The organism is Candidatus Berkelbacteria bacterium, from assembly GCA_016187225.1.
Lineage (GTDB): Bacteria > Patescibacteriota > UBA1384 > JACPKC01 > JACPKC01 > JACPKC01.
This window is the reverse complement of sequence record JACPKC010000006.1, coordinates 1-113,074: the sequence shown is the minus strand read 5'-3', so window position 1 is coordinate 113,074 and position 113,074 is coordinate 1. Positions and strand designations below refer to the sequence as shown.

The 113,074-nt window shown below is 49.4% G+C and carries 117 protein-coding genes, 19 tRNA genes, 2 pseudogenes and 1 riboswitch (1 of these 139 cut by a window edge); of the genes and pseudogenes, 102 read left to right on the top strand and 36 right to left on the bottom strand.

Annotated features, from left to right (window positions below; all coding sequences use genetic code 11):
* The 10 genes from HYW32_01880 to HYW32_01835 all read left to right on the top strand — a co-directional run.
* Positions 1–653: the 3' portion of a TdeIII family type II restriction endonuclease gene (locus HYW32_01880; GenBank protein MBI2589751.1), read on the top strand. 163 nt of this gene lie to the left of the window's left edge; the window shows 653 of its 816 coding nt (coding positions 164–816); its start codon lies beyond the left edge, outside the window; its stop codon occupies positions 651–653.
* A 65-nt stretch (positions 654–718) separates the two neighbouring features.
* A complete protein-coding gene (locus HYW32_01875) occupies positions 719–1,384 on the top strand; it encodes a hypothetical protein (GenBank protein MBI2589750.1) in 666 nt (221 codons plus the stop codon).
* Positions 1,385–1,390: 6 nt separating this feature from the next.
* Positions 1,391–2,344: a hypothetical protein gene (locus HYW32_01870; protein ID MBI2589749.1), complete on the top strand. Its 954-nt coding sequence runs from the start codon at positions 1,391–1,393 to the stop codon at positions 2,342–2,344.
* Between the two features lie 74 nt (positions 2,345–2,418).
* Positions 2,419–2,715, top strand: a complete 297-nt coding sequence (locus HYW32_01865) for a hypothetical protein (protein MBI2589748.1) — start codon at positions 2,419–2,421, stop codon at positions 2,713–2,715.
* A 79-nt stretch (positions 2,716–2,794) separates the two neighbouring features.
* On the top strand, positions 2,795–4,009 hold the full coding sequence (locus HYW32_01860; GenBank protein ID MBI2589747.1) for a hypothetical protein: 1,215 nt from the start codon (positions 2,795–2,797) through the stop codon (positions 4,007–4,009).
* A 13-nt stretch (positions 4,010–4,022) separates the two neighbouring features.
* The gene (locus HYW32_01855) at positions 4,023–5,003 is read left to right on the top strand and encodes a YvcK family protein (protein ID MBI2589746.1); all 981 of its coding nucleotides are present in this window, start codon (positions 4,023–4,025) and stop codon (positions 5,001–5,003) included.
* Complete coding sequence (gene miaA / locus HYW32_01850) at positions 5,004–5,960, top strand: tRNA (adenosine(37)-N6)-dimethylallyltransferase MiaA (protein ID MBI2589745.1); 957 nt, start codon at positions 5,004–5,006, stop codon at positions 5,958–5,960.
* Entirely contained in the window at positions 5,936–7,450 is a 1,515-nt protein-coding gene (locus tag HYW32_01845) for a YifB family Mg chelatase-like AAA ATPase (GenBank protein ID MBI2589744.1), read from the top strand. Before miaA ends, HYW32_01845 begins: the two co-directional genes overlap by 25 nt.
* An 81-nt stretch (positions 7,451–7,531) precedes the next feature.
* The gene (locus HYW32_01840) at positions 7,532–7,711 is read left to right on the top strand and encodes a hypothetical protein (protein MBI2589743.1); all 180 of its coding nucleotides are present in this window, start codon (positions 7,532–7,534) and stop codon (positions 7,709–7,711) included.
* Positions 7,698–8,375, top strand: coding sequence for an rRNA pseudouridine synthase (locus HYW32_01835; protein MBI2589742.1), 678 nt, complete (start codon positions 7,698–7,700; stop codon positions 8,373–8,375). Before HYW32_01840 ends, HYW32_01835 begins: the two co-directional genes overlap by 14 nt.
* Here the strand turns inward: HYW32_01835 and HYW32_01830 are convergent.
* Complete coding sequence (locus HYW32_01830) at positions 8,349–8,600, bottom strand: hypothetical protein (protein MBI2589741.1); 252 nt, start codon at positions 8,598–8,600, stop codon at positions 8,349–8,351. The genes HYW32_01835 and HYW32_01830 overlap by 27 nt on opposite strands.
* Positions 8,601–8,682: 82 nt before the next feature.
* Here HYW32_01830 and HYW32_01825 point away from each other — a divergent pair.
* The 10 genes from HYW32_01825 to HYW32_01780 all read left to right on the top strand — a co-directional run bounded on the left by HYW32_01825 (position 8,683) and on the right by HYW32_01780 (position 13,504).
* Positions 8,683–8,757, top strand: a tRNA-Gly gene (locus HYW32_01825).
* A 46-nt stretch (positions 8,758–8,803) separates the two neighbouring features.
* Positions 8,804–8,878 (top strand) — tRNA-Cys (locus HYW32_01820).
* A 14-nt stretch (positions 8,879–8,892) separates the two neighbouring features.
* Entirely contained in the window at positions 8,893–9,114 is a 222-nt protein-coding gene (secG, locus tag HYW32_01815) for a preprotein translocase subunit SecG (protein MBI2589740.1), read from the top strand.
* Positions 9,114–10,460, top strand: coding sequence for a hypothetical protein (locus tag HYW32_01810; GenBank protein MBI2589739.1), 1,347 nt, complete (start codon positions 9,114–9,116; stop codon positions 10,458–10,460). The genes secG and HYW32_01810 overlap by 1 nt, the downstream gene beginning before the upstream one ends.
* Before the next feature lie 65 nt (positions 10,461–10,525).
* Positions 10,526–10,612 (top strand) — tRNA-Leu (locus HYW32_01805).
* A 54-nt stretch (positions 10,613–10,666) separates the two neighbouring features.
* Positions 10,667–10,754: transfer RNA gene (locus HYW32_01800), tRNA-Leu, on the top strand.
* Positions 10,755–10,830: transfer RNA gene (locus HYW32_01795), tRNA-Val, on the top strand.
* A 7-nt stretch (positions 10,831–10,837) separates the two neighbouring features.
* Positions 10,838–10,912 (top strand) — tRNA-Phe (locus HYW32_01790).
* An 83-nt stretch (positions 10,913–10,995) separates the two neighbouring features.
* Positions 10,996–12,138, top strand: a complete 1,143-nt coding sequence (locus HYW32_01785) for a S1 RNA-binding domain-containing protein (protein MBI2589738.1) — start codon at positions 10,996–10,998, stop codon at positions 12,136–12,138.
* 79 nt (positions 12,139–12,217) lie between these two features.
* Positions 12,218–13,504, top strand: coding sequence for a hypothetical protein (locus HYW32_01780; GenBank protein ID MBI2589737.1), 1,287 nt, complete (start codon positions 12,218–12,220; stop codon positions 13,502–13,504).
* Between the two features lie 1,510 nt (positions 13,505–15,014).
* On the opposite strand, the gene HYW32_01775 is transcribed toward HYW32_01780, so the two are convergent.
* The 7 genes from HYW32_01775 to HYW32_01745 all read right to left on the bottom strand — a co-directional run bounded on the left by HYW32_01775 (position 15,015) and on the right by HYW32_01745 (position 18,060).
* Positions 15,015–15,230, bottom strand: a complete 216-nt coding sequence (locus tag HYW32_01775) for a type II toxin-antitoxin system HicA family toxin (protein ID MBI2589736.1) — start codon at positions 15,228–15,230, stop codon at positions 15,015–15,017.
* Between the two features lie 10 nt (positions 15,231–15,240).
* Positions 15,241–15,483 (bottom strand): type II toxin-antitoxin system HicB family antitoxin, encoded by a 243-nt coding sequence (locus HYW32_01770; protein MBI2589735.1) that lies wholly within the window; start codon positions 15,481–15,483, stop codon positions 15,241–15,243.
* A gap of 249 nt (positions 15,484–15,732) precedes the next feature.
* Positions 15,733–15,894, bottom strand: coding sequence for a hypothetical protein (locus HYW32_01765; protein MBI2589734.1), 162 nt, complete (start codon positions 15,892–15,894; stop codon positions 15,733–15,735).
* 232 nt (positions 15,895–16,126) lie between these two features.
* Positions 16,127–16,363: a type II toxin-antitoxin system HicA family toxin gene (locus HYW32_01760; GenBank protein ID MBI2589733.1), complete on the bottom strand. Its 237-nt coding sequence runs from the start codon at positions 16,361–16,363 to the stop codon at positions 16,127–16,129.
* Positions 16,360–16,587, bottom strand: a complete 228-nt coding sequence (locus HYW32_01755; GenBank protein ID MBI2589732.1) for a type II toxin-antitoxin system HicB family antitoxin — start codon at positions 16,585–16,587, stop codon at positions 16,360–16,362. Before HYW32_01755 ends, HYW32_01760 begins: the two co-directional genes overlap by 4 nt.
* A gap of 511 nt (positions 16,588–17,098) precedes the next feature.
* Positions 17,099–17,464, bottom strand: coding sequence for a hypothetical protein (locus tag HYW32_01750; protein ID MBI2589731.1), 366 nt, complete (start codon positions 17,462–17,464; stop codon positions 17,099–17,101).
* Positions 17,464–18,060: a hypothetical protein gene (locus tag HYW32_01745; protein ID MBI2589730.1), complete on the bottom strand. Its 597-nt coding sequence runs from the start codon at positions 18,058–18,060 to the stop codon at positions 17,464–17,466. The genes HYW32_01750 and HYW32_01745 overlap by 1 nt, the downstream gene beginning before the upstream one ends.
* A 257-nt stretch (positions 18,061–18,317) precedes the next feature.
* On the opposite strand from HYW32_01745, the gene HYW32_01740 reads away from it, so the two are divergent.
* The 4 genes from HYW32_01740 (at position 18,318) to HYW32_01725 (ending at position 22,703) form a co-directional block, all read left to right on the top strand.
* Entirely contained in the window at positions 18,318–19,265 is a 948-nt protein-coding gene (locus HYW32_01740) for a hypothetical protein (GenBank protein MBI2589729.1), read from the top strand.
* A gap of 1,081 nt (positions 19,266–20,346) precedes the next feature.
* Complete coding sequence (locus HYW32_01735) at positions 20,347–20,724, top strand: hypothetical protein (protein MBI2589728.1); 378 nt, start codon at positions 20,347–20,349, stop codon at positions 20,722–20,724.
* Between the two features lie 28 nt (positions 20,725–20,752).
* Positions 20,753–20,989: a hypothetical protein gene (locus tag HYW32_01730; protein MBI2589727.1), complete on the top strand. Its 237-nt coding sequence runs from the start codon at positions 20,753–20,755 to the stop codon at positions 20,987–20,989.
* A 1,273-nt stretch (positions 20,990–22,262) separates the two neighbouring features.
* On the top strand, positions 22,263–22,703 hold the full coding sequence (locus HYW32_01725; protein ID MBI2589726.1) for a GNAT family N-acetyltransferase: 441 nt from the start codon (positions 22,263–22,265) through the stop codon (positions 22,701–22,703).
* Between the two features lie 169 nt (positions 22,704–22,872).
* Here HYW32_01725 and HYW32_01720 read toward each other — a convergent pair whose 3' ends face one another.
* Positions 22,873–23,814, bottom strand: a complete 942-nt coding sequence (locus HYW32_01720) for a hypothetical protein (protein MBI2589725.1) — start codon at positions 23,812–23,814, stop codon at positions 22,873–22,875.
* A 331-nt stretch (positions 23,815–24,145) separates the two neighbouring features.
* Here HYW32_01720 and HYW32_01715 point away from each other — a divergent pair, with 331 nt between their 5' ends.
* The 3 genes from HYW32_01715 to HYW32_01705 all read left to right on the top strand — a co-directional run bounded on the left by HYW32_01715 (position 24,146) and on the right by HYW32_01705 (position 29,840).
* Positions 24,146–24,877, top strand: a complete 732-nt coding sequence (locus tag HYW32_01715; protein ID MBI2589724.1) for a hypothetical protein — start codon at positions 24,146–24,148, stop codon at positions 24,875–24,877.
* A 39-nt stretch (positions 24,878–24,916) separates the two neighbouring features.
* Positions 24,917–29,152: a hypothetical protein gene (locus tag HYW32_01710; protein ID MBI2589723.1), complete on the top strand. Its 4,236-nt coding sequence runs from the start codon at positions 24,917–24,919 to the stop codon at positions 29,150–29,152.
* A 247-nt stretch (positions 29,153–29,399) separates the two neighbouring features.
* Positions 29,400–29,840, top strand: coding sequence for a hypothetical protein (locus HYW32_01705; GenBank protein ID MBI2589722.1), 441 nt, complete (start codon positions 29,400–29,402; stop codon positions 29,838–29,840).
* Between the two features lie 92 nt (positions 29,841–29,932).
* Here the strand turns inward: HYW32_01705 and HYW32_01700 are convergent, their stop codons facing one another.
* On the bottom strand, positions 29,933–30,298 hold the full coding sequence (locus HYW32_01700; protein ID MBI2589721.1) for a PIN domain-containing protein: 366 nt from the start codon (positions 30,296–30,298) through the stop codon (positions 29,933–29,935).
* Positions 30,295–30,597, bottom strand: coding sequence for a hypothetical protein (locus HYW32_01695; GenBank protein MBI2589720.1), 303 nt, complete (start codon positions 30,595–30,597; stop codon positions 30,295–30,297). The genes HYW32_01700 and HYW32_01695 overlap by 4 nt, the downstream gene beginning before the upstream one ends.
* A gap of 201 nt (positions 30,598–30,798) precedes the next feature.
* Here HYW32_01695 and HYW32_01690 point away from each other — a divergent pair, with 201 nt between their 5' ends.
* Together HYW32_01690 and HYW32_01685 are read left to right on the top strand one after the other, a co-directional pair.
* A complete protein-coding gene (locus HYW32_01690; GenBank protein MBI2589719.1) occupies positions 30,799–31,095 on the top strand; it encodes a hypothetical protein in 297 nt (98 codons plus the stop codon).
* 327 nt (positions 31,096–31,422) lie between these two features.
* Complete coding sequence (locus tag HYW32_01685) at positions 31,423–31,830, top strand: response regulator (GenBank protein MBI2589718.1); 408 nt, start codon at positions 31,423–31,425, stop codon at positions 31,828–31,830.
* Between the two features lie 1,268 nt (positions 31,831–33,098).
* On the opposite strand, the gene HYW32_01680 is transcribed toward HYW32_01685, so the two are convergent.
* Entirely contained in the window at positions 33,099–33,359 is a 261-nt protein-coding gene (locus HYW32_01680) for a type II toxin-antitoxin system RelE/ParE family toxin (GenBank protein MBI2589717.1), read from the bottom strand.
* A 17-nt stretch (positions 33,360–33,376) separates the two neighbouring features.
* Positions 33,377–33,616, bottom strand: coding sequence for a hypothetical protein (locus HYW32_01675; GenBank protein ID MBI2589716.1), 240 nt, complete (start codon positions 33,614–33,616; stop codon positions 33,377–33,379).
* 176 nt (positions 33,617–33,792) lie between these two features.
* On the opposite strand from HYW32_01675, the gene HYW32_01670 reads away from it, so the two are divergent.
* The 30 genes from HYW32_01670 to HYW32_01525 all read left to right on the top strand — a co-directional run bounded on the left by HYW32_01670 (position 33,793) and on the right by HYW32_01525 (position 60,539).
* Positions 33,793–34,461 carry a hypothetical protein gene (locus tag HYW32_01670; GenBank protein MBI2589715.1) on the top strand — a complete coding sequence of 223 codons (669 nt, stop codon included), beginning with the start codon at positions 33,793–33,795 and terminating at the stop codon, positions 34,459–34,461.
* Positions 34,462–34,610: 149 nt separating this feature from the next.
* Positions 34,611–34,835, top strand: a complete 225-nt coding sequence (locus HYW32_01665) for a hypothetical protein (GenBank protein MBI2589714.1) — start codon at positions 34,611–34,613, stop codon at positions 34,833–34,835.
* A gap of 123 nt (positions 34,836–34,958) precedes the next feature.
* Positions 34,959–35,147 (top strand): hypothetical protein, encoded by a 189-nt coding sequence (locus HYW32_01660; protein ID MBI2589713.1) that lies wholly within the window; start codon positions 34,959–34,961, stop codon positions 35,145–35,147.
* 17 nt (positions 35,148–35,164) lie between these two features.
* Positions 35,165–35,542, top strand: a complete 378-nt coding sequence (locus HYW32_01655; GenBank protein ID MBI2589712.1) for a hypothetical protein — start codon at positions 35,165–35,167, stop codon at positions 35,540–35,542.
* Positions 35,543–36,096: 554 nt separating this feature from the next.
* Positions 36,097–36,417 carry a hypothetical protein gene (locus HYW32_01650; protein ID MBI2589711.1) on the top strand — a complete coding sequence of 107 codons (321 nt, stop codon included), beginning with the start codon at positions 36,097–36,099 and terminating at the stop codon, positions 36,415–36,417.
* A 466-nt stretch (positions 36,418–36,883) separates the two neighbouring features.
* Positions 36,884–37,048, top strand: a complete 165-nt coding sequence (locus HYW32_01645) for a hypothetical protein (GenBank protein ID MBI2589710.1) — start codon at positions 36,884–36,886, stop codon at positions 37,046–37,048.
* Positions 37,049–37,073: 25 nt separating this feature from the next.
* Positions 37,074–37,637 carry a hypothetical protein gene (locus tag HYW32_01640; GenBank protein MBI2589709.1) on the top strand — a complete coding sequence of 188 codons (564 nt, stop codon included), beginning with the start codon at positions 37,074–37,076 and terminating at the stop codon, positions 37,635–37,637.
* An 81-nt stretch (positions 37,638–37,718) separates the two neighbouring features.
* Positions 37,719–38,735 carry a bifunctional oligoribonuclease/PAP phosphatase NrnA gene (locus tag HYW32_01635; GenBank protein ID MBI2589708.1) on the top strand — a complete coding sequence of 339 codons (1,017 nt, stop codon included), beginning with the start codon at positions 37,719–37,721 and terminating at the stop codon, positions 38,733–38,735.
* A gap of 30 nt (positions 38,736–38,765) precedes the next feature.
* Positions 38,766–38,849: transfer RNA gene (locus HYW32_01630), tRNA-Leu, on the top strand.
* Positions 38,850–38,940: 91 nt separating this feature from the next.
* Positions 38,941–39,603 (top strand): HAD family hydrolase, encoded by a 663-nt coding sequence (locus HYW32_01625; GenBank protein ID MBI2589707.1) that lies wholly within the window; start codon positions 38,941–38,943, stop codon positions 39,601–39,603.
* Between the two features lie 167 nt (positions 39,604–39,770).
* On the top strand, positions 39,771–40,451 hold the full coding sequence (locus HYW32_01620) for a transglycosylase SLT domain-containing protein (protein ID MBI2589706.1): 681 nt from the start codon (positions 39,771–39,773) through the stop codon (positions 40,449–40,451).
* A 5-nt stretch (positions 40,452–40,456) separates the two neighbouring features.
* Positions 40,457–42,262: an alanine--tRNA ligase gene (locus HYW32_01615; protein ID MBI2589705.1), complete on the top strand. Its 1,806-nt coding sequence runs from the start codon at positions 40,457–40,459 to the stop codon at positions 42,260–42,262.
* Positions 42,263–42,306: 44 nt separating this feature from the next.
* Positions 42,307–43,563: a pilus assembly protein PilM gene (gene pilM, locus HYW32_01610; GenBank protein ID MBI2589704.1), complete on the top strand. Its 1,257-nt coding sequence runs from the start codon at positions 42,307–42,309 to the stop codon at positions 43,561–43,563.
* A gap of 1 nt (position 43,564) precedes the next feature.
* The gene (locus HYW32_01605) at positions 43,565–45,202 is read left to right on the top strand and encodes a hypothetical protein (GenBank protein ID MBI2589703.1); all 1,638 of its coding nucleotides are present in this window, start codon (positions 43,565–43,567) and stop codon (positions 45,200–45,202) included.
* Positions 45,202–45,561: a Holliday junction resolvase RuvX gene (gene ruvX, locus HYW32_01600; protein MBI2589702.1), complete on the top strand. Its 360-nt coding sequence runs from the start codon at positions 45,202–45,204 to the stop codon at positions 45,559–45,561. The genes HYW32_01605 and ruvX overlap by 1 nt, the downstream gene beginning before the upstream one ends.
* Positions 45,558–46,364, top strand: coding sequence for an endolytic transglycosylase MltG (gene mltG / locus HYW32_01595; protein ID MBI2589701.1), 807 nt, complete (start codon positions 45,558–45,560; stop codon positions 46,362–46,364). Before ruvX ends, mltG begins: the two co-directional genes overlap by 4 nt.
* 37 nt (positions 46,365–46,401) lie before the next feature.
* Positions 46,402–47,448, top strand: coding sequence for a rod shape-determining protein (locus HYW32_01590; GenBank protein ID MBI2589700.1), 1,047 nt, complete (start codon positions 46,402–46,404; stop codon positions 47,446–47,448).
* Between the two features lie 9 nt (positions 47,449–47,457).
* Positions 47,458–48,234, top strand: a complete 777-nt coding sequence (locus HYW32_01585) for a rod shape-determining protein MreC (protein MBI2589699.1) — start codon at positions 47,458–47,460, stop codon at positions 48,232–48,234.
* A gap of 20 nt (positions 48,235–48,254) precedes the next feature.
* Entirely contained in the window at positions 48,255–48,734 is a 480-nt protein-coding gene (locus HYW32_01580; protein ID MBI2589698.1) for a hypothetical protein, read from the top strand.
* A gap of 23 nt (positions 48,735–48,757) precedes the next feature.
* The gene (mrdA, locus tag HYW32_01575) at positions 48,758–50,650 is read left to right on the top strand and encodes a penicillin-binding protein 2 (protein MBI2589697.1); all 1,893 of its coding nucleotides are present in this window, start codon (positions 48,758–48,760) and stop codon (positions 50,648–50,650) included.
* A gap of 37 nt (positions 50,651–50,687) precedes the next feature.
* Positions 50,688–50,828: a hypothetical protein gene (locus HYW32_01570; GenBank protein ID MBI2589696.1), complete on the top strand. Its 141-nt coding sequence runs from the start codon at positions 50,688–50,690 to the stop codon at positions 50,826–50,828.
* A 272-nt stretch (positions 50,829–51,100) separates the two neighbouring features.
* Positions 51,101–51,562 carry a transcription elongation factor GreA gene (greA, locus tag HYW32_01565; GenBank protein MBI2589695.1) on the top strand — a complete coding sequence of 154 codons (462 nt, stop codon included), beginning with the start codon at positions 51,101–51,103 and terminating at the stop codon, positions 51,560–51,562.
* A 38-nt stretch (positions 51,563–51,600) separates the two neighbouring features.
* Positions 51,601–53,232, top strand: a complete 1,632-nt coding sequence (lysS, locus tag HYW32_01560; GenBank protein ID MBI2589694.1) for a lysine--tRNA ligase — start codon at positions 51,601–51,603, stop codon at positions 53,230–53,232.
* 15 nt (positions 53,233–53,247) lie between these two features.
* The gene (serS, locus tag HYW32_01555; GenBank protein MBI2589693.1) at positions 53,248–54,522 is read left to right on the top strand and encodes a serine--tRNA ligase; all 1,275 of its coding nucleotides are present in this window, start codon (positions 53,248–53,250) and stop codon (positions 54,520–54,522) included.
* An 8-nt stretch (positions 54,523–54,530) separates the two neighbouring features.
* Positions 54,531–54,944: an HPF/RaiA family ribosome-associated protein gene (locus HYW32_01550; protein ID MBI2589692.1), complete on the top strand. Its 414-nt coding sequence runs from the start codon at positions 54,531–54,533 to the stop codon at positions 54,942–54,944.
* Positions 54,941–57,583, top strand: coding sequence for a preprotein translocase subunit SecA (secA, locus tag HYW32_01545; GenBank protein MBI2589691.1), 2,643 nt, complete (start codon positions 54,941–54,943; stop codon positions 57,581–57,583). The genes HYW32_01550 and secA overlap by 4 nt, the downstream gene beginning before the upstream one ends.
* 27 nt (positions 57,584–57,610) lie before the next feature.
* A complete protein-coding gene (locus HYW32_01540) occupies positions 57,611–58,240 on the top strand; it encodes an HD domain-containing protein (protein MBI2589690.1) in 630 nt (209 codons plus the stop codon).
* A gap of 99 nt (positions 58,241–58,339) precedes the next feature.
* Positions 58,340–58,924, top strand: a complete 585-nt coding sequence (locus HYW32_01535) for an NYN domain-containing protein (GenBank protein ID MBI2589689.1) — start codon at positions 58,340–58,342, stop codon at positions 58,922–58,924.
* Between the two features lie 2 nt (positions 58,925–58,926).
* Positions 58,927–59,700 carry a hypothetical protein gene (locus tag HYW32_01530; GenBank protein ID MBI2589688.1) on the top strand — a complete coding sequence of 258 codons (774 nt, stop codon included), beginning with the start codon at positions 58,927–58,929 and terminating at the stop codon, positions 59,698–59,700.
* Entirely contained in the window at positions 59,697–60,539 is an 843-nt protein-coding gene (locus HYW32_01525) for a deoxyribonuclease IV (protein ID MBI2589687.1), read from the top strand. Before HYW32_01530 ends, HYW32_01525 begins: the two co-directional genes overlap by 4 nt.
* A 42-nt stretch (positions 60,540–60,581) precedes the next feature.
* Here HYW32_01525 and HYW32_01520 read toward each other — a convergent pair whose 3' ends face one another.
* Complete coding sequence (locus HYW32_01520) at positions 60,582–61,436, bottom strand: hypothetical protein (GenBank protein MBI2589686.1); 855 nt, start codon at positions 61,434–61,436, stop codon at positions 60,582–60,584.
* A 178-nt stretch (positions 61,437–61,614) separates the two neighbouring features.
* Between HYW32_01520 and HYW32_01515 the strand changes: the two genes are divergently transcribed.
* The 13 genes from HYW32_01515 (at position 61,615) to HYW32_01455 (ending at position 73,502) form a co-directional block, all read left to right on the top strand.
* Positions 61,615–62,517 carry a zinc ABC transporter substrate-binding protein gene (locus HYW32_01515; GenBank protein MBI2589685.1) on the top strand — a complete coding sequence of 301 codons (903 nt, stop codon included), beginning with the start codon at positions 61,615–61,617 and terminating at the stop codon, positions 62,515–62,517.
* A 103-nt stretch (positions 62,518–62,620) separates the two neighbouring features.
* A complete protein-coding gene (ftsE, locus tag HYW32_01510) occupies positions 62,621–63,349 on the top strand; it encodes a cell division ATP-binding protein FtsE (protein MBI2589684.1) in 729 nt (242 codons plus the stop codon).
* Positions 63,346–64,266 carry an ABC transporter permease gene (locus tag HYW32_01505; GenBank protein MBI2589683.1) on the top strand — a complete coding sequence of 307 codons (921 nt, stop codon included), beginning with the start codon at positions 63,346–63,348 and terminating at the stop codon, positions 64,264–64,266. Before ftsE ends, HYW32_01505 begins: the two co-directional genes overlap by 4 nt.
* Positions 64,267–64,307: 41 nt before the next feature.
* Positions 64,308–65,558 carry a peptidoglycan DD-metalloendopeptidase family protein gene (locus HYW32_01500; protein ID MBI2589682.1) on the top strand — a complete coding sequence of 417 codons (1,251 nt, stop codon included), beginning with the start codon at positions 64,308–64,310 and terminating at the stop codon, positions 65,556–65,558.
* A gap of 18 nt (positions 65,559–65,576) precedes the next feature.
* Positions 65,577–66,581, top strand: coding sequence for a Holliday junction branch migration DNA helicase RuvB (ruvB, locus tag HYW32_01495; protein ID MBI2589681.1), 1,005 nt, complete (start codon positions 65,577–65,579; stop codon positions 66,579–66,581).
* A gap of 28 nt (positions 66,582–66,609) precedes the next feature.
* Positions 66,610–66,819 (top strand): hypothetical protein, encoded by a 210-nt coding sequence (locus HYW32_01490; GenBank protein ID MBI2589680.1) that lies wholly within the window; start codon positions 66,610–66,612, stop codon positions 66,817–66,819.
* Positions 66,816–67,661 (top strand): PH domain-containing protein, encoded by an 846-nt coding sequence (locus tag HYW32_01485; GenBank protein ID MBI2589679.1) that lies wholly within the window; start codon positions 66,816–66,818, stop codon positions 67,659–67,661. Before HYW32_01490 ends, HYW32_01485 begins: the two co-directional genes overlap by 4 nt.
* Positions 67,658–69,862: a lamin tail domain-containing protein gene (locus HYW32_01480; protein ID MBI2589678.1), complete on the top strand. Its 2,205-nt coding sequence runs from the start codon at positions 67,658–67,660 to the stop codon at positions 69,860–69,862. The genes HYW32_01485 and HYW32_01480 overlap by 4 nt, the downstream gene beginning before the upstream one ends.
* Positions 69,859–70,296: a tRNA (adenosine(37)-N6)-threonylcarbamoyltransferase complex ATPase subunit type 1 TsaE gene (gene tsaE / locus HYW32_01475; protein MBI2589677.1), complete on the top strand. Its 438-nt coding sequence runs from the start codon at positions 69,859–69,861 to the stop codon at positions 70,294–70,296. Before HYW32_01480 ends, tsaE begins: the two co-directional genes overlap by 4 nt.
* Entirely contained in the window at positions 70,293–70,670 is a 378-nt protein-coding gene (locus HYW32_01470; protein MBI2589676.1) for a hypothetical protein, read from the top strand. Before tsaE ends, HYW32_01470 begins: the two co-directional genes overlap by 4 nt.
* Positions 70,671–70,696: 26 nt before the next feature.
* Positions 70,697–72,061 carry an LCP family protein gene (locus HYW32_01465; GenBank protein ID MBI2589675.1) on the top strand — a complete coding sequence of 455 codons (1,365 nt, stop codon included), beginning with the start codon at positions 70,697–70,699 and terminating at the stop codon, positions 72,059–72,061.
* Complete coding sequence (locus tag HYW32_01460) at positions 72,058–72,594, top strand: hypothetical protein (GenBank protein MBI2589674.1); 537 nt, start codon at positions 72,058–72,060, stop codon at positions 72,592–72,594. The genes HYW32_01465 and HYW32_01460 overlap by 4 nt, the downstream gene beginning before the upstream one ends.
* Positions 72,595–72,608: 14 nt before the next feature.
* Positions 72,609–73,502: a peptidylprolyl isomerase gene (locus HYW32_01455; GenBank protein ID MBI2589673.1), complete on the top strand. Its 894-nt coding sequence runs from the start codon at positions 72,609–72,611 to the stop codon at positions 73,500–73,502.
* Positions 73,503–73,551: 49 nt separating this feature from the next.
* Here the strand turns inward: HYW32_01455 and HYW32_01450 are convergent, their stop codons facing one another.
* The 3 genes from HYW32_01450 to HYW32_01440 form a co-directional block, all read right to left on the bottom strand.
* A complete protein-coding gene (locus HYW32_01450; protein ID MBI2589672.1) occupies positions 73,552–73,836 on the bottom strand; it encodes a hypothetical protein in 285 nt (94 codons plus the stop codon).
* A gap of 2 nt (positions 73,837–73,838) precedes the next feature.
* Positions 73,839–74,222, bottom strand: a complete 384-nt coding sequence (locus HYW32_01445; GenBank protein ID MBI2589671.1) for a hypothetical protein — start codon at positions 74,220–74,222, stop codon at positions 73,839–73,841.
* An 82-nt stretch (positions 74,223–74,304) separates the two neighbouring features.
* Positions 74,305–74,892 (bottom strand): hypothetical protein, encoded by a 588-nt coding sequence (locus tag HYW32_01440; GenBank protein ID MBI2589670.1) that lies wholly within the window; start codon positions 74,890–74,892, stop codon positions 74,305–74,307.
* 159 nt (positions 74,893–75,051) lie between these two features.
* Between HYW32_01440 and HYW32_01435 the strand changes: the two genes are divergently transcribed.
* Positions 75,052–75,294 (top strand): hypothetical protein, encoded by a 243-nt coding sequence (locus HYW32_01435; protein ID MBI2589669.1) that lies wholly within the window; start codon positions 75,052–75,054, stop codon positions 75,292–75,294.
* 45 nt (positions 75,295–75,339) lie between these two features.
* Here HYW32_01435 and HYW32_01430 read toward each other — a convergent pair.
* Positions 75,340–76,260: pseudogene (locus HYW32_01430) on the bottom strand (DUF475 domain-containing protein).
* An 88-nt stretch (positions 76,261–76,348) separates the two neighbouring features.
* Here HYW32_01430 and HYW32_01425 point away from each other — a divergent pair.
* Positions 76,349–76,696, top strand: a complete 348-nt coding sequence (locus HYW32_01425) for a hypothetical protein (GenBank protein ID MBI2589668.1) — start codon at positions 76,349–76,351, stop codon at positions 76,694–76,696.
* 10 nt (positions 76,697–76,706) lie between these two features.
* On the opposite strand, the gene HYW32_01420 is transcribed toward HYW32_01425, so the two are convergent.
* A tRNA-Asp gene (locus HYW32_01420) sits at positions 76,707–76,783 on the bottom strand.
* Positions 76,784–76,904: 121 nt separating this feature from the next.
* Here HYW32_01420 and HYW32_01415 point away from each other — a divergent pair.
* From HYW32_01415 to HYW32_01370, 10 genes are all read left to right on the top strand, one after another.
* The gene (locus HYW32_01415) at positions 76,905–77,114 is read left to right on the top strand and encodes an AtpZ/AtpI family protein (GenBank protein ID MBI2589667.1); all 210 of its coding nucleotides are present in this window, start codon (positions 76,905–76,907) and stop codon (positions 77,112–77,114) included.
* 18 nt (positions 77,115–77,132) lie between these two features.
* Positions 77,133–77,885, top strand: coding sequence for a F0F1 ATP synthase subunit A (locus tag HYW32_01410; protein ID MBI2589666.1), 753 nt, complete (start codon positions 77,133–77,135; stop codon positions 77,883–77,885).
* 24 nt (positions 77,886–77,909) lie between these two features.
* The gene (atpE, locus tag HYW32_01405; protein ID MBI2589665.1) at positions 77,910–78,137 is read left to right on the top strand and encodes an ATP synthase F0 subunit C; all 228 of its coding nucleotides are present in this window, start codon (positions 77,910–77,912) and stop codon (positions 78,135–78,137) included.
* Entirely contained in the window at positions 78,138–78,689 is a 552-nt protein-coding gene (gene atpF / locus HYW32_01400) for a F0F1 ATP synthase subunit B (GenBank protein ID MBI2589664.1), read from the top strand.
* Entirely contained in the window at positions 78,679–79,176 is a 498-nt protein-coding gene (locus tag HYW32_01395) for a F0F1 ATP synthase subunit delta (protein ID MBI2589663.1), read from the top strand. The genes atpF and HYW32_01395 overlap by 11 nt, the downstream gene beginning before the upstream one ends.
* A gap of 8 nt (positions 79,177–79,184) precedes the next feature.
* On the top strand, positions 79,185–80,717 hold the full coding sequence (locus HYW32_01390; protein MBI2589662.1) for a F0F1 ATP synthase subunit alpha: 1,533 nt from the start codon (positions 79,185–79,187) through the stop codon (positions 80,715–80,717).
* A complete protein-coding gene (gene atpG / locus HYW32_01385; GenBank protein ID MBI2589661.1) occupies positions 80,710–81,570 on the top strand; it encodes an ATP synthase F1 subunit gamma in 861 nt (286 codons plus the stop codon). Before HYW32_01390 ends, atpG begins: the two co-directional genes overlap by 8 nt.
* A 14-nt stretch (positions 81,571–81,584) precedes the next feature.
* On the top strand, positions 81,585–82,958 hold the full coding sequence (gene atpD, locus HYW32_01380) for a F0F1 ATP synthase subunit beta (protein MBI2589660.1): 1,374 nt from the start codon (positions 81,585–81,587) through the stop codon (positions 82,956–82,958).
* Positions 82,936–83,358, top strand: a complete 423-nt coding sequence (gene atpC, locus HYW32_01375) for an ATP synthase F1 subunit epsilon (GenBank protein ID MBI2589659.1) — start codon at positions 82,936–82,938, stop codon at positions 83,356–83,358. The genes atpD and atpC overlap by 23 nt, the downstream gene beginning before the upstream one ends.
* Positions 83,359–83,382: 24 nt before the next feature.
* Positions 83,383–83,456 (top strand) — tRNA-Gly (locus HYW32_01370).
* A gap of 748 nt (positions 83,457–84,204) precedes the next feature.
* On the opposite strand, the pseudogene HYW32_01365 reads toward HYW32_01370, so the two are convergent.
* Positions 84,205–84,834, bottom strand: a pseudogene (locus HYW32_01365) (recombinase family protein).
* Positions 84,835–84,954: 120 nt separating this feature from the next.
* On the opposite strand from HYW32_01365, the gene HYW32_01360 reads away from it, so the two are divergent.
* From HYW32_01360 to HYW32_01345, 4 genes are all read left to right on the top strand, one after another.
* A complete protein-coding gene (locus tag HYW32_01360; GenBank protein MBI2589658.1) occupies positions 84,955–85,482 on the top strand; it encodes a hypothetical protein in 528 nt (175 codons plus the stop codon).
* Positions 85,483–85,568: 86 nt separating this feature from the next.
* A complete protein-coding gene (locus tag HYW32_01355) occupies positions 85,569–85,745 on the top strand; it encodes a hypothetical protein (protein ID MBI2589657.1) in 177 nt (58 codons plus the stop codon).
* Between the two features lie 79 nt (positions 85,746–85,824).
* A riboswitch (cobalamin riboswitch) is annotated at positions 85,825–85,952 on the top strand.
* 23 nt (positions 85,953–85,975) lie between these two features.
* Positions 85,976–88,351, top strand: coding sequence for a hypothetical protein (locus tag HYW32_01350; GenBank protein ID MBI2589656.1), 2,376 nt, complete (start codon positions 85,976–85,978; stop codon positions 88,349–88,351).
* A gap of 8 nt (positions 88,352–88,359) precedes the next feature.
* Positions 88,360–90,003 carry an AAA family ATPase gene (locus HYW32_01345; protein ID MBI2589655.1) on the top strand — a complete coding sequence of 548 codons (1,644 nt, stop codon included), beginning with the start codon at positions 88,360–88,362 and terminating at the stop codon, positions 90,001–90,003.
* On the opposite strand, the gene trxB is transcribed toward HYW32_01345, so the two are convergent.
* Positions 89,989–90,942 carry a thioredoxin-disulfide reductase gene (gene trxB / locus HYW32_01340; GenBank protein ID MBI2589654.1) on the bottom strand — a complete coding sequence of 318 codons (954 nt, stop codon included), beginning with the start codon at positions 90,940–90,942 and terminating at the stop codon, positions 89,989–89,991. The genes HYW32_01345 and trxB overlap by 15 nt on opposite strands.
* Positions 90,943–90,990: 48 nt before the next feature.
* Here trxB and HYW32_01335 point away from each other — a divergent pair, with 48 nt between their 5' ends.
* From HYW32_01335 to HYW32_01325, 3 genes are read left to right on the top strand one after another with little or no spacing between them, the layout of a single operon-like run.
* Positions 90,991–93,642: an HAD-IC family P-type ATPase gene (locus HYW32_01335; GenBank protein MBI2589653.1), complete on the top strand. Its 2,652-nt coding sequence runs from the start codon at positions 90,991–90,993 to the stop codon at positions 93,640–93,642.
* On the top strand, positions 93,623–95,032 hold the full coding sequence (locus HYW32_01330; GenBank protein ID MBI2589652.1) for a hypothetical protein: 1,410 nt from the start codon (positions 93,623–93,625) through the stop codon (positions 95,030–95,032). Before HYW32_01335 ends, HYW32_01330 begins: the two co-directional genes overlap by 20 nt.
* Entirely contained in the window at positions 94,992–95,570 is a 579-nt protein-coding gene (locus HYW32_01325) for a 5-formyltetrahydrofolate cyclo-ligase (GenBank protein ID MBI2589651.1), read from the top strand. The genes HYW32_01330 and HYW32_01325 overlap by 41 nt, the downstream gene beginning before the upstream one ends.
* A 4-nt stretch (positions 95,571–95,574) precedes the next feature.
* Here the strand turns inward: HYW32_01325 and HYW32_01320 are convergent.
* From HYW32_01320 to HYW32_01310, 3 genes are all read right to left on the bottom strand, one after another.
* Positions 95,575–95,651 (bottom strand) — tRNA-Val (locus HYW32_01320).
* Positions 95,652–95,672: 21 nt separating this feature from the next.
* On the bottom strand, positions 95,673–96,677 hold the full coding sequence (locus tag HYW32_01315; protein MBI2589650.1) for an AI-2E family transporter: 1,005 nt from the start codon (positions 96,675–96,677) through the stop codon (positions 95,673–95,675).
* 21 nt (positions 96,678–96,698) lie between these two features.
* A tRNA-Pro gene (locus HYW32_01310) sits at positions 96,699–96,774 on the bottom strand.
* A 43-nt stretch (positions 96,775–96,817) separates the two neighbouring features.
* Here HYW32_01310 and HYW32_01305 point away from each other — a divergent pair.
* The 3 genes from HYW32_01305 to HYW32_01295 all read left to right on the top strand — a co-directional run bounded on the left by HYW32_01305 (position 96,818) and on the right by HYW32_01295 (position 97,849).
* Positions 96,818–96,894: transfer RNA gene (locus tag HYW32_01305), tRNA-Arg, on the top strand.
* Positions 96,895–96,925: 31 nt separating this feature from the next.
* Positions 96,926–97,492 (top strand): hypothetical protein, encoded by a 567-nt coding sequence (locus tag HYW32_01300; protein ID MBI2589649.1) that lies wholly within the window; start codon positions 96,926–96,928, stop codon positions 97,490–97,492.
* 9 nt (positions 97,493–97,501) lie between these two features.
* Positions 97,502–97,849: a hypothetical protein gene (locus HYW32_01295; protein MBI2589648.1), complete on the top strand. Its 348-nt coding sequence runs from the start codon at positions 97,502–97,504 to the stop codon at positions 97,847–97,849.
* A gap of 8 nt (positions 97,850–97,857) precedes the next feature.
* Here the strand turns inward: HYW32_01295 and HYW32_01290 are convergent, their stop codons facing one another.
* Together HYW32_01290 and rny are read right to left on the bottom strand one after the other, a co-directional pair.
* Positions 97,858–98,628, bottom strand: a complete 771-nt coding sequence (locus HYW32_01290) for a TIGR00282 family metallophosphoesterase (protein ID MBI2589647.1) — start codon at positions 98,626–98,628, stop codon at positions 97,858–97,860.
* Between the two features lie 52 nt (positions 98,629–98,680).
* Positions 98,681–100,165 carry a ribonuclease Y gene (gene rny / locus HYW32_01285; GenBank protein ID MBI2589646.1) on the bottom strand — a complete coding sequence of 495 codons (1,485 nt, stop codon included), beginning with the start codon at positions 100,163–100,165 and terminating at the stop codon, positions 98,681–98,683.
* A 200-nt stretch (positions 100,166–100,365) separates the two neighbouring features.
* Here rny and HYW32_01280 point away from each other — a divergent pair, with 200 nt between their 5' ends.
* The gene (locus HYW32_01280; GenBank protein MBI2589645.1) at positions 100,366–101,817 is read left to right on the top strand and encodes a recombinase family protein; all 1,452 of its coding nucleotides are present in this window, start codon (positions 100,366–100,368) and stop codon (positions 101,815–101,817) included.
* Positions 101,818–101,825: 8 nt separating this feature from the next.
* Here HYW32_01280 and HYW32_01275 read toward each other — a convergent pair.
* Positions 101,826–101,899 (bottom strand) — tRNA-Pro (locus HYW32_01275).
* Between the two features lie 310 nt (positions 101,900–102,209).
* Between HYW32_01275 and HYW32_01270 the strand changes: the two genes are divergently transcribed.
* Positions 102,210–103,709 carry a fibronectin type III domain-containing protein gene (locus HYW32_01270; protein ID MBI2589644.1) on the top strand — a complete coding sequence of 500 codons (1,500 nt, stop codon included), beginning with the start codon at positions 102,210–102,212 and terminating at the stop codon, positions 103,707–103,709.
* A 48-nt stretch (positions 103,710–103,757) separates the two neighbouring features.
* Here HYW32_01270 and HYW32_01265 read toward each other — a convergent pair whose 3' ends face one another.
* Positions 103,758–104,681, bottom strand: a complete 924-nt coding sequence (locus HYW32_01265; protein ID MBI2589643.1) for a hypothetical protein — start codon at positions 104,679–104,681, stop codon at positions 103,758–103,760.
* Positions 104,682–104,805: 124 nt separating this feature from the next.
* A complete protein-coding gene (locus HYW32_01260; GenBank protein MBI2589642.1) occupies positions 104,806–105,468 on the bottom strand; it encodes a histidine phosphatase family protein in 663 nt (220 codons plus the stop codon).
* A 198-nt stretch (positions 105,469–105,666) separates the two neighbouring features.
* On the opposite strand from HYW32_01260, the gene HYW32_01255 reads away from it, so the two are divergent.
* From HYW32_01255 to HYW32_01245, 3 genes are all read left to right on the top strand, one after another.
* Entirely contained in the window at positions 105,667–106,143 is a 477-nt protein-coding gene (locus tag HYW32_01255) for a hypothetical protein (GenBank protein ID MBI2589641.1), read from the top strand.
* A gap of 152 nt (positions 106,144–106,295) precedes the next feature.
* Positions 106,296–107,585 carry a serine--tRNA ligase gene (gene serS / locus HYW32_01250; GenBank protein MBI2589640.1) on the top strand — a complete coding sequence of 430 codons (1,290 nt, stop codon included), beginning with the start codon at positions 106,296–106,298 and terminating at the stop codon, positions 107,583–107,585.
* Positions 107,586–107,623: 38 nt separating this feature from the next.
* Positions 107,624–108,883, top strand: a complete 1,260-nt coding sequence (locus HYW32_01245) for a hypothetical protein (GenBank protein ID MBI2589639.1) — start codon at positions 107,624–107,626, stop codon at positions 108,881–108,883.
* 46 nt (positions 108,884–108,929) lie between these two features.
* Here HYW32_01245 and HYW32_01240 read toward each other — a convergent pair whose 3' ends face one another.
* Both HYW32_01240 and HYW32_01235 read right to left on the bottom strand, forming a co-directional pair.
* Positions 108,930–109,625: a Type 1 glutamine amidotransferase-like domain-containing protein gene (locus HYW32_01240; GenBank protein ID MBI2589638.1), complete on the bottom strand. Its 696-nt coding sequence runs from the start codon at positions 109,623–109,625 to the stop codon at positions 108,930–108,932.
* Positions 109,613–110,596, bottom strand: a complete 984-nt coding sequence (locus HYW32_01235; protein ID MBI2589637.1) for a hypothetical protein — start codon at positions 110,594–110,596, stop codon at positions 109,613–109,615. Before HYW32_01235 ends, HYW32_01240 begins: the two co-directional genes overlap by 13 nt.
* A gap of 573 nt (positions 110,597–111,169) precedes the next feature.
* On the opposite strand from HYW32_01235, the gene HYW32_01230 reads away from it, so the two are divergent.
* Together HYW32_01230 and HYW32_01225 are read left to right on the top strand one after the other, a co-directional pair.
* Positions 111,170–111,243 (top strand) — tRNA-Gly (locus HYW32_01230).
* A gap of 78 nt (positions 111,244–111,321) precedes the next feature.
* On the top strand, positions 111,322–112,407 hold the full coding sequence (locus HYW32_01225; protein MBI2589636.1) for a recombinase family protein: 1,086 nt from the start codon (positions 111,322–111,324) through the stop codon (positions 112,405–112,407).
* Positions 112,408–112,415: 8 nt separating this feature from the next.
* Here the strand turns inward: HYW32_01225 and HYW32_01220 are convergent.
* The 5 genes from HYW32_01220 to HYW32_01200 all read right to left on the bottom strand — a co-directional run bounded on the left by HYW32_01220 (position 112,416) and on the right by HYW32_01200 (position 112,814).
* A tRNA-Glu gene (locus tag HYW32_01220) sits at positions 112,416–112,490 on the bottom strand.
* Position 112,491: 1 nt separating this feature from the next.
* Positions 112,492–112,566, bottom strand: a tRNA-Lys gene (locus tag HYW32_01215).
* Between the two features lie 3 nt (positions 112,567–112,569).
* Positions 112,570–112,645 (bottom strand) — tRNA-Arg (locus HYW32_01210).
* Positions 112,646–112,654: 9 nt separating this feature from the next.
* Positions 112,655–112,729: transfer RNA gene (locus HYW32_01205), tRNA-His, on the bottom strand.
* Positions 112,730–112,738: 9 nt separating this feature from the next.
* Positions 112,739–112,814, bottom strand: a tRNA-Arg gene (locus HYW32_01200).
* Between the two features lie 95 nt (positions 112,815–112,909).
* On the opposite strand from HYW32_01200, the gene HYW32_01195 reads away from it, so the two are divergent.
* The coding region (locus HYW32_01195) for a helix-turn-helix domain-containing protein (GenBank protein ID MBI2589635.1) at positions 112,910–113,074 on the top strand (165 nt) is incomplete at its 3' end.

Sequence of the window (113,074 nt, the reverse complement as noted above, 5' to 3'; positions counted from 1 at the left end):
TGCCGGACGGAATTTTGCGAGTAAGCGAATTTGAACGCTCCTTTTCCACGAAGCTCGGAACGACCTTTGAAGAGTGTGCGCGTCTTGTAGCAAAATCTGTTCACAAAAACGCTGAACGCGGATATCGCGTTCGAGGTGTTGTTACGGCAAAAGCAATTAAGCGTATTGAAGATATAACGAACAGGATCGGAAGCGGTGGGATGAAATCGAAATATCCCGATTTAGTAAAAGAAGTTGTTGATTTAAGTAAAACTGTTGCGGGCGTTGAGCGCGTAAGCATTGCTGATTTATACATTGAGACAAAATCCGGCGAGGAGTGGTTTTTCGAAATCAAAAGTCCTAAGCCGAACAAGGGCCAATGCTTGGAAGCAACGGGACGACTTTTGCAAATTCATGCAATCACTCACGCGAAGTACGGAAAGACAAAAGCGTTTTATGCTACCGCATACAATCCCTATGGTATCGAAAAATCAACGTATCGTCATAGTTTCATTCTTAATTACATGGATTTGGAAAACGAGGTTTTGGTCGGAAAGGAATTTTGGGACATGGTTGGCGGTAAGGGTACATACGAGGAAGTTTTAAGTATTTACCAAGAAGTAGGCAAGGAAAAAGGGCCAGATATGCTCGACCAGTTAGCTCTCGGTTACTAATTATCCACAGGATAGGCCGCGAAAATCACTTGACTCCACCATTTGGTGGAGTATAATGGTTTTATATGACAGATAATCAGAAGAAATTACTCCAATACATCAGTGGCTACCGGCTCAAATACGGGAGTTCTCCAACTCTCCGCGAAATGGTGAGTGGGATTAGTGTTTCGGACAACAAATCTATCCTTGGAATCATCGCCGCACTTACAAGACACGGTTATCTGCGGAAAGGAACGCAAAAGACGCGTTCCATACTGCTCACTGACAAGGCGCTGGATTTTTTAGGAGTCTCCTTTTTCCCTATGCAGTATCGGGCCGGATCGTTACCACCACAACAGCTTAAACAGCCGACGGAACTTATGAACGGAGTAACCGTATCGTTGCCAACATCTGACAACATTGGCTACAACGGTGGTGCGCTTAAAACCGATGGCACAAATATAGAAAATGATCTGCGTACTGTTGTTGAGACAGCTGTTAATTTGGCCATCGGCAGATATTTCAATGGCACGCTGTCATCTGGTCAAACTTCAACACACGCATTAGCGAAAGGAATTGGTGCCATTGTGCATACGGTATTTCAAGACGCCGGAGTTGTTAGAAACTTTAGCTGGGCTTTATTGCTCGCAGGATTGACTTGGGTGGATGTCACAATAATCGGAAACAGCCTTACCGCACTTGTTTATTCCATTATTGCGGTACTTATTATTAACAATTTTCTTAACAAATAAAATACTATGAGTCTCGGAATCAACACAACTACACCAGAAGGAATCGTTTTAGCCGCTGATAGTCGGCAGTCCTACCGAAATCAAAAAGGTATGAGCAGAATCGGCTCCGATTCTGCGTCAAAAGTTTTCAAGATAAATGATAGGGCAGGTTTAATAGTTGCGGGGCTTGCGTTTTTGCCGGAAAATGGCGTCTTGAAAAACATAAGCAGGTTTATCGAAGAGTTTAAGAAAAGTATCGAGACCGAAAAATTAACAATGCTTGAAACCGCCCAAAAGATAAAAGAATTTTTTGAGACAAAGTATCAATACAAAGAGCAGTTAAAAATCCTTCCTAATCAAATAAAAGCTGATTTGGAGCGACAGGGCTGTCAAATTATTGAGATCAAAGAAGAAAAGGGTCATGTTAAGTTCAAATTCAAAGACCCGAAAGGAATCCAAAAAGAAGGCGTTGCTGGTGTAGAACAGTTGCAGTTTATTGTTGCTGGTTACAATCAGGATGAATCACACCAAGTTGCGATGGTTTATGTTCCCGGCGATGTTGAGCTCAAGAGAGATAGCACAAAGCGAGGGCAAGAATATGGTGCCAGTTGGATAGGTCAGATTGATGTGGTATCGAGAATCGTTCTTGGTTTTGATGGACGAATTGGCAATTTGCCGGTCATGCAAAAAATGGCTTCGGATATGGGTTCGCAAGAAGTTCAGAAACAATTGAGGAGTTTAGAATACGTCATCCAATGGGGTACCATGACTTTGCAGGACGGCATTGATTTTAGCACCTTGGCAATCGGAACAACTACGGCCATTCAAAGATTTTCTGATGGTATCGCAGGCGACCCGGGTGATATGCCCGGCGTCGGCGGTTCAATTGATGTTGCCGTGATCACACCAGAAAAAGGATTTGTGTGGATTGCGAAGAAAAATTTGAAATTCGGAGATAAAGAAGTAGATTTAGAAAAGTAGCCACCGCCAAAAATTCCGTCCGTCCCCGCAAGAACACGGCGGAAGGGGGGTGTGGGGGGAATTCCGCCGTGTTCTTGCAAAAAACAGAGGCCAAGCCCGCCGCCCTGCTCGGAGAGAGCAGAAGCCAGCAAAAAAGTTTTCTTTTCCTTTTAGAAGAAAAAATCGGGTGCGCGCGAAATCAGAAACGCAGAGAAAACTTTTTTGCTGGGCGGCGAGTGTTAGCGAGCGGCGGCGAGCTGGCTTCCTTAGTCGGTTTTCCGTTCGTAGTAGGTTCGCGCAAAGTGTATAATTACAGCGCCAAGACAAAACTTTTCACAGAGTATAATTATTTCCCATCAACTTTTCCCGAATACATTTCAAGAAGCGGTTGAATATTTAGATCGCCTGGTTCCGCATAGTCGGAGTACACGCTTTCCTGGCGCGCTTGGCCTAGAACGAACAAAAAAACTTTTGAAAGCGCTTGGCAATCCAGAACGTTCGATGCAAATAATTCATGTGGCGGGCACATCTGGCAAAGGTTCGACGGCAACGCTCATCAGCCAATTTCTTTCCGCCCATCATTTTAAGGTTGGACTTCAACTTTCGCCGCATCTCATTGATATTCGAGAACGGGTTCAAATTAATAGTCAACTAATCAGCAAAAAGCGCTTCATTCTCGCGCTCAAAAAGGTTTTAAGGACGTCGGTTCGGGCAACTTATTTCGAAATTTTAGTTGCCACTGCTCTGGTCGCTTTTAAAAACCAAGGTGTTCAATATGCAGTCGTCGAAACCGGTTTAGGAGGATTATACGATGCGACAAATGCAATGCAGGGCGACAAAATTGTTGTGATTACGCGGATCGGCCTAGACCACACCCGGATATTAGGCAAAACCCTAGTTGAAATTACTACCCAAAAGGCCGGCATTATTCAGCGCGGCAGTCGAGTTATTGTATTAGATCAAGCATCTGAAATTCTTGGGCCAATCCATGAGCGAGCAAGGCAGGTTGGGGCACTGGTGACTTCGATCGACCCGCGCAAAATTGTACCGGAATTTCATCCAACCTTAAAAGGCACTTTGCTTTCACTGCAAACACAAAACGGGATTTGGGGAAATTTGCGTTTCAATCTTTTGGGTAATCACCAGCGAGAAAATCTCGCCCTTGCCTTTTCTGCTTTGCAATTAATTTCCGAACGTTCGAAGGATAAAATACAAAAAACTCACGTTCGTAAAGTGCTTGACACGGCGACCCTGCCCGGCCGGTTTGAAATCTGGCAGAGAGATAGACGTTTTGTAATTTTAGACGGCGCGCATAATCCGCAGAAAACGGAAGCCCTGTCAGTCTCAATTCAAGGAATATTTTCTGATACGAACGTGAATTGTATAATTAATTTTTCGTGTGGCAAGGATGTTGAAGGGATGCTGAAAGCACTCCTGCCGATTACTATCAATTGGGTCGCAACAGAGTTTAAAACTGCAACACGTCGCCACTTTGCGTTAAATAAGCTCATGCAGATTTTTTCTCATTTCAGGCTTAAAGCTCTTGCCAAACCGAACCCAAGTCAAGCGCTCGAAGCCGCACTCACGCTAAATTTTTTACCCATTGTTTGCACCGGCTCACTCTATTCGATAGGTGAGTACCAGAAAAAGTTAAAAAACTTAGGCTTCACGCGAGTGAAAAACTGATAATATATTCCACATGCGGCGTTTACGTGTAGTTGCAATTGGTGGCGGCACGGGTCTTTATACTCTTCTGAAGGGTATGCGTGAGTATGATCTAGACTTAACTGCGATTGTGGCGATGACAGATGATGGTGGCAGTACGGGTGAATTGCGCGATGAATTTGGGATCCTGCCACCCGGCGATGTTCGTCGCTGTATCGTTGCGCTTTCAGAGTCGCCTGAAATGATGAAAGAACTTTTCCAATATCGTTTTATTAAAGGCGCCGTTGCGGGCCATTCATTTGGCAATCTTTTTATCACTGCTTTGCGGGAACTCACTGGTTCAGACGAACAGGCGATCAGCGAAGCCGCTCGCCTCTTGCGAGTCAAGGGGAAAGTTTACCCAGTCACGCTCGAAAATCGCCGTCTTCAAGCAGAATTAGAAAATGGAGAGATTATCATTGGCGAGACAAATATTGATATCCCTAAACACGATCCGAACCTAAAAATCAAACGTCTGTTCTTAAACTCTCCTGCCAAAATCAACCCCAAGGCACTAAAAGCAATCAATCGTGCCGATATGATTATTCTTGGCCCCGGCGATCTCTATGGGAGCGTGATCGCCAATCTTTTGGTGAGCGGGATGTCGCGGGCAATTAGGCACTCGCGCGCAACTATTGTGTACATCTGTAATTTGATGACCAAGTACGGTGAAACCAACAACTATACAGTCGAGGATTTCATGCGGTCGCTTGAAAAATATCTCGGGAAAGGTGTTCTAGACTATGTAATTGTCGGCAATCTGCGTTTAGATAAAAAAACCAAAGCGATCTATGCTCGTGAACACGCCGATCCAGTCAGATTCACGCTTGCTAATCCGAAAGAATTTTCTTGTCGTTTTGTTCAGGCGCGAATCGCCGCGAAAGGTAATCTCTTAAGACACGATTCTCAAAAATTAGCAAAAATAATTTGGTCGCTCCTGCAGATCGACAACAAACTCACGTTCGTAGAATTTTAGATGAAACCCCTTGTTCTTGCTCTTGTTGGGCCAACGGCGAGCGGAAAGTCTGATTGGGCGCTTAAGTTCGCTCAAAAGATTCCAAGCTCTGTTATCGCCGCCGATTCACGAACTGTTTATCGAGGATTGAATATCGGGACAGCAAAAATCACACAAGACCATCAGTCTTCTCAAACTAACTCACCCCACGGTCCGGTTTACAATATTCAAAATGTTCCACACTATGGCCTCGATTTAGCCGATCCCAATGAAATGTACGCCGTCGGCAAATTTCAAACGTTCGTGAATAATCTCTTGCCGACACTTTGGCGAGCTGGCCGCTTGCCAATCCTAGTCGGTGGCACAGGGCTTTATGTTGAAGCGGTTTTGGCAGGTTATCACCTGCCAGCCCAGGCTGAATTGCCGGTCGAATTTAAACATTCTACGACCGTTGAGCTTATAAAAAAACTTTCCCAAATCGACCCCGAAACAGCTTCTCATATTGATCCACGCAATCGAGTCAGAATAGAACGCGCCCTCGCCTATACTCTAGTTCAAAAGAAAAGTTTTCTTAAAAATCAAAAGAAACAGAGGCCAATATTTCAATCGCGTCTCTATGTGATTGATCGACCTCGGGCGGAACTTTATCGTCGTAACGACGCTCGGGTTGAGGCGTGGACGCGGGGTCAATTATTTAGTGAAGTGCGCAAATTTTTAGATCAGGGCGTGCCACGCGTACGAATCCAGGAATTTGGTTTAATCTATAAGCTTGCCCTTGAGCATGTCGAAGGCGTAATCGCGCTTGAGGAATTTCGCACCCAACTCCAAGGTAGATTACATGCTTATGTGCGTCGTCAACTTACTTGGTGGCGCCGCAATCCTGCCGTTCATTGGGTACGCAACTATGCTACATTTGAAGCAGACGCATACGACTGGCTAGCGAAAGAGGGAGAATGCTTGCAGTTATTACATCCTTAGCTTTAGTTGGCCTGGAAGGAGAATTGGTTCAAGTTGAAGTCGATCTTACACGGGGCTTGCCCGGCTTGACACTTGTGGGCTTACCTGACAAATCGGTTGAGGAGGCCAAAGAACGTGTTCGAAGCGCGATTATCAATAGCGGTCAAAATTTCCCGGTCAGACATATCATTATCAATCTTGCGCCAGCCAATCTTAAGAAGGTCGGTCCGGCTTATGACTTGTCGATCGCCCTCGGCATTTTGGCGGCCGATCAGCAAATTAAGCCCTTGTCCGACACGAGCGCATTTTTGGGCGAGCTCTCTCTTAATGGCGCCGTGCGGCCAATCACTGGTGTTCTGGCTTTGGCTCTTTCGGCAAAAAAACGTGGACTCGATACACTCTATGTGCCGATGGATAATTCGGCCGAGGCCGCCTCGGTAAAAGATTTAACTATTTATGCCATACGGACACTAAAAGAGTTAATTGCTCACTTGGCCTCACAAACTTTGCTGAATCCGGTTCAAGCAACAACTTTTTCTCAAGATCAACAGCAGTTCTCAACCGATTTTGGAGATATTCAAGGCCAGGAATTTGCCAAACGCGCGCTCGAAATCGCCGCGGCTGGTGGCCACAATGTTCTCATGAGCGGTCCGCCTGGCGCCGGCAAGACTCTACTCTCAAACGCCTTCCCCTCAATTTTACCCCCAATGACTGAAGAAGAAATTCTCGAAGTGACAAAGATTCACAGTATCGCTGGCGTTCTGCCATTTGGGATTGGTTTACTGACGACTCGCCCAATCCGCTCACCGCACCATACCGCAAGCGCCATTTCTCTTATCGGCGGCGGCGCATGGCCAAAACCCGGAGAGATCTCACTAGCTCATAGAGGTGTTCTTTTTATGGATGAATTGCCTGAATTCCCGCGTTCGGTTTTAGAAGTTCTCCGTCAACCCTTAGAAGATGGCATTATTACGGTTTCTCGTGCCGCTCGATCGCTTACCTTCCCCGCTAAGTTTATCCTGCTCGCCGCCCAGAACCCATGTCCGTGCGGCCGAGCTGGAACACCGGAATGCACTTGTTCGTCTCAAGAACTTCAGCGCTACCAACGTAAAATCTCCGGTCCATTTTTGGATCGAATTGATATGCAATTTCATGTTGCACCCGTTGAGCGTCAGGCTTTAATTAAGCGCAATCAAGGTGAAACGTCTCACAGAATTCGTAAACGTGTGGCCGGCGCTCGAGTTCGTCAACAGAAACGCTTAAGTGGCACGATCGCCTGCAATGCTGAAATGCCTGCTAAAATTGTTCAGGCGCTCTGCAAAATAGATAACGCCACCGAACATCTTTTAATCCAAGCGCTTGAACACTACAAGCTTTCGGCGCGTGCCTACCATCGCATTTTAAAGTTGGCCCGAACGATTGCAGATTTGGAGGCAAGTAAAGAGATTGCAGGTCAACATGTGACCGAAGCTCTACAGTATAGAGTTGGCTTCCAGGAGGAATATGTCTAGAACTTATATGCGTTCTAGCGCTCTTGTGTTTTCGATCTTCGTCTGCTATATTTTCACGTTCGCAAAATGTATAAAGGAAATATGCAGTCACTTTTTGACCGGAATGAAAATGGAATCCTTATATTACTCACGCTCGTGAGTATTTTGTTAATCATCGCGACTTACATCTATCGAAGTATAATTACAGATCAACATTATGACTCTACCTACACCACTAGCCAGCCAAAAGTTGCCGAGAAGCAAGTTAGTGAGGCTCAATAAATTTTTATCTTCGTCGGGGATTGCGGCACGGCGCAAGGCCGATGAACTTATTCAAGCTGGACGAGTAGCGGTAAATGGGAAAATTGTTACCCAGCTTGGCACTCTAATTCATGCAGAGCGTGAAATTATTGCCGTCGACGGGGAAACAGTAATGCCAGACCAGAAACGGGTAGTGTATGCGCTCTATAAACCGCGTGGCCTTATCATTACCGATGTAAACTCGCTTGTTCCAGGCGAGCCGAGAGTTTTTTCAGTCGGACGCCTCGATCAGGAGAGCGAGGGCCTTGTGCTGGTCACCAATGATGGCGAATTGGCCTTCCGACTCACTCATCCTCGCTTCGAACACAAAAAGATTTATCAAGCCTGGGTGCCAGTTCCGAATCGTTACGATCTTTCCGAATTAGAGAGCAAGCTCAAACGTCCTCATCGTCTTGCTAATCGAGCATCGCAATTTGATCGGGTAAAATATCTTGGTCGAGATGAGATAGGGTTAATCTTTGAACTTGAAGTACATGAGGGGAGAAAGCACTTGGTGCGCCGTCTACTTGATTGCGCCGGACTCGCAACTCTTCGCTTGAAGCGGATTCAGCACGGTCCAATTTCTTTAGGACAATTGAAGCCAGGAGAATTTAGAGTTTTAAAACCCGAGGAATTCGTAAAGTGATTGAGCAATTCGATCCGGCAGATTAGAAAACTGTTCAAGCGCTAAAGCGCCGCCAAGTAGGACCAGTATGATCGCCAGTGCAAAAACTACTCTTAAAACGTCTTGAGTCACAATTTTACGCAAAGAATTCGCAAGTAGGGGTCGATTTGAAGCTTGGATAGCGCGATCTGTTGGTTGAGTGTCATCGAGCTTGACGGCGGCGCGCCAGCGACGTTTACGTGGCATAAAAGCCTCCAATCCTTAAAGCATGGTTTACACGCATGTATGCCTATGTTAGCATCAACTCTGCTCTTGTAAATCCATGTTGGCGGGAGTAGTTCAGCAGTAGAATGCTACCTTGCCAAGGTAGAGGTCGCGGGTGCGAATCCCGTCTCCCGCTCCAAGCAAATTTATCTAATTTATTTATGTTCTTGGCGCGGGCAGAATGAGGCGCCGTAGCCAAGCAGTAAGGCAGAGGTCTGCAAAACCTCTACACGTGGGTGCAATTCCCGCCGGCGCCTCCATTTGGTTCTTAAATATGAATCCCCTCATTCTCAATAGCCTGCAAATTATTCTTTCTTTTCTTCTAATCGCTTCGATTTTACTTCAGCATCGAGGCACTGGTTTGGGCGGCGCCTTCGGTGGAACAAGTAATGTCTATCGAAGTAAGCGGGGAGTTGAAAAAGTGCTTTTTAACGCCAGCATTATTTTTGCGATCCTTTTTGTGACCGTCGCAATTTTGAATATCACTTTGCGCTGATGCAACCAAAGCTATACAATTCACGTTCGTTTATTTTTCGCCTTCTTACATCTCTAACGCGCGTAGAAAAAATGACGATGGCGATTCTTTTCCTAGTCGTCCTCTTGAGCACGAGCGCTCTTGGTTATCGCTACTGGATTAAAAAAACAACTCAACAGCCGGTCTCCGGTGGTACTTATACAGAAGGCATCGTTGCCTCGTCACTTGCCGACATTCAATCGACTCTCGACGTTTTAACAAACATTGGTTTTGTGCGTTACGGTCAAGAGAATCAATTTGAACCCGCGGCGGCGAAGAGTTGGGAGGTGAGCGACGACGGTAAAACTTATATCTTTCAAATGGATACAGCGATCGACAAAAGCACTACTCAAGCCGCTCTCGACCGGAATAAAGAGACTTTTAAGGACATCGATATCGAGGTGACAGACGATCAGCGGGTAATTTTTAACCTTAAACAATCCTTCACGCCCTTTTTGGCAACCACTGCCATTCCCATTTTCCCTCTCGGCCCTTATGAAATTACAGAGCAGGAGCGCGGCATTGTGCGCCTGCGCCCGCGCTCGAATGCCTTTGCTAGCACGCCCTATCTTCAAGAGTTGATTCTACGCATCTATGCCGATACTTTTAATCTCACTCGCGCGCTTTCAGTCGGTGATATTCAGGGTGTCGCGGATATCTCGATGATTGAAAACGAACATTTGTTAGAGCCGCTTAAAGTATTTCAGATCGAAGTTCCCCGCAAAATTTATCTCTTTTTTAATACCGAAAAAGACGAACTTAAAAAAGAAGCGGTGAGAAAAAATTTAAAAGATGGAACAGCTTTAGCGCAAACGCTTGAGATTAAGTTAGTTACCCTTGCAAATCCAAAAAACGAACGTATCGCTCAAGAAATCGTCGAACGCTGGCAACCTTTAGGTGTGCGAGTAATTGTAGAAACACATACTGCCACCGAGCTAGCTAAAGATGTTGTTCCAAATCGCAACTACGACGCGCTTATCTATGGGCTGGATTTTGGCGGTGACCCTGATCCTTATCCTTTTTGGCATTCATCGCAAATCAGTCCAACTGGTTTGAACCTTTCCAATTTTGCCAACATTGACGCCGATCGCATTTTGGAAAAAGCGCGCCAGACCGTCGAAGTTTCCGAGCGTGAAAAACTCTATGATCAGTTTGATGAGATTTTTGAGCGCCTCGTTCCGGCGATTGAACTCGAACAAGTGTCGGTCTCATTTGCAGTTGATAAGGGGATTCAAGGCGCTAAATCCCAGCCTGGTCTTTCAGTTGCGGATCGGTTTTCAAATATTGCCGAATGGTATCGGAAATCCCGCCGCAAACCAGTTGAATAATGAACTCATTGCAGCTACCAATATAATTATGCAATGAGTTCAATGTATAATCCCTCAGGAGGTAGGCCGCGGTGGTGAAATTGGTAGACACGCAGCGTTCAGGGCGCTGTAAGCGCAAGCTTGTGGGAGTTCAAATCTCCCCCGCGGCACCACGCGTCTTGGCACAAGCGCGCACATCTGATAAATTTTGACTGCTCTAAGAATTTGGGCAAGTGGCGGAACTGGTAGACGCGCAGGCTTGAGGGGCCTGTGGCCATTGCGGTCGTGGAGGTTCGAGTCCTCTCTTGCCCACCAGGATCCATAGCTCAGTTGGCAGAGCGTCTCGTTTACACCGAGAAGGTCCTCCGTTCGAGTCGGAGTGGATCCACCAAGCGTATGCCGGAGTAGCTCATTGGCAGAGCAGTGGCTTGAAGAGCCTCGTGTAGTCAGTTCGATTCTGACCTCCGGCACCAGACTTGCAGAATAGGATTGAATCTGATATAGTCCTCCCATTGTCGCTTCTGGTTACCAGGAGCGTAAAGGAAAATAATTCTTAATGTCTACACTTGTTCAAACCATGGATAGCTTGGCAGAGGAGTTGGGCGAAAAACTTATTTCGATCAAACAGGGCATCACAATCAAAGGTATTGTCGTTTCCGTTTCTCGCGCACGCATCATCGTTGATCTCGATGGCATGGCGTTGGGACTTATTCCGGCGCGGGAATTTTCATCACTTGTCTCGAATATTAAAATTGGCGATGAAATTTCGTCCTACGTTCTCTTGGCTGAAAACGACGACGGGTACGCCATCCTCTCTTTGCGTCGAGCCGATAAAGAGCGACATCTCGTTTCACTCCAAGAAAACTACGACGCCAAAATGCCAGTCACAATTTTAGTTAAAGACACCAATCGCGGCGGACTTGTTGTTGAATATGGCAACATAGAAGGTTTTTTGCCTGTTTCCCAGCTTGCCTCCCAGCATCAGCCGCGTGGGCGCAAAGATGATATTCGTGACGCTCTCAAAACCTTGATTGGCAAGGAGCTCTCGGCTAAAGTCATTACCCTCGATGCAAAAAATAACAAGATTGTGTTTTCTGAAAAGGCGGCCGGTGATAGTCTGGCCGAGGAGCGAGCGAGTCAGTTGAAAATAGGTGAGGAAATCGAAGGCGCTGTTACTGGCATCGTTGATTTTGGCATCTTTGTCAATATTGGCGAGCTGGAAGGGCTTGTGCATATCTCGGAAATTTCCTGGGATCGAGTCGATAATCTCGATCGTCTCTACAAGGTTGGCGATAAGGTACGAGTGCAAGTCATTAGTATTGAGGGCGGCCGAGTCTCTCTTTCAGTGAAACGCTTGGTACTTGATCCATGGCAGAGCGCGATTAAAGAATTTGTCCCGGGACAAGCTATTACCGGAACGGTCGTGAGAATTTCGCCGTTTGGCGCGTTTATTGAGATCGCCAAAGATGTAGTTGGCTTAATGCACATCTCTGAATTTGGCGTAAGTGTTGACGAGGGGCTGGCAGGCAAGGTGAAGGCCGGTGATGCTGATACTTTTCAAATTTTATCGATTGATACTAACTCACGCAAAGTGAGCTTGGCTTATCCTGAAGATCGTCGCCCGCCCGCCGCTAAAAAAGCCGCCGAGGATCGAAAACTCGAAAAAGCGGTTAAAAAGCCTGAACTCGTCGCGGCTTGAATAACTCCCCAATTTTTGCTCTACTATGAAAAGCGACCCATCAGGGTCGACTTTTCTTTTCCAAGGTGGTGCAGGTAACGTGAAGAAAATAATCGTGGTAGTTCTGGCAATTTTTTTGCTCCGCGGTTTGATTACAGCTGAACCGCTTGTTCCGGAGCCACAGGAAGAATTTCAGGATTACCGGCTCGTGTATGCGAATTTGCATACCCATACTCGGTTTTCCGATGCCAAATCGGATTTGCCTGGAGTGGTTGCGACCAAGATTGATCGAGATCTCGCCGCGCCGGATCAGGTAATTAACGCAAATTTGAAGCGTTTCGATGGAATGGCGCTCACTGATCATGCCGAGCATTTGTCGGATTGGGAATGGGCGCAACAGGCGCAGTTTACCCGAGAGTACTCAACTGATGGTAAAGTTCTCCTTCGCGGTTTTGAACTGACGGGTACACCTGAACCTGAAAACCTGCTCCAAAAATTACCCCAGTACAATCCGGGTTGGGGTCATATTCTTGTATTCGATACCGAACGGCGGGTAGCCGCGCGGCAAGAAGGAGATGGTAATTCACCCATTCTTCCAAATGAGAGTAATTTTATTTCCCCCCTCACTTGGATGGCAAATGAACCGGGCGCAGTGGGCATTTTCGCCCACCCCGAACTCTATATGACCGAGCGGGGTGGGATTGAACAGACTTTTAATGGTTTCAAGGCTTGCCCTGACGATTTGCCTGGAGCCAGGGAAAAAATGGTCGCCTGCGAGCTCTCTAGTCATGGGCCAGAATACACTGGTCTGGGTGATGGCAAAGAGCTTCGAAGTAGTAACGAAGCCTGCTATCGCGAACTCCTTCGTAACAAGTGGCGCGTGGGAGCAGTCATGTCTGGCGATGAGCACTTTCCGCCCTATGGGAATGCTGAAACAGTCGCCGGCTTGTTTGTTAAAGATCGGACGGAGTCAGGCATTCTTGAGGCGCTTCGAGCGCGGCGAGTGTTTGGCACCGAACTTCCAGGCGCCGTGATTTACCTTATAGTTTCGGCGCCAAAGCGGGGTATTACCTGGACAATGGGGCAAACAATACCGCTGACGGCTGATTTCGAGCCAGATGAATCCTTTATCGTCAACGCCGTTGCTCTTCCACCTAAGGGGAAGGTGGAAAGCATCTCAATCGTGGTGGTCGCTCCAAGGCTGGAAAGCGATCGAATCTATACCTCGCCACCGCTCAACGGCGAGGCGGACAATCTGGGTGACATCCCAACCGTGGGAGAGATTCGAACCCAAGGCGTTTGCTGTGTTTACGCCAAGGCTACATTTCGTCTTGCGCTGGGGCTTAGGAAGGATATTATTTCTTCTCCGATCTGGTTTGAATACTAGCATTTCCCCTACCCGATAGCCTGCCCTCTGTGGCAGGTTATTCTTTATACGAACGTATAATGTATACTTGACAAGTGAGTCATCGAGTGGTATAAAATACGCGTAACCTTAAGATAAATTTATACATTTCACGTTCGTATAAATTAAGCAGAAATGACTCTCCGGCGGGGTCTTGACAAAGCCAATAACCTATGCTAGAGTCTCTGCGTTAACAAAAAGACAAAAAGTGTGTGCGATTAGTGGCGTCCGGTGTTCCCCTCCTCACCGAACGCCGCTAGTCCCACCCACACGGATGGGAAGCACATCCAAACAAAACGAGAAAACCTTCGGAATAGGTGTCAGGAGCATCTACCGCTGGATACAGGTTCTGGTATTTTGCCAACCTATATTCAACGCTCCTGGAGGTTTTTTTGATGGAAAGAGATGTCGGGCGAACTTTTACAACTCAAAGTGGCTACTCTCTCTACTGCGATTGCAAGTCTGTATTTGGGGGGCATAGCGATCTCATATTAGAGAGGCGGTAAATCAAAGACGAGGGTTTACGTGTACCAGAGTGTAGCGCATGATGCAGGTTTGGCGGCTGTCCGGGGTCTCATCTCGGATGCGAAACTAGAATGCATCAAAATAGATGAGTATTTGTGATCTCTATCATTGCGCCCTGCGTATGGATGCATCGATAGTAAAAAATGATCGTCAATTTTATAACGGTCGTAAGTAATCATTCTATTTAATCCTGTTGGCAACATTAGTTGCCGGCAGGTCTGTGATGGCGGCCCCCTGCGGCCATATCGACCCCATTTGGCCCCGTTTTTTGCGGAGGCTGAATGTTAGGGGTGTGGTATTCAATCCTCACTAGTTGCGGTTGCATTTCACATCCGCCGTCACAGACCTGCCACGTTTCCCAGGTTGGATTTGTGGTTCCAGAGGGGCACAAACACAATGAGGCTCACTCTCGAGCCACAAATCTGCCTAGGAATTCGCTTGGTGCGCCCTATCACTAGAGGGTAAGGTGCACCAAAACGAAATCTTATGGTGAAGCGGCAATTTAACAGGAGTTATTGCCGATTTACCCTATCTATCTGGCCTCTTGATGATGGAAGGAGATAAGCGCCTTCCCACTCCCAAGGGCAACCGAAAAGCAGTGATGAATCGCTGTCCCAGCCGCTCCATGAACAGGAGACGGCGCTCCAGCTCGCGCTTGTTCAAGCGTTTGAGTTAGGACGGTGAATTTACCTACTTCTCGCCTACCAGATCGCCTGCTTCCTAATCTAAATAAGAGGGGACGATTAGGGACAGCGACGTGGTCTTAATATGAGGGGCAGACTTTCAAAGCCTAACTCACGAGGCCACGTCGCTGTTTTGACAGCAGATATCTTGATACACGATCGTCGGCTGATTGTCGGATCCAATCTAACGTATATTTAACTTCTTGCCAGGATTGGGGTTCGATATTCCTCATTATCAATTCCCAACCCTCGTAAGAGGGTTTCGACGGCGCGTGAATAGCATGTTAGCGAAACTCATCTCGTGGAATGCCGCTTTGTTTCAAAATGGAGTAGAGCGTGCCAATGAGCAGATTTCGATTGTGAAACGGTACCGTTACGCGACAGTGAGTTGTTGGGTGGTAGAAAATCTGATGACTGCCGGTGGAGTGATCCAAAACAAAGCCATGTTTGAGCAGTAAAGTAATGACGCGTTTCGCGGTTAAGCGCGGTAATTTTGGCATCGCTGATCCATCATTTTCGAACTCGACGATCAAGATTAAGCGAGCTAATCAGCGGTTCTTGATCGCTTGGCAATGGCTCGTGATGTTTGCGGAGACTGGCCAGATAGCCAGTAATCGCATCGGCGGCCATATCATGTGCCTCATCGACTGTTTTTCCGTAAGTTACGCAACCCGGCAGAGATGGCACTGTCACTGTGTAGCCACCCTCCGGCTCCGGCGTGAGAACAATATTAAATCGACGAGGTGAAATCATAACTAAACCTTTCAAATTCGATAATAACAGTCATTATTCTTGGATTCAACAACGATTCGATGTCCAATCGTCGGCTGATTGAAGGAAGCATTCAACTAGCACCCTGAAATAGTTCAGGATTGTGTGTTGGATTTTTCAACAAACCGACGGCGCGCGATAGCGTGGCTCTCGGCGTGTTTAGGTAGTTCGTCCAGCGACAGGATAGTCTGCACTCGGCCCGCCCTGACGTCGGCCTCGGCTCTTTTGAGACTATCGAGCGAGAAACTCCTTGGTGTACTCGCCATGCTCCTCAAGAATCTCTTCGGCTAAATCAAGCATCACGGCGCTCGCCGCGTAAAATTTCCTAACACGATCAAGCGATATTTTGACCATTTTAGGTTTGGCAAATTTTTGTGATGCCAGTTTAACCATAACATTTTTACTATATCGGAAAGGAGATTGGCGTCTAGCACGCTCGCCTCGCCATGATTGGGTGGGTTGAAAAACACCGTGTGGTAAATCACGTTAAAAACCTAAGATTCGAGCCTGGTTTTAATCAAGTTAACTTGATAAATTTTTGGCTTTGGATTCAACTAGAACGCTCAAGACTATTTGAGCGAACGGTGTTGAATCTAATCCAACATGGGGAAACACTCGCCCCAGGCTAGAGAGAGCGCTTCAGTGCACTAAGATCGACGCCCATGGCGTGGATCTGTTTGAGTAAGGCAGCCCGAATGCCCCTACCAAGCGATTTGGATTGGGGAATCGTCAGTGCGCCGGAGTGACGGGGGTGAACCAGCTTGGTGTGGCTGCCCTTTCCACCTGGCACAACCAGAAATCCGAGCTTTCGCAAGGCTCGGATGAGGTCAGTCGATGCAAATGCTGGCCAGCGTTCAGTCATGTGAGGGAGAGTTTGGCCGAGAGCGTGGGTGAAAGCTGGACAGGCGCGCGGGCTGGTAATTCAAAGTGGGTGCGAACCGCATCTTTCATGTTCAACAATGTCTCGTCGATAGTTGCACCAACTGTAAAACAGCCCACCGCATCAGGGCTATCGGCCCAGTATGTGCCGTCGGTTTCCTGGTGGAGTGTGATTCGGACGGTGGTTGGCACTGAAAACTTGCGCATAGCAGTAGTCTATCGAATGGCTGCATTGGATTCAACTAGAACGCTCAAGACTATTTGAGCAAATGGTGTTGGATCTAATAATGTTTTTTGTAAGGACAGGCGGAGCTCATCTTGAGGTCGCCCCTCCCATCCTTACGATCCAACCTCCCCACTCGCGCATATCGAGCCGTCATTTCTTCAAGGAAACCTCCAACGACCCTTCGGTTTCGTTGGTCTCCTTGGGAACATTTTGGCTCGACATGAGGGAAGGAACTATTCAACTAGCACCCTGAAATAGTTCAGGATTGTGTGTTGGATGTTTCAACACCCAATATAGGGAAACACTCGCCCCAGGCTGCCTAGCACAGCCAGTTGGTCCGAATAGGATTAAACCGACGAATCCTTTCCGTCAGTTGGCGGATCGGGATGCAAAAGGAGTGAAGGCCGAAGGCGGCCCGTGTGGTAAAACACGCTAAAAACCCACGAAAAAGCCGGAGGCAGAATACCCCCGGCCAACCACCGCTCGCTGTGTTTACCACGGCAGGCCAGGTGGCTTGTAGAGTGGCCGTGCCGTGTAGGTGAGTTTGTACTCACTACACAGATCGGCCAACAGCCGGTCGAACTGCTGGTGCGAGTGTGGCGCAAGTTGCGCATCGCCAGCACTGAGCGGTGTGTCGAACTGGTGCGCGAGCTGAGTGACCGTTTCCTGGTTTTTCGCCAGGATCTGGTAGTCGTACGACCAGCCTTCGGGCTGGGCACCGTCGTAGAGGATAATCACCTCGGCGATTGTGGCATCGGTCCTTCGGTCGCGCAGCGTGAGCTGAATCCGACCGATGCGTTCCTCAGGCACCGCCGCGGTGTAGTGGATGGATGCGTGGGTATGGCCAGGCTCGGTCATCAGCGTGTCTCACTCCCTTCCTGCAGCAGAATTGGTTCAATCCGAACTCCCAAGCGCCAGAGTCGCTCAAGTGTTGCCAGGTCTTCACCCGCCGGTTTCGTCGATTCCTCCTCAAGTTTCTTGAGGTAGGTGACGATCCCAAACACGAGTGCCGCCTGCGCCTCATTTGTCTGAATGAGGTTTGGTGTCTCGGGATGGGCCAAGACATTGCCGCTCACCGCCAGCTCCTGCAGGGTTTCGTAGACGTTCGGGATGAATCCGGTCGTCTCGAGCTCCTCAATCGCTGGGCCAGTGAGTCGCAGCAGTCCGTTGTGAAAGTGCACTTCAACCTGTTCGTGCTCCCAGATCGCCTCCCGAGCAGCTTCGGGTAAGCGGTCAGGATCGCGGACGTTGACGAGTGGTTCGTAGCGGTGCGACTCGGGATTGTACACCCGTGATGTCGCCTCGACAACCGTCCGGTCGTAGATCGGAACCTCAGCTGGCGGCTCAACGCCGAGCAATTGACTTGCCACCGCACCCAGCCGCCGACGCTCTTCCGGCGTCAGCCGTTCGGCGTACGGTTCCGCGAACATCGACGAAATTTGTTCACCCTCCATATGGAGAGAATAGCAATGTTTTCGTTGCATGTCTCTTGGTGCGCCACTCCAACGAGTGACCCACCAACAAGACATTTTGGCGACCGAGCCCGTAGCACCATAGCTACGGATTCTCGGCGGGGAGCGTGACTGCCCCGGGCGCGTAGCTGCGCCTCAATCCGTCTGTGACGGAAAGCGAGATGTCACCGGCACGTGGCCGGAAAACACTCTGGGTGACGCCAGGCAAAAAACGTCGAAACTAGAAAGGAGGCATTGCTATGAACGGCATGCCTTCCCCGCAGACGACCCAGACCTACATCTTCGCGAGCCTCGACCCGAGGCCTGAGGACAAGGTGCCGGCCGCGGCCGAGGCCAACGCGAAGGTGTTCGGCGCCGGCGCCCCGGTCTACGGGATCGAGGTGACGAGCCCGCCCCTCTCCAAGCGGTGCTCGTTCAACCTCGACCCGCAGCACGGCCCAACCGGCGACCCGAGGACGTCCGCCATCGAGGCGGCGCTGACGGTCGACCTGCCCGCGCCGGGTTCCATCTTCGCCACTGTCCGGCCCGACAAGGACAGCATCGGTGCGATGGCCGTGCTCGCCCTCCGGGCGGCCGGCAAGAGCGAGCAGATCGACAACCGCCTCGTGGCGGCCATCGGCCGCATGGACGGGCTCGGGCCGCAGGCCCGCGACCTGAAGGTCGTCCAGGAGAACCAGGAGGCCATCACCGCCAGCGACTACGTCTGCTTCGACCGCAAGCTGACCATCGACCAGAAGGTGGACTGGATGTCCAACCTCCTGATCGGTGAGGTCAGCGACGCGGTCATAGGTGGCTTCGCGTTCACGGCGCGCGAAGAGTTGGAGAAGGCGAAAGCCTCCCTCCAGGTCAGCGTGCTGCCGGGCAACCGCGTCGGGATCGTGGTGGGCAATAGCCCCCGCGGCTTCGACGTCGGGTACGCTACCGGCGTCCCTGTCGTCATCGCCTTCAGCCCGTCCTTCCTGCGTCCCGGCGCCGGCCCCGACGAGAGCCCCGTCCAGAAGTGGACGGTGGCCCGCTACTCCTCGGCCGCGCCGCTCGACATGGCGGCCCTCAAGGCGCGCCTGTCAGAGCTGGAGCAGGGCTGGGGTGGCCCCGCCGACCTCGTCGCGTCGCCCCAGGGGATGACGTCGGCGATCCCCGCCGAGAAGATCATCGCGCTCGTTCTCGAGGCGCTGATCAACTCCTAGGTTGAAAAATCTGCCCGTGGCGCATCAGCGCGGGTAGTTAATACGGACTGATGTCTCCAGCGCAGGGTGCGAACGCTGGCAGTACAAGCACTAGGCCGTCTTCCTGGCCGAACGAGCGCAAAAAACGACGCTTAATGGGAGCTACGTCCCCACTCACCCGGGTGCACCTGGATGGGCGTAGAACGACTGCGGTGCCCCCTTTGCCTTTTTGGGGCAAAGGGCCGGAATGAAAATTTCCCCGTGGGTGAGGGGGTAATCTCACCTAGGTTTGCAACCTGCGCTCCGTCGCGGCTTCGGCCATGCGGCAACCCTGTGGCCTACACGCCGCGGCGGAGCGAACAGCAAATCAATCCTCCCCCGGAAGGGGGGAAGGGAGGTGGCGCGATGCGTCACCTTAAAGTCGGCACGGGGTTTCAGACCCCGTAAGCTGACCAACCGGCGGCGGCAGGGGTGTTCCAGCCTGCCGCCGGCACGTTACTCCGACTCTCTTTAGGGTCGGAGACTGGAACCGGGCGCGTCCACGTCCGACCCCACTGCAAGTCACCATCGGGTGGCACAGGTGCAGCGGAGTTTTAAGAGTGGTCGTCGGTGCGAACCCATTCGCACCGAACAGGACTGTCGGGTTCCCCGATGGCCACTCATGGATAACTTTTTTTAAGGCAAGGCGTGTGATGCCGTTTTGCCTTAGACCAAGTCTCGTCGTCGCAATAGCGCCGGCGAGACAAGCATCACCGGCCGTCCCGGCCGTGATCGCTCCGGCGTCCCCGCAGTGGGAGCGCGCCGGAGTCAGGGACTTGGGAAACACGCTGATGACCGCCGTGTTTCCGACCCGCCTTGCCGGCTTGGCAAGGTTGCAGGTCAGCTATGAGCTCATCCGCCGGCTGGCGGATGAGCTCTCTTTTTGCCTTTCTGAATCCGTCTAACTGGCGGCTTCAGAGGCGCGAATAAGGGAAATTAGAGATCGTAAAAAAGGATTAGTGGTTCCTGTATTCCCGACACTTAGTGTCGGACTGGAAGTGTCGGCAGAGGATCGGGGTCTTCACTGATAGCAGGAGTTATTCGTGCTATCAGAAGGAGAAATATGGAAAGAGAACCATTAGGAATACCCGATGAAGAGCGTTGCGCGAGTAAAGCAAATGACATCCTCCAAAAAATCTCTGACCAACAAACGGTAGATTATTTTGGATTACACATCTGGCCTCGTTACGGTCAGGTTGGACAAGGTAAACGATTAAAGGAGTTAAAGCCATTTTGGGGGCCGAAAGAATCAATGGATTTTATTGGTCTTGAAGATGACAAAGGAGTAACCGGCGGGAACTGTTTTAGCACTGTCAGACTTGCGGAGCAATATGCTCCCAATGAACCACAAGCTATCTGGGATTGGACTGAATCGACTTGGGATGGCGAGGCGGTCGGCGGCCCCGAGCCAGCAGGTTGGTGGAAACCACGCAAGAATTAACCAGGTCCTTAAAAAGAAAGGATTTAAGATGGAACACGAGCCAACAGAAATAAGTTTGCATGAATTGGAAGCCCAAACGGCCGCCAACTCGTGTCAACCGAAAGATGAGGGAACGGACGAAGTGGTAGTAGAGGATGCCGGGCTAAATCAAGAGGGGCGGGCTCCAGCGCTAGGCCAAGCTGATTCGCCAACTCAAGGCGTTAAGTTTGTGGGTTACGACGTTCGTCAAGCTTTGCGGGGCGAATACCGCCGGTTGGAGGAGTAAGCAAACTAACGTTTGCGAAGTCAAGAGGGAGCCTGTGGGTTGGGCTCTTCTTGGGAGCGTGAACGTAAAATCAAGGAGGGCCGAAGTAATTCGGCCTTTTTTGGCGTTTAAAAATAGAACATGGCGCTTCTTAGGAGGTGAGCCTTAGTGCTGCAGGTGATCGAGCAAGTCGTCGATCAACGGCGGCAACGGCGGAAGGGCCCGGTAGATGGCATCGGCTAATTCCTCGTGGTAGCTATATTCCGATATTCCGACACTTAGTGTCGGACTGGAAGAGTCGGTTTAATAGTGGTGTATAGGAGATCGGTAGAAGTTGAGCAACTCAAGTTGTGGCGGCGAGGTTTGATGGATAATCAAGCTTCACCGCCGCATCGCGGCTGGCGAGTCTGAAAGATCGTTCGCGTGTCACTGACGTGAAATAGATCTTTCAAAACTCGCCTCGCTGGCCAAGAATGGCTTGGTTCCGCCGTTATCCATAAATACGGCCATCATTAAAGGAAGGAGGAATCATCGAATGGACGACCGTCTGGCCGACCTTTCAGAGCAGGAATTAGAAAGCCTGCTCTGGGAAGTCAAGGCGGCACTCGATGCTCGCTATAAGGCGCGGGCGGCAGAGTGGCGCCGTTGGCTGACGGCTCTCGAGTGGGGGCAGCAACCCCCCTGGGAGTTCTGGACTTTTAGTCCGGCTCCCAAGGGGATGGAGTTAGCCCCGCGGGGCCTGGACTTCTATCCTTGGTGGGATGAAGCCCAGGGCCATTTCGGCTCTTCTTACGATGGGCCCATCGTAGAAGGCCGATTCGAGGGCCGTCCCGTCTTGTCGTACCGATCCTGTACGGAAAACAGGACCGGGTACGTAAGGACGTCGAAGGTCTGGTAGTTTTTTTTGGGCGTTGTTCCTCCGACGTGACTCGGAGAAGCCCGGTCCGCTTGAAAAAGCGTGACGAAGTTCCCTGCACGGAACGAGGAGATTCTTGCAAGTTTGATGGTTTTGCAAGGATCAGATGCAGGGCGCAGGAGGGATACCGAAACGGCGGTTAACCCTCGCGAAAGGCGATACCGTCCCGCCTACGGCGGGAACCGGTTCTTCAGAACCGAACCCGAGCCGAGACCACCATCGCGGCGAGGTAAAATCTGAATATGCGGACACGTCGAGCTTGATAACTCCGTGCCCGCAAAGTTTTTACTTTCCCCTCTTGCCTTCGCCAGCCGGCGGATTATGGGCAGGAGGGGCTCTTTTTGCAGTGTCGAAACTAATTTCGATCTTGCAATTAAGATGAAAGGAGGAGGAGATTTGGAGATTCGAACGGTTTCCAAATCAACGCTGGTAGACGCGTTGCGGCCGCACTATCAGCGATTTGCGATCGCCATTCTGTTTGGCGGCGATCGTTTGAGTTGTTGCGACGAGGTTTTCGTCGCCCTTGAGGGAGAGGAATTGCTCGGCGCGGTGACGCTGGCGCCCAAGGGCGAGCAGATGTCCGGCCAGCCGACGATTGTCGCCCTCTGGGTTCATCCGGAGTGGCGCCGGCAGGGCATTGCCCGAGCGCTATTGGTGCGCGCGATCGAGCGGATGGCGGAGCGGGATTTGACCCCAGTTCGCATCGACGCGCTCTCGAGCAAGATGTCGGTTCTGGTGAACCAATTGCCAGAGCCGCTTCGGCAGCAGGTTCGGCTCATTGAAACCGACCTGCCGGTCGATTCCTTACTCGATCTTTAAGAGGGGTCTGGCGATTAATCCGCCGGGCCCCTTTTGGTGTTGGCAAAAGTATTCTCCCGAGGAACCTGTTTCGGCAGATCTAATTGGATCACTTCTGTGCCGGAGCAGGTTGCTCGGCGGAATGCAATCAACCAAAACAACGCATTAAAACTTGAATCTAGGCGCCGGATTAGTAGTGGTTTGATCCTTGCTCGTGATCAGGGAATCGCTCCATGAATTTATCATAGAATCCTTGTTTGAGAGTTTCTAAAGTCCTCCAGCCTAAAGGACGACTGTAGAATGTCTTTAATGTGCGTGGATGGTAAGGTTCGCCGTTGGCCCACCAGCCCCAAACATAATAATAGGCTTCAGGGTCGTGAAGACCAGGCGGCGTTAGGCGGTGGCCAAAACCACCGTAGGGTTTGAGTTCACTTTGGATGCGTTCAACCATTGCCTGGAATTCAGCGTTAGGCGGCTGACGAGTGTCACGCCCCATAATACGATCAATGATCTTATGGACACTCTTCATTTTCTTTAGAGATAGATTATTGGATTGTTTAGTTTGGGGTTGTATTTCGCTTTCGGAAGACATCGGATTTGGTAGATATAAGTCTGGAAAATTTTTGCGTTCTTTGCGTTCTAATCGATCGCCGCGCGATAAAGGTTTTATATTGGCTAATTCACCTTGCACTGGAAATTGAAAAACGATAATTGCCCTTGGCCAGTCGAGGTTTCTAGGAAGACGAGCATGTTGACGCAACCAAGGTTTAACCTCATCTTCAACCAAAACATCCAAACGCAATTCGTCCCAACGCTCTGCCCATGCCCGTGTCTCGCGCAAGTCGAGCGGAGGCGCCGGACCAATTATAGCCGAATCGAGATTAGTCTGTTTAGCAACTAATTGGCGAAAGTCCGTCATTGCCCTGCGCAAGCCGTCCCAGCGATGGTAGGCCTGAAGGTTGTACTCTTGTTCGCGTGCGCGTTGGTATTCTTCCCTCTGATTATAGTATTCATCTCGCTCTTCTTTGGTAGGAATTTCCCAACTCTCCCTGTATTTTTCAAGCAGGGGCCATTTTTTGGCTACCTCCGCTGACTGATCTTCCAGTGGGGATGGTTCATTTTTATCAATCATACATTTAATATCGCAGGGAATTTTTATCTTCGCAATAAGCATTGCGAAGAGCTACTCGCACCCATAACAGTATTATTCTGGGTGTGGATAGTTCTTCGTAAGAACCGTCAGGTTTTGGTTGGGTAACTGACGTTAAAGGCGGTTAAGTGGCGCAATATTCCACGACGACCCAACATTAACGGCCTGCCCTGGCCGCACCTCAAATCGTCCAGGAAAAATGTGGCGCAGAGGGAGACGTGAAAGGCGTCGCTGTTCGGGGTGGGCATTCGCCAGCCGGTGAATCCCCCGTGCGGTTGAAAAACCCGCAAAGCGGGGGAAGGAGGAAAACGAGATGCTCATTATTGGGCTGGTTCTCGTTTTCCTGGCGAGCTTCGTGCTCGCCACCGGGTTTGGCATCACCCGGGAAAATGGTGTCATGACCTGCCCGGGCCGTCGAGAGTTCGTCTCTCGCACCCGGGCGAAGAAGTTTTTTCGGTCGCGGGGCATTCGCCTCGCGGCCGGGGAGCTGGCCGCTCTGATGGGCGACCAGCTCTGGGTGCCGCAGCCACTTTGTGGCAGAAAAACTTTCCATGCCGTCCCCAGCGAGGGGCGGTCGTGGCGGACGGCGCGCCGGCGGGCCAACCGGCGGCAGGAACGGGCGAAAGCCCAACCTGTCCGCGGTCAGGTGACCCGGGCGGCGGTGCTGGCCAAGGTGGCCCGCGACCGCGCCGCCCGGGAGGCTCGCCGCGCCCGCAAGCAGGAGCGGCAGAATTGCCGCGCCCTGCCCAAAGGCGAGTGGGCGCGCCAACAAAAGGCAGAAGCGGCTCGCCGTGAGGCGTTGGCCGCTTCTGCCCCCGTGTGCCAGGGGCTCTGGCGCAAAACCGTGGTCGCCTCCCGGCGACCGGAGCTTCTGCTCCTGGTCGCCCGGGACTCGAGCGTGAGTCGGTGGCATGACGCCGCCGACTCCCTTGAGTCGGCCCTCGCCGAACGGCTGGCTGCAAGGTCGCCGTTCGAGCAGGGTCGCGCCCGAGCGCAAGTCGCTTGGGCGGCGGCCGATCTCCGAGAGGAGCTGTTGGCCGCCTAGCCGAAAGGCTAGACGGCTTTCCCGAAAGGGAAATTTACCATGACCAAGAATGGCATGGTGAATAACAGCTCCCCGACCAGCAACGGGCGTGATGCGCTCCCGATCGAGGCCTTCAAAGCCGCGATCATTGGATGCGCCGCGCCCTACATGATTGTCGAGGCCGAAACCGGCTCCGGCAAGTCGACAATGGTGCCCCAGTGGTACCATGAGCTGGGTAACAGCGTACTTGTAACCGAGCCGTTGATCGAAACGGTCATCGGCACGAGCGAGTATGTCGCCCAGCTCATGGGCGTGCCGTTTGGCACGACCGTCGGCTACCGGACCGGCAAGGGCAGGCAGGATTCGGCGGAGACGTCAATTCTGTTCTGCACCGACGGTCTCGCGCTGGTGAGGGAGTTGGCCGGTCACAACCGGTTCGACATCCTCATCATCGACGAGCTCCACGAGTGGAATACGAACCAATCCACTCTGGAGGCCTGGGCGTGGAAGCACCTCCAGGAAGGGAACTCGGTCTTTAAAAAGATCGTGGTCCTCTCGGCTACTTTGGCCTCGGACGAGCTCGCGCGCAAGCGCGGGAACGCGCCGGTGTTCAAGGTGCCGGGGAGGCAGTTCCCAATCGTCGACCGACCGGCTGGTGCCACGATCGAGGCTGACATTGCCAAGTTGGTCGCTGAGGGCTTTGACGTCCTCTGCTTCCAGCCGGGCGAGGCCGAGATCGTGGCGACTGTTGCGCGGCTCCAAAGCCTCGATGCCGAGCTGATCCCGTTTTACGGGAAGCTCAAGCGCGAGGAAAAAGACCGCGCCTACAAGCGGTACGACCGGCCCAAGGTGGTGGTTTCAACCAACGCCTTGGAAACCGGCCGTACGCTAGTGCCGAGTCCCGGGCGCCGGCTCGCCGTTGTCGACTCCGGCATGGAACGACGCGTCGAGCTGGTCAGTGGCGTAGAAGGCTTGTACCTCAAGCCGATCGCCAAAGCTCGCGGCCAACAGCGCCGAGGCCGAACCGGCCGCTTGGGCGAAGGGGTCTACATCGACCACTGCCCCAGCGCCGAGCGGCCCGGCTACCCGGTGCCCGAGATCATGCGCACCCGGCTTGACCAGACGGTGCTCCGTTTGGCCATTGCCGGGTACGACGCAGCCGAGCTGCCGTTCTTCCATCAGCTTGACCGCCAGGTCATTGCTGATGCGAAGAAGGCGCTCAAAGGTCTCGGCGCCATCGACCAGGCCGGGAAAGTGACCGAAGTCGGCTATGCGATTAATCGCTTGCCGATCGAGGTGCACTCTGCCCGGATGATCCTAGAAGCGGCGCAACGGGGAGTCGTGGATGACGTGATTGTCATCGCGGCTTGCCTTGACGCCGGCGACATCGTTGCCAGAAGTGGCGAGTGGCGATCGTTTTTCGGTGTCAAGGAAACTGAGAGCGATCTACTTGCCCAACTGGCGGTTCTGGTCGCCTTGATTGGCCAGAACACGATTGAGCACCTGCTCGGCACCGCGCCGCGGCAAGAGGTTTTTAACAAGAACCTCAAGCGCAAACAGCGCGAGAGCCGGAGAGAGCAGGTCAAACGGGCCCTGCGGGAGGCGGATCGGAGCCTCAAGCAGGTTGACTGGCGGGAAGCTGGGATTGTGGGCATGAACATCAAGCGTGCCTACGCCCAGATTCCCACGCTTGCTGACGCCGTGCGGGGGGTCGGGGATGTTGAGTTTGGGAGCTTCGGCTCTCAGCAAGACACTCTCAAGGCCTGCTCGACTGGGTTGGTTGACCATTTGTATAGGAAGAGCTCTTCCTATAGTGGTCGATACCAGAACGGCGGCAACGGCGAACGAGAGCTGGCAAAGGAGAGCTGCTTGATGAAGCGCTCGAGTTTGCCCGAGTGGCTGGTCGGCCAACCGTTCGACCTTGGCATTACAGATCGGCGAGGGCGTTCAATGACGCTCCGCCTGATCAAAAATGCCTCGGCGGTTGACCCGACTTGGCTGGCCGAGGTGGCGCCTCACCTCGCCTCCAATCTCTGCCGGAACTATCGGTGGAGTGAGGAGCGAGGCGAGGTCGTCTGTGACGAGGTGCTGGTGTTCAACGGCACCGAAGTCGCAACGACGGTGGTGGCCGCCCAGAGAAACGCCGAGGCGACCAAAGCCTTGGCCGACCAGTTTGCCCGAGTTTGGCTGGGGGAAGTTGGCCAGGCAGTCAATGCCGAGCTGACCGAACTTCAAGCCAAGTCCGGGGGCGCCGTTCGGGGGCCGCTCACTCAAAGTGAGGCGGCCAAGATCTATGCCGAGCGACTCGGCGAGATCTACCGGATGGACGATCCGGCGATCGAGGGCATCGACTTTGGCCTGGCGCGGGCGACGTTTGTTTCCGGTGAGGAAGCAACGTACATCCGCGAGCAGGCGCCCGACACCGTGCTGATCGGCGGCGAGGTCTGCAACGTCGAGTATAAGTACGACAGCGCGTCGTACTACTCGAGCGAGAAGAAGCAGACCGTCACCATCCAGGTGTCGGTGGCGACCATCCAGAACGCCGACCAGGCAGTGGTGGAGCATCTCATTCCGAGCGGCGCGAGCTACACGCTCAAGCTGCAGGACAAGGGCTACACCGCCATCTCTGGCACCGACGTCTCGACCCTGCGCGAGCAGATCGAGGCGCAACGGCTGGAGTTGGCCTGGCAGGCGTTCACGACCAACCACCCCGACACGACACTCGTGGTCAAGGGTTTGGAGCCGCTCCCCGCGGTCGCCGAACCCGAGATCTATGACGCCGTGACCGGGGCGTTCGCCTACCCGGCGTTCCGCGCCTACTACGCGAGCTGGTACCAGAAATGGTACCGCACTTGCGAGGAGGCGCAGACGAGCCAGGCCGAGGCCATCAAAGCCAAGGCCAAGCTCGATGCCGAGGAAGACGAACGCAGAAATCGCGACCGCTACGTGGCCGAAGCGCAAGCTGAAGCCGACGCGGTCGCCCAACTGCTTGCCGGGGTGAACCTCGACGAGTACCAGGCTTACGGTCTGACCTCGCGTGAAGCGGGGAAAGACAGCTGGTACGAGTCGGAGGGACTCTCGGCAAAGATCGAGCAGGCGCGCGCCTTGCTCCGGACGAGCGACGGCTATTACAGCCGCACCCCGGAGCCGAAGAAGGCGCTCGACCTGCTCGCGACTGTCCGGGCGCGGGTCGAGTTGGCGCTGGCTCACCACCAGACCAACGAGACCAAGCGCCCCGAGGCGGAGACCGCCCTCGCCCTCATTCGGGAGGAGCAGGAAACGATCGCGACCTATGAGCGCGATGGTTTGCTCTCCTATAAGGAGGAGAGGGAGGTTGAGCGCCTTGCGACTGAGGCGACCGAAGCCTTTAAGCGCCACGACTTCGTGTCGACGTGCGCGCTCTTTGAGGAGCTCTCCGTGAAAACGGCCGAGCTCCAAAAGAAGGCCGAGGACGCCAAGCGGCAGAAAGAGGAGCTGAAGCGATCGGCGAACGATCGCCTGCGCACGCTCCTTGGTACCTGCCCGGTTTGCTCCCACCCGATGGTTGAAGAGCATACCGAGTGGGGCGACCAGACGGGTCAAACCCGTTTGGTTTGCCGCCAGACCAACCTCCACCCGATCAACCGGGTGGTCTGGGCCCAGTCAAACAGTGGGCTGACCCAGTACGACGAAGCTGTCCTGGCCGAGGTGCGGCCGGAAGGGACCCATAAACGGTGGGATGCGGTGGCCACGGTGAAAATTTTCATCGATGGCACTGTTGCCGCCGAGTGGTTCCCGACGGACTGCGCCTGCCCACTCGTTCGGAATGACTTCACGGGAGTCATTCTTACGGACGAGGCGTGGGCGGCCAGGAATCGGGAGCGGTACGAGGCTGATTACCAGCGCGCTGAGGAGATGGTCTCCCAGCGTGCATGGTTCAAGCTCTCGTTCCGCCAGGGGCGACACCCCAAAACCGGAGAACTCCAGTGGGAGGCCGGATCGAAGCACGCCAAGTTCGTGCTCGACCGCCGCTCACCGGAGCCGGTTGCGGGCAAGTCGTACTACGTGAGCGAGGTAAGGGAGTTGGTCAACACTGGCTCCTTCCGTCTCACGCTAGTGCGGCTCGAGCCGCCCTTCCCGGAAGACAAACCGCAAGTCCCCGAGCCGGAGGTTCGCGCCAGCGAATCGGCTGGATCGGGGCAGAGCAAGAAACGGGCTAAGGCGCGCGAAGCCGCGCCGGCAGAACCTTCTGCCGAAGACGCGGCCACCGCCCAGGCCCAGATCGAGGCGCTCAAAGCGCGGTTCAACCGCCGCTAGCGCCTCATGACTTCAGTCCGGCCAGGTAGCTTACTTGCGCCGGACTGCTTGACCCTGACCCATTGCTGAATGCGGTCGGGGGCTCACCTCGGGCTCTCATTCTTCGACTTCGTTTAGAACGGGTCGAAACCGATGAGGAATCGAGGATGAGTGTGAACTGACTCGTTTATGTTGGGCGCTGGGCTGACTATTTATAGTCCTTCCATCGCCCCGCGCAAGCGGGAGCTCATGAGAGGAGGTGCCTGCCATGCAGAGCACCGAAAACACCATCCTGACCCCGGTAATCCTGCGGGTGATGCGTCACCCGTTGAGTGAGGACCGTCGAGCGGCCCTCGCGGTCGTCTTCGGTGACGACCTCGAGGTGGTCACCGAGGACGTGCCTTATGGCGCCGATCCGGTGGCCGCCGTCCAGGCGGTCATCGACATGATCGAGGCCACCGAGGAGAGGGAGGTGGTGGCGGTCGAGGCCGGCGGGCCCGAGCCGGTCATGATCGCCCTCGTCGAGGGGCTGGCCGAGCAGGGCATTCATGTCCTGCGCCAGGTCTTCAAGCGGGGCGAGGACGGGCGGGTGATCGTGACCGGCCAGGATGAGCGAGGGCGTGACATCCTCGCCTTCGGCGGCTACGAAGTCGTCGGGGTCGAGGTGCGCAAAGCCCTCGTCCAGCGCCCGCTCGAGGCGCCTGTCTAAACGTTGTCCCCCCGTCTCGCAAAACATTTCGAGCGGGGGGCTCTTTCTTCGCTTTTCGATTCATCGAAAGACGAAGTGAAGAGCGAGAAAGCCTATGGCACAATCAAATCGAGTTCCTTAATCTTTCGAAATACCTTGTCGCGACTGGCGAGTGGCGTGCCCATGATGATTGCAGTGGCGGCCACGGCGGCATCAGGAACATGCAGTTTAGAGTAGGCGCGCCGCAAGCTTGCGACATGATCGGCAATTTTGTCATCTAGTGGCACAGAATGGAAGGAATTCAAAAATCGTGCGATCCGAGCAAGTTGCCTAGCGGTTGACTTTGATTCTGATAAAAGTTCAGCTCGCGTGATCGAGGATATGAAAATAACCTGGTCGCGCTGCAGTTGCTGGAACCATTTCACCAAAGACGCTTCGTTTTTGAGAAGCGTGATGATGATATTGGTGTCGAGCGTCATGAGCGCTTAGCGTGCGTCGAATTTTTTGCCCGCCCGCCCAAGCGATACTGGCGTTTTTCGCGTTTATTCCACTCGTTCCGTAATTGCCGTTGATAACGGATTGGATCAAGATCGTCTCGGTCAGCCCAGATGCCTTCCACTGCTTTCCAGACAGTGGCGCGATCGGCCGGATCGGTTTTGGCAGGTCGCATCTTGTCAACCAGGCGCTGGTAATCTGTTTCCGAAATCGCCACCAAACGTTGATAACCCTGGTACGCATCAGGAACGCGGATTTTTGGTTTACTGATTACTTTGGGCATCAGTTCCTTTCGTCAATTATCTTACCAATCTTTCACTCTTGATTCCAACTATGATCTTCAAATCAACCGGAGAGCCGGGCTCTTTCTTCGCTTTTCGATTCATCGAAAGACGAAGTGAAGAGCGAGGACTCTGTGCTCGGGTCCTAAAATAGCAGCAGGGTGGTTCCCTGAATACCAATTAAGGAAGGGAGGTCGCTCAAAATGGCGACCGAACGCGACAACCGGGAGGGCCGGTACGCCGAGGCGGAGGCCAAGAACGCCATGGTTCCGGCCGTGGTGCGCCGCGCCAAGGACGCCGCCATTCGTGAAGCGGCGTACTTTCTCCAGCTTGAGCCGCTCGACGGCCTCGACCTGGAGAAAGAAGCCGCCCAGCTCGAGGCGGTTAACGCCGCTCTCGACGGCACCACCGAGCAGTTGCTCGCTTGGTACGCCGAGTACCTCGAGGAGAGGTGGCGTAGAGAGCGACTAGCTGCCGACCGGGTTCGGGCAGCGATGTAGATTTTTCTCCCTCGCCTGTGCAAGCAGGTAGAGGGAGATCGACTCGGGTTCATGATTTATTAACTTATAAAATCGTGAATCGGAGATCGTCAACGAAGTCTCGAAAGGCTTGATCAGTCAACTTGTTTCGTCAGCCAGCGGGCGATCGCGGTGCGGAAATGGGTTAGGTCGTTAAGATGATGGGCGAGCACGTCATTAGAGCCATAGTGACTGGAGTTTGATTCATGGTTGAACTTTTGCAGCAGATTTGTTCTTAAGGAGCGCATTCATTTCCTCGTTGGATTTGATCGGTAAATCAAAATTGAGTCCAACGAAGGAGGTGAAAAGATGAACCAAAGCGTCCTGCTGATCGAGGACTGCGAGGAGTGGCGAGAGATGTTCCTCTCTCGGCTCCTTGCTGTCCTGCCGGTTGGCGTGGACGTCGTGGCTCCTACGACGGCGGCCGAGACGCGGCAGGCGCTGGCTGAACGCCAGTACGCCGTGCTCTTCCTGGACGAGAGTCTTGGAGGCGAAGGATGGGAAAATCTTTCGTCAATCTGGGACCTCCAGGAGGAGGTTGGCCGTCAGCTCGAGGGGGGAGCACGGGCGTTCTGTGCGTCGTCGGACAAGATGGCGTACAGACAGATGGTTCAGTACCTGAATGCTGAACCATCTAAAGCCTGGTCGAAACGGTGTCTATTAAAGGACACATTTGACCAGGAGCGTCGGCAGGTGCTTCTGCCCCTTCTCGCATAGGGGTGCCACGACAGGCTCCCACCCGTCAACCGTTGGCCCTAAGCGCGTTGTAGCGTTGAGGTCGGCGGGGAGAGTTGCCTAAACCATAATGGCAACGTCGGGTGGCGTAAAAGATCCCCTTAAAACTGTCGGAGCGGTTTTAAGGGGTGACCATAGTTATCCGTGAGAAGCGGCCTCTTTAATGAAGGCACGCGCGCGGTTGAGCAACGTTCACTGGCGTTGCTTCTAAAACATAAATCAGTCCGGTCTCCTTGCCCGGTCAGCGCAGGGAACGATCCAATTAGTAATAATTGGAACGAGTGGACACTCTCGTAAAAAAAAATGTGTCTGCCGGCAGCAACGCCCAGAGAATAAAGACAACCTTGCACCCGAGTAAGCAAGTAACCAAAACTCGGCTCTAGCGCGCGCTTCGACCAGTTAGTCTTCGCGCGCTTGGAGGGGCGAACCGCCCTGTCTCTCACCGCTGGCAGTTGGTGAGTGGACGAACAAGGGGAAACCCAATTCTTCCGAGCCACCAGGCTCCGTGGGGACGCTCCTCGTTCAAAGAACGGGATGCTAGTCCTCCACGGACTGGCAGAGCGTGGTCGAAACCCACGATCACGGAAGAATTGGGAATCTGCCCGCCCTGGCCCGCACCCGCGGCCAACCAGGCATCCTACCCGCGAGGGTGGGAGGAGGGAGAAAGAATGCTTTTCTCCAATCTTGCTCGGGCGATCGAAAGTGATCCCGAGCTGAAAAGAGAAATTGTGCAGTGGATCAAAAACAACGAACTGCACAATTTCTCCAGTGGAGGCACACTGTTTGAGTACAGACAGTGTCTCTGCTGTGGAAATGAGTCTAGATCAGACTCGGGAGAGGACGTCGAGCATGAAGCCGACTGTCTCTTTGCGAGACTGGTCTAGCATAAACACTGCCCTCCCGCGCCTTGGTTGGTGGCGCGAGAGTAAGAATCCGCCGACGGCGGAGAATCCAACCCTACCCGCAACTTTTGCGGGTAGGCCGGCAAGACGGTTGAGCGAACACCCCGAAGGATTGCTCCCGTCTTAACGCTTCCGATCAATCGATCGGAACCCGGCCAAAGCTTGGGGCGGTCGCAGGCACGCTTGCCTCCCGCCCCGCTTCTTCTCTTCCCCTAAAATCGGAGGAAGGGATCTTTTTACTTGACGCAACGAATAGTTGTGACCAGCGATGGAAGCATCTCTCCACTCACATCGAGTTTTGGCGCCTGGGGATTGATCCGGATCGGTCTTACGGGTTGCAGACGCACTTCAACGATAGATGGCGTGGGTGCCAATTGAGTGGAAGAGTGCGGTGGTATTACTCGTGAACTCAAATAGAATCCGGTACTCGCGATTTACGGAAAACGACCAGTGTTCGTTGAGTTGGCCGCTCAACTTATGAGTTTTTAGCCTGGAATCGTGTGCATTATCGCGAAACCAACTTGTTTTCTTGGTGGCCAAACGCTGGATACGAACTGGCAGGCGACGAAAAGCCTTTTCAAAATCTGGCGTCACATCGATAGTTGCGATCGGTCGACGCACTGGATTTACTCCATGAGTTCCGAAAGCGATTGGACAGTCCGAATTCTACCGGCGCGGTAGTCGGCTTTACCTCTGCGGATAATTTCCAGTACCTCCGTCAGCTCTTGATCTCGTTTGGATTGGGCATGTTTGGCTGGTCGTGCTTGAGCGCGTTGCGCCTCAAGATAAGCCTCATACTTCTTTTTAGGGATGGCGACGAGCTCGCGAGTCCGTTCATATTCTTTGGGAATGAAGACATTAGGCATAATAACTCAAGTATAGGAAATTAACAGGGATTCTGCAAACTCGGGTTGTGGCGGCGAGGTTTGATGCTAATCAAGCTTCACCGCCGCATCGCGGCTGGCCAAAAGTTTTTTTTGAGTTACCTCGGACTTTCATCGAAACCGATGAGGAATCGAGGATGAGCGGAAATAACTCGTTTATGTTGGGCGACGGGCTGACTATTTATAGTCCTTCCATCGCCCCGCGCAAGCGGGAGTTTAAGAATGGAGGTGTGCCTGCCATGCAGAGCACCCAGAACAGCACCCTGACCCTGGTAGAGTCCGGCGAGGTCGCCGGGCTCTACTCCGTCCAGGTGGACGGAAAGCACCAAGGATGGATCGCCTCGCCGGCCATCCTGGGAGTGCGGGTCAACCAGGTCCCGTACTACAAATTGTCTGGGGCCCTGGGGGAGGTGCCAGATACGGCACACGGACCCTACTTCCCCTTTGTGGGGGAGGAGGAGTCCCTCCCGCACGAACTGCGGGCGACGGCGAGCCGGGCGCTTCGGCGCCTGGAGTTCGAGGTCGGACTCGAGGGGTTCCTGCGAGAGTATCTCTCGCGGCATCCCTGGTGCTATTCCTCGCTTGGACCCATCCTGGCGGGGGACAAGTATCTCCGCCACCAGATGTGGCGGGGTTACCAGGGGGGACTGATATCCTCCGGTTCGGCCCCGGAGGACGAGGCCCTCATGACCGGCCGCGTCAAGCGGCGGGCCGACACGGCGGCGTGGCAGAATCAGGGGTGGGACGATACCACCCCCTACCCCGAGAGGGACTCACTCCCCAGCGAGTGGGAGTGGCTAGATGAGCGGCGCATGCCGCAAATCTAGCCCTCATCTCCCTCGTCCGAGCGAGGTTCACTTTTTTTGCCAGCCGCTCGGAAGGCTGGCCAACAGTTTTTTAAGCCACCGCGCCTCTGAACTTTGATGGACATCTCGCTGATAGCGACTGCCCCATCAAAAGAATGGAGGAGAAAAAAATGAAATACCGCGGTGGCTTTGTCGAGAACAACTACTGCGAGCCAGTTGACGATGTTGTTCAGTACGAGCGGTTGGGCGCAAAACTTTATCGCTACGACGGGCACGTTTGTTTTCTGACTCGCACGCACGATACGGTGGATGAAGCATTGGAGGATGCGCGAACGGTTGCCGCGGCAACTAGTTTCAGCGTATTCCAGTATTTCGTCTTTCCGGTCGACGAGTAGTTGTTTTTCCCGACCCCACGTTCGCTTCGGTGGATTGTGGGGTCGGGCTTCTCTCACGGTTATCGATCAGCGCGCGACTTAAGGGTTGTTGCGTAATCAATTATCGCGAGAGGAGGTGATCACATGGCCATCCATATCGTTGAGCTGGAGTCAGGACAGCCGACCACGGACCGGAATTATCTGGTGCTGTGGACCGAGTTTGCCGACCCGCGAAACCCGGGCGAGTTCCAAATTTTGTCCGAGCCGGTCGATTTCGAGGATGCGCAGTATATCGCCGCGCAATACTCGGGGCAGACCGTCGGGATCAACTAGGAAAGGAGGGGGATTCGATGAAACGAATCCTTTGGATCAGCCGGCACGGGATGAATCCCGTCCAGCTCGGCGCTTTGCGCCGGTTGTTTGGGGCGGATGTGAGGGTTGAGCGCGATTCGCGCCCGTTCGACAATGCCGAGACGATCGTGCGACGAGTCCGCGAGGGTGGATATGACGATGTGATTACCGTCGTCCCGCTCTCTGTTCTCGCCCGAATGGTCGATCTGGGACTTCGACCACTCTGGTCGGAAGCCGAGATCGTGGCGCACCCGGAGGAATCGGATTGGGAGGTGAACGGCCGGTACTACCGGTTTGTTCGTTTCCGACGGGTCAGACGTCTAGTTCTCGAGTTCGATGAACTCGGGGCAGACGCGCGTCGCCAGCCCGACGACTGATCCCATCCTGCTTCGTCGGTTTCGACCGGTGAGGCAGGGCTCTTTCTTCGCTTTTCGTCAATCCGACGAGGATCGAAGTGAAGAGCGAGGACTCTGTGCTCGGGTCCTAAAATAGCAGCAGGGTGATGCCCTGCTAACTAATGCCCAATGGGGATGAGTTAGCTTTGTCATCCGTGTGGTAAAACACGTTAAAAACCCACGATCCGCCCATCGAAAAATGGGCAAGAAGGGAGGGCGTCAACATGACGACCCTCACCAGCGCCACCCAGCAAAACATTTTCGCGGGGGAAACCTCGTGGGAAAATTTGGTTTCGTTGGCCTTCGGGCTAACCAACCAAATGCCACGGGGGGAGGACTGCGAACCCGAGGCGGCACCCCGCGAGGGGCTCGTCTATATGGCGGAAAATTCTTTGGGCGGGCGGGAGGTAATGCCTCCGACCGCTCCCGTCGCCCATCGAGTGCCTGGGGAGCACTCTGGTTGGAGGGGGTATCTGGAGGAGGACGTCACGTCCTTCGCCTGGACCTCCTCGACCTCCGGCGCGAGGCTCGTTGCCTTGCAAGGCGTGGCCGGTTGGACCCTTCAGTACGAGGGGGTGACTGACCCGCTTAGCCAGCGGGAATCGGTCTACCTCGAATTTTTTTTCGAGGCGATCAGCGGACCCGTCGAGGTTCGCCAACTCGACCGACCTGAAGTTCTCGGGAACTTCAGAAACCGACCTGAAGTTCTCGAGGCTCTGGCCCAGGCGGCCGAGTGCGCCTGCGGCTCGGGTGCCCACTACACCCTATGCCCCATGGGCAGTAAGGAGTGTGGTTGGGCGCCCAGTCGCCCGCTTCTGATGAAGAGTCAGAAGCGGGCGAAATACTGGCCATGGTGATTTTTTCCGACCCCGAGCGAACTCGCAGAGCGAGTCGAACGGGGTCGGGCTTCTCTCACGGTTATTAATGCGACTCCTTCACCTCGGGAGAGTCTGATGCCACTCCCGAGGAAATCCCGTCGCGTAATTAATCATCGCGAGAGGAGGTGAAAAATGGAAAAGAAAAAGAGGGTCGAGTATGACGAGCAATTGTCATTTCGCACTCTCATCTTTGCCCTGGCTATCGCAATTATATTGCTGGTGGTCGGGGTGTCTGCATTGGTGTATCTATTATTGTAGATAGACCAATGCAAGTCAATGAGGAGCTCCCAAGCTCCTCCCCTCTCATCCACTCCGGATTGGGGCAGTGTTTCTTTGATTAGAAGTACCGCCCTCTCCTGAATCCGGAGTGGGTTAGAGGGAACCTGCTCGCTGGGCTTGATCTTTTCGAAGATCAAAATCGAACCCAGCGAAGGAGGTGACGCGATTGACGCTGGAACAGATCATAAGCAGTTTTTTACTGCTTATGATTCTAATCTTTGCGCCTCCAATTCTTCGTTGGGTCGGCCGTGAATGGCCGCCCGATGAAGAGTGGGGAGGCGCCGAGGACCCCGGCAACGGGGTCTTCGACCTCGTTCAACCGCGTCGGTGAAAAAAGGCCCGTGAGCATCGTTTGAATGCCCGGGCCTTTTTATTTTCACCACCTAACTCTTTACCTTGCGCCAACAATGCGATATTTTGAAATATTCCATGAAAGGATAGCTATGCAGATCAGTGTCACTGGTGATTCAAAATGCCGCCTCAAAACGAAAACCGCCACGATCGAACTCGATGGCCAACTCAAAATCAACGATTTGGTACTCGATGGCCCGGGTGAATATGAAAAAGCCGGTGTTTTTGCAGAGGTTACACCCGATCTCGCCCATTTGCATATCGAAACCTTGGTAATCGCGGTTGCGGGGCAGAAAAAACGCCAGGTCACTGAAACTGAACTCGCTCGTCTTGAAGACGTCGACCTGCTCTTTGTCCACGCCGATAATGAATCAGCTGACGAATTGCAGACCATTGCTAAATTGATTGGCGAAATTGAGCCGCGCATTGTTATTCTCGTTGGCGTGCAAAAAGGCGAAACTTTCGCGCGCATCGGAGGGCAGACGCCCGAAACTGTTGAAAACATTAAGATGACGAAAAGCGATTTGCCGGAGGGTGAACGCAAAATTTATCTTCTTAAACATACATAAACTCATTGTGAGCCACACCCTCATAATCGCTCCGTCGCTCCGTCCCACGCGCTGGCAAAATATAACTGCATAATCCATCCTATGATCTCTCTAGTTTCCAACACTCTTCGTGCGGCTGAACGCTTGTTGTTGATCACCCACGAGCAAGCCGATGGCGATGCCGCAGGCAGTCTTCTAGCGCTTGGTCATACTCTGCGACGTCTGGGTAAAAACGTGACCCTTACTTGTGTGGATGAGATCCCGCATCCTTTTCGTTTTTTGCCCGGTGTGAATCTCATTCAACGCGATTGCTTACTTGGAAGTTACGATCGAATCGTGATTATCGATTGCGGCGATCTTAAACGCACCGGCCTCGCGCATCGGATTCGCGAGTTTACCCGTTTTCGTCAAAGAATCATCAACATCGATCATCACCAACGCAACGACTTGCATAAATTAGCCTCGCTCAATTACGTCGACAGCAACGCTTCATCCGCCGCCGAATTGATTTTTCCGCTAATTAAAGCGCTTGATATTAATTTGGATGCCGACATCGCCACTTGTCTGCTCACCGGGCTTTACAACGATACCGGCGGGTTCAAGCATTCTAATACCTCGCCAATTGTGTTAAGTCAGGCCGCAGAACTCATGGCGCGCGGCGCGCGTTTGGATCTAATCAACGCGAACGTTGCGAGCTTTAAGTCCGTGCCGGCTTTGCGGCTTTGGGGGGTGGCGCTCTCACGAATTAAGTATCATCCAAGTCTTAAAATTGTCACTTCAATTATCACTGAAGAAGATCTAGCGACTTGCAATGCTTATCACGAAGACCTGGCCGGTTGCGTGAATCTGATTAACTGCGTGCCTGAAGCGCGGGCAACGATTCTTTTGTGCGAACTGCCCAATGGCCGAATTAAAGCCTCGGTGCGGACCGAAGATGATGCCGTTAACGTTGCCGCTCTCGCAAATTTGTTTGGTGGTGGTGGAATTCGCAAGGCGGCTGGCTTTTCGTTCTCGGGCAAGTTTTTACGTTCTTCTTTGGGCTGGCAAATCGTGCATGTTGCGCCGTCATTGTTGACTCTTCCTTTGCGTCTTGGCCAACCTACTCCTGTGGCGGCCTAGGAAATTTTTTGTTAAACTTTGGCCAACTTGGCCGGGGTGGCGGAACGGTATACGCACAGGACTTAAAATCCTGCGCCGCAAGGCTTGTGGGTTCGAATCCCACCCTCGGCACCAGATTGATCAAGGTTGGATTCTCGGATATAGATATAATCGTTTGTTACCTTAAGAGAAAGGAATAATCTGGGTGAGTGAGAAACTATTGAAGTTGTTACGTCGTGTTCAGTTGATTGTGTGGGACTGGAACGGCACCGTTGTGGCCGATTCCAGGGCCCACCTAGCGGCGACGAATAGTTTTATTCGTCTTCTCGGTGGTCGCGAGGTTAGTTTGACGGAGCTGCAAGCCGAGTTCGGTCTGCCGGTCCGAGAGTTTTATCTCGGCCGCGGTTGCGACCCGGGTCGTTTGATCACCGAGGTCGGGCATTGGTACGAGGCTTATGAGAGACTTTCGTCCAATATTGCTTTGCGTCGAGGCGTGCGGATCATTCTGTGCGTCCAACGCCGTCGGCGACGTCAAAACTGGATTCTTTCCAACAACACTGTGGGGAGCATCGAGCGACAGCTCGACCGCCTACAAGTGAGTCACTTTTTTAGAGAACTGAGTGCTAATTGTGGTCAGCTTGATGTTGTCGTAGCGGCCACCAAGCTGGATCGTCTTCGGGAATTGCTCGCCCAATATTCACGCTATCAGCCACACCAGGTCGTGATTATCGGCGACTCGCTTGAAGAGATTGAAATTGCGCAAGCGCTTGGGGCGACTTCGATAGCCGTTGGTGGCGGGGTGTGCTCGATAGAGAGACTCAAGGCGGCGGAGCCGGATATTCTACTCGGCTCGCTTGAGCCGATCGCCAGAGTATTGGCGACAATGTAGCCAGGGTCAAAGCACCATTCAAAGCCGGGTTTTGGGCAATCCAGAACCCGACTTTTATTGACAAAAGATTTAATGTTTAGGACTTTCTCACTTTTCCCTTGAGATGTCATCGCTGGGCTTTAATCATTCCTCTGTCTCAAAGAAGAGTTTTTTTATAGTATGAATTCATGATTCAAGTCGCAGTTTCAGCCAGAACGCCTAAGCGTGATTTATTCCGTTGGGCGGTAATTTTAGGTCTCCTCGGTTTAGTTGCGCTCACTCTTTGGCTATTCACACAAATCTTTGCCGAGTTGCGCTATCCATTGGCTTATGAGTCGATTATCCTTCAGGAAGCCGAGGATCATGATCTTGATCCTTACTTGGTCGCTGCGGTGATTTACTCGGAGAGTCGTTTTCGTCCTGATGCAATCTCGCCGGTTGGAGCGCGTGGCCTCATGCAACTCATGCCACTGACAGCGCAGGGTATCGCTCGTCGTTTGGGGACTGTGAATTTCACAGTCGATCAACTCTATAATCCAGAAGTGAATATTAAATTTGGCGCCTATCATTTACAGGGTTTGATGGGTCGGTATAATGCGATCGAACCAGCGATCGTTGCTTATAATGGTGGTGGCGGAGCTGGGGATCGATACGCTCGCGGCGATCGCACAGCAATCCCCCTGGAGAGTTTGGGTTATGTCAAGAAAGTGCTCGATGCCAAAGCCAAATACGAAGAACTTTATCCAGCGAGATTGAGCGGCGCGCGGGCGCTGAATGAATTTTTAGTTCAGGAATCGATAGCCGAGCCGCTTGCTAATCGACTCTTGCGCGCCGTTCAGGGTGCAATCGCGAATAAATTGAGTAAATGAGCCCTATGACTCATCAGGAATTGCGAAGAAAATTTATTGATTTCTATCGCGCTCATGGGCATAGCGAAATTCCCCAGGCCTCGCTAGTGCCGCTTCAAGACGCTTCTGTGCTTTTCACAACTGCCGGAATGCATCCGCTTATCCCTTATTTATTGGGCGAAAAACATCCGGATGGCACTCGACTTGTTAATATCCAACGCAGTTTGCGGACAACGGATATTGAGCAGGTTGGCGACGCAACGCACGCCACATTTTTTGAGATGCTTGGACATTGGTCGCTCGGTGATTACGGCAAACGGGAAGCTATCGAGTGGAGTTTTGAATTTGTCACCAGCGCGCTTGGTTTCCCAGTCGAGCGTTTGGCCGCAACGATTTTTGCGGGTGATTCAGCTAAAAGGATTGGACTCGATCAAGATGCGCAAAGGATCTGGCAGAAGTTAGGCGTCACTCGCATCGTGTCCTTGAAAGAAGACAATTGGTGGGGGCCGGTTCATGTCACTGGTCCATGTGGTCCAACCACTGAAATTTTTGTGCACATTTATTCGGAGCAGTGCGGCGTTGAATGTCAGCCCGGCTCGGCAACCGATGATCACTGGGTGGAAATTTGGAACAACGTTTTTATGGAATACAACAAAGTCGCTGAAAATCGTTTTGAACCGCTCAAGCAGAAAAATATTGATACCGGTGTCGGTTTAGAGCGAGTTTTAATGACAGTGAATGGGTTGGAAAGTATCTACGAGACCGATCTCTATCAACCAACGATAGCGGCAATTTCAACTCTTCAAGGCGCATCAGATAATCGAACCGTTCGCGTTCTTGCCGATCATATGCGGGCGGCGGTTTTCTTGGTGGCGGATGGTGTTTTGCCGAGTAACAAAGATCGAGGTTACGTGTTGCGACGCCTGATTCGTCGAGCTGTGCAAGCGGCGCGTCAGTTGGAATTTACAGATTGGCCACTCTTAATTGAAGCAGTCATCTCAACTTACGCCGACTCTTACCCGCATCTCACGCGCGTGTCGATTCAAGATGTGATTTTAGCTGAACAGCAACACTTTAGTGTTCAGCTTGAACGGGCGACGCGCTTTTTGGAAAAAGAAGCACCCAAGCAGACTCCACTCGGATCGGAAGGAGCGGCTAAATTGGCATTTTTAGCTTATCAAAGTCATGCTCTGCCGCCCGAACTTGGTTATGAAATTTTGGTTGCGAACGGATTGACACCGAATCGAGTAGCTTTCAATCAAGCCTTTGATAACTTACTAACTGCGCATCGACAAGTTTCGAGCGCCGGCTTTGAGAAAAAGTTTGGCGGCCACGGTTTGATTTTGGATACCGGCGAACTGCGCGCCGGCAATAAAGAAGAATTAAATCGAGTCTTGCGTCTGCATACCGCAACTCACCTTACACAAGCGGCGCTTAGGCATGTCCTTGGCGCTCACGTTCAGCAAAAAGGTTCGGATATCAACCCGGAACGTCTGCGTTTCGATTTCACGCATGCGGAAAAATTAAGCCCCGAACAAATTCGGAATATAGAATCTTGGGTAAATGGCGTGATCGCTCAAGACCTTCCAGTGCAAGTCGTTGAACTGCCTTTGGATGAGGCAAAAAAAAGCGGCGCGCTTCACTTTTTTACCCATCGGTATCCAGATCAAGTAAAAGTCTATTTCATCGGTCGAACTCTTGGGGAAGCGATTTCAAAAGAATTCTGCGGCGGCCCGCACGTTGCGCAGACTGGTCAGATTGGTCAATTCAAGATTCTGAAAGAACAGTCGGCTTCGGCTGGCGTCCGTCGAATTAAGGCGAGTGTTGAGTGAGAAATGCTATACTTAGGTTAACGCGCCTATTATAACGGAGGGAGATGAGACTTTTTAGTTGGGCAAAACGTGCGCCGGCTCATGATAAACGAGCGATCGCGCTTGATATCGGCACTGAATTTGTCAAAGCCTTGATTTTTGAAGTCGATGGTTTATCGGCTAAAGTTGTCGGTGTTGGTAAGCAACGTCAGCGTTTGGCGGATATGCAGGGCGGCACCGTCACCGATATTCATGGTGTGATTGAAAATTGCGAGGCCGCGCTGGAACGGGCGGCAGAACAAGCAAACTACTTGCCCGATCAAACGATTGTGGGCATTGCTGGCGAGCTCGTCAAGGGCACTACGACAACTATTAAATACGTTCGTCCCGAACCCTTGGCTAAGATCACCGGCGAGGAGTTGCAGGAAATTCTCGGTCGTGTCCAAAATCGCGCTCACGATCGCGCTAAGGCGCTTTTAGCCTGGGAAACTGGTCAGGCTGAAATTGATGTTCGACTTGTCAACGCCGCCATTGTTGATGTCCGAATCGATGGCTATAAAGTAACGAATCCACTCGGTTTTCAAGGCCGCGAGGTGCAGGTTGGCATCTATTCTGCCTTTGCGCCAATTGTTCACTTGGGCGCGCTTCAAACGATTGCCGAGGAGTTGAGTCTCGATCTTCTCTCGGTTGCGGCAGAGCCTTACGCCGTTGCTCGCATTACCGGACCTGAAGAATCGAGCGAATTCTCGGCAATTTTTATCGATGTCGGTGGCGGCACAACTGATCTAGCGGTGGTTAATAACGGCGGCTTAATTGGGACTAAGATGTTCGCGCTTGGCGGCCGGGCTTTCACAAAGCGAATCATGAACACTTTTGGCACAACTTTTGCCGAGGCCGAAGCGCGTAAGCTGGATTACACCGCTGGCAAACTCGATAAAAAAGACGAGACAGCAACCAAGGAAGCGCTCGCGACCGATGTCGACGTTTGGCTTTCGGGGATAGAGCTCACTTTAAGTGAGTTTACAAATGTTGATTTGCTCCCTTCAAGAATACTCCTTTGTGGTGGCGGCAGTAACCTGCCGGAAATTAGCGAGGCGCTCAAGGAAGCGACTTGGGGCAAACACTTGCCCTTTGCGCGTAAACCTTTGATTCATTTTTTAAAACCGAGTGAGATCTCAACTGTGCAGGATATTACCGGTGAGCTCAAAACTGTTCAGGATATTACCCCAATGGCGCTGGCCAATTTGGCCATTGAGCTGGTTGGTCGATCGACTGTGGGTGACCGTGTAGTTCAGCGCGTGGTAGGATCATTGAGAGTCTAATATGGACGATATTCTTTATCTTGAAGCTGATGAAGAGATTACTTCGGTTGTAGATAAGCTCAAAAATTTGCCTGGCAAGCAGATAGCGTTAGTTTTACCTAAACGCGCCCAGCTAATTAGCAGTATCGTCAACCTTAAACTCTTAAAGCGCGAGGCGGAGCGGCTTAAAAAGTCAATTTCAATTGTCACACACGACAAACATGGCACGGGTCTTGCCCTACAGGTGGGTATTCCAGTTTATGCCTCGGTCGGCGACGATCAGCCTATTAGTGCGCCGCGTATGCCAAAGCCAGCAGTTGACGACGTGATCGATCTTGATGATCGGCCGCAAACCGAAGATGAGGTGGTCGGACCAGCGCCGGTGCCGGTGAAGCGTTACGATGCGTCGACGTCCAATATTAAAACCCCCGCACCTGCTCATCCCAAACCGACCCCGCTTGGCTCGAAGCCATCATCAATTGCGCCGAGTCAGCGTTCAGGATGGATGCAGAAATTGGTGGGTGCAAGTTTGTTGCTGGCTGTGACTCTCGCCGGCATTTGGTTCTTCGTTTTCTATCCGCGCGCTATCCTTATCCTAGGTGTTCAAAGCGATCCGCTTACCGACACCGCGAGCATAGTCGTTGATAACAATATTGACGCGATTCAGAGTGACACAGGTCATATTCCGGGCCAGAAAGTTCAAGTCGAAACCACGGTTAAAGAAGTGTTTGAGACAACGGGAAATAAAGAGGTCGGCGCAAAAGCAACCGGCACGGTTTTAATTAGTAATCGTTTGGGCGAAACGGTTACGGTGCCCAGCGGCGCCACTCTCTCCCGAGATGGTTTGCAGTTTGCCACCCTCGACGAAGCGACTGTCTCGGCGGCAACGGTTAGTCTCGATATTTCAGGCGACGTCACGGTCAAGCCTGGCAAGGCAACGGCAAGAGTTGAGGCGAGCGTCGTTGGAGGCCAATTCAATCTTGACGCTGGCAGTTTCACACTGACAAGTTTTTCCGGCACAAAACAAGAAAAAGTGACGGCGGAAAATACTCAAGCTTTTACAGGCGGCGAGAGTCGAACTGTGAAAGTTGTCACCGAACAGGATATCGAGGCCGCCCGCACTTCGATCGGAGAAAAATCGAAAGACAACCTGTCTGATCAGTTGAAGCGTGAGGCAAAAGAAATGACTGTCTTGGCAGATGCCATCGATGTGAGCGTTGTCAGCGCGCAATCTAGCAAGGCCGCAAATGACGAGGCAGATAATTTTGAACTCGAGGCGAAGGTGCGGGCGCGCAGTATCGGTTTTCGGGTTGCCGAGTATCAGGGGATGGTGTTGGCGCTCATTGGCAAAAAATTGCCTCCCGATAAGGAGTTGGTAGTAACACAAGAAGACTCCATGGAAACCGAGATTGAATCCAAACAATACGATCAGGGATTGCTCGCGCTTAAAGGCACGCTGAAAACTGAAGTGGCCCAAAAAATTGATGAAACGGCGCTCAAAGAGCTGGTCGCCGGTAAGACTAGCATCCAAGCCGAACAAATTCTTAAAGATCAGCCGGGCATTACACAGGCAAGAGTCCAGATTCGTCCGGCTTTTCGAGGCTCGATTCCACGGTCGGTTACTCAAATCAAACTTGAGCGGGCAAGGGAACACAACTAATGAGTATTCTGGCTCTCGATTTGGGTGCAAAGCGGATTGGTGTCGCCGTTAACCCCGTCGGAAAAATTGTCCTCGAACTGTCGACTTTAGCCCAGACTGAACTAACAATGCAACTCGATCATTTTATCGAGGAATATCACATTCAAACCCTTATCATCGGGCGCACTCGTTCCGGACTGCCCTTGGCGCAAAAAATTATTGCCGACTTGGCTAAAGAGTATCCCGGACTTCAGACTGTCGAATTAGATGAAACTTTAACCACGAAAGAGGCGGAGCGACAACTGGCGCGCGAAGGGGGTGGAGACAGCGACGCGCGCGCCGCTCGTCTGCTTCTTGAGCAATATCTGAATCGAGCATGAAAGCCCTCAAACGAATTTTAATAATCATGAGCGGTTTAGGTTTTATTGCCTTCGGCGGACTGCTTTGGTGGGGATGGCAACAATTTCAGACTCAACCTTCAGCCGAAGTGCAAAAGCAAGTCGAAATCACAGTGTTATTCCCTGAAGGCTGGCGGATTGAAGAGATGGCCGCCCGCCTAACAGGTGAAAAATTGATCACCAATCCAGGCGAATTTTATTCAGCCCTCTCAATGCCCGATCAATTCGGTCAACTTTTTCCTGATACTTATCGATTTGCCGAGAGCGGATCGGCTGACGCGATCGTCCTCAAAATGCTTGCAAATTACAAAAAGCGAATAGCGGGTTTCACAGTTGGTTCTGAAGACTTAATTCTCGCTTCAATTGTCGAGCGGGAAGCGAAACATGACGAGGATCGCGCCGCAATTGCCGGTGTATATGCAAACCGGTTGAAACTCGGCATGAAACTCGATGCCGACCCAACCGTTCAATATGCTAAAGCAAATGAATTGCACCTAAAGTGCGTGGCAGAAACCTACGAGACAGGTGCCGACTGCCTCGAAGTTAATTGGTGGCCGGTGTTATTAAGAGCTGATTATTTGAGTATTCAGTCACCTTACAATACATATTTAAATGCGGGTTTGCCGCCCGCGCCGATTAGCAATCCTGGTTTAGCTTCGATTCAAGCGGCGCTTAAGCCAGCCGAGCATGACTATCTTTATTTTATCACCGACAAAGAAGGCAAAGCGCACTTTGCCAAAACAATTGCTGAACATCAGGAAAACATAGTACAATACCTACAGTAATCTTACTCATCGCTCGAAAAGGGGGTTGGAGGCGGAAGTGCTGAAACGACTGCGCGGATTAGTTGCTCACGATATTGGCATTGATTTGGGCACTGCAAATACGCTCGTCTATATCCGCGGCAAAGGGATTGTAGTAAATGAACCCTCGGTGGTGGCGATCAATCACAAAACTAAACAAATTCTGGCGATCGGCGATGAAGCGCGCAAAATGGTTGGGCGCACACCGGCGCACATTGTGGCGATTCGGCCACTTGTAGATGGGGTGGTCTCTGACTTTGAGGTCACCGAGCAGATGCTCAAGTATTTCATCGGTCGAGTACAGGGTCCGCGTTGGCCTTTTTTTTCGCGACCACGCGTTGTGATCGGCATTCCTTATGGCGTAACCGAGGTTGAACGGCGGGCTGTTGAAGAAGCGGCGCTAAATGCGGGCGCTCGAGAAGTTTTTTTGATTGAAGAGCCGGTCGCCGCGGCCGTAGGTAGTCGGATGCCAATTCAGGAGCCAGGCGGTAATTTTATCGTTGACATTGGCGGCGGCACGACTGAAGTCGCGGTCATTTCTTTGGGTGGAATTGTCGCCAGCCGTTCGCTTCGGATTGCTGGCGATGAGCTGAATGAGGATATGAAATTATATGCCCGGGAGAAATTGAATTTATTGATTGGTGATCGCATGGCGGAAGATATCAAGATCAACCTCGGTTCGGCTCTGCCCTACTCGGAAAAGCCGGAAACGGTGCCAATTCGCGGCCGCGATCTTGTGAGCGGTCTACCGCGTGAGCTTCTTATCACCGAGAGTCAGGTACGCGAGGCCTTGAGTAAATCAGTTCAGCAAATTCTAGCCGCCATAAAAGTAACACTTGAGGAAACGCCGCCGGAACTCGTAGCTGATATTATGCTCCGAGGGATTACGCTCGCTGGCGGCGGCGCGCTTCTGCGTGGTCTCGATCGTCTAGTCCAGCAAGAAACTGGCACAGAAGTTCATGTGGCTGAAGATCCGCTCACAGCGGTAGTGCGCGGTACGGGCATTGTCCTTGAGGATCTCGATCTACTTCGCCCCGTTCTTATCGAAAACACCCATGAGCTTTAGCTTAAACTCATGCCACGAACATTAATGCTTATATTTGGCGTTGGTGTGTTTGGAATGTTAATTTCACCAGTCTTAAATCCATTAAGAGAGAGAGCGGTAGCTTTACTCGCCCCTGCCAAGGGCCCAACCAAAATAGCGAGTCGGAGTCGTTCTTTTTTTCAAGCCTTGAGAGAGGTGAGCGATCTTCGCAGTCAGCTTAAGACTGCCGAGGAACAGAATGCATTTTTAAGTAGTCAGCTTGCCGAGGCGCGTGAAACTTTGCGCAATGAGCGAGTGATACAGGCTGAAATGAAAAAAGCAAATGAAATCCCGGGGGTGGATTTGTTACCAGCGCAAGTCGTGGCGCGTTCGCCAAGTAAAATGCTGGAGGAAATTGTGATCAATGTGGGTGAGCAAGATAAAATTCAGGTTGGGTCGCCGGTGATTAGCCAGGGTTTTTTAGTGGGAACAATTGATTTATTGGGCGCGAATACGAGCACTGTTCAGTTACTCACGAGTCCGTCGGCATCACTCCCGGTTGTGCTTGAAAAATCACGCGGGCAAGGTCTTTTGAGGGGCGGCTTTCGTGGCCTTGTGGTCGACTCGGTGCCAATCGATGTGACAACTACCCAAGGTGAATTTGTTTATACGAGTCCTTTAGGCGATCTGGTGGTTGCCGATATCCCAGTGGGCACAGTTGATAGAGTTATCTCAACTGAATCCGAGATTCTTCAGCGGATTGCGCTGACGACGCCAGTCAAATTTACTTCATTAGAAGAGGTTCTTGTTCTCAAGGCAGATCATTAAATGTACTCTCCAATAATTTTATGAAAATTCAATGGCTTATCGTCGCTCTCATCGCGTATATAACAGTACTTGCGCAAACTGGGCCCTTGGCTGCTTGGCCTTTGATGGGCGGACAGCCAAATCTGATTGCGCTCGGCGCTCTGCCTTTTTTAGTGCTTGGTTATGCAGAGTTGGGTTTAGGCTGGATTTTAATTGGGAGCGCCCTAATCGATTTAATTTTGCCGCTTCGTTTTGGAAGCACGTTTTTACCACTTTTACTGGTCTACAGTAGCCTAGGCATCTTCTTGAAGCGCGAGATCCAAACTCCTCCTTGGTGGGGTGTAATTCTGATGGCTTTAGTTTTAGTTGCCACCGCCGAGCTGGTTTTGGCGTGGCGTCAAAATGCTTGGGAGCAGTTTTGGTTAGATTTGCGCGCCGCCGGAATTTTAAGTTTTCTTGGAGCTTGGCCACTCCTTCGCTTTCAATCTAAACATCAACACAAACTCATCTTTCGGCCCTAGCTTCGAGGTGGAGAAGGAATCGGATGAACTCAATTTTCGAACCTGGAAATCAACTTGGTAAGTTGCCCGAACCCGCCCATGAATTTGATTGGAGTGAAGGCTTAGAGGGTTCCGGCTTGGAGAAAGAACGAGAACGTCCAAATCTTACAGGTTCTTTTTTAGGCGTTGCTTTGCTCATGATTATTTTAATCGGTCGACTTTTAACTTTGCAAGTTACCCAAGGCGCAAGCCATCAGCTTTTGGCTGAAGGCAACCGCATTCGAAGCCGCGAAATTCAACCACCGCGAGGAGTGATTTTGGATCGTACGGGCAAGGTGCTTGCCAAAAACGTCGCCGCGTTTGCGCTCGAACTGACGCCTGCCGATCTACCGCACGCTCAAATTGATCGCGATCAAGTTTATACCCAAGCCGCTCAAGTGACCGATTTTTCAGCCGAGGAGCTCCGCGAGCGAGTCGAAAAGGAGGGTCTGCGTTCACTTACCCCAATCATTCTGCGAGAGGGAGTGGAACATACTGACGCGATTTTGCTTAAGGTAATGCTTAAAGATACGCCTGGCTTGCGAGTTGTGGATCGCGCTCGCCGCGAATATGCTCGAGCGCCTGGTTTGAGTCATATTTTGGGTTATACCGGTAAAATTACAGAATCGGAATTAAATACGCATCCAGACTCTTCGATGAATAGTTTAACCGGACAGGCGGGTATCGAACGAGAATACGAAGCATTGCTGAAGGGCAAACGAGGCGCCGAGCAAGTTGAAGTCGACTCGAGGGGTTATTTTCAGCGAATCGTAGGCGCGCAAGAACCAGTTTCAGGGGATACACTGGTACTGACACTCGATCTGCCGCTTCAGCAAAAATTAGGCGAGATACTTGAGAAAAAAATCAGTGAAGTTCAAAGCGATTCAGGCGCGGCGCTTGCGCTCGATCCGCGTGACGGCAGTATTCGTGCTCTGGTCAGCTTACCTGATTATGACAACAATGAGTTCTCTCTGGGCTTGACAGCTGAACGTTACCAGGAATTGACTGAAAATCCACTCAAGATATTCTCAAACCGAGCTATCGGCGGCGTCTATCCTTCTGGATCAGTCATTAAACCCGTGATCGCGGCTGGTGGTTTAGCCGACGGCGTTATCACTGAAACAACAACGATTAATGCGCCCGGTGAAATTACGATCGGCGAGTTCAAGTTTCCAGATTGGAAAGTGCATGGCTGGACCGATGTTAAGAAGGCAATCGCGGTTTCTTCTAACGTTTTTTTTTACGCCGTTGGCGGTGGCTGGGAGCAAATTCGCGGTTTAGGTATTGAGCGGCTTGATTATTACCTAAAACTCTTTGGTTTTGGCAAGAAAACCGGTGTGGATCTGCCAGGTGAGGCCGCGGGTCTTGTGCCAACCCCTGAATGGAAACAAGAAGTTAAAGGCGAAAAATGGTTTCTGGGTGACACCTACCACCTTGCGATTGGCCAAGGCGATTTAATAGTGACGCCAATTCAGCTGGCCACAGCGATCAGTGCGATCGCGAATGGCGGCACTCAAATTACGCCCCATCTGCTTTGGAAGGATCAGCCGACCGATGGTCGGGGTGGGCTTGCGCCACCTGGCGCTCGAGTCGAGGGTATGCTTTCAGATACGACATTACGCATTGTTAGAGCGGGGATGCGAGAGGCAGTTTTAAGTGGTTCGGCGCGCCGACTCCAATCTTTGCCGGTTTCCTCGGCCGCTAAAACCGGTACCGCCCAATTTGGCGCCGAAGACAAAACGCATGCCTGGTTCACAGCCTTTGCGCCCTCTGAAACGCCGGAATTGGTAGTCGTCATTTTGATCGACGGCGGCGGCGCTGGCAATGAGGTGGCATTGCCGGTTGCAGAAGAAGTTCTTAAGTGGCATTTTTCCCGTCCGAGCGAAGAGCGGCGATAAAATCCTGTATAGTTAGATGTATTCCCCAATAACCTTTATGCCTAAATCGTCTCGAATTTGGCTCCATCGAATACTCGCCTCGGTCAACGTAACTCTCGTTACGTCTCTCTCGACTTTCATTCGTTTCGCTCAAATTCAAACCAATTTCGAGCATAAAATTATTGGGGAATACATCTAATGCAAGCATGCGTACGTTTATAGCTATCGCTCGCCTAACATTTATAGAGCATCTAGCTTATCCTTCATCATTCTTTTTTTGGGTAATTACCGATGCGCTCATGCCCATGACGCGCTCGACTTACTAACTCCGCATGAATACGATCTAACCATTCAACAACCAACGCCAATGCGTGTATGATCTAAACCAGTACATCCAATTGACTTGATCGCGATGAGAATTTATACTACTCCCTATTCCTAATCGTTTTAGAGAAGAACAGAAGAGGTTATATGACTGTCAATCAGGTAACGCCGGAAGGTTATGAAAAGCTTAAGCAGGAACTGCAAAAACTGAAAACCGTTGATCGGCCTGTGATCATCAAACGGATGGCAGAGGCGCGTGAACTTGGGGATCTTAATGAGAATGCCGATTATCACGATGCTCGCGAACAGCTCGCTTTTATTGAGGGGCGAATCGCAGAGCTTAAGGTCATGCTAAAACGAGCAGAGATCGTTGAGGCCGTAAGTGGCGCCGGCGAAATTCGGATTGGTAGTACGGTGCGGGTGGTTGATGGCAATGGCAAGCCGGCGACATACGAGATTGTTGGCTCAAATGAAAGCGATCCGCTCAATGGCAAGATTTCTTCTGAATCGCCGGTTGGTTCGGCGCTTGTGGGGAACAAAGCTGGTGAGACAGTTGATATTAAAACGCCGGCAGGCCTAATCACGTACACTATTCAAACAGTTGCTTGACCTGGTAATCAGGAGAGAATGTTTGGTATAGTACCAACATGAAGGTATTTTGGGCGGCAGAACGAGCCGAGCGAGTTAGTAAGCGCCACGCGCCTCCCTACGTTGTTTCTGACTGGAAAACACCTTCCGGTCACATCCATGTCGGCGCCTTGAGGGGCGTGCTTCTACACGATGCTGTTACTCGCGTTCTGCGCGAGCGCGAGTATGAGACGCGTTATATTTATGGATTTGATGATTTTGATCCATTCGATAAAGTCCCAGCCGACTTTGACCCGGCTTATGAACAGTATCTCGGAATGCCAATGCGCTTTGTGCCAGCGCCCGATAATAAAAATCGTCCATCAAATGGTGTTGTAACTTTCGAAAATAATTTTGGACGGTATTTTGCCGATGAATTTGAGATGGTTTACCGCTCATTGGGCGTTGAGTCGGAAACCCTTTACAGTTCTCGTGAATATGAACAGGGCACGTTTAACGAAGCGATTCGTCTTGTGCTTGAGCACGCTCAACTCGTTGGACAGGTTTATAATGAGGTAGTCAAGCATCGAAGCGCTGATCGTGTTGGGAAGGCGCTCTTGCCCGATTACCCGGTGAATATTCGTTGTGAGGCCTGCGGAAAAATTGCGAGCACCGAGATCATCGCGTGGGATGGAGAGCAAGCTGTATATCGGTGTGGCGACACTGCCGAAGCGTGGGCTAACGGTTGTGGTCACCAGGGCAAGAGGTCGCCCTTTAATGGCGGCGCCAAACTGCCTTGGAAAATCGAGTGGGCGGCTAAGTGGTTCGTCTACAAAAGCGATATCGAAGGGGCGGGCAAGGATCATTACACCAAAGGCGGATCGCGCGATGTTGCCGGGGCTGTTTTTGAGCGACTTTTCGCACCTCAATTAGAGCGAGACTATGAGCGTGTGCCGGAAGATTTATTTTATGAGCACATTTATTTGGACGGCAGAAAAATGAGTACGTCAAAAGGCGTTGGGGTATCGGCCACTACCTTTACCGCCCAGGCGCCGGCTGAAATTTTGCGCTTGCTTATGATTCGCCCGCGGCCGAGGACTGGCATTGAATTTCGCACCGATGCGGATCAGCTGCCAGATCTCTACGATGAGTATGATCGCTTGCTCCAGATTTTTCATAAGAATCGTACTAGTTCAGAGGGCGCTGTTTACAAAGCGGTACGCTTAGAACCTTCGAAAGAAGCCCCAAAATACGTTGTGCGGTTTCGAGTGTTAGCTAATTTAATCCAACAGCCTGCTTTTGCAATTAAGGCCTATGCTGAAGATGAGAAAAACTCACCTTTAACTCAATCTGAAAACGCTGAACTCAACGCACGCGTCACCGCCGCCCAGCGCTGGCTCGCGCAATTTAAGGGTCGTAAACTTTTTAACTTTCAGTTGACACTGCCTAAACTTGAACTTTCAGACCACCAAAAAAAATTTCTCGAGGATTTAGCTCAAGCTTTGGCGGATACAAATTGGGTTAGCGATCAACTAACAGAAGTAATACGGGTTTCTGCAAACAAGACGTCACTTGAAGTTAGAGAAGCCTTTATGACACTCTATCAAGTATTGGGCGGCGTCCGCTCTGGCCCGCGACTTGGCGCTTGGCTCGAGGCTGAAAAAGAACAGAAAGAGTTGATTCTGGCACGTCTAAAACAAGCATCGACATGAATTTATGAGGTAACAATGTTAGATATCGAGTTTATTAGGACCAATTCGGAAAAGGTGAAAACAGCGATCGCTCAAAAGGAGCTGGCGCTTGATCTTGATGCGTTGCTTCGCATTGATGAATCGCGTCGCAAATTAATTACTGCGCGCGATCGTTTACTCGGTGAGCGGAACAGATTATTGCCCGAGCAAGCCAAAGAGCATGGCCCGATGCTCAAACGAGAGCTCCAGGCACTAGCTCCAAAAATAGCCCAGATTGAAGAGCGTTTTCGGGAACTAATGTTACTTGTGCCGCAAATCCCTTCACCTGAAGCCCCGGTGGGTGACGAGTCAATGAATCGAGTGGTTCGGGTTGAGGGTGAGCCGCCAAAACTTGGGTTTGAACCAAAAGATCATCTGACCATTGGTCGCGAGCTTGATTTAATCGATACCGAGCGCGGGGCAAAAGTTGGCGGTTTCCGAGGTTATTACTTAAAAAATGAGGCTGTGCTTTTACATCAGGGTCTTATGCTATTGGCGCTAAGGTTGATGCGCGAACACGATTTCACGCTTATGGTGCCGCCGACGATTGTGCGTGAGTTTGCGCTGGTTGGTAGCGGCCACTTTCCTTCAGGCCGGTCAGAAATTTACCAAGTTGGCAACATTACTCGCCTAGAAGATGTCAATGCCAAAGAACGCCGCTTTCTTGCTGGAACAGCCGAGCCAGCTCTTTTATCTTACTTTGCTGGCGAGACGTTTAAGGAGCAAGATTTGCCCAAGAAGGTTTGTGGGGTCTCGCAGTGTTACAGAAGCGAAGCGGGCAGTCACGGCAAAGATACTAAAGGATTATATCGACTGCACGAGTTTTTGAAAGTCGAGCAGGTAATCCTATGTGGAGCCGATGAGGCTGAACAGGAAAAATTGTTTAACGAAATGCTCGCTCTTGCTGAAAAGATGCTTAAGCTTTTGGAACTGCCTTATCGCGTTGTTGATATCGCTACGGTTGAGATGGGCGTCGGCAAGACGCGGATGCATGATATTGAGACTTGGATGCCCTCGCGTCAAAGTTATGGCGAAACGCACTCTAATTCTGCCCTCGGCGACTGGCAGGCGCGCCGGTTGGGTATTCAATACCTCGACGCAAAACGGCAAAAGCGCTACGTTTACACTCTCAACAACACCGTCATCGCTTCGCCGCGAATCCTGATTGCGCTCCTGGAAAATCATCAAACCGGTGATGGCTCGATCAAAATCCCAGCCGCCCTGCGTGAATATCTTGGAGGGATTGATAGTTTAAGACCAAAAAATCATTAGGAGGCTGAATGCAAGTAACTTTCAAGCTTCTCGATAAAGAGCATAAGCTTAATCGATCGCTCCAAGATTCGGCAGTTAAACTTTTTGAAAAACTTGATCGATATGTTCCCGAACCCACGCAACTTGATCTTCGTGCCGAACATATTCACAGCACTCGAAAAGGTAAAACGCACTATGTGCATGTTGCCGTGGCGGTCACCAAGGAGCCAAGGACATTCCACGCTGAAGCATTAGCGGAAGATTTTCGCACCGCCTTTGATCGACTTTACAAGAAAACCGAGAGATATCTTCGCAAGCGTCATGATAAATTAATTAAGAAAAGTCGGAATGCGGAGCGTAAAATTAGAATACGTGATTGGCTCTCAAGCACACTTTCGACTCCTCGCAGACTCCTCGGTCGTTTTCGAAGGCGTAGAGAATGACAAGTCTACTGAAAAAACTTTTTGGCGATCCAAACGCTCAAGAGCTTAAAAAAATCCAGCCACTCATTGATACGATCAACGCACTCGAGTTGAAACTTGAAAAATTTTCCGGCCAGGAACTTAAGGAGCAGTTTAAAAAACATTTTTTTGACGTTCGTACAATGAGTAATCTGGAAACCCAGAAGAGCTTTCTTAATGAAAGACTACCCGAGGTATTTGCGTACGTTCGTGAAGTGAGTAAACGTACCTTGGGTCTGCGACATTTTGACGTTCAGTTGGCAGGTGGAATCGTTCTTCATCAAGGCAAAATCGCTGAAATGAGAACGGGTGAGGGTAAGACTTTAGTGGCAACTTTGCCGCTCGTTTTGAATGCCCTTGCCGGTCGGGGCGCTCACCTAGTAACGCCGAATGATTATTTGGCAAAAGTTGGCGCTCACTCAAACGGCCCGCTCTACACTTTTCTGGATTTATCGGTTGGCGTGATTGGCCAACAGGAGCAGAGCTGGCGCTACTCGCCGGAAGCAACAGAAAACAGAAAACAGAAAACAGAAAATGATCTGAAATCAGATATTCCAAATTCAAATTCTGATTGGCCAAATCTAGTGCCTTGCACTCGCGGTGAAGCCTATGCTTGCGATATTACATACGGCACGAACAATGAATTTGGTTTTGACTATCTGCGTGACAATATGGCTGTCCAACCCGATCGCCTGACGCAAAGAGAGTTAATTTTTGCCATCGTCGATGAAGTTGATTCTATCTTAATTGATGAAGCTCGCACTCCACTCATCATCTCCGCCGCGGCCGAGGAATCTGCGGATTTATATGCTAAATTTGCCCAAATTATCCCAAAGCTCGCGATCAATACAGACTATCTTGTCAACGAAAAGGAGCGTTATGTAACGATGACTGATAGCGGCATTCACAAAGTCGAATCAGCGCTAGGCGTTAAAAATTTATACGCTGACACAACCGTCCACTTGGTTCACCACCTCGAAGAAGCGCTCAAAGCGCAGGCTCTTTTTCAGCGCGATCGCGACTATGTAGTTAAAAATGGCGAGGTGATTATCGTTGACGAATTTACGGGTCGACTGATGCCGGGTCGGCGCTACTCCGAAGGTTTACATCAGGCAATTGAAGCGAAAGAAAAAGTTAAGGTGCGCCAGGAATCCAAAACCATGGCCACAATCACATTTCAGAATCTTTTTCGCATGTACGGTAAACTTGCTGGCATGACCGGTACAGCCGCGACTGAAGCCGAAGAGTTTGCAAAAATCTATAATCTGGATGTCGTCGAGATTCCAACCCATCGGCCCATGATTCGCCTTGACCACGATGATGTAATTTATAAAACCGAGAGCGCCAAATTTACAGCTATTGTCGAAGAAATCAAACGTCACGCTCAAAAGCAACAGCCGGTGTTGGTAGGGACAATCTCAATTGAAAAGTCTGAACGTCTTTCGAAACTTTTGAAGCGCGCGGGCATTAAGCACGACGTGTTAAATGCTAAACAACACGAACGCGAGGCAAAAATTGTTGAGCACGCAGGCGAACCAGGGCGTGTAACTGTGGCGACTAATATGGCAGGGCGCGGCGTTGATATTTTGCTGGGCGGCAAAAAACCTGGCCTGGGCGCATCTAAACAAGATATAACTGCCTGGGAAGCGTGTCACCAAGAGGTCCTATCAGCGGGCGGTCTAGCCGTGATTGGCACTGAACGTCACGAAGCTCGCCGCATTGATAATCAACTCCGTGGTCGTTCTGGCCGCCAAGGTGATCCAGGGGAGTCGCAATTTTACGTTTCTCTTGACGATGATTTAATGAGGATCTTCGCCGGCGATCGCCTCAAGAGCATGATGAATCGACTCGGCCTTCCTGATAATGAACCGATTCGACATAAGCTTATAACGAGTTCCATCGAGCAGGCCCAGCGGCGGGTTGAGGGGCATAATTTTGACATTCGCAAACATTTGGTTGAGTACGACGATGTAATCAATCAGCAACGTGAAGTTATTTATCGCAAGCGACGCAGAATTCTCCTAATGAATGTGGAAACTGATCGTCGGCTTCATGAGGAAGTGCTCGAACTTTTACACCCCGATGAGATCGAGGATTTTAAGCAAAAAATAATTTCAGTTGACGAAGCGCAATTTTATTCTTTGGAACGACTAATTTATTTGCGCACAATTGACGCTTTGTGGGTCGACCATCTTTCGACTATGCAACACTTGCGTGAAGGCATCGGTCTTAAAGGCTATGCTCAACGCGATCCGCTTGTCGAGTACAAAGATGCGGCTTTTGGCCTCTTCACAAAATTAAAAGACGAGATAGAAAATCAGGTTGTAGAGATGTTGATGAAGCTCGAAGTGAGAACAGCAGAGAGTTCGCAGTCTCAAGCAACTCCTCGTGTCACAATGAAATTAGAACACAGGGATGCCACTTCGTTGTCAACTAGACCGACATCGCCCACAGCGCCACCAAAAAACAAAGTTGCCATTATTGTTCGCGGACCGGGCGCTAGTGTTTCGACTGTCGTACCTAAACCTATTAACACACCCAACCCCTATGGCAAGGTTGGTCGCAACAACCCTTGCCCATGTGGATCGGGCAAAAAATTCAAAAAATGCCACGGGGCTTAAATACTTATCAGGTTAAGAGGAGGCAGTATGGGGAATGAAACTAAAATCCCAACACTTGCGCGTGATGTTGAGTTGCTTTATGAAATTGGAACACTTCGTCACCTAGATCGGGTGTGGAAGCAGTTTCTTGGCCCCGAGACGGCGAATTGCGCCGAGCATCTCTTTCGGGTCGCGTGGATTGCGTTTACGATTGCCAAATTAGAAGGCGCCGGCGATCACGAAAAAATTTTAAAGCTGGCGCTTTTGCATGATGTGGCTGAAAGCCGCACGGGGGATGTGCATTATCTTTCTCGTCAGTACACCAAGCGAGATGACGCGCTGGCAACGCAAGATACTTTTGATGGCACAATTCATGAAGCGGAGATGTTGGCGCTTGCTCAAGAATATGAATCGAGGCAAAGTATTGAGGCAAAGATTGTTAAAGACGCCGATAATATCGATGTTGAGCTTGAGTTAAGTGAGCTTCGCAAGAGGGGGCACTCGATGGGTGAAATCTGGATTGAAAGCCGAAAGAAAAATGTTTATCCGACTCTATTTACGAAAACAGCTCAAGCTTTATGGGATCAAATTGTCACGGCTGATCCTCACGCTTGGCATTTAACATCAAATCGCAACCGCTATGTTGCTGGCGATTGGCGAAAAGATAGTTCGAGCTAAAACCGAAGCAGGGGATTAAGATCTACCTACCTGGAAAATGCTTAATATGGTATAGTCAATTATCTTTTCGATCTCATTTCTTCCTCATTTCGATTTATTATGAAATCTACTCACCTCTACATTGACGGGCAAAATTTATTCGCCCGAATTAGGAGTATCTTGCGGCGGCGAGGCTTATTAAACGATCTTACTCACTATGATTTTTGGGGACTTTTTAATCATCTATTCAAGAATGAAAATGTTGATCTAGCAACCTTCTATTTTGCCAAACTGCACTCAAGCCGACACACTCAAGAAAAGTCCCAGGAATTAATTGAACGCGAAGCGCAACTGCGCAAACACCTGGAACAGCAAGGTTTTCGCTATATTACTGGTGGAAGCGTGCGGAGTCGAGTTCGTAACGACGGCATAACATTTGAAGAAAAAGGGGTCGATGTTCGTATTGCCGTCGACATCTTGCAAGATATTTACGAAGACAAGGTTGGGAAAATCATTCTCGCAAGCTCTGATTCTGATCTTCAGCCGGTGGTTTATGCTGCTAAAGCCAAACACATTCCAGTTGTTTATCTCGGTTTTCAGGTTCGGCCGAATCGTGGTCTTATATTGACCACGGATCATACTCTTCTCGTGACAAACGATGACATCGCGCATTTTATTATATATACAAATAATCAAATGGAGTAAAAATGGCAGTTGATCTACAAACTCGTTTACAAGTTGCCAAGCAAGCCTCATTTATTTCCGGTGACGAATTACGCCGCCAATTTGAGGGTGAGTGGCATAAGGGCGATCGAGACAAGGGCGTTCTTGAGGCTGACAGAGTAAGTCGAGAGGCGATCCGAATTTTTTTAAGTCAGGTATATCCACGAGAGGTCATCTGGGGGAAACAGATGGGTGAGGCGCCGGCCAGTCCGAGTTTCTGGGTCGTTGATTCGTTGAATGGCGCTGAAAATTTTGCCACTGGCGATGAGCATTTTGCAACGACTGTTGCCTGGGTTGAAAATGGGGAACCTTTAGTTGGGGTAGTCTCGGTGCCAAGTAAGCGGTGTTTGTATACAGCTATCAAGGGCGGCGGCGCTTTCTTCCAAGATACTCGCTTAACTGCTCGAACAACATCTCGACTTGAAGATTCGTATGTTCTTACCGGTTTTGGGCACGGAGCGGGTCGCGATCGAGGTTTTGAGGCCGCAATGCTTATTAAGGACAAAGTCCGGCAACTTAAAACCCGCGAGGCGCCCGCACTGGAAATCTGTTCAGTTGCGGCTGGTATCCATGATGCTTTTTTGCATTTTGATCTTCAGCCATGGGAATGGGTAGCGGCACGTTTGATACTCGAAGAGGCGGGCGGCAAACTAACGGACATCAATAACCAGCCGATGAAGCTCAAGAGTCGTGCCGCTCTTGCCTCAAATGGGAAATTACATGCTGAACTGACACAACTTCTAGGGGGTCATGCTTGAAGATTGGCGGGCACGTCTCGGTCGCTGGTGGGGTCGATTTAGCCATTCAACGCGCTCTTTCAATTGGCGCTAATTGTTTTCAAATTTTTGTCACCTCGCCGCGCCAGTGGCGCCAAACCGTGATTACCGATCAGCAAGTAAGGCAATTTAAGCTGGGCATTGTCGAACATAATCTCGCGCCGGTTTTTATTCATGGAATGTACCTGGTGAATTTGGCAACAGACAACCAGGAGCTTCTAGAAAAATCAGTCGATGCCTTGGTACATGCCTTAACTGTCGCTGACCAAATCGGCTCTCAAGGTGTAATTTTTCATATTGGTTCGCGCAAGGGAAGAGACGCTGATGAGGCTATCCAACAGGTTATTAAGGCAGTCGATGAAGTTCTTCATCGCGCACAAGGCAAAAGCCAGTTAATTATTGAGAACACCGCTGGCCAAGGTGGCGTAATCGGGTCGAATTTTGAAGAACTTGCGCTGATAGTAAAAGGTGTTAACTCCCAGCGAGTCAAGGTCTGTCTTGATACTTGTCATCTTTTTGCCGCTGGTTACGACGTTCGATCCCCAGAGACGCTTCGCAAGTTATTGAAGGATTTTGATATAGCTGTGAGTCTTGAGCGTTTGGCAGTGATGCACGCCAATGATTCAAAATTTGAACTGGGACGCCACCGCGATCGTCACGAAAACATTGGTGAAGGCGAGATCGGTCTGGCGGGCTTTAAGGCAATGTTGGAAAACCCGATACTTTGTAAGCTTCCTTGGCTTCTCGAAGTTCCTGGTTTTGATAATACTGGCCCAGATAAAAAAAATATCTCAATTCTCAAAAATTTAGTGGTTAGATAAGAAAAACGACGCCTCGGAGGCGTCGTTTGCGAAAATCCTCCTTTACAGTGAACCGAGTGATCTCCAAATTGCGGATCGAACCTCGGATTCGATTGCCAGATTGAGATAAATTCGATTCGGGTCAACCCCCCAATTTTTGAGACTGGCCCCGAGCTGAACATGCCAGGTAGCTTGGCTAAGAATTTCTAGGCTCCAGCCCTCGAGTTGCCCCCCGCGTGTCTGACGCGGGACAATTATCAAGGCACCGACTTCTCGAGATTCATAAATCGCCGATGAGATTGCGTTTGCAATCCTCCCATGAAAGCTGGTTCGCCTCTGGTCGGGTTCCTGGGCAATGTAAACTCCTCCAAAAACTTGTCGCGCTACCCTTGACGTTGTAGATCGAATGAAAATCTTATGATCAAGATTGTGGCGGACAGCGGCAAGTACTTGATTGAAGTAGTAAGGGCGAACATAGATGGTAATACCATCATAGTTGTCCCAGCGGGACTTGAGAGTGCAGACTTTGGTTCTCAATTTGAGGTCCAAAGTGGCAAACAGGCGAACGATTTTATCGATGTAGATCGGATAAAAACTTCGCCGCGTATTCAAGTAAAGTCGGATGAGATTCGGATCGGGATCTTGCACGAGTCTCACGCCGCCGTTGACATCGGCAAAGAGCCACTCTTTCTTCCGAATCCAGCTCACGCGTTGATCAAGCTTTTGCCACTCGGATAAATTGAGTTGCTCGCCTAATTTAGGAAGATCACTGTCCAGTGTCGGCGGGCTCGATTGCGACTTCGGACAGCCGATGAGGCAGGCGTACATATCATCGAACGTTGGAGATTGCCAGGCTCTTGTGACATTTACGATAAAGGTTTGAGCTAGCCAATCAGCCAACTCAACATGATTCCGCATTTTTTCTTCCTCCTTTTTCTGACCAAATTTTAAAGGTTGCCAAACTCTGATGTTTACCAAAATTGCTCTCAAAACACAAGAGCGGTGACCAGCTTTGAGATGCCGCAATATCGAAAACGGGAAAAGTGAGAATGTCCTAATTTGCTTTAGCTAGTGAATGAGATTATTCTAAAAATAGATGAAATACTGGTACGGGCTATTGTTATTGGTGATAGCCATCGGTGGCATTGTCGCTTGGTGGCTCAAGAAACCTGAAGCAGAGGATGCGCGTTTTCGTGTTGTAACCACGTTTCATCCTCTGACACTGCTTACAAAACCAATCGTAGGTAATCTTGCGCGCGTTGATCAAATTATTCCTTCCGGCCAAGAAGTGCACAATTATCAGCCGACACCAGCCAATCTTGCCGAGCTCAAGGCGGCCGATCTTCTGATTATCAATGGCGCTAACCTAGAAACAGAATGGCTGGAATCGCTTTTGGAATCAGTTGAGCGATCAGATTTACCAATTCTTGAACTTGAGAGTGTGCTTTCTCAATCGATTCAACTCCTTGAGGGCGAGGAAGAGGGCGTGGTTGGAACCGATCCTCATCTTTGGGTTTCACCCAAAAATGCCACTCTAATAGCGACCGCTATTCTCGAGGCGCTCTCTGACAACGATCCAAATCATGCCATCAATTACCAAGAAAATGCCGATCAACTTCTAGCACAACTTAAATCCCTCGATCAGGAAATTACCCAAGCTGTTGCTCAATTTTCACAGAAGAAATTTATTGCTTTTCACAGCGCCTTTCAATACTTTGCGCGTGATTATGGGCTTGAACAGGTAGCGGTTATCGAAGCGACGCCGGGCGAAACCCCGACTCCCGGGACCATCGCCGAGATTCGTTCAATTGTTGAGTCGAATCAGCTCAAAGGACTCTTTACCGAACCCCAATTTTCGCCGGCGCTTGTTGAGCAATTGGCGCAGGATCTAGGTATTAAAATCGCTGAACTCGATCCGCTCGAGACAGGGAATGAAAATGAAAGCTATGTTGAAGGCATGAGGCGCAATCTCGCTTCTCTTAAATCAATTCTTCACTAGTCGTGTGACCAGGAATTTGTTATCCTATAAATAGACGTATTTTACACGTTTCTGTATGCAAGAGAAGCGCGTCTAAAGTCCCCAAGATCATTTTGGAGGGGTTTTGATTGAGTTGCAACACATCGCAAAAACTTATGTTCGGACATCCGGTTCTCGAACTCGCGCAATCGCGGTTGATGACATCAACATAGAGATCGCCAAGGGCGAATTTGTAAGCATCGTTGGCCCGTCTGGCGCCGGTAAGAGCACCCTGATCCGGCTTTTGATTGCCGAGGAGAAACCCGACCATGGCAAAATTTTAATTGCCGAGCGCGATATCACACTCTTGCAACCACGTGAATTGCCTTATTATCGACGCAAAGTGGGTGTTGTTTTTCAAGATTTTAAACTTTTGCCCGCAAAAACTGTTTGGGAAAACATTGCCTTTGCGCTCGAAGTATCTGATATTTCAACGGCTGAAATTCGAGAGCGAGTGCCAAAAATTTTGACCCTAGTCGGATTGGCTGATAAGGGTGAAAACTACCCGCATGAACTTTCCGGTGGCGAAAAACAGCGTGTTGCCATTGCTCGGGCTATGATTCATTCGCCGCGAATTCTGATTGCCGATGAGCCGACCGGCAATCTTGATCCGGCTACAACCGGCGAGATTATCGAGCTTCTTGAACGCATCAATCGGAGCGGAACCACTGTTCTTTTGGCCACTCATAACAAAGAAGTTGTTAATAACTTAAAACGACGAGTTATTGCTATGGAACACGGTCGAATAGTTTCAGACGAAAAGATCGGTCGGTATGTTTTGCCCGGTCACCAGGGTAAGGAGATAAACGGATGACTTTGCGAAGCGTTGGCCGCGTTTTACGTCTGGGAGCGGTTAATTTTTTCCGAAACAGTTGGTTATCGGTTGCTTCAACCGTCGTAATCGCGATTACACTTTTCATTATCGGTGTTTTTGCGATTCAAAGCGTGGTGATTGTTAATACAACCCAGGGCATCCAGGACAAGCTCGACCTTGCGGTCTACTTTAATGATGATGTCTCCGAGGAGACAATTCAAGAAACTCGTCGCTTACTTGTCAATCGTCCCGATATTAAGACGGTCGAATATATTTCTAAAGAGCGTGCCTATGAAATTTGGCAGGATCGACGTACCTCGGAAAAGGTAAAAAGTTTAATTACACCCGAAGATAATCCTTTGCCGCGGAGCTTAATAGTTCGAGCGCATGATCCGGCGAATTTAAGCACCATTGCCAGGATTTTTGACTCGTCTCAATATGAAGCTTCAGTGCGGCGGGTGAGCTACCAAGACAATGAGTCGGTCATTGAAAGTCTGGTCACAACTGCTCAATCGGTGCGCAAGAATGGCTGGATCTTAGCTGGCATTTTTCTTTTTTTGTCCTACGTGCTCATTTATAACACGACCCGTCTGGTCATTCTTTCTCGAAGCGACGAGATTGAGATTATGCGCTTAGTCGGTTCAACAGAAGCCTTTGTGCGCTGGCCATTTTTAGTCGAGGCGGCGCTTTTTGGCGTCATTGGGACGGGATTGGCTCTGCCGACAATTTATCTTTTCTTGCGCTACGATCTCGCAAGTTCGACACCCTTACTCTCGATTGCCAAGTTTTTGGCCCCCAATATGCTTGATTTCTTCTTACAAAATTTATTCTGGCTTATATTAATTTTTCTCCTAATTGGGGTCTGCACATCGATTTCTATGAGTTATATGGCAGTTCGAAAATTCGTCAAACTATAATGAGCCCAGTGTGCTATAATTAAAGATCGTGTCGGAGGGATATGATGAATCGCGATCGAGATGGTGGTCACTCCAGGCATTTATTCAAAGCATTTTTAAGCGCTCTTTTGGTCGCATTCTTCATGATGCCATTCGCTTGGTTTGGTTCGAATGCGGTTAGAGCTGAAGATTCTAAACAAGGCGATCGAGATCGCCTAGGCGATCTACAGGATCAAACGCGCGAGCTCAACAAAAAGATTCGCGAGAATCAAAAAGCGGCTGAGCAGAAGCAAAAAGAAGCCTCAACGATCAAGGGTCAAATTTCTCGTTTAGAAGATGATATCGATCAGACAGAACAAAAAATTCAAGAAACCGATGAGCAAGTTCGTCAGACTGAATCTGAAATTAAGATAGCTGAAGAAGAGATTGCTCAACGTCAACGTGAATTGGACGAACAAAAAAGAAATCAGGATGAAACCTTGCGCGTGCTCTATGAAACAAGTGAGCAAGAGTTGCTTTTTATTATTGCCGGTTCTGATTCAATTTCGGAAGTCATTGAGCACAATGAGTATCTTGAATCACTGGAATATCGCATCGATGCGACCCTGCATGAAATTGATGCGCTTAAGCGGGAGGTTGAACAAAAGAAATCCGATCTTGATGGCAAGTATCAAGAATTAAAAGGTCTGCAAGCCCAGCAAGAGGCTTACAAGGCTGGTCTTGCAAATGAACAGAGTCGCAAAGCGGTGCTTTTAGTTGAAACCAAAGAACAGCAGGAGTCGTATGAATCGGCGGTCGATGAAGCGAAAAAGCTAAATGCCCAGGTTGAATCCGAAATGGCGCTTGTGCGATCGCGTCTTACTAAGGCATCTGGCCCGGGCGTTCTTCAGGCGCGTGATCGCGGCACCTCGAATGTGGGTTTTCAGTGGCCAACAGATTATCGTTACATCAGCACTTATTTTGGGGGTTCGACTCCATTTCAGCCAAATGGCGGTCATGGCGGGCTAGATTTAGTCAATTCGGCGGGCACACCCATTTACGCCGCTTCCGACGGAACGGTGACAACGGTAACCGAGATGACCTATAACGGCAAACTATATGCTTACGGCAAATACATTGTCATCGGTCACAACGCGCGTTGGAGCTCGCTCTATGGACACTTGCAGAGTTTCGTAGTTGCAAGCGGCGACGAGGTTAAGCGAGGTGACATTATTGGCTACATGGGTTCAACTGGTTGGTCGACAGGTCCGCATCTTCATTTTGAAATTTGGGAGTATTCAAGCCGAGCCAATCCGCTCGACTACCTTCCATGAGTTCTATATAGTCGAGGTATGGAGGAAGCGGAACTCTCATCAAACACGACTATTTTAACCCAACCTCGGATCCAACCAGAGGATGTGCGCGAGGATAACACTTTTCGTCCCAAAACTTTCTCGGATTTTATTGGTCAGACGGCGACGAAACAAAATTTAGAAATTCTCATTCAAGCAACTCAAGAACGTCAGCAAACTCTGGAACATATTCTTTTCTACGGCCCGCCTGGTCTTGGTAAAACGAGTCTTGCGTATGTGGTTGCTCAAGCGCTTGGAGTACAGATTAAGATTACCTCTGGGCCTGCGCTCGAGCGAGCTGGTGACGTTGCTTCGATTCTGTGCAATCTATCCCCCGGTAGCATTTTTTTTATTGATGAGATTCATCGCCTCAACCGAACGGTTGAAGAAGTGCTTTATCCGGCCATGGAGGATTTTGCCTTCGACATTGTGCTTGGCAAGGGGCCAGCCGCTAAAACTCTCCGACTTGACCTGCCTCGCTTTACCTTAATTGGCGCAACAACGCGCATTGGCCAGTTAAGCGCGCCCCTGCGCGACCGTTTCGGCGGGCATTTCCATCTTGATTTTTACGAAATTGGCGATATTGAAAAAATTCTTGCTCGATCTGCGAAAATCATGGCCGCGCCACTTGAGACAACGGGCGCGAAGGAAGTTGCGCGACGCTCTCGCCGCACTCCACGAATTGCAAATCGACTTTTGCGTCGGGTTCGCGACTATGCCCAGGTTCATCGTGAACGTGTCATTACAGCTGAAATCGCTAGTCGAGCGCTTGAATTATTGAGAATTGATCCTTTTGGACTCGATAAAATTGATCGCGAACTTCTCGCAACGATTGCGAATAAATTTCAAGGTGGTCCCGTTGGTCTTTCAACAATTGCCGCTTCGCTTGGCGAGGATATGCAAACGATCGAAGAAGTTTATGAACCTTATTTGATTCGCGAAGGCTGGCTTGAGAGAACCCCAAGAGGGCGAAAAACCACTGCTCGTAGCGCCGAAGTTTTATAGATGTATTCCCCACTAATTACCTAATTTTATGAGTCCTCTCTTTTATTTCGCGATTATCGTGTATCTTTGTCTCCTGCTAACATTTGTCCTCTATTCTGTTTACGCCGCTCATCATTTGAACGAATATGGATATTCAGGTGATGCCTCACAATCAATGTTGCGCGCCTACATTGGTTTTGCAAGCGTCGTTATTTTACTCACGTTCGTTGGTATCATAATCGGAGCTCTAACTTTATGATTCAGACTAATCTTGTCACCGGCAAGGAGAGCGATCTCTTCCCCGGGCAACTTGAAAATGAAGAAATCCTAATCTTTGTCCGGAGACATTGGATGGCATTCGCTGGCTGGCTGTTATTTGTGCTTGTCATGCTTATAATTCCGATCGTCATTTTTTTCACGGTCGTGAGTTACCAGGGTATAGGTTTCTTCAAAGGCTTAAACTTAGTTCTTACATCTCTCACGATCGGAGGATATTTGTTGATCACGGATGCGGTCTTTTTAACTGCGTGGATTGAGCATTATCTTGACGTGGCTATAATTACACCTGAACGTTTGCTTCATGTTAAACAAGTGGGTTTATTTAATCGAAGAGTGGCAGAGTTAAGTTTACTCCGTGTCCAGGATGTGTCTGCGCAAATGAATGGTTATATTCAAACTTTTTTCCGCTATGGGACAGTTGTTGTTGAGAGCGCTGGTGAGGCGCCGAATTTTGTTATGAATTATGTCCCCAAACCGCATGTGATCGCAAATACCATTCTGATGCTCAATGATCGCCTAGCAATGCGCATTGGGACTGCTGGCCATGAAGAAATTATGTCGCCCCGCGCCCTAGAGCTTTCTCAAGCAAATTCAAAAGAGGCAGAACTTCAGAGTCGTCTTAAGCAACTACACGCGCACGCTCCCCATGACTATGATCCCGATCATTTTCATGAGGATCTTGTCACCCAGACCACTGAAGCCAAAGAACATCTGCAAGAAATCGACATCTCGCCTAATCGCTTGCCACCCGCTAGGGGTTCAGCTTCGCTCGACGGTGAATTAACTGAGGGTAAAACGGTGTCTTTAGGAGAAAAATTATGACGTGGCTAATTCTTTTTCTATTTTTACTGCCAAGTTGGGTTTCAGCAAGCACGCCAACAGTCGGCATTAGCGAAATTGCCTGGGCCGGATCAAGCCGTTCGACTGCCGATGAGTGGCTTGAACTGAAAAATATTAGCGCCGAATCTATTGATCTGTCGCACTGGAGTATTTGGTCTATGAGCAGTGAACCTCGCGAGTTGATTACGATTCCCGAGAACACCCAACTTGCTCCGGGAGATTTTTTTCTGATCGCGAATAATGGTCCCGCCGATACTTTCAGCGGCGGCGAGTCGGCGCTTAATCTTGAACCAGATTTGATTAACTCGAAACTTTCTCTTAGCAATAGCGCCCTTGCGCTCGAATTGCGCGCTACGGATGCAAACGTCATCGATCAAGCTGGTGATGGAGGCAAGCCTTTTGCCGGCGCCACATCGCCTCCAACTTCGATGGAGCGTGTTGATTTTAGCCAATCTGGCGCTCAAGCGACTGCCTGGCAAAATGCGAATACAGCCCGTAATTTAGACGCCAACCTCAATGATCTAGGTACCCCTGAACGAAGCATGACGCTTAAGTTTGCGGAACAAACTTGCCGCTTGATTTGGCCGGAACAAGGCGGCGCTATTCCGCTCGATATTGCTTTAAGTGGCGGCGTGCCCGAACGTTTAAGGTTGATTTTGCAAAATCAAAGTCCTGAAGGCGAGCTGATTGAAACAAATAAATACCGATTTTTCCTCGAACTCCCGACACAATTCGGTCTTCTCGAGGCGCGCCTCGAGGTTTTGCGGAATGGATCGGTTGTCCAAAATTTTTCTTATCCCTGTGTGGCAAATCAGATCAGTAAGGATATTCATCTATCGGAAATTCTCCCTCGCCCAAATGAGGGCGCCGAGGAGTTTGTTGAGCTTGAGAATCTGGGTGAGACGGCAGTGAACTTAATCGGTTGGCAGATTGACGATATTAATGAGGGCGGCAGTCGCCCCTACACGTTTGAGGATTCAGTTGTTATCGAGGGTCGTTCGCGAGTAATTTTTGGAGGCAATCAAACCAAGTTACAGTTAAATAATTCAGGTGATATGGTGCGCTTGATCGCTCCAAATGGGGTAGAGGTGGAGAATGTGAGTTTTGGGAGCGCGTCGTTTAACAAAAGTTGGTCAAAAAAAGGCAGTTGGGGTTGGACATCGCCCACGCCCGGGGTGGAAAATGCCGATATTCTTCCAGAGGGAGGCGTTAAAGAATCCGAAGAGCAAGACTCATCTGATTCTTCAATTGAATTCCATTCATTCAGGGAGTTGATTATTGGTAAGGATGAGTTCGCAAATCAAACGATCCGAACCGAAGCAACTGTACTTTTGGTGCAAGGCGCTTATTCAGATCATCATCTTGTTGTCGGGGATGATCAGATTGCCGCTGAACTTCAGCTTCGTGATGGTGTCGCACTTACATTTCAGCCGGGTGATCGCATTGAAATCGTGGCTAAAGTTTCCAAAGCCGCTTTACCGCGTCTCCTTCTGGCAAATCCTGACGATGCTAAACACATTGGCCATCAAGAGCTGAAAAAGAAATCCCTTGACGAGCTCGAGGAGTTAAACCTGTTAAAGGTGACAGTCTTCCAAGGGATAGTCGTTAAAACTGGTTCTGTGCCAATTATTCAAACAGAAAATCACAGTTTCCATCTTTCTCGTAAAAAAGGCGTCGTGTTTCCTGCGCTAGTTGAACAGAGCGAAATTTCTGGACAGGGAATTATTGTGGCTCTTGAACCTTTGACAATTCGTGTCTTGGATGCCGAAGAGTTGACTGTGTTGAGAGAGGAGACGACGAGTGAAACTGAAGAAATAATCAGCGCACAATCAGATTCAACTGAGTCGGAAAGAGAAGATCCAGCGGTGGCAACAAGAGAGTCTGTCGGCGACTATGAAGACGGAGTAGCAGATGATGAGGAAGTGATTGATCTTGCGCCCGACTTATTTGTCAAATCAGAAATCGGCGTCTTGCCTGATAGTCAAAGTACCCCGCCTTTTACTCGCGTGCTTGGCGCTAAAATTATCCGACCAACACTTACCCTAGGGCGATTAGGCAGTTACGGAGCCTTGGCGGCGCTCCTCATGGCCGGTATTCTGTTAGTCGACGGTGTCTTACTTGCTCTTCGACAGAAATTGGAGATACGATCAATAGGTTTGATCCAAGCCGGAATGAAAATATGAAACGAGTTTTCCCAATTCAGACTTTGAATGAACTGACGGCAGTCGCTCACGAGCTCGCGAAAAACTTAAAACCCGGTCTAATTGTCGGCTTGGTTGGTTTTTTAGGTACTGGTAAAACAACCTTTGTCCGTCATTTACTGCTCGATTTAGGTCTACAAGCCGAAGTTATCTCGCCAACCTTTGTTTATGAGCAAATTTATAAGTTGCCACAAGCAGTGAGAGGTATTAAACGTCTTCACCATCTTGATCTTTATCGCTTGACTCGCAAACAAGATTTCGAAGCGCTTGGCTTAACCCTCGAAAATCCTGAAGGAGCGACACTCGTTGAATGGATTGACAATCTGCCTGAAATTATTGAACAGGCACACTATCTCTTGTATTTTTCTTTCAGCCGTCAGGGCAAAAGATGCGTAAAAATCGAGGTACGCAAATGAAACGCTTAGTAGTCGGCGCCGATCGCACCCAATTAAGGTTGACATTATTTGTCAATGCCAAGGAGTATGAAGAGCTTCTGGTTCTGGAGCCAGAAGAACGCAGTGAAGAAAAACTAATCGCTGAATTTTTGGCTCGGCACAGTTTAACTTGGCAAGATTTGCACCAGCTTGGCGTTCTAGTGGTTCCGCATAGTCGCACTTCGGTTCGAGTAACTTTGGCGCTAATGCAAGCCACAGGCTGGGTTTTAGATTTACCCGTTGAACTCATCCACAGCGCAGAAATTACAACTTTCTCGCCCCGTACTCTTTGGAGCAGGCTTAAACGTCGAACTAAAAAACGCTTTTCCTTCCTCACCCTCGAGCGCATGCAGTAAGCGCCTTGTGGTAAACTAATAGACCAATGTCGTCTTCTCAATCTCAAAGCGATATCGATAAAAATCATGGCCAGAGCTTGAATAAGTTTCGAACCTACAAGCTTTCGCCAACGAAGATTTTTACTCTTATAGTTTCTGCGCTTATTCTCGCGGGGATTGTCTGGTTTGGCTGGAGCGCGGTGCGGGCTTTTACTCAAGTCAGTGATAGTTCTGACACTCAATCTCCAATTCTAAAGTTCTTCGGCGAGACACTTGATCCCAATGCTTTGAAAGGCGAGGGGGATGGGAGGATCAATATTTTGTTTATCGGAATTGGCGGAAGCGGACACAAAGGCGGAGCGCTTGCGGACACAATAATGGTCGCCAGCCTTGATCCTGAAAATAAAAAACTTGCCTTACTTTCTCTGCCACGCGATTTGCGTGTGCCGATTGCCGGTAATGGCAACGGTAAGATCAACTCCGCCCATTCATACGGCGAAAGTCAGGAGCCGGGCAATGGCCCTAAGGTGCTAAAGGAGACAGTTGGCAATGTGCTTGATTTGCCGATCCATTATTTTGTGAGAGTCGATTTTACCGGTTTCATTAAATTCATCGACGCTCTTGGTGGCATCACAGTTGAGATACCCAAGGCGCTTGATGATCCATTCTATCCAGATGAAAAATTGGAAGGCTATCAACCTTTTTCGATTGGGGCTGGCACGCAGAAACTCAATGGCACGATTGCGCTTAAGTATGCGCGCTCGCGCCAAACGACTTCAGATTTTGATCGCGCTAGTCGCCAGCAACAGATTTTGCTCGCAGTCCGCGATCGTTCCCTCTCGCTCGATATTCTTGCAAATCCAAGGAAGCTTTCTGAAATTATGGGGATTTTAGGCGAGCATGTGCGCACCGATTTGAGCTTAACCGAGCTTGAACGCCTCTATCGCATTCTCAATACCGTCGACTCGGGTGGCATTGTCACCAAGGTACTCGATAATGGTAGCGATGGGCCGCTTATGACCGTGAATGAGGGTGGTTATTATCTTGTGCCAAAAACAGGCAACTTCAAGGAAGTGCAACGGATCGCGCATGAACTCTTTACCGATCCAAACTTAAAACGTGAAAACGCTAAAATCGAGATTTTGAATGCCAGTGGTAAACCTGGGTTGGCGCACGAACTTGAGCTCGATCTTAAAAGTTTAGGTTATAACATTGTCTCAATCGATAAAATCGTTGATGCGCCCGCAACGGTTCTACATGATTATTCACAAGGTCGAGCGCCGTTTACGGTTAATTTTCTTTCGGATCGCTTGAATGCAAAGGTTGAGACAAGCGCCAAGCCCGAAGGCGAAACCGCCGATTTGGTTTTAACTTTAGGCGCAGACTATGAGCCAGTGGTCTTAACGCCGTGACAAACAAAAACCTTGGCACGCTAATTTTGATTTTAGGCGTCACCATCTTACCCCTCATGGATCGTGATTCAGCTTGGCTTTGGGGCATTAGTGTTCTAGCCGGCTGTTTAGCGTTTTGGGCCTGGAGACAAGACAATCGCTGGGCAACTCTTCTCATGAGTTTATTTTTGTGGTCGGTGATTGCCTTTGAGATTCGATTTTTTGGTCTCGTTGGCGAGGTGGGCAGTTTAGCGTTGTTATTCTTGATTGGCGTTCTTATGTTTATGTGGCTTTTAATGCGTTTTGACAAGCCGAGTCTTGTTTTAGCCTATGCCGCGGCGATTGGTTTAGTTGAGATTTTTCTAATCTTGCTCTTTTGGCCAACTAATTTTTCTTCTCGAGCGCTTGTGATTGTCATTGTTGGCCTGATTGTCGCCGAACTCCTCGAATGTCGACACCTTGCCCGTCCGCTCAAATCGCTTTGGCCAGCGCTCGGACTTTCGGCACTTTCTCTGGTGGGCGTTGTCTTGACGTCAGATTGGTTCAGCTTCTAGACTAAAAAGAATGTATGTCTGCATTTCCTAAATGGCTACCCTGGACGATCGCGGGTGTTGCAAGTCTGATTGTGTTTATTACGATTGGCATCGGCGTACCTTTCTTGCGTGGCAATGATGCGCCTCAACTCCGCTCGCTAGCTCGTTGGTTACCGATCCCGGTGGCGCGAGTGGGGGGGCAACTCATTTGGGCGCGTGAGTATTTAGACTATCGAACGTTTATCGAAACCTTTATCGCTCGCTCAAATCAAGCCGGTGAAGCAGTTGATCCTGGTACGCCGATTGGTCGACAGGTGATTGATTTGTTAGTTTCTAACGCCACAATTAAACGGGCGACTAAAAATGTTAATCTTAAAGTGAAACAAGTTGAAATCGACGCCGCTTATAAAGAAATTTTGGTTTTGCAGGGTGGAGAAGGCGAACCGCGCGAGGTGAGCGAGGAGGAATTAAATACGATTCTTGAAGAGCTCTATGGTTCGAGTCGAGATCGTTTACGCGATCTGATTGAGATTCGTTTATTGCAGGATAAAGTTAAAACAGAGCTTTTGGAGCGAGTGCATTTTCGTCATATTTTGGTCACCGATGAAAATCAAGCGAAAGAGTTGATCGGTAAACTCAAGAACGAGAATGGCGATTTTAGCGCGCTTGCGAAAGAGTTTTCCCAACATCTAGAAAGTCGTGATAACAGCGGCGATATGGGTTGGGTTGCGCGCGGCGAACAGCTTCCGGTAATTGAGGAGGCAATTTTTTCCTCACCCGCGGGTATACTGGAAAATCCAGTTAAAAGCGATTTTGGCTACCACGCAATTGAGATCCTAGAAAAACAGGGCGTTGTCCAACAATCGTTTGATAATTGGCTTAAGGACGCCGAGCAGAAATATCACGCCGTGATTTATCTAAAAACGTAAAAACCCACGCTTCCAGGTAGCGTGGGTTGGGGGGGTGAGGCAAATCTCGTCAGTTTCCAGGTGCTACGAGACTTGCCTGCATATCCATCTTTCGCTGGAACCACTCTTCCACCTTTTCAGGCGGTAGAGCGGCGATCTCTGCGATTATGCTCGGCACCGTTTTGTTGTTCGAGCATTTTGCGAGGAGATCGCAGAAGTCCAACGAGGACCCGTCTTCGACGGTCAGACAAATTTCCTGGCCACGAAGTTCAAGCTCTAGACGGATCTCCTGTGCGTTTTTGGCCGCGACGCAGATCCGATGTACGGCCTTTCCCACCTTGCAGGAGTTTCCCACTGTTACCTCCTGCTCGTTGGGTTGCGCCGAACAACAACCTGCAGGTCGGGGAGATCTGCGAGGGGTTGTTTTTTCGCCTGGATTTTCTTACGAAAATCCAGCGCTTGTTGCGGTTCCAGGCCGCAACAATAAAACGCTGTCCCGAGTGTAGGGAGTTCGGCCTTTCGGCCCAGAACCTTCTCCAGGAGGTTCTGTTGAATCACTCCCCTCAACCGCCAGCGATTGAGGTTGGAAGGATTTTGCCACGTCACCTCCCAGACCTCGCTTTTGCCATCGTCATAGACGATGGCGCCTCTCCATTGCGGGTAAAGGTAGCGACCAAAGCTCGAGGCCTTGGCGACGGCAACCAGCACCCGCACCTGCTTATCGGAGAGGTATATCTCCATTCCTTTCTCCTCCTTTCCTGATTTTTATCTTCTTCTTCAGATATATCTGGTGAATCTGAAGAAGAGACAAAAAATAATCTTATCATCTCCTTTTCTCGCGATCAATGTCGCGCAGGATGTTTTCGAAGAAAAAGTAATAACAGAAGGCCTGAATCGCCTGCTTCCACCAGACACTGTTTGGGTGGGTGTCGATGCGCGGCACGCCATGCACAGTGTGCCGAAACCCGAAGCACAGGTGATGCGCCAGCGCCATGCCTTTTAGTTTGCGGCATCGATCGGTAAAGATGTGCACCTCTCGAAGATGCGGATATTCGAGCCGTATCCGCGTGAGCGAGAAGTGAATATTTTGTGGAGTATTCACACTTCGCTCCTCAAGCTCGATTTTGATTTGGTTCTCTGGTTTATTGCGTGCGAGATGATCTCGAAAGTATCGCTCCACCGATTTCGCTTCCGAGAAATTGCTCTTTGGGTTCGTGTGCCCGCCCGCCAGATACACGATTGGGATTGTTTCGCGCACGACGATTGCGGCGCATTCGCGTAGATAATCCCGATACCCAGCCATCTCGGTAAAATTGCGGAGCTGGTTGTCGAACACTCCATAAAGGCAGACAATGCCTGCTTTCGCCGCCGCGATCACATTTCCATTTTGCTGATTTTTAAAAGAACCCACTTGACATCATTCCCTTCTAAAATTTTCCAACCCTTGATTGGAACCTGGCATCATAGAGGCAACATCGTCTCAATGTCAATGACTTCGTGTATACTCTTTCTGATCTTGAAACTTAAAAGGAGAACATTATGTTTTTTATTGTGACAAGTTTTTTTTGCTTTGATCATTGGCGAGATTACTGGCATTGCCAGAATCCATACGATAACTATATTGGTTGTCGTTGGTATGATCTACGTCTTAATTAAGGCAATGCGCCTGTCGGAACGTTGGCGTTGGGTCGCCCAAACCCAAACCTTTCATGTGCATTGGGCAGTGGCGGTGTTGATCATTGCAATCAGTTACCTCCTCATGCCCATCGGTATCTGGCTTGCGACGCTTGACTATTGGTTGTTGCGCCGCTAGTTACCGAACTTCAGCGCTTAACCCCCTTTTTCGGGGGTTTTATTTTTACCTGCTTCGGAACGCTCGAATTGATTGCCGAAGAAGTAAGCAATTTACGAGAATCGTGACAACGGGCGAAAACCATTCCGGAATATGTGCGCCGAACGCATCAGTCAACATGACGCCACCTAGAATGAGCACGGAGTACATCGCCCCATTTTTTAGATACACGTAGCGTTTAATTCGTTTGATATTGCCAAGCGTCAACTGGCGGACAACCAGCGCGCCGATGCCATTGCCGAGTAAAATTAGCGGCACGGAAAGAGTGAAAGCAAAAGCGCCGAGCACACCGTCAATTGAAAAAGTCGCGTCGATTGCCTCAAGATAAAGAATCTTGGAGACATCTGAAAGATTGTTCTAGCTGTGCAGAAGCGCTTGCTCACCTTTTTCAGCCTGCGTCTTAAAGCCGTGAGTAATAAAGAACGCTGTTGAGCCAACTGTTGCGCCAAAAGCGAGCATTGGATCAGTTTTGAGCGCAAACCAGACGATCGCCGAGAGTAGGATAGAAATTACTGCGTAAAACCATAGGTCAGTTCGCATCAGAATCCGTTCGTGGGGCAAACCGAAATACTTATCTTCTAAAAACAGCCAGTGGAAAAAGAGAAAGACAAGAAAGGTGCCGCCGCCTGTAAGGAGTATGGGTGCGGCCGCTTCGATTGCGACGATAACCCGAGGGTCGTTTGAAAATGCGGCTGTGAACGCGCCTGCGGGACTAATACCCGGCGTGGCAAGCCAAATAATCAGCCAGGGTAGGAGCCCGCGGACTAAAAAGACTGCTAATAATAAACCTCAAATCAAAAACCAGCGTCGCGCTCGCGCTCGCATCGTTCCGAGCACCTCGGCATTGATAATCGCGTTATCGATGCTAGAAACAGTCTCAAATAAACTTAAACCGAGAATGATGAGGGTCATTGACCAAATATTCATGCTGACATTCTAGCGGAGTCGACACCCTCAACCTATAAGAATCTACCCCGAATTGACGCTATCATTTGACGTGTGGGATAGTATACTCATGGCAAAAAATATTGCATTTTCCGATCATCAAGTTGAGCAGTTGACTGAATTGTTGTTTTCACAACATGAAGCAACAGTTAATGAACTCAAAACTTATGTTGATCAGCGCTTCCTCGAAGAACGCGAAATTACAAAACAACTTATGGATCAGCGCTTCCTCGAAGAACGCTCCTACTATCAGCAACTTATCAGAGAAGAACTTGCTGACATTCGTTTTGCGCTGGAGAAGCTAGATAGACGCACGGATAATGCCGAGAAGGATGCTCTCACGGAAATTGATGAACTCAAAAAACGTCTAGTGCGCGCTGAACGTGAAATTGCAAAACTTAAACTTGCTCTTGCGTAAACATTCGGCTTGGCGGGTCCGACCGGATTCGAACCGGCGATCTCCTCCGTGACAGGGAGGCGTGATAGGCCTCTTCACTACGGACCCTTAAATGTAACGGGTCTAAAGGTAGCAAGATTTGACTGGAAAAACAAGATTCTAAACGCTAGACTGAATACGAACTTGACGCTTGATTATCAGCAGATTAGTATCAGGTTCGAGAGGACAAATGAAGCGCGTCCTTTTTGTTTTATCGCTTGTTAGCCAGTTGGGTTTTATCATCGCAATTCCAGCGGCATTGCTGGGTTTTGGCGGCGCTTACTTGGATAAAACCTTGGGTACAAGTCCGCTTTTCATCCTTCTGGGAATAGGCGGAGCGCTTGCCAGTTCGAGTTGCTTGGTCTACCGCTATATCAAACAAATTGAGCGTTTCGAATAAAAATATATCTTTTGAAATATGCACGAAATTTCTCTTGCTTCTGAAAAATTATTCTCCCTCGGTCCGATCGTGGTTACAAACTCGATTCTTGCAACCTGGCTGGGAATTTTCACGCTCGTCAGTTTGGCATTCTTGGCAACTCGACGCATTGCTCTCATTCCAAACGGATTTCAAAATGTTGCCGAAGGAATCATCGAAATTCTGCTCGATCTCATTGAGCAAGTGACTCAAGACCGCCGTCGCGCCGAACAACTCCTGCCTTTTCTGGCCACTTTTTTCCTTTTCATTCTTACCCTGAACTGGATGGAGCTCATCCCCGGATTTGGCAGTTTGGTTTTATATACCAATACTGGCGAAGCGCCACTCTTACGGAGCGCCAATACCGATCTCAATACTCCACTCGCCCTCGCCCTCATCTCTGTTTTAGGCACTCAAATTTTGGGGATTATCGCTTTAGGCTTCTTTAAACATGTGCGTCACTATCTTTCATTTAAACCAACCCTGGAAGGTGCGATCGGATTTTTTGTTGGCTTCCTGCATATCATAGGCGAAGTTGCTCGCGTGATCTCCTTTACCTTTCGATTATTTGGTAATATCTTCGCTGGAGAAGTATTACTCGTAGTGATTGCCTTCTTAATTCCCTATGTCGTGCCGGTGCCATTTTATGTGATCGAACTACTCGTTGGGTTTATTCAGGCGCTTGTGTTTATGATGCTGACACTTGTTTTTATTGTTACAGCTACAGCCGATACCCATTCTGAAGCTCACTAATATTTACCCAAGGAAAGGAGTAATATGGAAGCGGAAACGATGCAACTCTTGGCGGCGGCGTTGGCAATCGGCGTTGGCGCAATCGGTCCTGGGATTGGAATTGGCCTAATTGGTTCACGCGGAATGGAGGCGATGGGGCGGAATCCAGAGGCGGCGCCTAAGATTCAATCGGCCATGATTTTAGCGATGGCGTTCACCGAGGCAATCGCGATCTACGCGCTTGTTATTGCCTTGATTATCAAGTTTGTCTAAATGTCACAAACAGTTGTTACAACTGAAGTTACGGCGGAGCCAGCTCTCTCCGGAATTGCCGCTTTGGGAGTGGATACACCGCTCTTAATTACCCAGGTTGTCAATTTTTTCCTGTTATTTTTATTGTTGCGCTGGGTGCTTTATCGGCCAGTGCTCGAGATTTTGCGTAAACGTCAAAACAAGATCGAAGCAGGACTCCGTCAGGCTGAAGCAAGCGCCAAACGCGCGGAAGAAATTGGGCGTGAAACAGCCGAACAATTGCAAGCGGCAAAGATTGAGGCTAAGCAGATTCTCGACGAGGCGCGGACGTCCGCCGAGCAAGTCGCTGAGCAGATCAAGACTAAAGCCGATCGCGAAGCCACAGATTTCGTAGATCGCACTCACAAACAGCTTGAAAGCGAGAAAGGCCGTCTTATGAGTGAAGTTGAGCATGAAATCGGCACTCTCGTTGCGGCGGCGCTTGAACGCATTCTTGATGGGCAAAAAAATCCTCTAAGTGATGCCGAAATTAAAACTGCCCTGAAGACAGTCAAGGAGCGGCATGATCAGTAACCGTGTTCACGCCCGGGCCTTAATTGAGGCGCAAGTGAAAGTGCCACTTCGCGAACAATCGAGTTGGTATCTTCTTCTTAAGGATCGGCGCATTCAACGCTTACTTGGCCGAGTAATCGTTCAAGGTTCACAAAAGGCGCGAGAAGTTTTTACCAAAAATTTTATAATGCCTACCGCGCTTGCGCAATTTTTGATTCTTTTGGCCGAAGAAGGAGCTTTTAAGCGCCTAACCGGTATAATGGATCAAGCGTTGAAAATTTTAGCCAAAACGAGGAATGCCTACAGCTTGACACTTACAACGGCAAGCGAGCTTTCACCCGAACATATCCATCTGATTGAGCAAGTTTTTTCAGATTCAGAGTTTATTTTAGATCGACAGATTGAACCAGCTATTTTGGGTGGATTAAAACTATCCTTAATTGGGCAGACATTAGACTATTCGCTCCAGGGTAAACTTGCTGGGTTCCGTAAAGTCCTCACAGCGTAAGGAGAAATATGCCAGAACAAAATTCAGCTACAATTATTGACCATCTGCGTCGACGGATACAAGGTTACAAGCCAGAGGCGCACCAAACCGCGCAAGGTACAGTGATTGAGGTTGGCGATGGTATTGCACGGGTTGCTGGCTTGGAGCGCGCCCAATCTTCGGAGATGTTAGAGTTTGTAACTCAAAGTGGACTAACTATAACTGGCATCGCGCTTAACCTTGAGGAGACTAACGTCGGCGCTGTGATTCTAGGGGATGCGCGAGCAGTCGCCGAAGGAGATACGGTGCGCTCAACCGGTCAGGTAATGTCAGTCCCGGTCGGCGAGACACTCGTTGGTCGGGTTGTGAATCCGCTCGGTGAAGCCTTGGATGGCAAGGGGCCGATTGAGACCAAAGAAACCGGACTCTTGGAAAAAATTGCTCCAGGTGTCATCACTCGCCAATCAGTTAATCAGCCGGTGCAAACTGGCCTGAAGGCAATTGATGGCTTGATTCCAATTGGTCGTGGTCAGCGAGAATTGATTATCGGTGATCGTGGTACTGGCAAAACCGCGGTGGCGATTGACGCTATTATCAATCAAAAAAACAGTGGCATTATCTGCATTTATGTTGCAATTGGACAGAAGGAATCAAAGATTGCTCGCATCGTTGCGATCTTGCAGGAGTATGGCGCACTTGAGCATACAATTATTGTGGTCGCGGGTGCGTCTGATCCAGCGCCTCTGCAATATCTGGCGCCGTATGCCGGTTGCGCGATGGGCGAGTACTTCCGCGATCATGGTCAGGACGCTTTGATAGTCTATGATGATCTTTCTAAACACGCCTGGGCCTACCGCGAAATGTCCTTGCTCTTGCGTCGTCCGCCCGGTCGCGAGGCTTATCCAGGCGACGTGTTTTATCTGCATTCACGCTTGCTCGAACGCGCCGCGCGGCTCAATCAAGATCATGGCGGCGGCTCGCTAACGGCTTTACCGATTATTGAAACACAGGCTGGCGATGTTTCGGCTTATATCCCAACGAATGTCATTTCCATTACCGATGGCCAAATTTTTCTAGAAACCGATCTCTTTTATCGCGGTGTTCGACCGGCTCTAAATGTTGGCCTTTCGGTTTCACGCGTTGGCGGCTCGGCTCAAACCAAGGCAATGAAAAAAGTGGCGGGGCAGGTGCGTCTTGATCTCGCCCAATTTCGTGAGCTTGAAAGTTTCGCTCAATTTGGCTCTGATCTCGATGAGGCAACACGCAAGCAGTTAGAACGCGGTCGGCGTGTGAGCGAGCTTTTGAAACAACCTCAATATCAGCCGCTTACAGTCGCCGATCAAGTAATCGCATTTTATGCTGTGAATAATGGTTATCTGGACGACGTGTCTGTCGAGAGAGTGGGTGAGTTTGAAGCTGGGCTAAGAGAGTATTTGGCCACTAAGTTTCCAGCTGTTTGCACGCGTTTTGATGAAAATCCGAAACTCGACGAGATTGAAGCCGACTTAAAGCAAATAATTGAAGATTTTCGAGCCAAGATGTGGGTTCAAACCAATGCCTAACACCCAAGACCTGCGACGTAAAATTAAATCTGTTCAAGCGACGGGCAAGCTGACGCGGGCGATGCAAATGGTAGCGGCGTCAAAGATGTCGAAAGCGGTGCAAGCGGTAACCGCATCGCGCGCCTACGCTGATTTAGCCTGGTCAATACTGGGTAGACTGGCGACGCGTACCGAATTTACTCATCCTCTTTTCATTTCGCAGCCGGCCGGCCGGCCGGCAATTGTAATCATCACTTCGAATCGTGGATTGGCAGGTAGCTTTAATAGTCAAGTGATTCGCAAAACACTTTCACTTCTCACGCCCGAAACAGAAATTATTTCAGTTGGCCGTAAAGGTTTGACTTACTTTAAGCGTTTCAAGGCTACGCATTTGGCGGCAGATTTTCCTGCCTCAAATTCAACGCCGCGGGCAGAGGAAAGTTCAGCTCTGGCCTCATTCTTAATGCAAGGTTTCACCAGTGGTGAATATCGGGAAATTAAGGTAGTTTACAATCGTTTTCTTTCGGCTATTCATCAGGAAGTGACAGTCGAGCAGGTTCTACCAATTCTGCATAAACCTCAACCAATCGAAGTCTCCACTCTTTCTTCGAAAACGGAATTTTTACTCGAACCTGATCCAGCAACGGTGCTTGCTGAACTTGTCCGGCGCATTGTTCCCTTGAGGCTATATCAAATGTTACTCGATTCAAGCGCATCCGAGCATTCAGCTCGCATGGTGGCTATGAAAAACGCCACGGATAACGCCGAGGAACTTGTAGGCGATCTCACTCTCACCTATCAAGGCGTGCGCCAAGCAAGCATCACCCGGCAAATAATTGAGGTTTCGTCCGGCGCGGCGGTTTTAATTAGTTAAGGCAAGGAGTATTTATGAAAGGTCAAATTACTCAAATTATTGGTGCCGTAATTACGGCAGAATTTGAGAACGGCGTTCCGGCAATTTTAGATGCCCTTGAACTCAAACATCGAGATGAGACAATTGTTTTTGAGGTTCAACAACACCTGGGTGGCAATGAAGTCAAAGCGGTTGCAATGGGCTCGACCGATGGTTTGGAACGAGGAATGGAAATCTTGGCAATGGGTAAACCAATTTCAGTTCCAGTTGGCGAGGCTACACTTGGACGAATGCTGAATGTGACAGGCGATCCAATTGATGACGCGCCCGCGCCTAAAGATGCGGAGCGCTGGCCAATTCATCGTTCGGCACCTGAATTTGATCAGCTCACTACGAAAACAGAAGTTTTTGAGACGGGAATAAAAGTCGTCGATTTAATCGCGCCTTTTGTAAAAGGTGGCAAGGTTGGTTTGTTCGGCGGCGCCGGGGTTGGTAAAACCGTTTTGATTCAGGAACTGATTCGTAACATTGCGGCTGAACACGGCGGCTATTCGGTATTTGCCGGAGTGGGCGAGAGAACGCGTGAGGGCAATGATCTTTATTACGATATGCGCGAATCTGGGGTAATTTCGAAAACGGCACTCGTTTTCGGGCAAATGAACGAACCACCCGGAGCGCGCCTGCGGGTTGCCCTAACAGGCCTCACTCAAGCAGAATACTTTCGTGATGAGCAGGGCAAAGACGTCTTGTTGTTCATCGACAACATTTTTCGCTTTACCCAAGCTGGATCAGAACTTTCGGCGCTTCTGGGTCGCATGCCTTCAGCTGTCGGTTATCAGCCAAATTTGGCAACTGAAATGGGAACCTTCCAGGAACGTATCACATCGACACGCAAGGGTGCTATCACTTCAGTGCAAGCGGTTTATGTGCCTGCTGACGACTTAACTGATCCAGCGCCGGCAACAACCTTCGCCCACCTTGATTCAACCGTTGTGCTCTCGCGGAGTCTCTCCGAGCTCGGAATTTATCCGGCGGTTGACCCACTCGATTCAACCTCAACGATTCTCGACCCGAATGTTGTCGGCAAGGATCATTATGAGACGGCGCGCGGAGTGCAAAAAGTGCTTCAACGTTACAAAGATCTTCAAGATATCATCGCAATTCTAGGCATCGATGAACTCTCTGAAGATGACAAAGTTTTAGTTGCTCGCGCGCGGAAGATTCAGCGTTTTCTCTCCCAGCCATTCTTCGTTGCGGAACAATTTACCGGCAAAGCCGGCGCCTACGTGCCGCTTGCCGAAACGATTCGCGGTTTTCAGGAGATTCTTAATGGCAAGCACGACGATAAACCAGAACAAGCATTCTACCTAAAAGGGACGATTGACGATGTCGCCACGGCTCAAAATTGAGATCATCACACCTGAACGCATCGTCTATCGAGGCGAAGCTGATGGGATCAGCTTGCCTGGGCAAGGTGGTGAACTAACGATTTTACCAGGCCATGTGCCGCTTATTTCAGCGCTTAAATCGGGTGAAATCACCCTTCATACTGGTAGCGATCGTCGTCACATGGCGATTCACGGTGGTTTTGTTGAGGTTGATCAACAATCAGTGCGCCTACTAACCGATTCAGCCGAATTGGAAGAAGAAATTGATGAGCGTCGAGCGCATGAGGCCGTCGAACGAGCGCGACGTGCGCGCGATCAAGCCAAGGATGATATTACGACAGCCGATGCCTTAGGGGCGCTTGAAAGAGCGTTAACTCGCCTAAAATTAGCAGAACGCCGCAAGCTTCGTCATCGAACCTAATCGTTTACAATACGGAAGGCGTCTGCGAGTGTGGTTCAATGGCAGAATGCGACCTTCCCAAGGTTGAGACGGGGGTTCGATTCCCCTCACTCGCTCCAGTTTTGTAGAAAAAGATACAGAAGACCCAAGAGCGTGGGACGCGCGAAGCGCGTCCCACTGATTTCCCCCCATTTTTCCAAACGAATTCGGAGTCCCGCCTTCGGCGGGGCGGACTGTTTTTTCGCCAAGAAAGAGGTGCGAGTCAAAGATTTCTTTGGCAGCAACCTTTTTAGCAAAAAGGTTGCTATCCAATGCAATTTTTTCCATATTTCCCGCGTCCTTTATCCACTTTTCCATCGGTTCGAGCCAATGTTTCTGCTTTTGTTGATTACGAGATATTTCCTCCTCCAGCGACTTTTTCTCGGATAGCAATTTTGATTCTTCAGCACGATATACTTCCTTGTCTATATCTTGTTCTAAATAGCCGTCTAAAAGTCGCTGGAGCTTCGCTGTGATGTCAGTAATCATTTTTTGATTTTTTTCAACAAAAGCAGAAACAGATTGGGCGGATTCCGTTTTGTCTTTTTCAAGTCTTCCGTTTAGATAGTTCGCCCAATCTTGTGGCAAAGAAACTTTTTGCAGAAGTGATGAAATTTGCGCGTCCAACGATTCTTGGCGAATACAGGGTTCAGGACATTTTTGAGTTTTAGATTTCTTGGTGCAGTGGCAGTAAGTATAGAAATGTTGTGTGCCGTTCAACTGCGTCTTCACCCTGTATTCGCCAGTGATTTGCATACCGCATGACGCGCACGAAAGGAGTCCGCAATATACTTGTGGTTCATTTTTCTGTTTGTGGCGCGGACGACTTCTCCGTTTCATCACTTCTTGTACTTGATCAAAAAGTTTCTTTGCCACTATTGGCTCGTACTTTCCTTCGTGAAGTTCACCGCCATATTTGAATAATCCGGTGTAAAACGGGTTGGAAAGGATAAAAGTCGCCCTCGTCTTGTGGATTCTCTTTCCGCCGTGGGATAGTATTCCGCGTTGCGCCAAAAAGTTCGAAATGTCCTCCAGTCGCGAATTACTTTTTGCGTATAGCTCAAACGCTTGGCGAATAATCCGAGCTTTCTTTCTATCCACCACGATTGATTTTGTGCGGACATCGTTTATGTAGCCAATGGGCGCAACGCTCGGATATTCGCCCCTGCGAACCTTTTGGCGCAAACCCCTTTTCGTGTTTTCGGAAAGAGAATCCACATAGTATTTGCTTTGTCCAAAAGCGATGTTCAACATAAATTTCCCTTGCGGAGTTGGCTCAAACCAAAATTGCGGAAAGCGCAAAGAAGCAATGGCTCCGGTGTCCACCAAGTAAATTATTTTTCCACCATCAACGCTATTGCGGGCGAGACGATCTGGGTGCCATGCCAAAATGCCAAGCGGTTTTTTATAGGTGGATTGTTCTGCAATCACTCTGACGTTAAATGGCTCTGCTTTCATAAAATCCCGCACAAAACGTGCGGGATTTCGATTAGTATAGTGTCAAGTTCTTGTTGTAGATGAATTCGCGCTACTTTATATACAGCCACCACCAAATTTAATTTTAGTTATATTGTAACTATGACACTCGTGATAAGCACAATTTTTCTTAGTGTCGCACTCGGTTTATTGATTTTGGGATTGTCCGGCCTGATATCAGTGGCTGGCGGAGCGCAATTTGTTAGCACACCTCCCGGACTCTTTCATGTGATACTCGCGCTCGCGCAACTATCTCCAGGCGAACATTTTACAGAACTCGGTTCCGGCCGAGGAATGCTCTGTGCCTATGTTTGCAAACACGGCTCTAGTTTAGCCGAAGGCGTCGATATTTCTCTGCCGCTGGTTTTATTTGCTCGGTTACGGCACCGCGGGATTCCTGGATTGACTTTTCGATGCGCAAATTTATATACAACCAATCTTAAAAAAACTTCGACTGTTTATTGCTATCTCTTACCGCACATTATGAAACGCCTTGAAAAAAAATTCGAACAAGAATTAAGGCATGGCGCGCGCGTTATTGCCTATTGTTTTCCGCTCCCAAACCGCAAGCCAAGTGAGACGTTCCAACGCACCACCCAATACGGACCGTTTTATGTCTATGAATACTAGAGTCAATGTGTTATCCACAAGTATGCATTTACCTGATTGATTCTCCTGATATGATGCAGTTAGTAGTAAAAGGCTAGGAGGTCGATATGTTCGACGATATGCCAAATATGCCTGGAAGTGATGATCAACCAGGCGGCGTGCCGCCAGTCGCTCCATCGGCTCCATCTGATACCCCGGCTCCAGCGGGGATGCCAGATGAAAGCACTAAGGAAGACGATGGCATGGGCGGTGGGATGCCTCAAGGAACTCCGCCAGCACAGTAAAAAATAGTGCAAGCTCAAGAAAAGCCCCTCAAAAGGGGCTTTTCTTGACACGTTAAAGACTATCTAGTTTAGAATAAAAATAACAATTTAATCTTAAGGTCACTATCATATCTTTAGGGAAAGTCCGGTGAGATTCCGGCGCTGTGCCGCAACGGTAATCCACTTCGAGTGGGAGTCCGACAACCAGCCTTAAGAAATTTACAGTGCTCACCTCCGTTGCAGAGGAGAATATGGAAACTCTTGAGGCACAACTATCTTCACGCGAGCTTGAACAGCATCATCCAGTCAATGAGAATCTTGAGTTAGTTGATTGCAAACCAAATCAGGACGAGTGCCAAGTACAAGAATCTTGCCATGAAGGAATTGGGCAAGATTTTTTTGCATTTTATCCACAAACAAATAAAGAGACTTGGTATTACTTGTCGCAAAATGAGAATCAAAGTCATTCTCTTCTCCTCTGGCAATGTCCTAAAGAGATTTCTCCACACAAACTACTCATGCCCCTCATTCCTCTCGAGCAAAGTGATAATCTCTCCCAGGTACTGCGTGACAATGGTTTTGTTGAACTTGACTTTGATCTTATCGGCGAGCAAGAATTTGAAGAAATTGAAAAATTGTGCACAGAACTCAACCAGTTCGGCTCTGCGCTTAGAAAATCGCCAGAGACTCGCCAAGAACAGTACTTTGAGCTTGAACCAGAGACTCATATTGTCCGCGCGACGATCCTGCCAGAAACATCTTTACCGGACTATCAAGTCACGAACATCGACCCTCAAGATGATCCATTCAGGCCCGTAAAAAAAATAGAATCGCTTGAGCAAGAAGAGAAGCATCAGCTTTTTCACTTTTCACTTTTACGCACAGAAACTGGTTTTGAGCTCATCAATGAAGACGGCTCGCCTCTTGTGCATTGGGACTTAGCCGACCCTGAACAATTTAGTTTATATGCGACTCTGGTGAATGAGCTTTCTGTGCGAGGAGAGCACATTTGGGCTACACATATTCCGAACGTGAACATTTTGATGACAAACATTTATCGCACTCTGGGCGACCCAAATATACTTCAAGTCGGCAAATGTCTTGGAGTTGAGATGAAGTCGAATCTCGAAGAACTAGATATTCTTCTGCCAATAGAACCAGCCGACCTAGATAACTCCTCCGGCATAGAGGACGAAACACTCAACATGCCTGCTCCAACACAAATTAAACGAACGTTGAATGTGTGCACGTACGTAGATGGGAAAGCAGGGAATACCGATGAGGATGCTGAAAAGAATGAGAGTGAGAATGAAATTAAGCGAGAAGATTCATTTGAATTTGAGCTAAAAAACCTAGCCGAAAATGTGCAGCCAGGAGAAAAAACTGATTGGATAGAACATATTGAACCAAACGAAGTTGATACAAAAATCCAGGCAGACCATATTAAAACAGAACATAAGAGTTTAAAGAATCACATAGCTAGCGATAGAATTACATCAAAAATAGATTTGATTGAGCCAATCATAGATGCAGAATATGTCATTAAGAGCATCTGCGAATGTAAAACAGATAGTTTAGTTTCTAGAGATGAACTCATTATACAACCAACGAACGTTCAATGCATAGAGCAACCTGCCCCCGCCATCAGTCCGCCCCATCGGCCGTTACAAGAAGAAACAAAAGAAAGCCATTTAAGACGAGCCGAAAGCATTGAAACTGAAATGCCACTCACTAGGGTTTGCCCTATAAGCATCAGTCAAACTCCAACCGACGAATGTTTACAAAAAATATCAGTTGATTCACCCAAGGCTAAAGAACGCCCTTCTGCTGGGAGTGTAGCGAGTGTGAGAAAATCTTACCATTTGCCTAAACCCAATCTCCCATTTTTAATATCCGAAAATCTGCAAAAACCAAGGCCGAAATCGCAGAAAACAAAGCAACTCGAACCAGTAATTCATCTAACTCACGAACGTAGCATGTATAGAAAAAATTCCGGTGTTTCAGCATCGAGCATGGGACACACTCACCGAAAAAAAACGGCGCGAGAAGAGGCAAAAAGTCAAACGATTCATTTGCAAAAATTTGAGAAAAGTGAAAAAGCAGGCATTGAGCATTATCGAAACGAACGTGTAATGAATAGAAAATCACGGCATGTTTATGAAGAATTTAGTTCTTCCTATAATAAGTCGGTCATTCCATACGAGCATAAACGAAGTGTAAACAGAAAAAATGGCGCAGTCGCTCTACAGAGAATGACTAGAAGAGCTGACAAAATTGATCACATCAAGTTGCAAGCCGAGATAATGACTCCCCGGGACACAACCGAGTCAGTAATCTGTGGCGTTTTAGAACGTTGCAGGCGACAGAATGCTTGGCAAAATAACTCAAATCAATATGTTTTGACACAATTCGAGGAAAGTGTCGTTCCTACGGCCAAAATCAGACCCCTAGAACTTGCCCTGGAGGCGCTCTCTGCCTTCTCCCTGAAAGTAGATATCTTTTCTAAATCTGTGCAAGTTTCACTCTTAAATCAAAATATATACGACCGTGTATATTTTGCCGAAACAGCTGCAGGTTTTGGGTTTTCTTTTTCGGACAACTTAAAAGTTAGTTTTGAATTGGATTAAGACAAAATATGAATTCTTCAATCTTCGTTCCATTCTCCCCACCCAAAAAACTGCCGGGACTTAACAGCGATCAAAAAAAAGTGCTCGAAAAATTGATCCGGTCATTGAGTGGTAAGACAAAGAAACATGTTTTCTTAACCGGCAAACGCGGTGTTGGTAAACATACCTTGATTCAGGCCCTATCGACTTACTCGAAAGCGCTCCACCGTACAAAATGTTTTAAATTGGATTCTGGAGCTTTTATCACACAGCTTTATGAACCGACTGATGTTAGTCAATTCTTTCGCGAAACAAATACTTTCGCCAGGACACATTCTAGGGCGCTGATTTTTATTGATGAACCCGAACTGATTTTTGACAGTATTGACCGAATTGAAGCGCGTCGCCTCGCGCGCTGGCTAAGGGAATTAAACGATGCATTCGACGTTCGGATTGTCATGCTCGGTTCCAATACAATATATTTAAACTCTTTTCCATTATTGATCTCTAAATTTGATTTTTTGCATCTAAATGGCTTTTCTGATCAAGAAACTGGAAATCTTCTCCAAGCGCAGGGGCCAGAAATCAACTCTTTAACACAAAAAATAACTAGTTTGACAAGACGTTTTTTCCCTCAATATGGCTTGCCTGGCGGCGCGCTTGAACTCTTGCAGAACGCTTCTGAAATTGCCGAGCAATGTCGCGAAACTCTTAACCAACGCCATCTGTATGAATGGATAAGCGAGGTGCGAGGCATTCCGCTTGCCGCCCTTATGGTTGATGAATCAACTCAACTTATTAGCCTCAAGCAAAATTTAAAAAAAGACATCATCGGTCAAAACCACGTCATCGAATCAGTTTGTCGCACTATTCTGCGCGCGAGTGTCGGTTTGCGTCCGAATAATCGCCCAATCGCAAGCTTTCTCTTTCTTGGCCCTTCAGGAGTGGGTAAAACTGAACTGGCAAAACGCGTAGCGGAACAACTTTTTAAAAGTCCGGACGCTTTTATTCGCATTGATATGTCGGAATTTTCCGAGTCCCATACTGTCCAACGCTTAATTGGCGCTCCACCAGGTTACATTGGCTATGAGGAAGGCGGCCAACTAACTAATCCGGTTTACAGAGAACCTTATTCACTGGTTCTTTTAGATGAGATTGAAAAAGCCCACCCAAAAGTTTTCGACATTTTTCTCCAGCTTCTTGATGACGGCCGTCTCACCGATGGCAAGGGCCAGACCGTTGATTTTACCCACACCATTGTTGTTGCCACCAGTAATATCGGTCTAAATGAAATTATCACAGCGGCCCACGACGGAACACTTTCCAACCATCAGACCTTCTTACGCGACAAATTATTTCCACTTTTAATTCGTCATTTTCGACCCGAGTTTTTGAATCGTTTTGACGGGCTCCAGGTGTTTCAGCCACTCCAAATTCAACATCTTATTGAAATAGGACAGCGCGAACTTAAAAGCGTCGCCAAATACCTACAAGACCGCCACGTTACACTGCATGTCCAAAGCGAGACTCTAGTAAAAATTGCGCATGAGGCCTATGAACCAACATTTGGCGCCCGGCCAATGCGGCGCCTTATCCAGGATAAAATTGAATCGCCTTTAGCCGAGAAAATTTTGCGCGGCGAGCTTTTACCAAATAGCTCAATTACCGTATAAAATAGTACGGGATTCAAGTCCAAGTCTGTCTGATAACCAGCGTTCGGCATCTATTGCCGCCTTACAGCCTGCCCCAGCCGCTGTGATCGCCTGACGATAACGATGATCCTCAACATCTCCAGCTACAAAAACACCTTCTTTACTTGTTGCCGAATTCGGATAACCAACTATATAACCTTTTTCATCCAACTCAAGTTGGCCCTGAAAAATTTCAGTGTTCGGTTTGTGGCCGATCGCCACAAAAAGTCCACTGACTGAAATCTCACTCACTTCGTCAGTTTGAGTATTACGCAGTTTCAAGCCCGTTACTTGCCGATCGCCCAAAACTTGCTGGACCTCCTGATTCCACAGAACTGATATTTTAGCGTCGTTCGAGGCGCGCTGTTGAAGCGGCTTTGAGGCTCGAAAAGCATCCCGACGATGAATGAGTGTCACATGAGAGGCAAAACGAGTTAAGAAGGTTGCTTCTTCCAACGCTGTATCGCCACCGCCCACAACCGCGATCTTCTTATCACGAAAAAAGAATCCGTCACAAGTCGCACAACTAGAAACTCCCTTGCCGCGAAGACGGGTTTCAGATTCCAAACCGAGCCATTGTGCCGAGGCGCCGGTGGCGATAATCATTGCTTCAGCTTGATATTCTGTTCGATCAACCCATAAACGCAGAGGGCGGGCGCTGAAATCCACTTTAGTTACATTAACACGAACAATCTCGGCCCCAAACTTTTGCGCATGTTCTGTTAAACGCTTCATCAGTTCCGGACCCAAAATGCTTGTGAAACCTGGAAAGTTCTCAACGTCGGTCGTAAGCATAAGCTGACCGCCAGCTTCGCGGCCAGCTAACACTAGGGGTTTAAGCTCGGCCCGAGCAGTGTAAAGTGCGGCCGTCATGCCCGCTGGTCCAGAGCCGATGATAATAACTTTATAACGTTTGCCCATAGTGATTACCTCCAGTTTTGCTATGCTAACATATTATGAAGGAGGGGAATGTCACCAGAACTTCCCAGGGATGTTTTTTGGCAGAGTGTTTCAGTGAAACATGCCCTGGATGCCTTAGCGACTCAACCAGGCGGGTTGTCGACGCTTGAAGCGCGCAGACGCCAGCGTCTTTATGGCTTAAATCAGATTACGCCGCCGCGCCAAACCAATCAATGGCAACTCTTTTATTCGCAATTCACCAACCCCTTGGTTTATGTCCTAATTATTACTGGCGGGATTACTTTCTTTCTTGGGCGAACCCTCGATGCCACTGTTATTTTTGGAATCCTGCTTGCCAATGCGCTAATTGGTTATGTCCAAGAACGCAAGGCTGAAGAAAGTTTAGCCGCCTTACAAGCAGCACTCGCTCGCACCACACGAGTTTTACGGAATCACGTTGCAGTCACCTTACCCGTTACCCAATTAGTGCCTGGCGACAGTGTGGAATTGAGCGCTGGCATGACAGTTCCTGCCGACATTCGCCTTGTGGCGAGTTATGGCCTGACGGCCGACGAATCGATGCTTACAGGTGAATCGGCATCAGTAAGCAAGCAAACGCGCTCTTTACCATCCGAGACGCCGCTCGCCGAGCAAGCTAATCTGCTTTTCGCCGGCACAATAATAACGAGTGGCCGAGGCGATGGGGTGGTTATCCGAATTGGCATGCAAACCGAGTTCGGCAAAATCAGTACGACCGTTGAAAAAATGTCGCTCGAAGAAACTCCCCTCAATCATCAACTTGAAACCTTCAGTAAGGCGCTCCTTCTCATCATCTTGGCGATCGTCGCTCTTATTGCGCTCATTGGTGTGATGCAAAACCTTGATCCGGTTGAGATGTTCTTTACAGCAGTCGCGGCGGCGGTTTCTGCAATTCCCGAGGGCTTGCCCGCCGGCTTAACAATCGCGCTTGCGGTTGGCGTGCAAAAGATGGCGCACCGACACGCAATCGTGCGCAAATTAGCGGCAGTGGAAACTTTGGGCGCGCTCACAGTCATCGCAACAGATAAAACTGGCACACTCACCGAAAATCAGCTTGTGGTGCGAGAGATCTATCTCCCAAATACTCCCCAGATATCTGTCGACGGAGAGAGCAACGCTCCTCATGGCAAATTCAAAATCGACCAAATGCAAATTAAGTCGAGTATTCTGAAGCGCGTTCAAGATTTTCTGCGGATTGGCATTCTTGCAAATGATGCTATCGTGAGTTGTCAGACCGATCACTGCACATTTACAGGCGATCCGACTGAAGGCGCTCTGGTTATTGCTGGCCTTAAGATTGGCTTAGATCCAATTCAACTCCGAACACTCGCGCCTCGTAATTCTGAAATTCCATTTGATTCCAAGTACCGCTTAATGGCAACTCTCCATGGCGCTCAAATTGCGGTTAAAGGCAGTGTTGAGACAATTCTCGATCACTCACGCCTGACACCGATTAAACGTCAAGAAATCTTAAAGGTCGCCGAAGCGTGCGCCGCGCGTGGTTATCGTTTACTTGCATTTGCAGAAGGTCGATTGCCAGCAGGAAAAAATCTAACGCTCGATACCTTACCGCCTTTAACTTACTTGGGCTTTGTCGCGATGAGTGACTCGCCCCGCCCCGGTGTTGCTCAAGCAATTCAACAAGCCAAACTGGCTGGCGTTCGTGTTCTAATGGTGACAGGCGATTCAGCCGCCACTGCTCAAAACATTGCTGTTCAGCTTAAGATCGCCTCGCCAGAAAGTGAAGTTTTTACCGAAAAGACGCTAAACGCTCTGACTGTTCCAGAATTTAGTCGCTCTGTCCGCACTGGCGCTATTTTTGCCGAAGTCTCACCCGAAATGAAACTCCGCATTGTCGAAATGCTGATACAACAAGGCGAGATCGTTGGAGTGACGGGTGATGGAGTCAACGATGCTCCAATTCTCAAACGCGCCCACGTTGGCATTGCCATGGGCAAGGGCGGCACAGATATTGCGCGCGAAAGCGCGGATTTAGTTCTTCGCGATAACAGCTTCGCTACGATTATTCAGGCAATTGAAGGTGGACGGATAATTTTTGCCAATATCCGTCGTTCGATCTGGTATCTGCTTTCAACTAATAGTGGCGAACTGCTTTTGCTTTTATTGGCGCTTGGCGCTGGCTTGCCACTTCCTCTTTTGCCGATCCAAATTCTTTGGATCAATGTTGTAACCGATGGAATAGCCACCGTTGCGCTCGCGCTTGAACCAGCCCACGCCGGAACTCTCAAGTTAAGACCGCGAGCTTTGAGCGAACCCCTTCTGACTCAATCCATGCTCATAAAAATTTTAGCCTTGGCGAGCGTAATGGCGGCCTGGTCGCTTTGGCTTTTCACAAATGCTCTGGAAAGTACACAGTCCTTAACCTATGCCCGATCGGTCGCCTTTGCCTCAATTTCACTTCTTCAAGTCATCAATATATTTAATGCTCGCTCACTTCATACTTCGCTTTTGGCGCTTCCCTTGCGCACTAATCCGATTGTCCTTCTTTCTGCGTTCGGTTCATTTTTACTGACCTTAGCCACGCTTTGGAGTGTGCCCTTGCAAACTCTTTTCAACACTCAACCGATTACTCTCCAAGATTGGGGTTATATTGCCCTAGGTTGCGCTATGATATTGGCAACCTCGGAAATTATAAAACGCTATGCAAACTCTGTACGATGAATCCAGATCATCCCCCCGGCCGCGCTTTTGGCTAGGCTTAAGCGCGCTTGTAGTTGCCGCGATTGTTGGTGGCGTTCTCGGCTATCCACTAATTTTTCCAGAAGAATCTTCTTTAACCGCAATTACCCCGCTTGATCAATTAAATGTCAGCGCCGACACGCGAGCAATCCCAACTAAAACAGGAATCGTTTCTGAAACCAAAGTTGTCACTAAAACACCAATCGAGTTCACATCCTTCACGGATGAAATTTCTGGCATCAGCGTTCGCTATCCGAATGATTGGCTCTCGCGCTCCAATGATGGCCAGCTGATTTTGCGCTCCGATTCTTGCGGCGCTTCAACGGCTATTTTCTACCCAGCCGAACGGCTTGAGGATGATTTTTCAGCCGCGGATTTATTAAAAGAGTACCTTAAGCTCTTAAGCAATACCGTCACCACAAACGACGACACTCTGGCTCTCGGTACAATCAGTGATGAGCAGACAAATCAATCCTCGGCGCTTTTAAGTGGCCAACTGTGCGGAAATGAAATCCTAGGGAGCGTTTCAATTACACTTGCAGGCGAACGAATGCTGTTTAAGGCTGGTTGGGCGCCAAAAACTCTTGGTGAGGGTGGACAGACAATGCTCGGAGAAATTTTGCAAAGTTACAAAACTCATTCAAGCGCAACCTTGCTTAAGGTAAATCCTGGAACACGTTTCCGCATCGCGGCGCCAGAAAACTGGACGTTCAGCGAGCAAGAACAAAGCGCAATGGCCGAGTTAAACGATGAACGCATTCTTCTTGCCGCTCTCGCCTGGCCTATAAGTGAGAACTTGGGCGCCTTGGCCAATCTCTGGCTTCAGTTCGAAACAGATTCGGGCAAAGAGCTTTCAAACCAAAATGAGGTGAGCGCTTTTGAATATGTATCAAAAGATTCAAAGGCGCGCGAGTGGCAGTTGCGTTCCATTGAACTTGAGTTCAGTCGGAGCGGTGTACAGAAGCGTGGTTGGCTCACAACCGCCAGAAACTCTACTCTGGGCGATACTGGCCTAGTGCTCTGGGTTGAGGGAAAATCTGAAACTTGGCGCGCTCGCTCGGCGCTTTATCGGGCATTACTTGAACAGAGCGCATTAATCAACGCGCAATATAAGGCTGAAGATTTACCTTTGGCGCCTGATTACCTTGCGCCAGCTCAAGATGTGTCAGCACTGACTGGCAACGATCTCACAACCAAACTTTTAGAGAATCCCTCCTGGCGCGGAACAATTCTAACCTACGATTTAGTCGAATCTCCGAGCGACGCGACACGCTTTTTTACTCCAAGAACTATACGCTCTACGAACGGAACTTATATCCGCACGCTCGCAAATGGATCTACAGAATCTCTCAAACTTGTCAGCCAAGAATAAAAAAGAATGTCTACGCATAGAACTACGATCGAAACGGCGCAGATATGTCATTGGCGCTCACGCCAGCAACATCTTTTTGTCACGATTCCTAGCCTGCCATGAGTTCGCCGTGGCAAAGAGATATTTTGTATATGTTGATCATCAAGGCGAAGCATCAACTAACGGCATCATCAACTGGATTCTTAAGAATGATAAGCAACTTTTTTTGCCGGTGCGTATCTCGGAAAAACAGATGCTTCCAGCGCGAGTTGCGAGAACTTTTAATGTTGATAGAAATGGATTTCTAACTCAAAAAAACTGGGTACCATATCGAGAGAAAATTGACGTTTGTCTTGTGCCCGGATTGGCTTTTACAAAAGCTGGTCAACGTCTGGGTACGGGTAAAGGTTATTACGATCGTTACCTTGCCCAATATCCTCCTTATAAAAGTGTGGGGTTAGCTTGGGATTGGCAGATTCTGCCCGACATTCCAACTGAATCACACGATGTTTTAATGAATTACATTCTAACGCCAACCCATCTTTACGTTGGTAAATAATCTCTGGTGGGCTCGTGCAGACTCGAACTGCAGACCTCTACCATGTCAAGGTAGCGCTCTAACCAACTGAGCTACGAGCCCTAGTTGAAGTGGTACTCTACCCTATTCTCTAAGTTTTGGCCATTCCTGAAAGATCACTGAAATCCCAGCGGCTAGGGGCACGGCGATAATCGCGCCGGCAATGCCCGCTAAATTCGCCCCGACTGCAAGAGCGATAATGACCACAACCGGTGAAAGTCCAGTTGTGCTTTGCATAATCTTGGGTACCAAAAAGTTGCCTTCAATTTGCTGAACAATCGCGTAGAAGATCAAAACAAACGCCGCAAGCTTGATCGAACCAGCGGCATAAGCAACTAAAATCGCTAAAATCCCGGCAGTAATTGCCCCAATGAAGGGTACAATTTCTAAAAGTCCGGTGATCACGGCAAGCGCGAGCGCGTAGGGCACATTGAGTACCACAAGCCCAATAAAGGTAACAAAGCCGACAATAATGCTTAAAGTGATTTGCCCACGCAACCAATGACCGATTTTATCGCTAGTTTTGGAAAGAATCGCCAAAATTGGTTTGACTTTATTCGCTGGCAATAGCGTAATAAGGGTGTTGCGAGCCTCACGCACATCAAGCAGAAGGTAAAAGCTTAGAACAAAAATCGTCACCACCGAGACGATGCCGCCAAATACCTGAACAGTTGTTGAAAACACGCCTTGAGTAAAAACACTTAATTGTGAAGTTAACGAGCTTAAAACTTGCTGGGCGCCGGATTCCACTAAGAAAGAATAAAGCGGAGTTAGGCGCTGAATAATGGCAGGAAAACTTTCGGTGAAGGTGACAAGTTGAATAATAAGCGGCGGCAGAATAAGTGAAAAGATCACTGCGAGCGCGGTAATCAAAAGAAGATACAAAAGAGTAACACTTGCGGGGCGCGGAATGCCCTGGCGCACAAACCAGGTTACGGCAGGATTAAGTGCGGCAACGATAATTAGAACAACAAAGAGTAAGCCAAGAATATCAAGCACGCGCCATAACAGGAAAAGTCCTATCAAGATGATAAAAAATCGCACCATCGTCCAGGTTGTGAGTTCAATACGTTGAACTGGGGTATGCATATTGTTTAGTATACACTAACTTGGTCGGAGTGCCGGGACTCGAACCCGGGGCCTCAGCGTCCCGAACGCTGCGCGCTACCAACTGCGCTACACTCCGAAGATTTGATCTTACCAGATGAAACAGGTTAAAATAAGAGCATGCCCTTGTAGCTCAACTGGATAGAGCAGTCCCGTCCTAAGGGAAAGGTTGTAGGTTCAACTCCTACCAAGGGCGCCAATAGTGTATACTGCAAATAAGCAGGAGGTTTATGAAAAAAGTAATTAGTTTAGTGGTTCTGGTAGCGTTTTTAAGCCCGAGCACAATTCTTGCCCAAGATGCAGATACAGTCCGCGAGCGGGCAGAGAAAAAAATCGAGGCCGCCAAAGAACGAATGGCCGCAACTAAAGAGAAGATTACTGAACGTCGATGCACGCGCGGAGAAGCGCGCATTGAGCGAAGAATTAGTCTATTTGAAATTGTCCGCGAGAAGCGGGCGAACCGATATACCAAACTCAAGCGACGCATGGAAGCGTTAATTACGAAACTTGAAGACGAAGACTATAATACCGCAATGCTTAAAGATCATTTAATTGAATTCGACGCCAAAATTGATGTTTTTCAAACTTCTTTTCTGGATCACATCGATCAACTGACTGGCACCCAGGAATTTGCGTGCGGCGAATCCGAGGGCGCTTTCATGAACGCCTTGAATAACGCGCGAGCGCAAATGAAGACAGTCCGCACTGCCGCCGAAGCTGTTCACACCTATTGGCAAACTGTGATTAAAGAAGATTTGAAATCGCTCAAAGCGCAAAAATCTTCAGCGAGTGAATAAGGAGGAAAAATGTGTTTAGCGCACTCAAATCAAGAATCTAACTCAACGCAAAATTCCAACCAAGATCCATGCTGTTCAAAACGTCAACACCATACTTTTCTTTGGGCCTCGCTGGCTGCAATTGTGCTGGGCACGCTTGCCGCTCTTTGGGCGCTGAATTTTAAGAGCTCGCAGTTAAACGAGACGCCAGAACTCACGAGCGACACGACGAATACTCCAACTGAAGAAACAGTTACTACTCCAGCCGAAACTGGCACAATTGACGAGGAGCTTTCAACTGGCGATTCGCTTTTGAGCGACTTAAATGCGACTGAACTCTCCGACGATCAACTTTCAGACTCCGCGCTCGATTTATAGACAAGCAATTACTCTTCGCACTCAAAAATTCGAGTGATGGATTGTGCTTTGTCGTTTTCAACCTTCAATAAAACAGCATTAAATTGACCTGGTCCTTCAGCTGGTTCAAGCCTGAATGGCAATCCTTTTGTGAATGAAGGAGTCACGTAATCAAGATCGGCGCCAATCGAGCCCTCCATCGGGCCAGTCATGCCAACGTCGCTAATGTAAGCCGTGCCTTGCGGCAGGAGTCGCTCATCCGCGGTTTGGACGTGAGTATGAGTGCCCACAACTGCGCCTGCTCTGCCGTCGACATAATGGCCAAAGGTATTTTTTTCACTCGTCGTTTCCGCATGAAAATCAATTAGGATAAAACCCTTGCTTTTTAGGAGCAGTGAGTCAGCCACGAGAAACGGATTGTCTAGATTGGCATTCATAAAAACCCGGCCCTGTAAATTTATAAGGGTAACTGACTCGTGGCCGACTTCAAAACTTACCAGCCCTCGACCCGGCACGCCTGCTGGATAGTTGGCTGGTCGAAGCGCCTGGATTTTAGGGTTATCAAGCTCGGGCATAAATTCCTTGACATTCCAAATGTGGTCGCCGCTTGTTAGCCAATCAACTCCAGCCGATCGAAGCTCTTCATAGATCCCAAGCGAGATGCCTTTGCCATGGTGAGCATTCTCGGCATTTGCCACCACCAGATCAAGCTGATACTGGTCGCGCATTTTAGGCGCCAATTGTTTAACGATCGTCCGCCCAGGTCGCCCCATAATGTCGCCAATAAAAAGGATGTTCATATTGCCCTTGCTACTTAAGTAAACTTCTCGCCTGCGCTCGAAAAAATAACTTCTATTTTGCAAACTCTTGAGCTCGTAGTTCGCGAATCACGTTAACCTTAATCATGCCCGGATACTGCATATCCTGCTCGATCTTCTTGGCAATATCTTTGGCTAGGCGAAGAGCGTCGAGATCGCTGACATCATTGGGTTTAACTAAAATTCGCACCTCGCGGCCGGCATGAATTGCAAAGGCCTTATCCACACCCTGAAAACCTTTGGCGATATTTTCAAGCTCGGTCACGCGTTTAACGTAGTTTTCGTAACTATCACGGCGGGCGCCAAACCGACCACCCGAAACAGCATCCGCGACGCGCACCAGAATTGCCTCGACTGTTTTAGCCTCGATATCGCCATGGTGGGCGCCGATCGCATTCACAACCACCTCGCTCATCCCATATTTGCGAGCAATATCCATCGAGATATGATGGTGAGCGCCTGGGACTTCATGGTCAACGGCCTTGCCAATATCGTGCAAAAATGCCGCCTTGCGCGAGATATTGACATCGGCGCCGATTTCAGCCGCGAGCATCGCCGCCACGTTGGCCGCTTCCACCGAATGTTTGAGAACATTTTGGCCGTAAGAAGTGCGAAATTTGAGCTGGCCCATAATCTTAACCAGATCCGGGTGGAGTCCAGTAATTCCGGCGTCGCGAGCGGCCTGCTCGCCCGCCTCTTGCACCTCTTTGGAAACTTCCTTGTCAACCTTTTCCCAAATCTCCTCAATTTTGCCCGGATGAATGCGGCCATCGCTAATTAAACGCTCCATCGCCACCCGCGCCATGTGCCGCCGCACCGGATCAAAACTTGAGATCGTAATTGTGTCTGGGCTTTCGTCGATCACAACATCAACGCCCGTCAATTTCTCGAAGGCTTGAATGTTGCGCCCCTCTTTGCCGATAATCCGCCCCTTCATATCCTCTGACGGAATGCTGATCGGCTGGATAGAATGTTCGGTTGTGCTCTCTGAAGCCAAACGCTCCATGGCAGTCGCTAAAATCTTACGCGCCCAAGCATCAAACTCTTGTTGAGCCAAGTGTTTTTGGTCTTTAATTTTGGCGATGAGATCGTCTTTGAACTCAATTTCAACTTGCTTCAAAAGCTGTTCTCGCGCCGCGTCCTTTGTAAGTTTAGCAACCGCTTCGAGTTTAGAGAGCTGATCGTCGTGAAGTTTGTCAATTGCTTTTTCCCGCTCGCTTAAACTTTCTCGTTTTGCGTCGATCTGTTTAAGCTCTTCCTCAATTTTATTCAGCCGCTCATCAAGTTTAGTCTCTCGAGCGCGCACCGCTTCCTCTAAATGAGTAATCTGACGGCGTTTTTCTTCCTCATCCTCTTTGGCGCGTTCACGAATTTCAAGCGCCTCATTTTTAGCTTGAAGTAAAAGCTCCTGCTGTTTGGCTGTAACCTGTTCCTCGGTTTTTTTGCGGGTTGCGTTGCGGATTGCGTAACCAGCGATTCCACCTCCAAGAATCGCGATTGCGATGTAAAGCCCCAACATATTGTCCTTTCATAACAGCCACAGTTGCCTCGAATGTTCTTGGCCGATTATTTAAGATTACTTATTCTATAGTACGTGCGAACGTGGTCGCGCGTCAAACTGACTTTGTTGCGTATTCTGAATTTAGCGCGTCCCTTCTTTCGAAAACTCTCAATGTCTAACTTGGTCGCAAGTCAACCGAAGACGAAGAACGACAAGTCATGAGCATTGAAGCCCAGCTCGCGGAGTTGGCGGAATTTGCCAAGCGAGAAAATATTGAGATCGTGGAAACCTTTATTGAGAGTAAAAGCGCAAAGAAACCCGGCCGAGAAATTTTTAACGAGATGATGAGCAAAGTCCACGAGAGTAAAGAACCAATTGGCTTGATTGCGTGGCATCCGGACAGATTAGCCAGAAACAACGTTGACGGCGGACAAATAATTTACAGCATAGACATCGGCAAGATCGTTTCTTTGCGCTTTCCAACATTTTGGTTTAAGCCAACTCCGCAGGGGCTTTTTATGCTTCAAGTCGCCTTTGGCCAATCAAAATATTATTCCGACAATTTGTCGGAAAATGTAAAGCGCGGGATTCGCCAAAAACTCAGGCGGGGCGAATGGCCCGGCCTTGCGCCGTTCGGATATGTGAACAATCCAAAAACACGAACCATTGAACCCGACCAAATGAAAGCAAGAGTTATCAAGAAAGCGTTCGAGGAATATACACAAGGCCGACACACGTTGCTTTCTTTGGGTGAACGCCTGAGTTTTTGGGGCGTGGTGAGCGGGACCGGAAAACCGCTTTGTAAAGCGACACTCCAAAGAATGCTGACAAACAAAGTTTATTTAGGACTTATTGTCCACAACGGCGAAACATATGAGGGCGGTTTTCCGGCAATTGTTTCCAGAGCGACTTTTGAGAAAGTGCAGGAAGTATTAAAGAACCGAGCCAAACCGCGCCATTCTAAAAAGCGGCACAATTTTCCATTTACCGGATTACTCACCTGCGGCGAGTGCGGCGCGGCCATCACCGCTCAATATGCGCACGGACACGGCGGAACTTATAAATACTACCGTTGCACCAAGCGGCTTGGCTCGTGTTCGCAAAGTTATCTGCGCGAGGACATTTTGACAGAACAACTGAAAGCGGAAATCTCAAAAGTCGCTCTCTGCGAAGATTGGAAAGAGAAGATGTTGGCACAAGTTGAAGTATGGGAAAAAGAAAATATCCAGTCTTCGCAATCTTTCGCCCAAAATCTGGAAAAAGAAATTAAGGAAACCGAAACAAAGCTTGATAGGTTGGTGAACGCCTTTTTAGACGGCTCGATTGAAAAGGAAACCTATCTTGCCAAAAAGGACGAGCTTATCATTACCAAAACAGACCTCCAGCGAAGGAAGTCTGATTTTGGGCGAAAAGGAAACAATTGGATCGAACCTTTGCGCGAATGGATTTTAACCGCTCACCACGCTGAAAAACTGGCTTCGTCCAACGAATTTGATGAAATCAAATCGTTGGTGGAAAAAATTGGAACGAACCGCCGCCTGCTTTCAAAACAAGTCCTCGTCGGGCTTCGCCCGCCGTTTGATTTAATCCCAAACAACGAGCTTTTTGCGAAGCGAGACCCGCCGAAGGCGGGGCGAGCGAGCAATCCTCTCGTCCTGAAAAATCGTTAAGTTTTGATTGGTCGGGGCGCCGAGAATCGAACTCGGGCCACGCGCTCCCAAAGCGCGCACACTACCATTATGCTACGCCCCGAAATGGTGTAATTGTACTGATATTCTCTTGACATATCAAGGAAGATAGGTATAAGGTGCAACGTTTGGTATGAATAAATCGTCGATTGGCGTGATGGCGGAACTTCATTCTGCTATCACATTCATTTGATGTTCGTTTACAACGTGACCTCGAAGCAGTGAGTTGGTGCGAACCATCCGTTTTTCCCGTGTTCGCGCCGGTTCGCTGCTTCGAGATTTCCTCTGAAGCAGTACTTTCTGAAAGGGGCTACCCGGAATAAATTCCCCGGGGGTTGCCTCCCCGGAAAATATTGCTGTAGGAGGAACCAATAATGAAAAAGAGAGAAAACCCTTTGCTCGGAACCGGCATCTGGATCTTGATGATTCTACTGGTGTTCTGCTTCACTCCTGGTTGCGGCGGGGGTGGCGGTGGCTCCGATCCGCCTCCTGGCGGGGGTGGAGGAGGAGGTGGCGGCAATCCGCCGCCTCCTCCGCAACCACCGGCAGCGCCGAGTGGTCTGAGTGCGACCGGTGTCTCGACCAGCCAGATTAACCTGGCCTGGACCGATAACGCCAATAACGAGACGGCCTTTCAGGTGCAGAGATCGCCAGCCGGCCAAAACAATTTCGCCCAAGTGGGTGGGAACCTACCGGCAAACACCGTCATATTCCAGGATGTTGGCCTACCAGCCGACACGGCATTCGACTACCGCGTCCGCGCCATCAATGGCGTGGGGAACAGTGCGTTCTCGAACACCGATGAAGGGCGTACCCTCGTTAACAACCCACCGCCACCGACTGCGCCGAGCAATCTGCGCCTGAACGGTGTAACTACGACGAGTACGATTCCGCTCGCGTGGAATGACAATAGTAACAACGAACTGGGCTTCCGGGTGTTCCGGAGCCCAACCGGCCAGAACACCTTCGCTCAGGTAGGAGGAGATCTGCCCGCCGGAACCACGTCCTTTACGGACGTTGGACTACCACAGGCGACCACGTTTGATTACGTGGTGCGGTCGTTCAATGGTGGGGGCGAGAGTGCAAACTCCAACCTCCTGACTGCGAGCACCCAGGGTGCCCCGCCGCCTCCGCCTTCATTCAACGCCAACCCAGCCTGGACAAGTGCGGTCGGAACGAGCGGTACAGGCCCCGACCTTGGCAGTGTTCTGGTGCCGCGCGGGAATCGCATCCTGCGCCTCAATCAGAACACCGGCGTCATGGAGAGCGAAATCACGGATCCGCTTTTCCAAGCATGCGTAGGGATTGTTAACGATAATGGGACCCTGTATATTGCGGACGGATCCGGCAACATTCTCCAGAAAGTAGGGAATAATCCCGCGAGCGCCTGGAAGAATGTTGGGATTATGGCCGGCATGCGCCAGGGTGCAGGTAGACTCTGGGTTGTCGTTTTGACGGGTGGTAACTCGAGGGCGGTACGAAACTTCAGGATCAGCGACAAACAAGAGGGAACTCAGTTTCCAGTGCTGAACAATGCTGCTGGTCTAGAGTTTCTACCTGATGGAAGGATCGCCGTTGGCACCTCAACCGGAAATTTTGCCATTTACAATCAAGATGGCAGTATTTTCGCGCCCCAGACCAACCTTGGAGGTGGCCTTGGCCCCATCTGCACACTCGACGCCAACTTCTATGCCGTGGGTAATACAGGCGCTCAAGAACGCGTGGAAATCTTCCGCGTCGGGGATGCTGCCCTTTCGAGTCAGGGTACTCTGACTGTCAGAGGCGGCGGAGTAACCGGCATGGTCGCCAACCCTGGTGCCGAGCTCTATGTCATGCGAGGGAATGATACCTCGCAACGCTACAATCGCAACTAAACTAACTATTATCACTTCTAGCATGGGGAGCCTTCGGGCTCCCTCTTTTTATGGGTTAATTCCTGAATTTTCTGAGAAGAGAACGTAATCGTAGATCGGTAAAATTGTCCCCGAGAGTCGATCAAGCACGAGTTTGAGTTTTCGCTTGGACGTACCGTAGTAGCCAACTGTTTCAATCGTGGTAAATCTCCCATCAAGTGCCGCTTGCGAACCATTTATTGGTCTTAATGTGTAGCTATCTAAATCATCACCATAAGGACGAAAACGTAGTTTATTACCACCATTAAGGGGGAAATTCCAAAAACCCCCGTATTGACTTGAGGAACCGAAAGGGCATGGATCAAAATTTTCTTTATGGGTAATTTGTCCTTGGGAATCAAGTGCGGTCACCTCGAAATACTGGCTACTGCCACAAAATACTTGTTGCAAGAAATCCCAATTCAAAAGCACCTGCCCGTTTTGTTGCTCTAATTCCGTCACGTCGTATTCGACAGAAGTATCCTGTTTGAGAGCGGGAATGTATCCTTGTGGACTATTCTGACCCACTACCCGCTCATCCTCGCCCGGATCCCTTTTGTAATACATTTTGATGTCGTAGACGATATCAGCTGGGTCAGGTGGATCAACATTCTCTGGATCGATACACGTTTCAACGGTTCCGTCGGTAAGGTTAACCCGGTCGTAATACGTGGTTGAAGTGGTTGGTCGGGGTGCTGCAGTACAGGAACCATTATCGTCAGCCGGTACCTCGCTATTGCGGTTGAAGCGCCACCGAGCCAGGCCATCCTCAATTCCCGCTGACGACGCAGCAAAGGCGTTCAAGCCATCTTCCAAGCGGGCTTGGCTGCGAAACTCTGAAAGTGTGGTGTTGGCAACAGCAAACGACACCGACCCAATAACGGTAATAACGATCATCGTAATGAGGAGCGCGCTCCCCGCCTCACCGGCGGGCAGGCCTTGCTCGTGCTTCATATCCCTCCGTATTGATTGCAGTATAGCAGCTCTCGGGCAAAGCATGACGGAAGATCGTTTACACCTCCCCCTTTCCACCTCGTAGGTGTGAATGTATTCACTCGGTATAGCGCAACAATTACAACTAATCAGCCAAATGAGCGTGGTCATTATAGATCCAAAGACGCCAGGCTGGCGCTTCTTCAAAGCCGCCTCGATACTGCAAAACAGTCAGACCCGTGTTCTCCATCGATGCCATTTTCCGAATATTCCTGAAAATTTCTCCTGATAGTAGATTGCCAAGCAGTACCCGGGCAATAATCGTTTTCATAAAATACCCGTGAGTTACAACGACCATCGATGTTTCTTTTCGATTATACAAATATTCAAGCGCTTTATCGGCGCGTAAAATAATGTCGTCAAAATTCTCACCATCTTCTATTCGCATGCCAGGTGTAAACAGGCTTTCATTCCACTCCCGCCAAGTGCGGTCCGCTTTTCCGTCAGTAAATGACTTGCCATAGATAGAAGTTGGCTTTACTCGCTCGACGAAAAGTTCCGAATACTCCACTTTTTTACCCGTCATCTTCGCAATTTCTTCCGCTGTTTGCTGGGCTCGTTCAAATGGGCTAGAGATAATCGCTTCAAAAGAGAGTTTTGAGACTCGCTGGGCAATATTTTTAGCTTGTTGCCCGCCTTTTTCACTTAGTGGTGCGTCAGGTGCCTGAAAAACAGGACTAATATTCCCTTGGCTTTGCCCATGCCGGACAAAGTAGACAACTTTCTCTCCTTTAGATTTTTCTTTCATAAATCTCAACAATACAAATTAACTTGACGCGTGGTGTATCTTGCAAAACAGCTTACCTCTTGCAGCTTTTCCTGCAATGATAAAATGATGATCTCCTCTAAGAAAATTGGTTGGTGCAAGTCCTATGCGAATTATGTGATGGCTTCACTATTTACGATCACAATGCCATGATGCAGGTAATCATAAGCAAGGGAGTATATGCTACGAGTTGTTTATACCTTTTTCACGGGCGTGTTACTGGCAACGTTTGTTGGCGTAGGGATTGCCGCCTTTTATCCGGCGCCAACGATGCCCGAGCATCCATTGGTATTTGATGAACGAGTGGCCCCCAATGAATCGGAGACACCGGAACAGAAAGAGAGACAGGCACTGTATGATACGAGCTTTACCGCGTACCAGGAGGCGATGAAGCTCTACAGCCGTAATGTCTCGATTGTTGCCTTAATTGGCTCACTGATACTCATGGCGATCGGACTACTTAGTTCAGAGAAATTCCGGGTTATCGCTGATGGCTTTCTCTTTGGTAGCCTCCTGACACTTCTGTATAGCGTCGGTTGGGGATTTGCCACCGAAGATAATCGGTATCGATTTCTGGTAGTAACTGTTGGCCTTGTGGTAGCACTCGCACTTGGGTATATGAAGTTTGTTGCACCACAAGGAGACAGTAAGCGTTGACAGGATTCGGATACTCTTGGGATCACCATTTAGAGTCTAAAGTGTATGAACTATCTTGCATAGAGCATAGGGTCATGATAAGAGGATCATGGAAGAGATCTTAACAGATTTCTCAAATTACACTTTTACAATCAGAGAAGGGGATGGGTGCCATGTTAGATATCCATTTTATTTTAGCGAACATGGACTTGGTCAAACAAAACACAAACGAGCGATATTCCAATGCCGATGTGGACAAAGTTGTTGACCTTTATGGACAGCTAAAGAGGAAGAGACAGAGACTTGAACAGGAACAACGACGTTCAAATCAAATCGCTGGACAGTTCAAAGATGCAGAAGAGTCTACAAGGGAGCAGCTCAAAATTGAGGTCGCAAGCCTCAAAAAGAATATTACGACTCTCAAGAATGAAATTACGAGTATTAGTAGTGAATATAATAAGGAGATGCTCAAAGTTCCTAACCTTGTTGCTATTGATGTGCCTCCGGGCAAGGATGAACGCAGCAATATGCCGATCAAGTATGTCGGCGAACCAACTGTGTTTAGCTTTAAGCCTCTCGACCACGTTGAGCTAGGCAAAAAGCTAGATATCCTGGATTTTGAGGCCGCAACCAAAGTCACGGGTTCTAAGTTCTATTTCTTTAAAAATGAAGCCGTGCTCATAGAGTTAGGCCTCATCCGTTTTGCACTTGACTTGGCAATCAAACATGGATTTACTCCGGTGACAACACCGGAGATAGCCCGGGACGAGATTATAACAGCCTCTGGGTTTTCACCACGAGGGCCAGAGAGTCAAATCTACTCTTTAATGGATAGCAAACTAAGCCTTATTGGTACTGCAGAGATTACTATTGGTGGCTATCTAGCCAACACAGTGATTCCAGAAAAAGATCTTCCAATAAAGATATCTGGCGTGAGTCATTGTTTTAGAACTGAGGCTGGGAGTAGTGGTCGTGAAAACAGAGGGCTTTATAGAGTACACCAATTCAGCAAGGTAGAACTATATCAGTTCACTCTTCCTTGTCAGAGCGAAGCCGCCCACGAAGAGATGCTCGCGATTGAAGAAGAATTCTACCAAGCCTTAAGACTTCCTTATCGTGTTTTACTAATGTGTAAGGGCGATCTAGGAACACCTGCTTACAAAAAATATGACATCGAAGCGTGGATGCCCTTTATTGGTGAGGGTGGCGGTTATGGCGAAGTGACGTCCACCTCAAACTGTACTGATTTCCAAGCAAGACGCTTGAACACCAAGTTTAGGTGCAGCGTTTCTGGTGAGACGCATTTTGTCCATACTTTAAACGGCACTGCTGTTGCGACTACTAGAACAATGCTCACCATTCTCGAGAATAATCAGCAGGCCGACGGAACTGTGAAGATTCCTGAAGTATTGCACGGCTACCTTGGTTTTGAGTCAATCAAACCAAGGATTAAAATCTTCTGATCTTCCCAGTTGAAACCTTAAAGTGGAAGGGATGAAATGTGGATAAGTATAATCTGTTCATATACTCATCAGGAGCACCTTGTATAGATAATACTGAATTCGAAGTTGTGGAACGTAAAGGCATAGGTCACCCAGACACTCTATGTGATGCAATCGCAGAAAAAGTATCACAAGCTTATTCGCTATACTGCTTAAAGCAATATGGCACAATTTTGCGCCATATGGTTGACAAAATTGCATTGTCGGGAGGCGCTTCCAAGGTCAAATTCGGTGGCGGCGAAATGCAAAAGCCGATCAGACTTTATCTCAACTGCCGGTTCACACGAACTTGGCAAAAAGAGACCATCCCCTATCTTGAAATCGTCAAAGAAGCGGTCTACAAGTATTTGGGGGACGTGCTGCCGGTTCTCGATCTGAACCAGTGGCTCATGATCGTGGATAATACTCACTTCGCCCCCGGCCCCGGTGTCGTGTATGAAGCTGATGGATCGACACAGAATGAACGTCAGTTCTTCTTTGAGGTCCCCCAGAAGGAGTTCGCTGTCTTCCACGATAATAGTCTGCGATCAAACGACACCTCGACGGCCGTGGCTTACAGTCCACTCAGCGCCACGGAAAAGGTTGTGATACTCGTCGAAGTCACACTGAACGGGAAGGAGTTTAAAAAGCTTCATCCATATGTCGGTACGGACATCAAGGTTATGGCCAAACGTATCAAAAAACGCATGGATATCACAGTCTGTATTCCATTTGTCGCAGACCACACCCCGAGTAAGGAGTTCTACTTCGAGAAACTCAGGGCTTTGCAAAATCTCATCAAGCAATTGGTGACGTCCCAGTTTGGACAGTTCAATGTCGAAGTTTCGCTTAACACGAGGGACAATCCGAGCAAATCTGACTACTACCTCACATTGACCGGAAGTGCGATTGAGAGCGGCGACGAGGGGGTTGTCGGCCGGGGCAATCGATACAACGGCGTCATTCCGTTTACTCGACACATGAGCATGGAGGCTTGTTGTGGTAAGAACCCTCTTTACCATGTGGGCAAACTCTACACCGCAATTTCCTCCCTTATTTCGGACGATATCTACCGCCTGGTAGGACTTGAAACATATGTGTACCTAACGTCTCAGATGGGCAGAAGCTTATCGGATCCCTGGTCCGTATCTGTTGAAATTTGTGGCGGAAATGCAACACCCATCCAACGTCAAATGATCGAAGAGATCATTGAACACAACTTGGCAAATGCCAATGAAACCACTCAAAAGATCGTTAAAGGAGAATTGAATCTGTTCTGAAGGATACGATCTCCCATACCCATGTCATTACGACATGGGTAGTTTTTTATAAGTCAAAAGACTCATCAGGGTTAACATCTTTTTTTGCACCGTTAGCGAAATAAATAGTACAGGGCTTAACACCAGCACATATAGCAGTGCCACCTTCTATGATCAACCCCGTTCCTTCTGGTAAACACACTATTGGCAAGTTGTTACCTACAGCCCATGCTTTAAATTGGTCATTTTGCTCATTTCTGAAATGGCAAGCAACTGAAAAACCGTTAAGAAGATCGAAGCCCGATACATCTTTTAAATTTACTTTATTTTCATCATCATTGGTATCGATTCTTTTCCCCATAATAATAGCGCCGGCACTTCCTCCATATACATGTCCACCAGCTTTAATGTACTGAATCAAAGTATTAGCAAATTCTGAGTTTTTTAACTCTTTGATTAAGCTCCATGTGTTTCCGCCTCCTATATAAATTCCATTGAACTTCTTTAGGGTATCGATTTGATATTTTGATAGATTATCTACCGTTTCAAATTGAACATCTGTTCTTTCATGAAGTTCTACGATACTCTTCATCCATAAATGAGCAGTCAGATAAAGTTTATGACCACGAAGTGCTATGGGTATGTATAAAAAGCGTCCATTTTTAGGTATTGTGCGAAAAAAAAATTTGTCGAGGGGGAATGATTGCTTTTCATTACCACCACCCGACAAATATATTTGCTCCTTTTCCTTTATGTTTTGCATGTTTTTATTGCTTTGCGCAACTCGTAAATGTTGATATTAAAAGTATACACTAAGCGATCGAGATAAGCTTCCGTCGTCTCGTCACGAGGAGGCGGAAGCTTTAATATGTCGCAGACTTTTAGATTGATGAATCTTTCGATCTCAAGACGAGCAAGCTGAACCACGACATCTCGGCTGGTTAACGGTTTGATGAATTGTGCCCAGTAATCGAAGTAGTACGCTATGTTGTTATACACATCCGCACCGTAATACTTCTCGCTGAGTACTTTCGCAAACCGTCGAAACTGGAGACCGGGACCCCTATTCGCCGCCTGTACACCGCATAAAAGCAGAAGAGCTACCGTCCGACATGAGTCAAACATTTCACGCGTGCCACCTGCGGTCCACGGAATCAGTGTATCGAAGTAGGAAGTGGTTTTGTTAACTGCCCAGGCTATCCTTTCAAGTCCAAACCCGATGTCACTGATCGGAATCGTTGGACGATTGGCCTGTGGGATAAGTAGGTAAGCGGCGTCTCCAATCTCGAGCCCTCCATAGGAGAAGAAGAGTTCAAGTGTCGAGAATTTGCCAGTCCCCCAATCGTGGTCAGATGTTCTCATGATGATGACAAAGTCTTTCATGTGGAGACCGAGCTTTGAAAGGATCGTGCACCAGTTGTCTACTAATTGTAGATGCTCACTAAATTCGGCTCCCATCTTTTCAGTGCAAACATTTACGAACGAGGTTGAAGTCCCTTCCTGCGCCTCAACATGCGGTTGAAACTGCATACGCACACACGGTTGCGCCACGAACAATTTCTCTTTCCGCATTTTCTGGTTCAAGTGAATAATGTCATCAAACATCTGCACGCCAGCAATCACCAGATCAGTCCGACCTCTCAAGTTCACTACGTTCATGGGGGTTGTCAGATCGAAACCGTCTGAGCGGAAGTATTCACTTATTCTTGCACTGATTTGTGCGGGCGTGAGCATCTTCTTGCGCTTGCTATATGTGCGAAAAGGATGTCCTCCCCCACTGCACTTATGCCATCCACAAACCGAAACATCTATTTTTGTAGATGACTTAGAGAAAAAAGTCCTGCCACACGTACCGCATAAGTGTCGCTGCCATCCTCTTTCGACCATAAACTCATTCACGGCCTTCATATGGGCATCTACTGCGAATACCTGCTTAGGCTCCACAAGTACTCATCTCCTTCTCTGGTTGTAAACTTGCATTTTAAGAAATCTACAAGGATCTCCTCTGCAATTCTCTTAACACGCCTTTGCATTTTGCACAAGTGAATACGTAAAGACTCATAACACATCATTTGTTTTGAAATAGATTCTCAATGACTCAGTAGATGATATACTAGATTTTATGATACTTAGCTCGGTTGGGATTTGCCGCCGAAGATAATCGGCATTGTTTTTTGTGGTAGCAGTTGGCCTAATTGTGGCCCTAGCGCTTGGGTATATGCAATTTATTTTTCCGCAGAGAAACAAGAAGCGTTGACAAGTAGAGCGTAACCTATTACCCTTCACTGTTTACCCTATTGCAAATAGGCGGGAGTAGTACAATGGTAGTGCGCGAGCCTTCCAAGCTTGATACGCGGGTTCGATCCCCGTCTCCCGCTCCAGAATTAGACTTTCCGGTTTTTGACAGACTTTTTCTGAAAGTCAGGTTTTGGTGTGATTCCACATCACAAGGTAAATTTATGTTGAACATGGCTTTCGGGCAAAGCAAATACTATGTGGATTCTCTTTCCGAAAATACCAAAAGAGGTTTGCGCCAAAAAGTTCGTAATGGAGATTATCCAACGCTTGCTCCTGTCGGATATATCAATGACTCACGAACAAAAACAGTTGTCGTTGATAGAAAGAAAGCCAAAGTTATCAAGCAAGCGTTTGAATTTTATGTAAAAGGTGGCAATAGACTGGAAGATGTCTCAAATTTTTTGGCGAAGCACAATCTCTTTTCAAAAACCGGAAAGAAAATCCACAAATCTCGTGCGACTTCAATTCTTTCCAATCCTTTTTACACCGGACTCTTCCGCTATGGTGGCGAGCCTCACGAAGGAAAGTACGAGCCAATCATTTCAAAGAAACTTTTTGATCAGGCGCAGGAAATGTTGAAACTTCGCGGTAAATCCGACAGAAAGCCTCTAAACGACTCACAACCTTTCTGTGGCCTCATTTCCTGTGCCTCATGCGGAATGATGATAACTGGCGAATACAAGGTTAAGAAACAGCAGAATGGCAATGTTCACGAATATGTCTACTATCACTGCACCAAGAAAAATAAAAGTGTAAAGTGTGAAGAACCTTGTATTCGTCAAGAAGAATTAAATCGCCAGTTATCATCCTTAATTCAAAAAGTTTCTTTGCCCAAAAACTGGGCGGAAGAACTCAATCGTCTTGCTCTGCAAGACCACGGAAAATCCGCCCAGTCTTTGACTGCTTGTGTGAAAGAGAAACAAGAAAAGATTTCTTCTTTGGCGCAAAAGTTAGAGCGACTTCTTAATGGTTACTTCGACCAAATAATTGACCGAGAAGATTATCGTTTACAAAAAGGAAAACTATTGTCCGAGAAGAAGTCGCTCGAAGAAGAAATCTACAATCTTTCACACAAGCAGAATGATTGGCTCGAACCTTCTCCTTGGCGAAAAACAGGTGCGCGCCAGCGCGCCGGATTTGGATTCATTTTTGGCGAATTCTCCTCTGGATTCTGGGCGAAATTCAGGCAGAAACCATTGGGACGCGCTTCGCGCGTCCCGCATGTTGGCTTCAAAAAAGCCGATTAGTTTGTTATTGGTGACCCTAACGGGAATCGAACCCGCATTTGCACCTTGAAAGAGTGCTGTCCTGACCATTAGACGATAGGGCCCTGGAGGGCCTGGTGGGATTCGAACCCACGACCAATTGCTTAAGAGGCAACTGCTCTACCACTGAGCTACAGGCCCGTTTGGCGCGCCCGGAGGGATTCGAACCCCCAACGCCCAGCTTAGAACGCTGGCGCTCTGTCCATTGAGCTACGGGCGCACTGATTAGTGGGGTGGCTAGAGGGAATTGAACCCTCGACTAGGGGACCACAACCCCTTGTGATAACCATTTCACCATAGCCACCATATTACTTGGCGCGCCCGGAGGGACTTGAACCCCCGACCTTCTGGTCCGAAGCCAGACGCTCTATCCGCTGAGCTACGGGCGCATATTGAAGTCCCTATTATACTCCACTTGAACTCATTTTTCTACGAGCTAAGTTCACATTGGAATTGCAACACCTTGCATTAAAGTGCGAGGTGTATGAAACACACAACCCATCACACCCAATTAGTCGGTCAGGAGCGAGATATGATTGCGGTTTGGCGAGGTCAGGGAATGGGCATAAATGAGATCGGTCGACGGCTTGGTCGGTCGGGTTCGACCATCTCCCGCGAACTGGATCGGAACGGTCATCGGCAAGCTGGC

Coding starts and splice junctions, on each gene's coding strand:
- HYW32_01875 (MBI2589750.1), top strand. CDS start 719: ATGACAGATAATCAGAAGAAATTACTCCAATACATCAGTGGCTACCGG.
- HYW32_01870 (MBI2589749.1), top strand. CDS start 1,391: ATGAGTCTCGGAATCAACACAACTACACCAGAAGGAATCGTTTTAGCC.
- HYW32_01855 (MBI2589746.1), top strand. CDS start 4,023: ATGCGGCGTTTACGTGTAGTTGCAATTGGTGGCGGCACGGGTCTTTAT.
- miaA (MBI2589745.1), top strand. CDS start 5,004: ATGAAACCCCTTGTTCTTGCTCTTGTTGGGCCAACGGCGAGCGGAAAG.
- HYW32_01845 (MBI2589744.1), top strand. CDS start 5,936: ATGCTTGCAGTTATTACATCCTTAGCTTTAGTTGGCCTGGAAGGAGAA.
- HYW32_01840 (MBI2589743.1), top strand. CDS start 7,532: ATGCAGTCACTTTTTGACCGGAATGAAAATGGAATCCTTATATTACTC.
- HYW32_01830 (MBI2589741.1), bottom strand. CDS start 8,600: ATGCCACGTAAACGTCGCTGGCGCGCCGCCGTCAAGCTCGATGACACT.
- secG (MBI2589740.1), top strand. CDS start 8,893: ATGAATCCCCTCATTCTCAATAGCCTGCAAATTATTCTTTCTTTTCTT.
- HYW32_01810 (MBI2589739.1), top strand. CDS start 9,114: ATGCAACCAAAGCTATACAATTCACGTTCGTTTATTTTTCGCCTTCTT.
- HYW32_01785 (MBI2589738.1), top strand. CDS start 10,996: ATGTCTACACTTGTTCAAACCATGGATAGCTTGGCAGAGGAGTTGGGC.
- HYW32_01775 (MBI2589736.1), bottom strand. CDS start 15,230: ATGCCAAAATTACCGCGCTTAACCGCGAAACGCGTCATTACTTTACTG.
- HYW32_01770 (MBI2589735.1), bottom strand. CDS start 15,483: ATGATTTCACCTCGTCGATTTAATATTGTTCTCACGCCGGAGCCGGAG.
- HYW32_01765 (MBI2589734.1), bottom strand. CDS start 15,894: ATGGTTAAACTGGCATCACAAAAATTTGCCAAACCTAAAATGGTCAAA.
- HYW32_01760 (MBI2589733.1), bottom strand. CDS start 16,363: ATGACTGAACGCTGGCCAGCATTTGCATCGACTGACCTCATCCGAGCC.
- HYW32_01755 (MBI2589732.1), bottom strand. CDS start 16,587: ATGCGCAAGTTTTCAGTGCCAACCACCGTCCGAATCACACTCCACCAG.
- HYW32_01750 (MBI2589731.1), bottom strand. CDS start 17,464: ATGACCGAGCCTGGCCATACCCACGCATCCATCCACTACACCGCGGCG.
- HYW32_01745 (MBI2589730.1), bottom strand. CDS start 18,060: ATGGAGGGTGAACAAATTTCGTCGATGTTCGCGGAACCGTACGCCGAA.
- HYW32_01740 (MBI2589729.1), top strand. CDS start 18,318: ATGAACGGCATGCCTTCCCCGCAGACGACCCAGACCTACATCTTCGCG.
- HYW32_01735 (MBI2589728.1), top strand. CDS start 20,347: ATGGAAAGAGAACCATTAGGAATACCCGATGAAGAGCGTTGCGCGAGT.
- HYW32_01730 (MBI2589727.1), top strand. CDS start 20,753: ATGGAACACGAGCCAACAGAAATAAGTTTGCATGAATTGGAAGCCCAA.
- HYW32_01725 (MBI2589726.1), top strand. CDS start 22,263: ATGAAAGGAGGAGGAGATTTGGAGATTCGAACGGTTTCCAAATCAACG.
- HYW32_01720 (MBI2589725.1), bottom strand. CDS start 23,814: ATGATTGATAAAAATGAACCATCCCCACTGGAAGATCAGTCAGCGGAG.
- HYW32_01715 (MBI2589724.1), top strand. CDS start 24,146: ATGCTCATTATTGGGCTGGTTCTCGTTTTCCTGGCGAGCTTCGTGCTC.
- HYW32_01710 (MBI2589723.1), top strand. CDS start 24,917: ATGACCAAGAATGGCATGGTGAATAACAGCTCCCCGACCAGCAACGGG.
- HYW32_01705 (MBI2589722.1), top strand. CDS start 29,400: ATGCAGAGCACCGAAAACACCATCCTGACCCCGGTAATCCTGCGGGTG.
- HYW32_01700 (MBI2589721.1), bottom strand. CDS start 30,298: ATGACGCTCGACACCAATATCATCATCACGCTTCTCAAAAACGAAGCG.
- HYW32_01695 (MBI2589720.1), bottom strand. CDS start 30,597: ATGCCCAAAGTAATCAGTAAACCAAAAATCCGCGTTCCTGATGCGTAC.
- HYW32_01690 (MBI2589719.1), top strand. CDS start 30,799: ATGGCGACCGAACGCGACAACCGGGAGGGCCGGTACGCCGAGGCGGAG.
- HYW32_01685 (MBI2589718.1), top strand. CDS start 31,423: ATGAACCAAAGCGTCCTGCTGATCGAGGACTGCGAGGAGTGGCGAGAG.
- HYW32_01675 (MBI2589716.1), bottom strand. CDS start 33,616: ATGCCTAATGTCTTCATTCCCAAAGAATATGAACGGACTCGCGAGCTC.
- HYW32_01670 (MBI2589715.1), top strand. CDS start 33,793: ATGTTGGGCGACGGGCTGACTATTTATAGTCCTTCCATCGCCCCGCGC.
- HYW32_01665 (MBI2589714.1), top strand. CDS start 34,611: ATGAAATACCGCGGTGGCTTTGTCGAGAACAACTACTGCGAGCCAGTT.
- HYW32_01660 (MBI2589713.1), top strand. CDS start 34,959: ATGGCCATCCATATCGTTGAGCTGGAGTCAGGACAGCCGACCACGGAC.
- HYW32_01655 (MBI2589712.1), top strand. CDS start 35,165: ATGAAACGAATCCTTTGGATCAGCCGGCACGGGATGAATCCCGTCCAG.
- HYW32_01640 (MBI2589709.1), top strand. CDS start 37,074: ATGCCCGGGCCTTTTTATTTTCACCACCTAACTCTTTACCTTGCGCCA.
- HYW32_01635 (MBI2589708.1), top strand. CDS start 37,719: ATGATCTCTCTAGTTTCCAACACTCTTCGTGCGGCTGAACGCTTGTTG.
- HYW32_01620 (MBI2589706.1), top strand. CDS start 39,771: ATGATTCAAGTCGCAGTTTCAGCCAGAACGCCTAAGCGTGATTTATTC.
- HYW32_01615 (MBI2589705.1), top strand. CDS start 40,457: ATGACTCATCAGGAATTGCGAAGAAAATTTATTGATTTCTATCGCGCT.
- pilM (MBI2589704.1), top strand. CDS start 42,307: ATGAGACTTTTTAGTTGGGCAAAACGTGCGCCGGCTCATGATAAACGA.
- HYW32_01605 (MBI2589703.1), top strand. CDS start 43,565: ATGGACGATATTCTTTATCTTGAAGCTGATGAAGAGATTACTTCGGTT.
- ruvX (MBI2589702.1), top strand. CDS start 45,202: ATGAGTATTCTGGCTCTCGATTTGGGTGCAAAGCGGATTGGTGTCGCC.
- mltG (MBI2589701.1), top strand. CDS start 45,558: ATGAAAGCCCTCAAACGAATTTTAATAATCATGAGCGGTTTAGGTTTT.
- HYW32_01585 (MBI2589699.1), top strand. CDS start 47,458: ATGCCACGAACATTAATGCTTATATTTGGCGTTGGTGTGTTTGGAATG.
- HYW32_01580 (MBI2589698.1), top strand. CDS start 48,255: ATGAAAATTCAATGGCTTATCGTCGCTCTCATCGCGTATATAACAGTA.
- mrdA (MBI2589697.1), top strand. CDS start 48,758: ATGAACTCAATTTTCGAACCTGGAAATCAACTTGGTAAGTTGCCCGAA.
- HYW32_01570 (MBI2589696.1), top strand. CDS start 50,688: ATGCCTAAATCGTCTCGAATTTGGCTCCATCGAATACTCGCCTCGGTC.
- greA (MBI2589695.1), top strand. CDS start 51,101: ATGACTGTCAATCAGGTAACGCCGGAAGGTTATGAAAAGCTTAAGCAG.
- lysS (MBI2589694.1), top strand. CDS start 51,601: ATGAAGGTATTTTGGGCGGCAGAACGAGCCGAGCGAGTTAGTAAGCGC.
- serS (MBI2589693.1), top strand. CDS start 53,248: ATGTTAGATATCGAGTTTATTAGGACCAATTCGGAAAAGGTGAAAACA.
- HYW32_01550 (MBI2589692.1), top strand. CDS start 54,531: ATGCAAGTAACTTTCAAGCTTCTCGATAAAGAGCATAAGCTTAATCGA.
- secA (MBI2589691.1), top strand. CDS start 54,941: ATGACAAGTCTACTGAAAAAACTTTTTGGCGATCCAAACGCTCAAGAG.
- HYW32_01540 (MBI2589690.1), top strand. CDS start 57,611: ATGGGGAATGAAACTAAAATCCCAACACTTGCGCGTGATGTTGAGTTG.
- HYW32_01535 (MBI2589689.1), top strand. CDS start 58,340: ATGAAATCTACTCACCTCTACATTGACGGGCAAAATTTATTCGCCCGA.
- HYW32_01530 (MBI2589688.1), top strand. CDS start 58,927: ATGGCAGTTGATCTACAAACTCGTTTACAAGTTGCCAAGCAAGCCTCA.
- HYW32_01520 (MBI2589686.1), bottom strand. CDS start 61,436: ATGCGGAATCATGTTGAGTTGGCTGATTGGCTAGCTCAAACCTTTATC.
- HYW32_01515 (MBI2589685.1), top strand. CDS start 61,615: ATGAAATACTGGTACGGGCTATTGTTATTGGTGATAGCCATCGGTGGC.
- HYW32_01505 (MBI2589683.1), top strand. CDS start 63,346: ATGACTTTGCGAAGCGTTGGCCGCGTTTTACGTCTGGGAGCGGTTAAT.
- HYW32_01500 (MBI2589682.1), top strand. CDS start 64,308: ATGATGAATCGCGATCGAGATGGTGGTCACTCCAGGCATTTATTCAAA.
- ruvB (MBI2589681.1), top strand. CDS start 65,577: ATGGAGGAAGCGGAACTCTCATCAAACACGACTATTTTAACCCAACCT.
- HYW32_01490 (MBI2589680.1), top strand. CDS start 66,610: ATGAGTCCTCTCTTTTATTTCGCGATTATCGTGTATCTTTGTCTCCTG.
- HYW32_01485 (MBI2589679.1), top strand. CDS start 66,816: ATGATTCAGACTAATCTTGTCACCGGCAAGGAGAGCGATCTCTTCCCC.
- HYW32_01480 (MBI2589678.1), top strand. CDS start 67,658: ATGACGTGGCTAATTCTTTTTCTATTTTTACTGCCAAGTTGGGTTTCA.
- tsaE (MBI2589677.1), top strand. CDS start 69,859: ATGAAACGAGTTTTCCCAATTCAGACTTTGAATGAACTGACGGCAGTC.
- HYW32_01470 (MBI2589676.1), top strand. CDS start 70,293: ATGAAACGCTTAGTAGTCGGCGCCGATCGCACCCAATTAAGGTTGACA.
- HYW32_01465 (MBI2589675.1), top strand. CDS start 70,697: ATGTCGTCTTCTCAATCTCAAAGCGATATCGATAAAAATCATGGCCAG.
- HYW32_01455 (MBI2589673.1), top strand. CDS start 72,609: ATGTCTGCATTTCCTAAATGGCTACCCTGGACGATCGCGGGTGTTGCA.
- HYW32_01445 (MBI2589671.1), bottom strand. CDS start 74,222: ATGGAGATATACCTCTCCGATAAGCAGGTGCGGGTGCTGGTTGCCGTC.
- HYW32_01425 (MBI2589668.1), top strand. CDS start 76,349: ATGGCAAAAAATATTGCATTTTCCGATCATCAAGTTGAGCAGTTGACT.
- HYW32_01415 (MBI2589667.1), top strand. CDS start 76,905: ATGAAGCGCGTCCTTTTTGTTTTATCGCTTGTTAGCCAGTTGGGTTTT.
- HYW32_01410 (MBI2589666.1), top strand. CDS start 77,133: ATGCACGAAATTTCTCTTGCTTCTGAAAAATTATTCTCCCTCGGTCCG.
- atpE (MBI2589665.1), top strand. CDS start 77,910: ATGGAAGCGGAAACGATGCAACTCTTGGCGGCGGCGTTGGCAATCGGC.
- atpF (MBI2589664.1), top strand. CDS start 78,138: ATGTCACAAACAGTTGTTACAACTGAAGTTACGGCGGAGCCAGCTCTC.
- HYW32_01395 (MBI2589663.1), top strand. CDS start 78,679: ATGATCAGTAACCGTGTTCACGCCCGGGCCTTAATTGAGGCGCAAGTG.
- HYW32_01390 (MBI2589662.1), top strand. CDS start 79,185: ATGCCAGAACAAAATTCAGCTACAATTATTGACCATCTGCGTCGACGG.
- atpG (MBI2589661.1), top strand. CDS start 80,710: ATGCCTAACACCCAAGACCTGCGACGTAAAATTAAATCTGTTCAAGCG.
- atpD (MBI2589660.1), top strand. CDS start 81,585: ATGAAAGGTCAAATTACTCAAATTATTGGTGCCGTAATTACGGCAGAA.
- atpC (MBI2589659.1), top strand. CDS start 82,936: ATGTCGCCACGGCTCAAAATTGAGATCATCACACCTGAACGCATCGTC.
- HYW32_01360 (MBI2589658.1), top strand. CDS start 84,955: ATGACACTCGTGATAAGCACAATTTTTCTTAGTGTCGCACTCGGTTTA.
- HYW32_01355 (MBI2589657.1), top strand. CDS start 85,569: ATGTTCGACGATATGCCAAATATGCCTGGAAGTGATGATCAACCAGGC.
- HYW32_01350 (MBI2589656.1), top strand. CDS start 85,976: ATGGAAACTCTTGAGGCACAACTATCTTCACGCGAGCTTGAACAGCAT.
- HYW32_01345 (MBI2589655.1), top strand. CDS start 88,360: ATGAATTCTTCAATCTTCGTTCCATTCTCCCCACCCAAAAAACTGCCG.
- trxB (MBI2589654.1), bottom strand. CDS start 90,942: ATGGGCAAACGTTATAAAGTTATTATCATCGGCTCTGGACCAGCGGGC.
- HYW32_01335 (MBI2589653.1), top strand. CDS start 90,991: ATGTCACCAGAACTTCCCAGGGATGTTTTTTGGCAGAGTGTTTCAGTG.
- HYW32_01330 (MBI2589652.1), top strand. CDS start 93,623: ATGCAAACTCTGTACGATGAATCCAGATCATCCCCCCGGCCGCGCTTT.
- HYW32_01325 (MBI2589651.1), top strand. CDS start 94,992: ATGGATCTACAGAATCTCTCAAACTTGTCAGCCAAGAATAAAAAAGAA.
- HYW32_01315 (MBI2589650.1), bottom strand. CDS start 96,677: ATGCATACCCCAGTTCAACGTATTGAACTCACAACCTGGACGATGGTG.
- HYW32_01300 (MBI2589649.1), top strand. CDS start 96,926: ATGAAAAAAGTAATTAGTTTAGTGGTTCTGGTAGCGTTTTTAAGCCCG.
- HYW32_01295 (MBI2589648.1), top strand. CDS start 97,502: ATGTGTTTAGCGCACTCAAATCAAGAATCTAACTCAACGCAAAATTCC.
- HYW32_01290 (MBI2589647.1), bottom strand. CDS start 98,628: ATGAACATCCTTTTTATTGGCGACATTATGGGGCGACCTGGGCGGACG.
- rny (MBI2589646.1), bottom strand. CDS start 100,165: ATGTTGGGGCTTTACATCGCAATCGCGATTCTTGGAGGTGGAATCGCT.
- HYW32_01280 (MBI2589645.1), top strand. CDS start 100,366: ATGAGCATTGAAGCCCAGCTCGCGGAGTTGGCGGAATTTGCCAAGCGA.
- HYW32_01270 (MBI2589644.1), top strand. CDS start 102,210: ATGAAAAAGAGAGAAAACCCTTTGCTCGGAACCGGCATCTGGATCTTG.
- HYW32_01265 (MBI2589643.1), bottom strand. CDS start 104,681: ATGAAGCACGAGCAAGGCCTGCCCGCCGGTGAGGCGGGGAGCGCGCTC.
- HYW32_01260 (MBI2589642.1), bottom strand. CDS start 105,468: ATGAAAGAAAAATCTAAAGGAGAGAAAGTTGTCTACTTTGTCCGGCAT.
- HYW32_01255 (MBI2589641.1), top strand. CDS start 105,667: ATGCTACGAGTTGTTTATACCTTTTTCACGGGCGTGTTACTGGCAACG.
- serS (MBI2589640.1), top strand. CDS start 106,296: ATGTTAGATATCCATTTTATTTTAGCGAACATGGACTTGGTCAAACAA.
- HYW32_01240 (MBI2589638.1), bottom strand. CDS start 109,625: ATGCAAAACATAAAGGAAAAGGAGCAAATATATTTGTCGGGTGGTGGT.
- HYW32_01235 (MBI2589637.1), bottom strand. CDS start 110,596: ATGCTCACGCCCGCACAAATCAGTGCAAGAATAAGTGAATACTTCCGC.
- HYW32_01225 (MBI2589636.1), top strand. CDS start 111,322: ATGTTGAACATGGCTTTCGGGCAAAGCAAATACTATGTGGATTCTCTT.